Origin of the sequence: Pseudomonas sp. NFR09 (assembly GCF_900111535.1) — a bacterium.
GTDB classification, from domain to species: domain Bacteria; phylum Pseudomonadota; class Gammaproteobacteria; order Pseudomonadales; family Pseudomonadaceae; genus Aquipseudomonas; species Aquipseudomonas extremorientalis.
Window position 1 is genome coordinate 1 of sequence record NZ_FOIH01000014.1, and the last position, 113432, is coordinate 113432.

General features: G+C 61.2%; 98 protein-coding genes, 2 pseudogenes and 2 riboswitches (1 of these 102 running past the window's edge). Of the genes and pseudogenes, 49 read left to right on the plus strand and 51 right to left on the minus strand.

All coding sequences use genetic code 11. The features are described 5' to 3' along the window. Positions 1-1229, minus strand: a pseudogene (locus BMX59_RS25940) (type IV secretion protein Rhs); the annotation flags it as partial. A gap of 253 nt (positions 1230-1482) precedes the next feature. On the opposite strand from BMX59_RS25940, the gene BMX59_RS25945 reads away from it, so the two are divergent. The 5 genes from BMX59_RS25945 to BMX59_RS25970 all read left to right on the plus strand — a co-directional run bounded on the left by BMX59_RS25945 (position 1483) and on the right by BMX59_RS25970 (position 6584). After that, positions 1483-3984, plus strand: coding sequence for a TonB-dependent siderophore receptor (locus BMX59_RS25945; RefSeq protein WP_093127405.1), 2502 nt, complete (start codon positions 1483-1485; stop codon positions 3982-3984). Between the two features lie 80 nt (positions 3985-4064). After that, complete coding sequence (locus tag BMX59_RS25950; protein ID WP_043206222.1) at positions 4065-4394, plus strand: hypothetical protein; 330 nt, start codon at positions 4065-4067, stop codon at positions 4392-4394. A gap of 101 nt (positions 4395-4495) precedes the next feature. Continuing rightward, entirely contained in the window at positions 4496-5191 is a 696-nt protein-coding gene (locus BMX59_RS25955; protein ID WP_093127409.1) for a fumarylacetoacetate hydrolase family protein, read from the plus strand. A 36-nt stretch (positions 5192-5227) separates the two neighbouring features. Next, complete coding sequence (locus tag BMX59_RS25960; RefSeq protein WP_092248806.1) at positions 5228-6136, plus strand: helix-turn-helix transcriptional regulator; 909 nt, start codon at positions 5228-5230, stop codon at positions 6134-6136. Between the two features lie 190 nt (positions 6137-6326). Continuing rightward, complete coding sequence (locus tag BMX59_RS25970; RefSeq protein WP_093127413.1) at positions 6327-6584, plus strand: hypothetical protein; 258 nt, start codon at positions 6327-6329, stop codon at positions 6582-6584. Positions 6585-6850: 266 nt separating this feature from the next. On the opposite strand, the gene BMX59_RS25975 is transcribed toward BMX59_RS25970, so the two are convergent. Next, positions 6851-7795, minus strand: coding sequence for a GGDEF domain-containing protein (locus tag BMX59_RS25975; RefSeq protein ID WP_092248812.1), 945 nt, complete (start codon positions 7793-7795; stop codon positions 6851-6853). Positions 7796-7940: 145 nt separating this feature from the next. Then, positions 7941-8081 (minus strand): hypothetical protein, encoded by a 141-nt coding sequence (locus BMX59_RS30580; RefSeq protein ID WP_170856113.1) that lies wholly within the window; start codon positions 8079-8081, stop codon positions 7941-7943. A gap of 199 nt (positions 8082-8280) precedes the next feature. On the opposite strand from BMX59_RS30580, the gene BMX59_RS25980 reads away from it, so the two are divergent. Genes BMX59_RS25980 through BMX59_RS25995 form a run of 4 tightly spaced genes read left to right on the plus strand, consistent with a single transcriptional unit; the run spans position 8281 to position 10078 of the window. Then, positions 8281-8592 carry a YXWGXW repeat-containing protein gene (locus BMX59_RS25980; protein WP_093127418.1) on the plus strand — a complete coding sequence of 104 codons (312 nt, stop codon included), beginning with the start codon at positions 8281-8283 and terminating at the stop codon, positions 8590-8592. 15 nt (positions 8593-8607) lie between these two features. Next, positions 8608-9186 carry an RNA polymerase sigma factor gene (locus BMX59_RS25985; RefSeq protein ID WP_071490701.1) on the plus strand — a complete coding sequence of 193 codons (579 nt, stop codon included), beginning with the start codon at positions 8608-8610 and terminating at the stop codon, positions 9184-9186. After that, positions 9183-9614 (plus strand): hypothetical protein, encoded by a 432-nt coding sequence (locus BMX59_RS25990; RefSeq protein ID WP_093127422.1) that lies wholly within the window; start codon positions 9183-9185, stop codon positions 9612-9614. The genes BMX59_RS25985 and BMX59_RS25990 overlap by 4 nt, the downstream gene beginning before the upstream one ends. Next, a complete protein-coding gene (locus BMX59_RS25995) occupies positions 9611-10078 on the plus strand; it encodes a periplasmic heavy metal sensor (protein WP_093127428.1) in 468 nt (155 codons plus the stop codon). Before BMX59_RS25990 ends, BMX59_RS25995 begins: the two co-directional genes overlap by 4 nt. A gap of 36 nt (positions 10079-10114) precedes the next feature. Here BMX59_RS25995 and BMX59_RS26000 read toward each other — a convergent pair whose 3' ends face one another. After that, a complete protein-coding gene (locus BMX59_RS26000; RefSeq protein ID WP_092248826.1) occupies positions 10115-10477 on the minus strand; it encodes an NUDIX hydrolase in 363 nt (120 codons plus the stop codon). A 126-nt stretch (positions 10478-10603) separates the two neighbouring features. Between BMX59_RS26000 and BMX59_RS26005 the strand changes: the two genes are divergently transcribed. Further along, a complete protein-coding gene (locus BMX59_RS26005) occupies positions 10604-11584 on the plus strand; it encodes a Gfo/Idh/MocA family protein (protein WP_092248829.1) in 981 nt (326 codons plus the stop codon). A gap of 37 nt (positions 11585-11621) precedes the next feature. Further along, positions 11622-12251 carry a ribonuclease T2 family protein gene (locus BMX59_RS26010; protein WP_092248831.1) on the plus strand — a complete coding sequence of 210 codons (630 nt, stop codon included), beginning with the start codon at positions 11622-11624 and terminating at the stop codon, positions 12249-12251. Between the two features lie 26 nt (positions 12252-12277). Here the strand turns inward: BMX59_RS26010 and BMX59_RS26015 are convergent, their stop codons facing one another. Further along, positions 12278-12976 (minus strand): SDR family oxidoreductase, encoded by a 699-nt coding sequence (locus tag BMX59_RS26015; protein ID WP_092248834.1) that lies wholly within the window; start codon positions 12974-12976, stop codon positions 12278-12280. Between the two features lie 106 nt (positions 12977-13082). Between BMX59_RS26015 and BMX59_RS26020 the strand changes: the two genes are divergently transcribed. Further along, positions 13083-13517, plus strand: a complete 435-nt coding sequence (locus tag BMX59_RS26020) for a winged helix-turn-helix transcriptional regulator (protein ID WP_092248837.1) — start codon at positions 13083-13085, stop codon at positions 13515-13517. Between the two features lie 8 nt (positions 13518-13525). On the opposite strand, the gene BMX59_RS26025 is transcribed toward BMX59_RS26020, so the two are convergent. Then, positions 13526-14368, minus strand: coding sequence for an alpha/beta fold hydrolase (locus tag BMX59_RS26025; protein WP_071490693.1), 843 nt, complete (start codon positions 14366-14368; stop codon positions 13526-13528). Positions 14369-14594: 226 nt separating this feature from the next. On the opposite strand from BMX59_RS26025, the gene BMX59_RS26030 reads away from it, so the two are divergent. Beyond that, complete coding sequence (locus BMX59_RS26030; protein WP_092248843.1) at positions 14595-15182, plus strand: LysE family translocator; 588 nt, start codon at positions 14595-14597, stop codon at positions 15180-15182. Here BMX59_RS26030 and BMX59_RS26035 read toward each other — a convergent pair. The 9 genes from BMX59_RS26035 to gloB form a co-directional block, all read right to left on the minus strand. After that, positions 15124-15999 carry an AraC family transcriptional regulator gene (locus BMX59_RS26035; RefSeq protein WP_071490691.1) on the minus strand — a complete coding sequence of 292 codons (876 nt, stop codon included), beginning with the start codon at positions 15997-15999 and terminating at the stop codon, positions 15124-15126. The two genes, BMX59_RS26030 and BMX59_RS26035, sit on opposite strands and share 59 nt — an antisense overlap. 49 nt (positions 16000-16048) lie before the next feature. Continuing rightward, the gene (locus tag BMX59_RS26040; RefSeq protein WP_093127436.1) at positions 16049-19540 is read right to left on the minus strand and encodes a hypothetical protein; all 3492 of its coding nucleotides are present in this window, start codon (positions 19538-19540) and stop codon (positions 16049-16051) included. Positions 19541-19699: 159 nt separating this feature from the next. Continuing rightward, positions 19700-21301: an ABC transporter ATP-binding protein gene (locus tag BMX59_RS26045; RefSeq protein ID WP_093127439.1), complete on the minus strand. Its 1602-nt coding sequence runs from the start codon at positions 21299-21301 to the stop codon at positions 19700-19702. Between the two features lies 1 nt (position 21302). Next, on the minus strand, positions 21303-22322 hold the full coding sequence (locus BMX59_RS26050) for an ABC transporter permease (protein ID WP_012723835.1): 1020 nt from the start codon (positions 22320-22322) through the stop codon (positions 21303-21305). Position 22323: 1 nt separating this feature from the next. Next, on the minus strand, positions 22324-23400 hold the full coding sequence (locus BMX59_RS26055; RefSeq protein ID WP_025857226.1) for a microcin C ABC transporter permease YejB: 1077 nt from the start codon (positions 23398-23400) through the stop codon (positions 22324-22326). Next, positions 23401-25239, minus strand: coding sequence for an extracellular solute-binding protein (locus BMX59_RS26060; RefSeq protein WP_092248855.1), 1839 nt, complete (start codon positions 25237-25239; stop codon positions 23401-23403). After that, on the minus strand, positions 25236-27065 hold the full coding sequence (locus tag BMX59_RS26065; protein ID WP_093127444.1) for an extracellular solute-binding protein: 1830 nt from the start codon (positions 27063-27065) through the stop codon (positions 25236-25238). Before BMX59_RS26065 ends, BMX59_RS26060 begins: the two co-directional genes overlap by 4 nt. Before the next feature lie 210 nt (positions 27066-27275). Then, positions 27276-28691, minus strand: coding sequence for a lytic transglycosylase domain-containing protein (locus BMX59_RS26070; RefSeq protein ID WP_093127448.1), 1416 nt, complete (start codon positions 28689-28691; stop codon positions 27276-27278). Between the two features lie 98 nt (positions 28692-28789). Next, positions 28790-29557 carry a hydroxyacylglutathione hydrolase gene (gloB, locus tag BMX59_RS26075; protein WP_092248864.1) on the minus strand — a complete coding sequence of 256 codons (768 nt, stop codon included), beginning with the start codon at positions 29555-29557 and terminating at the stop codon, positions 28790-28792. A gap of 65 nt (positions 29558-29622) precedes the next feature. On the opposite strand from gloB, the gene BMX59_RS26080 reads away from it, so the two are divergent. The 5 genes from BMX59_RS26080 (at position 29623) to BMX59_RS26100 (ending at position 34726) form a co-directional block, all read left to right on the plus strand. Next, positions 29623-30381, plus strand: coding sequence for a class I SAM-dependent methyltransferase (locus tag BMX59_RS26080; RefSeq protein ID WP_071490683.1), 759 nt, complete (start codon positions 29623-29625; stop codon positions 30379-30381). Between the two features lie 30 nt (positions 30382-30411). Further along, positions 30412-30864 (plus strand): ribonuclease HI, encoded by a 453-nt coding sequence (rnhA, locus tag BMX59_RS26085; RefSeq protein ID WP_003173571.1) that lies wholly within the window; start codon positions 30412-30414, stop codon positions 30862-30864. 70 nt (positions 30865-30934) lie between these two features. Then, the gene (dnaQ, locus tag BMX59_RS26090) at positions 30935-31675 is read left to right on the plus strand and encodes a DNA polymerase III subunit epsilon (protein WP_165447934.1); all 741 of its coding nucleotides are present in this window, start codon (positions 30935-30937) and stop codon (positions 31673-31675) included. Between the two features lie 205 nt (positions 31676-31880). Further along, complete coding sequence (locus tag BMX59_RS26095) at positions 31881-34136, plus strand: Orn/Lys/Arg family decarboxylase (RefSeq protein ID WP_071490681.1); 2256 nt, start codon at positions 31881-31883, stop codon at positions 34134-34136. An 8-nt stretch (positions 34137-34144) separates the two neighbouring features. Beyond that, positions 34145-34726 (plus strand): GNAT family N-acetyltransferase, encoded by a 582-nt coding sequence (locus tag BMX59_RS26100; protein ID WP_083351445.1) that lies wholly within the window; start codon positions 34145-34147, stop codon positions 34724-34726. Here BMX59_RS26100 and BMX59_RS26105 read toward each other — a convergent pair. Next, positions 34723-35616: a LysR substrate-binding domain-containing protein gene (locus tag BMX59_RS26105; protein ID WP_093127453.1), complete on the minus strand. Its 894-nt coding sequence runs from the start codon at positions 35614-35616 to the stop codon at positions 34723-34725. The genes BMX59_RS26100 and BMX59_RS26105 overlap by 4 nt on opposite strands. A gap of 109 nt (positions 35617-35725) precedes the next feature. Here BMX59_RS26105 and BMX59_RS26110 point away from each other — a divergent pair, with 109 nt between their 5' ends. Further along, positions 35726-36070 (plus strand): hypothetical protein, encoded by a 345-nt coding sequence (locus BMX59_RS26110; protein ID WP_092248874.1) that lies wholly within the window; start codon positions 35726-35728, stop codon positions 36068-36070. Between the two features lie 61 nt (positions 36071-36131). Here the strand turns inward: BMX59_RS26110 and BMX59_RS26115 are convergent, their stop codons facing one another. Next, positions 36132-36368, minus strand: a complete 237-nt coding sequence (locus BMX59_RS26115; protein WP_058426290.1) for a hypothetical protein — start codon at positions 36366-36368, stop codon at positions 36132-36134. Between the two features lie 228 nt (positions 36369-36596). Between BMX59_RS26115 and BMX59_RS26120 the strand changes: the two genes are divergently transcribed. Then, positions 36597-37154, plus strand: a complete 558-nt coding sequence (locus BMX59_RS26120; RefSeq protein ID WP_071490677.1) for an NADPH-dependent FMN reductase — start codon at positions 36597-36599, stop codon at positions 37152-37154. A gap of 45 nt (positions 37155-37199) precedes the next feature. Here the strand turns inward: BMX59_RS26120 and poxB are convergent, their stop codons facing one another. Both poxB and BMX59_RS26130 read right to left on the minus strand, forming a co-directional pair. Further along, positions 37200-38924, minus strand: coding sequence for a ubiquinone-dependent pyruvate dehydrogenase (poxB, locus tag BMX59_RS26125; protein WP_093127460.1), 1725 nt, complete (start codon positions 38922-38924; stop codon positions 37200-37202). Positions 38925-39001: 77 nt separating this feature from the next. Further along, complete coding sequence (locus BMX59_RS26130) at positions 39002-40234, minus strand: NADH:flavin oxidoreductase/NADH oxidase family protein (RefSeq protein WP_093127464.1); 1233 nt, start codon at positions 40232-40234, stop codon at positions 39002-39004. Positions 40235-40305: 71 nt separating this feature from the next. Between BMX59_RS26130 and BMX59_RS26135 the strand changes: the two genes are divergently transcribed. Next, positions 40306-40719: a MerR family transcriptional regulator gene (locus BMX59_RS26135; protein WP_093127468.1), complete on the plus strand. Its 414-nt coding sequence runs from the start codon at positions 40306-40308 to the stop codon at positions 40717-40719. A gap of 105 nt (positions 40720-40824) precedes the next feature. Here BMX59_RS26135 and BMX59_RS26140 read toward each other — a convergent pair whose 3' ends face one another. After that, a complete protein-coding gene (locus tag BMX59_RS26140) occupies positions 40825-41319 on the minus strand; it encodes a DUF934 domain-containing protein (protein ID WP_048727764.1) in 495 nt (164 codons plus the stop codon). Further along, positions 41303-42961 (minus strand): nitrite/sulfite reductase, encoded by a 1659-nt coding sequence (locus tag BMX59_RS26145; RefSeq protein WP_093127471.1) that lies wholly within the window; start codon positions 42959-42961, stop codon positions 41303-41305. The genes BMX59_RS26140 and BMX59_RS26145 overlap by 17 nt, the downstream gene beginning before the upstream one ends. Positions 42962-43426: 465 nt before the next feature. Between BMX59_RS26145 and BMX59_RS26150 the strand changes: the two are divergent. After that, positions 43427-43873 (plus strand): annotated as a pseudogene (locus tag BMX59_RS26150) (hypothetical protein). Here the strand turns inward: BMX59_RS26150 and BMX59_RS26155 are convergent. Together BMX59_RS26155 and metH are read right to left on the minus strand one after the other, a co-directional pair. Next, complete coding sequence (locus BMX59_RS26155; RefSeq protein WP_093127474.1) at positions 43870-44088, minus strand: DUF2970 domain-containing protein; 219 nt, start codon at positions 44086-44088, stop codon at positions 43870-43872. The pseudogene BMX59_RS26150 and the gene BMX59_RS26155 overlap by 4 nt on opposite strands. A 52-nt stretch (positions 44089-44140) precedes the next feature. Beyond that, positions 44141-47851: a methionine synthase gene (metH, locus tag BMX59_RS26160; RefSeq protein ID WP_093127478.1), complete on the minus strand. Its 3711-nt coding sequence runs from the start codon at positions 47849-47851 to the stop codon at positions 44141-44143. Between the two features lie 166 nt (positions 47852-48017). Between metH and BMX59_RS26165 the strand changes: the two genes are divergently transcribed. From BMX59_RS26165 to nfuA, 3 genes are all read left to right on the plus strand, one after another. Then, the gene (locus BMX59_RS26165) at positions 48018-50309 is read left to right on the plus strand and encodes a fatty acid cis/trans isomerase (protein ID WP_093127482.1); all 2292 of its coding nucleotides are present in this window, start codon (positions 48018-48020) and stop codon (positions 50307-50309) included. Positions 50310-50396: 87 nt separating this feature from the next. Next, positions 50397-51419, plus strand: coding sequence for an acyltransferase family protein (locus BMX59_RS26170; RefSeq protein ID WP_092248895.1), 1023 nt, complete (start codon positions 50397-50399; stop codon positions 51417-51419). A gap of 59 nt (positions 51420-51478) precedes the next feature. Further along, positions 51479-52063, plus strand: a complete 585-nt coding sequence (gene nfuA, locus BMX59_RS26175; protein WP_003173594.1) for a Fe-S biogenesis protein NfuA — start codon at positions 51479-51481, stop codon at positions 52061-52063. Between the two features lie 186 nt (positions 52064-52249). Here the strand turns inward: nfuA and cobM are convergent, their stop codons facing one another. The 4 genes from cobM to BMX59_RS26195 form a co-directional block, all read right to left on the minus strand. Beyond that, on the minus strand, positions 52250-52996 hold the full coding sequence (gene cobM, locus BMX59_RS26180) for a precorrin-4 C(11)-methyltransferase (RefSeq protein WP_093127489.1): 747 nt from the start codon (positions 52994-52996) through the stop codon (positions 52250-52252). A gap of 68 nt (positions 52997-53064) precedes the next feature. Next, positions 53065-53457, minus strand: a complete 393-nt coding sequence (locus tag BMX59_RS26185; protein ID WP_093127492.1) for a cobalamin biosynthesis protein — start codon at positions 53455-53457, stop codon at positions 53065-53067. Beyond that, entirely contained in the window at positions 53454-54155 is a 702-nt protein-coding gene (locus BMX59_RS26190; RefSeq protein ID WP_071490667.1) for a CbtA family protein, read from the minus strand. The genes BMX59_RS26185 and BMX59_RS26190 overlap by 4 nt, the downstream gene beginning before the upstream one ends. Positions 54156-54166: 11 nt before the next feature. Beyond that, positions 54167-54355, minus strand: a complete 189-nt coding sequence (locus BMX59_RS26195; protein WP_093127496.1) for a CbtB domain-containing protein — start codon at positions 54353-54355, stop codon at positions 54167-54169. A gap of 96 nt (positions 54356-54451) precedes the next feature. Next, a riboswitch (cobalamin riboswitch) is annotated at positions 54452-54658 on the minus strand. A gap of 124 nt (positions 54659-54782) precedes the next feature. Further along, a riboswitch (cobalamin riboswitch) is annotated at positions 54783-54983 on the plus strand. A 92-nt stretch (positions 54984-55075) separates the two neighbouring features. Here BMX59_RS26195 and cobW point away from each other — a divergent pair. From cobW to BMX59_RS26215, 4 genes are read left to right on the plus strand one after another with little or no spacing between them, the layout of a single operon-like run. Beyond that, positions 55076-56137 (plus strand): cobalamin biosynthesis protein CobW, encoded by a 1062-nt coding sequence (gene cobW, locus BMX59_RS26200; protein ID WP_071490665.1) that lies wholly within the window; start codon positions 55076-55078, stop codon positions 56135-56137. Between the two features lie 3 nt (positions 56138-56140). Continuing rightward, complete coding sequence (cobN, locus tag BMX59_RS26205) at positions 56141-59902, plus strand: cobaltochelatase subunit CobN (RefSeq protein WP_093127499.1); 3762 nt, start codon at positions 56141-56143, stop codon at positions 59900-59902. Beyond that, positions 59902-60903 (plus strand): magnesium chelatase ATPase subunit I, encoded by a 1002-nt coding sequence (locus BMX59_RS26210; protein ID WP_093127502.1) that lies wholly within the window; start codon positions 59902-59904, stop codon positions 60901-60903. Before cobN ends, BMX59_RS26210 begins: the two co-directional genes overlap by 1 nt. Next, on the plus strand, positions 60828-61559 hold the full coding sequence (locus BMX59_RS26215; protein ID WP_093127505.1) for a vWA domain-containing protein: 732 nt from the start codon (positions 60828-60830) through the stop codon (positions 61557-61559). The genes BMX59_RS26210 and BMX59_RS26215 overlap by 76 nt, the downstream gene beginning before the upstream one ends. A gap of 133 nt (positions 61560-61692) precedes the next feature. On the opposite strand, the gene BMX59_RS26220 is transcribed toward BMX59_RS26215, so the two are convergent. Next, complete coding sequence (locus BMX59_RS26220; RefSeq protein WP_093127508.1) at positions 61693-62640, minus strand: DUF1853 family protein; 948 nt, start codon at positions 62638-62640, stop codon at positions 61693-61695. Between the two features lie 145 nt (positions 62641-62785). Here BMX59_RS26220 and BMX59_RS26225 point away from each other — a divergent pair, with 145 nt between their 5' ends. Genes BMX59_RS26225 through pepN form a run of 6 tightly spaced genes read left to right on the plus strand, consistent with a single transcriptional unit; the run spans position 62786 to position 69286 of the window. Then, the gene (locus BMX59_RS26225) at positions 62786-63676 is read left to right on the plus strand and encodes an NAD(+) kinase (RefSeq protein ID WP_003217892.1); all 891 of its coding nucleotides are present in this window, start codon (positions 62786-62788) and stop codon (positions 63674-63676) included. Then, on the plus strand, positions 63673-64647 hold the full coding sequence (locus tag BMX59_RS26230) for a metallophosphoesterase (RefSeq protein ID WP_162276401.1): 975 nt from the start codon (positions 63673-63675) through the stop codon (positions 64645-64647). The genes BMX59_RS26225 and BMX59_RS26230 overlap by 4 nt, the downstream gene beginning before the upstream one ends. After that, complete coding sequence (locus BMX59_RS26235) at positions 64644-65513, plus strand: rhomboid family intramembrane serine protease (RefSeq protein WP_071490660.1); 870 nt, start codon at positions 64644-64646, stop codon at positions 65511-65513. Before BMX59_RS26230 ends, BMX59_RS26235 begins: the two co-directional genes overlap by 4 nt. A 14-nt stretch (positions 65514-65527) precedes the next feature. Further along, positions 65528-65788 (plus strand): YeaC family protein, encoded by a 261-nt coding sequence (locus BMX59_RS26240; RefSeq protein ID WP_017528545.1) that lies wholly within the window; start codon positions 65528-65530, stop codon positions 65786-65788. Continuing rightward, positions 65785-66615, plus strand: a complete 831-nt coding sequence (locus BMX59_RS26245; protein ID WP_093127512.1) for a DUF2797 domain-containing protein — start codon at positions 65785-65787, stop codon at positions 66613-66615. Before BMX59_RS26240 ends, BMX59_RS26245 begins: the two co-directional genes overlap by 4 nt. A gap of 13 nt (positions 66616-66628) precedes the next feature. Further along, a complete protein-coding gene (gene pepN / locus BMX59_RS26250) occupies positions 66629-69286 on the plus strand; it encodes an aminopeptidase N (RefSeq protein ID WP_093127515.1) in 2658 nt (885 codons plus the stop codon). Positions 69287-69338: 52 nt separating this feature from the next. Here pepN and BMX59_RS26255 read toward each other — a convergent pair whose 3' ends face one another. Continuing rightward, positions 69339-70385 (minus strand): aldo/keto reductase, encoded by a 1047-nt coding sequence (locus tag BMX59_RS26255; RefSeq protein ID WP_093127518.1) that lies wholly within the window; start codon positions 70383-70385, stop codon positions 69339-69341. 161 nt (positions 70386-70546) lie between these two features. On the opposite strand from BMX59_RS26255, the gene BMX59_RS26260 reads away from it, so the two are divergent. The 4 genes from BMX59_RS26260 (at position 70547) to BMX59_RS26275 (ending at position 73435) form a co-directional block, all read left to right on the plus strand. Then, complete coding sequence (locus tag BMX59_RS26260; protein ID WP_093127521.1) at positions 70547-71263, plus strand: helix-turn-helix transcriptional regulator; 717 nt, start codon at positions 70547-70549, stop codon at positions 71261-71263. Positions 71264-71315: 52 nt separating this feature from the next. After that, positions 71316-71651: a nuclear transport factor 2 family protein gene (locus tag BMX59_RS26265; protein WP_093127524.1), complete on the plus strand. Its 336-nt coding sequence runs from the start codon at positions 71316-71318 to the stop codon at positions 71649-71651. 15 nt (positions 71652-71666) lie between these two features. Continuing rightward, positions 71667-72770, plus strand: a complete 1104-nt coding sequence (gene zapE, locus BMX59_RS26270) for a cell division protein ZapE (RefSeq protein ID WP_093127528.1) — start codon at positions 71667-71669, stop codon at positions 72768-72770. Between the two features lie 173 nt (positions 72771-72943). Continuing rightward, positions 72944-73435 carry a GNAT family N-acetyltransferase gene (locus BMX59_RS26275; RefSeq protein ID WP_093127531.1) on the plus strand — a complete coding sequence of 164 codons (492 nt, stop codon included), beginning with the start codon at positions 72944-72946 and terminating at the stop codon, positions 73433-73435. Between the two features lie 89 nt (positions 73436-73524). Here BMX59_RS26275 and BMX59_RS26280 read toward each other — a convergent pair whose 3' ends face one another. The 4 genes from BMX59_RS26280 to BMX59_RS30585 form a co-directional block, all read right to left on the minus strand. Further along, a complete protein-coding gene (locus BMX59_RS26280) occupies positions 73525-73746 on the minus strand; it encodes a hypothetical protein (RefSeq protein WP_093127534.1) in 222 nt (73 codons plus the stop codon). Between the two features lie 144 nt (positions 73747-73890). Then, positions 73891-76119: a TonB-dependent siderophore receptor gene (locus BMX59_RS26285; protein ID WP_093127538.1), complete on the minus strand. Its 2229-nt coding sequence runs from the start codon at positions 76117-76119 to the stop codon at positions 73891-73893. A 113-nt stretch (positions 76120-76232) separates the two neighbouring features. Further along, positions 76233-77990, minus strand: coding sequence for a phosphoethanolamine transferase CptA (locus BMX59_RS26290; protein ID WP_093127750.1), 1758 nt, complete (start codon positions 77988-77990; stop codon positions 76233-76235). 161 nt (positions 77991-78151) lie between these two features. Beyond that, a complete protein-coding gene (locus BMX59_RS30585) occupies positions 78152-78331 on the minus strand; it encodes a DUF6026 family protein (protein ID WP_256573001.1) in 180 nt (59 codons plus the stop codon). A 270-nt stretch (positions 78332-78601) separates the two neighbouring features. On the opposite strand from BMX59_RS30585, the gene gnd reads away from it, so the two are divergent. The 4 genes from gnd to BMX59_RS26310 all read left to right on the plus strand — a co-directional run bounded on the left by gnd (position 78602) and on the right by BMX59_RS26310 (position 86773). Beyond that, on the plus strand, positions 78602-79585 hold the full coding sequence (gene gnd, locus BMX59_RS26295) for a phosphogluconate dehydrogenase (NAD(+)-dependent, decarboxylating) (RefSeq protein ID WP_071490650.1): 984 nt from the start codon (positions 78602-78604) through the stop codon (positions 79583-79585). Continuing rightward, a complete protein-coding gene (gene zwf / locus BMX59_RS26300) occupies positions 79582-81105 on the plus strand; it encodes a glucose-6-phosphate dehydrogenase (protein ID WP_071490649.1) in 1524 nt (507 codons plus the stop codon). Before gnd ends, zwf begins: the two co-directional genes overlap by 4 nt. Next, on the plus strand, positions 81102-81947 hold the full coding sequence (locus tag BMX59_RS26305; protein ID WP_093127541.1) for an HAD family hydrolase: 846 nt from the start codon (positions 81102-81104) through the stop codon (positions 81945-81947). Before zwf ends, BMX59_RS26305 begins: the two co-directional genes overlap by 4 nt. 95 nt (positions 81948-82042) lie before the next feature. Continuing rightward, a complete protein-coding gene (locus tag BMX59_RS26310) occupies positions 82043-86773 on the plus strand; it encodes a dermonecrotic toxin domain-containing protein (RefSeq protein ID WP_093127545.1) in 4731 nt (1576 codons plus the stop codon). A 1-nt stretch (position 86774) separates the two neighbouring features. On the opposite strand, the gene BMX59_RS26315 is transcribed toward BMX59_RS26310, so the two are convergent. Further along, positions 86775-87035: a hypothetical protein gene (locus BMX59_RS26315; RefSeq protein ID WP_093127548.1), complete on the minus strand. Its 261-nt coding sequence runs from the start codon at positions 87033-87035 to the stop codon at positions 86775-86777. A gap of 345 nt (positions 87036-87380) precedes the next feature. Here BMX59_RS26315 and BMX59_RS26320 point away from each other — a divergent pair, with 345 nt between their 5' ends. Further along, positions 87381-88706, plus strand: coding sequence for a sigma-54 dependent transcriptional regulator (locus BMX59_RS26320; RefSeq protein ID WP_093127551.1), 1326 nt, complete (start codon positions 87381-87383; stop codon positions 88704-88706). Between the two features lie 158 nt (positions 88707-88864). On the opposite strand, the gene BMX59_RS26325 is transcribed toward BMX59_RS26320, so the two are convergent. The 7 genes from BMX59_RS26325 to BMX59_RS26355 form a co-directional block, all read right to left on the minus strand. Further along, a complete protein-coding gene (locus BMX59_RS26325; protein WP_093127554.1) occupies positions 88865-90169 on the minus strand; it encodes a hypothetical protein in 1305 nt (434 codons plus the stop codon). A 49-nt stretch (positions 90170-90218) separates the two neighbouring features. Then, positions 90219-90962, minus strand: a complete 744-nt coding sequence (locus tag BMX59_RS26330; RefSeq protein WP_093127558.1) for a hypothetical protein — start codon at positions 90960-90962, stop codon at positions 90219-90221. Positions 90963-91000: 38 nt separating this feature from the next. Beyond that, on the minus strand, positions 91001-91681 hold the full coding sequence (locus BMX59_RS26335) for a C39 family peptidase (RefSeq protein WP_093127561.1): 681 nt from the start codon (positions 91679-91681) through the stop codon (positions 91001-91003). A gap of 62 nt (positions 91682-91743) precedes the next feature. Further along, positions 91744-92490 (minus strand): hypothetical protein, encoded by a 747-nt coding sequence (locus BMX59_RS26340; RefSeq protein ID WP_093127564.1) that lies wholly within the window; start codon positions 92488-92490, stop codon positions 91744-91746. Positions 92491-92557: 67 nt separating this feature from the next. Beyond that, positions 92558-93109, minus strand: coding sequence for an adhesin (locus BMX59_RS26345; RefSeq protein WP_093127567.1), 552 nt, complete (start codon positions 93107-93109; stop codon positions 92558-92560). Further along, complete coding sequence (locus BMX59_RS26350) at positions 93106-93540, minus strand: hypothetical protein (protein ID WP_092248973.1); 435 nt, start codon at positions 93538-93540, stop codon at positions 93106-93108. Before BMX59_RS26350 ends, BMX59_RS26345 begins: the two co-directional genes overlap by 4 nt. Before the next feature lie 355 nt (positions 93541-93895). Beyond that, the gene (locus tag BMX59_RS26355; protein ID WP_093127573.1) at positions 93896-94891 is read right to left on the minus strand and encodes a FecR family protein; all 996 of its coding nucleotides are present in this window, start codon (positions 94889-94891) and stop codon (positions 93896-93898) included. Positions 94892-95036: 145 nt separating this feature from the next. Here BMX59_RS26355 and BMX59_RS26360 point away from each other — a divergent pair, with 145 nt between their 5' ends. Beyond that, positions 95037-95306, plus strand: a complete 270-nt coding sequence (locus tag BMX59_RS26360; RefSeq protein ID WP_092248979.1) for a PepSY domain-containing protein — start codon at positions 95037-95039, stop codon at positions 95304-95306. 20 nt (positions 95307-95326) lie between these two features. On the opposite strand, the gene BMX59_RS26365 is transcribed toward BMX59_RS26360, so the two are convergent. Next, on the minus strand, positions 95327-100423 hold the full coding sequence (locus BMX59_RS26365; RefSeq protein WP_371914393.1) for a dermonecrotic toxin domain-containing protein: 5097 nt from the start codon (positions 100421-100423) through the stop codon (positions 95327-95329). A 288-nt stretch (positions 100424-100711) separates the two neighbouring features. On the opposite strand from BMX59_RS26365, the gene BMX59_RS26370 reads away from it, so the two are divergent. Next, positions 100712-101749 (plus strand): Ldh family oxidoreductase, encoded by a 1038-nt coding sequence (locus tag BMX59_RS26370; protein WP_071490636.1) that lies wholly within the window; start codon positions 100712-100714, stop codon positions 101747-101749. A 36-nt stretch (positions 101750-101785) separates the two neighbouring features. On the opposite strand, the gene BMX59_RS26375 is transcribed toward BMX59_RS26370, so the two are convergent. Beyond that, positions 101786-102106 carry an ElaB/YgaM/YqjD family protein gene (locus BMX59_RS26375; RefSeq protein WP_016979401.1) on the minus strand — a complete coding sequence of 107 codons (321 nt, stop codon included), beginning with the start codon at positions 102104-102106 and terminating at the stop codon, positions 101786-101788. A gap of 163 nt (positions 102107-102269) precedes the next feature. On the opposite strand from BMX59_RS26375, the gene BMX59_RS26380 reads away from it, so the two are divergent. Then, on the plus strand, positions 102270-102524 hold the full coding sequence (locus BMX59_RS26380) for a hypothetical protein (RefSeq protein WP_058424873.1): 255 nt from the start codon (positions 102270-102272) through the stop codon (positions 102522-102524). Here the strand turns inward: BMX59_RS26380 and BMX59_RS26385 are convergent. Next, complete coding sequence (locus BMX59_RS26385; protein WP_092248988.1) at positions 102496-103410, minus strand: LysR family transcriptional regulator; 915 nt, start codon at positions 103408-103410, stop codon at positions 102496-102498. The genes BMX59_RS26380 and BMX59_RS26385 overlap by 29 nt on opposite strands. 82 nt (positions 103411-103492) lie before the next feature. On the opposite strand from BMX59_RS26385, the gene BMX59_RS26390 reads away from it, so the two are divergent. Further along, positions 103493-104419 carry a carbon-nitrogen hydrolase family protein gene (locus tag BMX59_RS26390; protein WP_093127583.1) on the plus strand — a complete coding sequence of 309 codons (927 nt, stop codon included), beginning with the start codon at positions 103493-103495 and terminating at the stop codon, positions 104417-104419. 157 nt (positions 104420-104576) lie between these two features. Here BMX59_RS26390 and BMX59_RS26395 read toward each other — a convergent pair whose 3' ends face one another. Beyond that, complete coding sequence (locus BMX59_RS26395) at positions 104577-105038, minus strand: LEA/WHy family protein (protein WP_092248995.1); 462 nt, start codon at positions 105036-105038, stop codon at positions 104577-104579. 12 nt (positions 105039-105050) lie between these two features. Next, positions 105051-106478: a nucleobase:cation symporter-2 family protein gene (locus BMX59_RS26400; protein ID WP_092248998.1), complete on the minus strand. Its 1428-nt coding sequence runs from the start codon at positions 106476-106478 to the stop codon at positions 105051-105053. Between the two features lie 233 nt (positions 106479-106711). Between BMX59_RS26400 and BMX59_RS26405 the strand changes: the two genes are divergently transcribed. Then, entirely contained in the window at positions 106712-108337 is a 1626-nt protein-coding gene (locus BMX59_RS26405; protein WP_093127591.1) for a methyl-accepting chemotaxis protein, read from the plus strand. A 133-nt stretch (positions 108338-108470) separates the two neighbouring features. On the opposite strand, the gene BMX59_RS26410 is transcribed toward BMX59_RS26405, so the two are convergent. The 5 genes in view from BMX59_RS26410 to BMX59_RS26430 are tightly spaced (at most 45 nt apart) and all read right to left on the minus strand, a layout consistent with a single transcriptional unit that may run on beyond the window. Beyond that, the gene (locus BMX59_RS26410; RefSeq protein ID WP_093127595.1) at positions 108471-109448 is read right to left on the minus strand and encodes an NAD(P)-dependent oxidoreductase; all 978 of its coding nucleotides are present in this window, start codon (positions 109446-109448) and stop codon (positions 108471-108473) included. Further along, a complete protein-coding gene (locus tag BMX59_RS26415; protein ID WP_071490628.1) occupies positions 109445-110737 on the minus strand; it encodes an MFS transporter in 1293 nt (430 codons plus the stop codon). Before BMX59_RS26415 ends, BMX59_RS26410 begins: the two co-directional genes overlap by 4 nt. A 45-nt stretch (positions 110738-110782) precedes the next feature. Next, positions 110783-111724 carry a sugar kinase gene (locus BMX59_RS26420; RefSeq protein WP_093127600.1) on the minus strand — a complete coding sequence of 314 codons (942 nt, stop codon included), beginning with the start codon at positions 111722-111724 and terminating at the stop codon, positions 110783-110785. Further along, positions 111717-112499 (minus strand): sugar phosphate isomerase/epimerase family protein, encoded by a 783-nt coding sequence (locus BMX59_RS26425; RefSeq protein WP_093127604.1) that lies wholly within the window; start codon positions 112497-112499, stop codon positions 111717-111719. Before BMX59_RS26425 ends, BMX59_RS26420 begins: the two co-directional genes overlap by 8 nt. Before the next feature lie 44 nt (positions 112500-112543). Further along, on the minus strand, positions 112544-113432 hold the 3' portion of the coding sequence (locus tag BMX59_RS26430) for a LacI family DNA-binding transcriptional regulator (RefSeq protein WP_093127753.1). Its footprint extends 125 nt past the window's final position; 889 of the gene's 1014 nt are visible here — the last part of the coding sequence; the start codon falls outside the window, past its right edge; it ends in the stop codon at positions 112544-112546.

Genomic DNA, 113432 nt, shown 5'->3' on the forward strand with positions numbered 1-113432 from the left:
AGGAGTTCCTCGCCGGTGACCATCGACACCGGGCAGCCGTTGGTGGCGGTCTTGTCCGAAGAGGCGGCAGCATCCCCATTCGGGTTGCGAGCAGAAACCGGCACGTCATCCACATGCTCTTTCTGCTTCAGCACCGCGTTCTGCCGCGCCTTCCAGCGTATCTGCATCGTGCCTTGCTTGAGCCCGCCGACTACCCCGCGAACCGCCACCGCCTTGTAGCGATCCACCGCCTGCATGAATTTGGTCAGAATCGCCAACAGGCCCTTAACAAAACCCACCGCCGCCTCAAGAATCGCCGCTCCATACTTGACCAACCGCAAGCTCAGATACGCCACACCCGCCGCCGGCAAGGCGATGGTCAACACGGCGCCAATCACCAGGTCAATCAGCAGCGACACCACTAACCCTGCCGCTACCTCGGCCATTTCACTGGGCGGTAATGCGTCCAGCCAGAGCATCGCCGTGCGTACCATCAGGTACAGCGCCGCCTCGTCACTGGCCAGCAACATGGCCTGCTCCATGACCTTTGGCGTATCGGTGGCGATTTGTGCCAACTTGGCGGCTTGATCACCTAACTGGTCGGCGAACTGCAGCGGGTCTTCAAGAATCGCCTGTACCAGCTTGATGCTGTCCCACACGTCGTGAATTGCCGCCCAACTGCCCGCCAACAGACCGCTGCCAATCGCACTGGCGGTCGAGCGCTCCCAGTGCGGTTTAAAGCCAGACCACTGCTCCCGAAGCCACTGCTGCAGATCCCCCATCAACCCGTCGTAGGAGGCAAACAACGCGTCGACTTGCTCGCTGGAAACACCGCCCTGCACCCGCACCTGATAGCGCCCACCCGCCGCGCAGTGGTGTGAGCCCTTACCCTGTTCATCCAGCATGATTACGCTGGAACTGCCGTCATCCAGGCCGATGACCTCAACCGGGATATTGCCGATCGGCACGTCATATACCGACTCGAACTTGCTCTCGATCTTCAGTTCACCGCCCATCGGGCAGCGGGTCACGGTCGAAAGGTTAGTGTCGGAAAGACTCACCGAACGCTGCGAATTGCCAACCCGCAATACCCGGTCCATCCCCAGCAACGACGGCATGTCAGCCGCATGGCTCACTGAATCCAGCGCGCGCGAATACCAGGCGTTCATCTGCTGGCGATAAATCACCAGGCTCTGATGAAAGCCATCCAGCTCAAATTCGATCAGGGCAATGTGGGCAGCGTGGGTCATCCGTGACGTCTCGGCAAAGGGCAAGGCGTCGGAGCATGCCGCAGCAAAATGCGGCTGGATGAACGGTTGGAAAATTCAGAAAGAGCCCACTACGCAGGGGGAAAAACCGCGAAAAGTCAGCTCGAAGTGCTACACCGAAAAGCGATAAACCTGATTGCAAAATTGCCCGCCAAATAAAAATCGCTCGCATCCTTGCCCGATTTCCCGACATGGCCGTCATGGTTAATAGAACCTCCCTTACGCAGGATTTCCCATGTCGCGCCTTGCTCGTCCCTTGCACCCACTGGCTCTGTCAGTGGCGATGGCTTTTGCCGCCGTGCCGTTGCTGACCGTTCAGTCTTCCTATGCCGAAGAGAGCAGCAGCGCGCTGCGCCGTTTCTCGATTCCTGCGGGTGACTTGAGCCAGGCACTCAATAGCCTGGCCGAGCAGGCGGGTCTGGTGCTGGCCTTCGATGCGGGCCTGACCCGGGGCAAGCGCAGCAAGGGTTTGAGCGGGCAATACGACACCGACGTGGCACTGAGCCAATTGCTCGCCGGCAGCGGCCTGCAAGCCTTGAAGATTTCCGCCGACCGCTACCGCCTCGAAGCCATCCCGGATAACGGTGGCGCCATGGAACTCCAGGCCACCACCATCAGCGGCGCGTACCAGGCCGAAAGCCCGACCGGGCCGGTGGCCGGCTATGTGGCCACGCGCAGCTTGTCGGGTACCAAGACCGACACCGCGCTGATCGAAACCCCGCAGTCGATTTCCATCGTCACCAAAGAACAGATGCGTGCGCAGAACGCCGAGAGCCTCAACCAGATCCTGCGCTACAGCGCCGCCGTCATCCCGGAAACCCGTGGCGCCACCGCATCGCGTCTCGATCAACTGACCATCCGCGGTTTCTCCCCGGCCACCTACCTCGATGGCCTGCGCATGCCGTCGAGCCGTGACGCCTTGCCGCAGAAAGATGCCTTCGACCTGGAACGCGTGGAAGTGCTGCGCGGCCCTGCGTCGGTGCTGTACGGGCAGGGCACGCCGAGCGGGGTAATCAACATGGTCAGCAAGCGCCCGCTGGACACGCCGTTTCATGAAGTGGGCGTGGAATACGGCACCTTCAACAAGAAGCGCACCACCTTCGACTTGAGTGGCCCCCTGGATGATCAGGGCGTGTATTCCTACCGTGTGGCCGGGCTTTTCGACGATGCCGATGGGCAGGTGGAGCACACCGAGACGCGCCGTCAGTCATTGTCCAGCTCCTTTACCTGGCGTCCGGACGACGCCACTTCTCTGACCCTGCTCGGGCATTTCCAGAAGGACCCCAAGGGGGCTTCCTACGGCTCGGTGCCGGCCTGGGGTTCGGTGCTGCACAGCCCGACTGGACGCAGCATCGATGTGGATTTCTACGATGGCGAGAAGAACTTCGAGAAAAGCGACCGCGAGTACTACTCGATCGGCTGGGCGTTCGAGCATCACTTCGATGACGTGTGGACTGTGCGCCAGAATGCGCGTTACCTGCGCAGCGAAGGCCAGTACCGCAGCCTGTACAGCAACTACCTGATGGCGGATTACCGCACCATTCGCCGTTCGACCATCGCCAGCGATGTCGACCTGGATGCCTACACCCTCGACAACCAGCTACAGGCCAAATTCGACACCGGCCCGTTGCAGCACACCTTGTTGATGGGGCTCGACTACCAGAACACCAGCACCGACACCAAGTCCGGCTCCGGCGTGTACACCGCAGGTCCGACCCTGGATATTTTCAACCCGGTCTACGGCGCAGCCGTCCCGGTGCCGGCCTACACCACTGATGGCACCTCGCGCAGCGAACAGACCGGCGTGTATCTGCAAGAGCAGATGAAGTGGGACAAATGGGTGCTCTTGCTGGGCGGTCGCTATGACTGGGCCAGCACCGACAGCAGCACCAAGACCCTGCGCACCGGCGCCAAATCCGAGTCGTCCCTGGACAGCAAGGCGTTTACCGGTCGTATCGGCCTGGTCTATCTCTTCGATAATGGCCTGGCGCCGTATGCCAGTTATGCGGAGTCGTTCAACCCGCAATCGGGTACCGGTTACGGCGGTTCGGTGTTCAAGCCGACGGAAGGCAAGCAGTATGAAATCGGCATCAAATACCAGCCGCCGGGCAGCAACAGCTTCATCACTGCGGCCATCTTCGACCTGCGCCAGACCAACGTGCTGACCACCGACCCGGACCCCACCCACCTGTGCGGCACCGGGCGCTGCCAGAGCCAGGACGGCGAAGTGCAATCCCGTGGCTTCGAGCTGGAAGGCAAGGCCAGCCTCAACGACAACCTCGACATCACGGCGGCCTACGCGTACCTGGACAACCGCATCAGCAAATCCAACAACACCGTGCGGTACGCGCCCATCAGCGATATCGGCGTAGGTCCGGCCATCCCCGCCGAAGGCACCACCACCTACGGCGTGCCGCGCCACACCGCCTCGGCGTGGGCCGACTACACCTTCCATGACGGTCAACTCAAAGGCTTCGGCGCCGGCGCAGGAGCGCGTTATGTCGGGTCTTCGTGGGGCGATACCGCCAACACCCTCAAGGTGCCGGGCTACACCTTGTTCGATGCCGCCGTGCACTACGACATCCCCAACATCACCAGCCTCAAGGACAACCTGCGCCTGGCGCTCAATGCCACTAACCTGGCGAATAAAGAGTATGTCGCGTCCTGCTACTCCTATTCGTGGTGCTGGTATGGCTCGCAGCGTACCGTGCAGGCGAGCGCAACCTATCAGTGGTGATAAGGCAATTTAATGGCCCCTTTGTAACTAAATCCTCGCCAGAATCGCTTTTATTTTCAGGTGGTTAGGTGGGGATGCAAATGCGCACTGTTGGAATCATGCTGATCGCCTGCTCCCTGGCCGGCGGCGCGGCAGCCGTGCAGGCTCGGGAGCTGCGCGAGGGTGACAAGTACATGTGCAGTTGGGGCGCCGGCACCGCGGCCAGGGCCCAGGAGTTGAAACTGTCGGGGGTGTCGCTGTACGCGGCGCGGCAGAAGATCCAGAGCATGAAGTTCAACAAATCCTGGATGCGCATGATGGCCATGGGCATCACCGAACAGACCTACGACAGCCGATCGCGGCTCAAGCCCGAGGCGATTCGCCAGGGTTTCTATCAGGATTGCGTGCGCTACAAGGTCGCACGCAAATGATCGAGCAAGCACCGCCCCGTGCAAAATCTGCGTAAGCCTGTCCAACTTTCCCTCGGCGCCCCTGGCCATACTGGCGCCAGGCAAATCCAGAGGCACAGGCCATGACTGACTACGTATTCATCCCCGCACCCACCCCATCCCTCGCAGTACAGGGCAGCGATGCGCGCTTCCCGCTGCGCCGTGTGTTCTGCGTGGGCCGCAACTACAGTGAGCATGCGCGTGAGATGGGTCACGACCCGGACCGCGAGCCGCCCTTTTTCTTTATGAAACCGGCGGATGCCGTGGTGCCCGCCGAAGGTGTGATCGCCTACCCACCGCTGACCGCCGACCTGCACCATGAAGTGGAACTGGTGGTGGCCATCGGCAAGGACGGCGTGGATATCAGTCCGGAACAGGCGGTTTCCCACATCTGGGGGTATGGCGTCGGCGTCGATCTGACCCGCCGCGACCTGCAAGCCCATGCGAAAAAACTCTCGCGGCCGTGGGAGTGGGCCAAGGCGTTTGATGCGTCTGCGCCGAGTACCGCATTGCGCCCGGTGAGCGCGGTAGGGCATCCGTCCAGCGGAAAAATCTGGCTTGATGTCAATGGCGAACAGCGCCAGGTGGGCGACCTGGCCGACCAGATCTGGTCGGTCAGCGAAGTGATCAGCCATGCCTCAAGGTCTGTCGCGCTGAAGGCGGGCGACCTGATCTTCACCGGCACCCCCGCAGGTGTCGGTGCCTTGCAGCCGGGCGATGTGGTCACGGCGGGCATCGAGGGCATCGGCGAGTTGCAGTTCACCCTCGGCCAGGCTTGAGGCTAAAGTGGTGACCCGGCCACCCGAGAGACCGTTATGCCAGGCACCCGCGTTACCACCTACGGCATGCAGCAGCGCAGCGACCGCCCCGACTTCTACATCCGCGACAAGCGCGGGCGGGCGGCGCTGACCAGCCCGCATCGGCATGAATACTTCCAGATCCAGGTCAACCTCGGCGGCGACACTGTGCAGCACATTGGCGGCGCTGTGCGGCCGTTCCCGCGCAAGGCCCTTGCCTTTATCCTGCCCCATCGCCTGCATGTGATCCCCCACCCCGAAGACGGCGAGTTCATGCTGATCAACTTCAGCCAGGGGTTTCTCCTGCCGCAACTGACCTGCGACCCCCTCGACCTGGAAGACATTCCCATCGGCCAGGCGCCGGAGCTTTCGCCGTTTCGCTTCCAGGAACACCTGGACTTCATCCTCGATGATGCGGCGTTTGAGCAGGTGCAAAGCTGGCTCGCTCACATGCGCGAACTGGATGCCCGCCGTTCCTTTGGCGCCCGCGAGCGTCTCAAGGGCTACCTGTTTCAACTGATCGGCCTGGTCTGCGGACAGTATGCCGAGCCGTTGCAGGCGTACGCCGCCAACAACGCCACCCGGCGCGGGCGCAAGGATGCGTTGGCGCGGGTGCAACGCTACATCCGCGAGCATCTGCACGAGCCGACCCTCAACCTTACTGACGCGGCGGCGGCGGCGTTCCTGTCACCCAACTACCTCACGCACCTGTTGCGCAAGGAGACTGGCAAGCCGTTTTCGCAACTGGTGCTCGACCGCCGCCTGCAGTTGGCGCGCACCTTGTTGCTCAACAGTGCGCAGATGATCGGTCCCATTGCGCACCGCTGCGGGTTTACCGATGAAGCGTACTTCTCCCGCTGCTTCCGCAAGGCCCATGGCCTGGCCCCAGGGCAATTCCGTCGCCAGCAACATGGCCAGGCCTTGTAGGGCGGCGGTTTTACAAATCCACGACAATCGCTGTGTTTCAATTTACATACAATTGGGTCCTTCATTGGGAGGCCAGTATGCAAACGCTTATCCGCGCGGCGACGCAGGACGATGTCGACACGCTCTTCACCCTTCGCACCTCGGTGGTGCAAAACCATCTGAGTATGAGAAGAGCAGGGCGCAGTGAGCCATGAGTCCATCCGAGCCGCCGTCCAACAACTTTCGCTACTTCGTGGTCGGAGTGCTTTGCGTGGCGGTGTTGCTGGGGGTCTATTTTGTGCAGCTCAATGCCCAGGTCGACCGCGAGCGGGATGCGACCAATGAGCGCTTGGCGCTGTGCCGACAGGTGGAAAGTGTGGCGCGCTCGGTGTTGCCCAATAGCCTCGATACACAAGATGCCTGCGAACAGTTGAGCGAGCGTATATCGAAAAGTGTGAAGTCGCCTTAACTCAATAACCCTTTTTTATAAATGGAAATGGCGCCAGTAGTTGCACCAAAAAGTGGCATTTACATGTTTGGCTACCTTAAAAAATGTGTGGTTATTGAATGACTTACAGCGCTTTTAATCCGACGAAAGGATCAAAATAATCTTGTTACAGCTTTTTACAATCGTTACTATAGCCGGGCGTTCACCTCCCACGGTTTATGCATTTTTAAATCCCAAGTTTCCATCAGCTACTTGGGATTTTTTTTGCCCGGGATTTGACCTTCGCGTCAAACTTCACTGTCGCCGAACTCCGCGCGCATTCGTCCATTGCGTTTGGCCTGGTACAGCAACTTGTCGACCTCTTCGACGAACCCCAGCATTGGCGTATCAGGTTTGACGATACGTGTACCCACGCCCAGGCTCAGGCTCAGCAGGTTCGATACCGCCGAATGACCATGCTCGATCTGCTGCTGGCGGATCAGGTGCAGACAGCGTTGCGCTACCTGCCTGGCCGATTGCGCATCGGTTTCCGGCAGCAGCCACACGAACTCTTCGCCGCCGATGCGCGCAATGAAATCCCGTGGCCGATTGGCCGCCTGGGACAAGGTGTGCGCCACCTGGCGCAGGCACTCATCGCCCTTGATATGGCCGTAGTGGTCGTTGTACTGCTTGAAAAAATCGATATCCAGAATGATCAACGACAGTGGCAACTGGCTGCGCTGGGCGCTGGCCCACTCCCGTTCCAGCACGGTGTCGAACATGCGGCGGTTGGCGATACCGGTCAGGCCATCCTGGTAGGAGTACTCCTCGAGTTGTTTCTGCAAGCGCACCAGGTGCTCTTCGGTCTTCTTGCGCTCGCTGATATCGAACATGAAACCGATCAGCGCCTCGACCTCGCCGTCCTTGCGCACCACGTGCACCACATCGCGGATCCACACGTAGTCGCCATTCACCGTCAGCGCGCGGTAATCCGCTTCGTGGTCGACCCCGGCGCGGGACTGCGATACGCAGAAATCCACCACATATTCACGGTCGTCCGGGTGCATGCGCTCGACCCAGTCGTCCACGCTGACCCAGCTTTGCGGGGTCCAGCCGAGCAACTCCTCGATCTGCGGGCCGATATAGCTGAAGGTCATGCTCTGCCAATCAATACGCCAGGGAATGGCCTTGGTCGACTCCAGCAAGGTCTTGTAAACATCGCTGTCGGGCTGGCTCGGAGGGTCGATGCTCATGGGGCGGCTGCTCTGGATGATGGCGAAAAGCCAAGAGCGTCTTTCGATCGGGGCGCCGAGTCAAGCCTTCGGCGGCGCAGCAGACGAGAGGTCGCCGGACGGGGCGACCCTCTGTTGACCGGGGTATCCGGTGTACTGCGCTGGGTCAGGCATCGACGGTGTGGCTCGGGGCATCGAGCGCGCCGTAGTAGCGCCAGCAGCAATGGCGATGTTCCGGCAGGATCACGCAGCCACTGAGGCTGACGATCAGCAGTGCGGCAACCAGCATGTAAAGTCGGCGATACATGGTGTTTCCTCTTGGGTTGATCAGCGTCAATCCTTCAACGCGGCCACCGGCATAAATCCGTCGCAAAGCTTTCAAACATTTCATCAAGCCCTGCCACCCCCTGAGCAATACTGCGCAAAAAATCTGCGACGGATTTTCCGGCCCCCGCCGTTCAACCCATCAGCACCCGCACTTTCGCGTGTTGCATGAAGGAGTTGCCATGAGACCCCTGGCCAAATTGCGCTATGCCTTGCTTGCTCCGCTGGTCCTTGCCGCGCTTGTCAGCACCCCTGTGTTTGCCCAGACCGAAATCATCATCCGCCAGGCACCGCCACCGGAACGCGTGGAAGTGATCTCCGTGGAGCGCCCGGGTTACGCCTGGGACCGCGGCCACTGGCGCTGGGAAGGGCACGGCTATGGGTGGGTGCCTGGGCACTGGCAGCCGGTGATGCGCAATGCGCGTTGGGAACCGGGCCATTGGGAGGCTCACGGCCCCAATTGGTACTGGCGTGAAGGGCATTGGATCCGCTGACCGAGAATTGCCCGATTGAAAGACACTGATCCGGACGTTGAACTGCTGGCGCGCATCGGTAACAACGAACCGGCGGCCGTCAACGAAATGGTGACGCGCAAACTGCCGCGTCTGCTGGCGCTCGCCGGCCGGATCCTGGGGGATGCCGACGAAGCCAGGGACGTGGCCCAGGAAAGCTTCCTGCGCATCTGGCGCCACGCCGCCAGTTGGCGCAGTGGCGAGGCGCGCTTCGACACCTGGCTGCACCGGGTGGCGCTCAACCTGTGCCACGACCGTCTGCGCCGGCGCAAGGAGCGCCCGTTGGAGGACGAGGAAGCGTTGGCGCTGACAGACAGCGCACTGACGCCGGATGAACAGCTGGAAGCCGCCGATCGCAGCGCCCGGATGGCTGCCGCCCTGGCGGCGCTGCCCGAGCGTCAGCGCGAAGCGATTGTGTTGCAGTACTACCAGGAGCTGTCGAACATCGACGCCGCGGCCCTGATGAACATCAGCGTCGAGGCACTGGAGAGCCTGCTGTCGCGGGCCCGACGCCAGTTGCGCAGCCAACTTGCCGACACACCCGGGCTTGCCCGCCCAGGAAGGGGAAAACCATGACACCCGAACGTTTTGCTTACCTGGCCGACGCCTATGGCGCCGACCTGCACCGCTGGCCCCGCGCCGAACAGCCCGCAGCCCAGGCTTTGCTGGACAGCGGCAATGTGCTTGCGCATGAGGCCCAGCAACAGGCGCGCTGGCTCGACGGTCAACTGGACAGCCATCAACTGGCCTACGTCGATCCTTCGCTGGCGCGGCAGATTCAGCTGTCGGCCCCGCGCGGCCATTCGTTCTGGTCGCGCTATGCCCGCTGGTTGTCGCCGGCCGGCCTGGTAGGCGTGGGTGTCGCGGGCATCGTCGCCGGGATGCTGGTGGCATCCCTGAGCGTGCCGCTGCCGATGCTGTCGTCCGAGGTGTTGCCCAGCGTCTTCGATCAAGGCGATGCGCAAGTCATCTTTACCGTCAATGCCGAGGACACCGAGCAATGAGCCTGAAGTCCCTCAAACCCTGGCTGCTGGCCTCGGCCTTGCTCAACGTGTTCCTGATCGGCGGCGTCGGCGGTGGCCTCTACCACTGGATGGCCAGTGCAAAGCCCGCGGAGGCGGTGGTCAACCAGCACGGCTTGCGCCAGGCGATGATCAAGCTGCCGCCGGAGCGCCGCCGGGAATTGCGCCAACTGCTGCGGCACAACCGGGCCGACAGCCAGCCGCTGATCATGGCCGGGCGTGAAGCGCGCATGGGCGTGATCAAGCAATTGGAAGCGCAGACCCTGGATCGGGATGTGCTGGTGGCGGAACTGGCCAAGGCCCGTGAAGCCGATATGGCGCTGCGTGCGTTGGTGGACACGACGTTGGCGCAGTTCGCCAGCACCCTGCCTCGGGAGGAGCGGCAGAAGTTAGTGGAGGCGTTGTATCTGCGGGGGCAGGCGGCAGGCCGCAAGCCTCAGTCCTGAACGTGGCGCTTGTAGGTCTGCGCCCGGAGCGCTGAACTACAGGCGACGCAGGAAGGATTTGACGATGTGGCGGGTGGCATCGGTGGTGTCCAACTCGTCCATGGCGCCATAGGGGTGCCACTGGCAATCGACTATTTCATTGCAAGGTTTCGCATCGGCGACGTTCACCACCGACGCTTCGAACACGTGGTGCACGGTGTCGCGGGCCTTGAGTTCCTGCAAATACAGCAAGCCGTCCACGTTCAATCCGGTTTCTTCTTCCAGCTCGCGTTCGGCCGCGCCGACCGGGCGCTCGTTGCGTTCGACCTTGCCTCCCGGCAATGCCCATTTGGATCTGGCCTTGCGCACGAAGAGGATATGCCCCTCGTGTTCGCAAATGACCGTTGCACGTATTTTCATCGTCTGTGCCCCGCAGCGGGATGAGTGTCATAAAAGTGTAATGCAATTGTCATGCTAAGTGCTTATGGCGCTGACGTGTGGGGATGTGGATACTGCCCGATTGATCAAAACGCACGAGGAGGGCAGATGAGCACCGTACGCTGGGGCATGATCGGCTGTGGCAGTGTCACTGAATTGAAGAGTGGACCGGCTTTCTACAAAGCGCCAGGTTCTGCGCTGGTGGCCGTGATGGGGCGCCGCGAAGCGGCGGTGCGTGATTATGCGGCACGCCATGGCATTGCGCGTTTCTACACCGACGCCCAGGCGCTGATCAACGACCCCGAGGTGGACGCGGTGTACATCGCCACGCCGCCGGACAGCCATCTCGAATATAGCCTGATGGTCGCGGCGGCCGGCAAGCATTGCTGCGTCGAGAAGCCCATGTCGCTCAACGCCGAGCAGAGCGCGTTGATGCAGCGCACCTTCGAGCGTGCCGGGCTGCATCTGTTTGTGTCCTATTACCGCCGTTCACTGCCGCGTTTCCAGCAAGTGCGCGACTGGTTGCGAGATGGGCGCATCGGCGAACTGCGCCACCTGACCTGGACCTTGTGCAAGCCACCGGGTGCCGACGACGCCAGCCCCGCCAACTGGCGCACCGACCCGACCATCGCTGGCGGTGGTTACTTCGCCGACCTGGCCAGCCATGGTTTCGACCTGTTCCAGTACCTGGCCGGGGATATCGTTGAGGTCACAGGGTTTACCGCGCGACAAGCCGGGAGGTATGCGGCCGAGGATGCAGTGACGGCGTGCTGGACGTTCAGTTCGGGCGCACTGGGCATGGGCTGCTGGAATTTTGTCGCGGACCGTCGCGAGGACCGGGTGGAACTGATCGGCAGCCATGGGCGCATCCGATTCTCGGTCTTCGAAGACCAGCCGCTGCACCTTGAGGGTGAATCGTGCGAAGTGCTGGAAGTGCCGTGCCATGCGCATATCCAGTGGCACCACGTGTTGGCGATGAACGCACATATCCGTGGCGAAGCCGAGCACCCATCGCTGGGCATCGAAGCGTTGAAGACCGATCGGATCCTGGACAAGGTGCTACAACGTAACCCCCATCGTCCTGAGTAGGCGCGTTAGGGTGGTCTTTTTTCCAAGGAATAGACAAATGAAATACTGGATGGCGATGTGGCTGGTGCTGGCCACCAGTGCGATGGCGGCTCCGCGCAGCCAAGGCACACCGGGGGAGTTTGATTTTTATGTGCTGTCGTTGTCGTGGTCGCCGACTTTTTGCCTGACCCACCCGGACAATGAACAGTGCTCCGGTAAAGGCTACGGTTTTGTATTGCATGGCCTGTGGCCGCAATATGCGCGTGGCGGCTGGCCGGCATCCTGTGCGCCGCAGTCGCCGTTGAGTCGTGAAGAAATCGAGAAGGGCGCAACACTGTTTCCGACCCGTGCATTGCTCAAGCATGAATGGTCCAAGCATGGCACCTGCAGTGGCCTGGAACCGTCGGCCTACCTGGAAAAAACCGACCAGGCGCTGGGGGTGGTGAGCATTCCGCAGCAACTGCAGCCGTTCAATACGCCGCCGGCGTTGCAGGCCAGTGAGATCGAGGCGTTGTTCCGTGAAAGCAACCCGCGCATGGGCAATCATGGGCTGGCAGTCATCTGCAAAGGCAAAGTGCTGTCCGAGGTGCGGGTATGCCTGACCAAGGACCTGGCCTTTGCTGGTTGCCCGCGCAGTGTGAAAACCCAGTGCCGCGATGGCGACGTGCGGATTCCCGCGCAGCGGTGATAAGCCGCTGGCGGGCATCGGGTTGATCAGTTGTTGAGGTAGACCGGGCTGTCAGTGGACAACGAGGCCTTCACGGCCAGGGTCATGTCGGTGATCAGCACTTCCTCGCGGTCTTCGCTCAGGGCCTTGAGGGTGATGGCGACCACGTCCTGGGGCGTGCTCTTCGGCGCCTGCACGTCGGCCACCATATCGGTGTCGATGTAGGCGGGGTGCACGCCGATCACCAGGGTCTTCTGTTCGCGCAGTTCGCCGCGCAGTCCATTGGTCAGGCCCCACTGGGCGGACTTGGAGGCGCTGTAGCCGCCAGTGCCGGGCGGGCTGAGCCAGCTCAATACCGACAGTACATTGATCAGCGCGCCGCCGCCTTGCCTGGCCAGGATCGGCGCAAAGGCGCGGCTGACGCGCAGGGTGCCGAAGGTGTTCACGTCAAAGTGCTGTTGCAGGTTTTCGACGCTGTCTTCAGCCAGCAGCGCGCCGTATTTCAGGAACCCCGCGTTGTTGATCACCACGTCTACATCGGTGCACTGCTCCGCGGCGCGCTGCACGCTGGCCTGGTCGGTGATGTCCAGGGCAATCGGCGTGCTGCCGGGGATGTTCACGCTGCCTGGATCGCGTGCGCCGGCGTAGACCTTGGCCGCGCCGGCTTCCAGCAAGGCAATGACGAATGCTTTACCCAGGCCGCGATTGGCGCCGGTGACCAGTACCACTTTTCCACGAATATCCATGATGCGCTCCAGACAGTTAGTTAGGTTTAATAATGAAACTGTTTTTATCCTGAGCCTGTTGGTCCTATAATGCAACCTCATTTTGCAAGTGCCCGGAGGCCCGACGATGAAACGCAAATGCCTGGAAGGCGATGGCTGCCCGGTGGCCCGCGCCCTGGACGTGGTGGGCGACTGGTGGACGTTGTTGATCATCCGCGACGCCTTTGCCGGAGTAACGCGTTTCGGTGATTTTCAAAAACACCTGGGCGTGGCGAAAAACATCCTCGCCACACGGCTCAAGGACATGGTCGAGCAAGGCCTGTTGCAGACCAGCGAAGTCGGCGCACGCAGCGAATACCAACTCACCGACAAGGGCCGTGCGCTGATGCCGGTGCTGGTGACGCTGGCGCAGTGGGGCCAGGCCTATACCGAGCCGGAGGAGGTCGGCGCGCAAGTCTTGGATGCGCGCTCGCTCAAGCCACTGCGCAAGGTCGAGATCCTCGCCGAGGATGGCCGGGTGTTGGGCATCGGCGACATCGTCACCCAGATGCCCGGGGCTTGAGGCGGTGCCTATTTGCCGTCGAGGAAGCCCAGCAGGGCTGCGTTGAACAACGCCGGGTCTTGCAGGAACGCAAAGTGGCTGGTGTTCGGCAGGATCAGCAGGCCGGCGCCGGGGATGGTTGCGGCCATGTACTCGGTGTGTTCGCGCTTGATCGCTTCGTCATGGTCGCCGTCGGCAATCAGGATCGGCGTCTTGATGCTTTGCAACTGTGCGTCAGTCCAGTTCGGCTGGCTGGCCCACATATGGCTGATCTGCTCGACAAACGCGTCGTACTCTTTCGGCGTCGGCGACAGCTTGGCGTACTCCTTGCCGGCGCGCTCGATGAAGGCGGCGAAGGTCGGGTTCTTCTCGACGCCTTCCTTCACCCCGGCGGTCTGGGTGTTGGCGGCGAAGGCGAAGACTTTGCCGAGGCGGTCCGGGTGACGCAGGGCCAGGTCGATGCCGATGATGGCGCCGTCGCTCCAGCCGACGATGTCGGCGCGGGGGATTTTCAGGTGGTCGAGCACGGCCACCACGTCATCGGCCATCAAGTCATAACCATAGGGTTTTTCATCCCGCGAACTGCGCCCGTGGCCGCGGCTGTCGATACTGATCACCGTGTGCCTGGCTGCCAGGGCCTTGACCTGATTACCCCAGTAATCGGAGTTGGACAGGCCGCCATGCAGCAGCACCACCGGCGAGCCATGGCCGGTACGGGTGTAGTAGACCTTGATGCCGTTGACGGCGGCATAGCCGGTCTTGGCACCGGCCACGGGGGCGGGTGTTGGCGGCAGCGTTTCCCAGCGCTCAGCGGCTTGGGCGGCGGAAAAACACAACATCAGGCAGGCGGCTGCCAGCAGGCGACGTGACATGGCGGTTCCTTTTTTTGATCAGTAGGAATTGAACTCTAGCATCGGCCCCCGCACGGCAAATACGCATTTTTGCCTATCAAAATCGCCAGTGCGAAAGAAAAAAATACAGTTATATCAATGGAATAAAAGCATCTAAGTGAGCGAGGGGCATTTTCTTCAATACCTCGACCGAGCGGCCCCTTTACCGTGGTCCCATCGTCACTCGCTCGAATAAAAAGGAACTGCAATGAGTCTGATCATTTCCATGGCTGCCTTCGCACTCGCCACGTCTATCACCCCCGGCCCGGTGAATGTGGTTGCACTGAGTACGGGGGCGCGTTTCGGTTTTGTCGCCAGCCAGAAACATGTCCTGGGGGCCGCCGTGGGCTTCACCTTGCTGTTGGTGTTGATTGGCCTGGGGTTGCATGAGGTGCTGATACGTTGGCCGATACTGACCCAGTTGATCCAGTGGGGCGGGGTAGCTTTTCTGCTGTACATGGCCTGGAAGCTGGCGGTGGACGATGGTCGGTTGGACGCCGATGGCAGTGCCACGGCGCCGTCGATGCTGTACGGCGCGATCATGCAGTGGCTCAACCCCAAGGCCTGGCTGGCGTGTGTGGCCGGGATGGGGTTGTTCGTCGCTGATGGCGATGCACGGCAGGTGTGGTTGTTTGCCGGACTCTACCTGGTGATCTGCTATCTGTCGGTGGCGTGCTGGGCCTATGCCGGCACGTTTCTGCGGCGCTACCTGGGCAACCCCCAGGGCGTGCGCGTATTCAACCGTTCAATGGCCGCGTTGCTGGTGGCCAGTGTGGGTTATTTGCTGATGGCTTGAGCACGTCGCGGTATTGCCCTGGCGTTGCGGCGAAATGCTGTTTGAACGCGCGCTGGAAATGCGCCTGGTCGGCAAACCCCGCCGCCAGCGCCACGTCGGCGATGGGCGCGCCCTGACGCAATCGGGCGCGAGCGAACTGGATGCGCTGGTTGACCAGGAAGGCATGGGGTGTCAGCCCGTAATATTGCTTGAAGGCGCGGATCAGGTAAGACGGCGACAGTTCGGCCGCCAGGCAGATGTCTTCCAGCTTCACCCCTTCGGTGCAGTGCGTGCGGATGTACTCGGCGGCCCGCTCCAGCTTGTGGTTGACCTCGCGCAGCGGGGTGCCGGCTGGGTTGAGGCGCTGTTGTACGTCGCTGAAGTAACTCACCAGCGCGTCCTGTTTCTGCAAGTGCTCGGCCTGTTCATCGACCAGGATGCGGTACAACTCCAGCAAGCCACGGTACAGCACGGCGTCCTGGGTATGGGGCGTATTGAACGGTCGGTAACCCTGGTCGGTGCTGAAGCCCAACTGATGCTGCAACTCCGTCAGCCAGGGCGTGTCGATGTACAGCATCTGGTAGGACCACGGTTCATTGTCGATGGGGTTGCAGGCGTGCACATCGCCCGGATTCATCAACACCACCGTGCCGGCGCTGATCTGGAATGTCTCGCTGCCATAGTGGTAATAGCTGCGCCCGGTGGTGATCGCACCGATGGAAAAATGCTCGTGGGCATGCCGGCTGTAGGTGACCTTGCGCCCATCGGCGATGGTCCGCGCCTCGATAAAGGCCAGCGCGGGGTCACGCCAGAAATACGGAGCAGTGGCAGCAGTCATGGGCGGGCGCTTCCTCGCAGCAGTTCAACGGGCAGGCGAGCAGCGTCAGCTAAAACTCGCCATTGTTCAAGCCCTGACGTACCGGCGGTGCACAGCGGCGCAGGTAGTCGGCCCATGGATCGTAACCGGCCACGGCCTCAGCCAGGGTGACCGGTTGCCGGGCCTTTTCCCGCAGGGCCTCGCCGTCATGCAGCATATGCCGCTCGACGATGACACTCATCAAGGCGCGGCTGCGTGGTGAGTCGAAGGTGCGCGGCACCCTGCGTCCGAAGAGGTCCGGGGCGGGGATTTCGGCGGGTGCGAAGTTGTCGAGCTGATGGATGACCAGGTCTGTCGCCGCCGCGGTCAGCGCCACCTCGGCAGGTCGGGTGCCTTGCGCGTAGGCCGGCCAGTCGAAACGCATCCAGGCACCGCTGGCGCCGTCCTTGGCCGCCTGCATGACCCGCTTGTAGTCAAGGTCTGGACGTGGACGAACCAACAGGTGCCGGGGAAAAACTTCATAGAACTTTCTGTCGCTGTAATGCGAGACATACATCAGTACACCGAACCGGCCGACGTCGCCGTGCCTCTGGGTGAGACCGAAAAAAAGCACCAGGCCGTATTCCAGGGCTTCACGACTGGGCAGGGTCAGGTGCGACAAGCCGTAACGGAGCGCGGTCCCGTAGGCTTCTTTCAACTGCCCGAGCTTGCGATCAAAGGTGTCGAAAAAAAGCCGATTGATCGGAGTGAGCAAGTGGAATTGCCGAGCCAATTCCCGATATTTGACCCCAGCGTTTGCCGAGTGCCAGCGTTTCGAGGTGACATCCAGGGCACCGGCACTGTGCAGGTCGACGAACGAGTACAGAGGGCCCGTATACACGCCCTCGAAGCGGCCGTCTTCGGAAAACGGCGAATGCTCCGGCAGCCACATCAGCACTGGCTCTTCAAGCAAGGTGTTGTCGGCATACACTCGGCGCAGATCGTCCAGCGCGGTCTGGCGCAAGGTCACCACAGGCTGTGCAAACGTCTCGACGGCGTCGGCCAGGCTGGCACGCTGTCGATTGAGGCCTTCCAGTGCCGTATTGATCGCCAGCACATCGTAATGCGGTCGAGGGTCCAGCATGCCGTTGACCACGGCCCATTCCAGCACCGGCGGCGTTGCTTCGCTGCTTTCGAGGAAGCGCTTCCAGCTGCCGTGTGGCGCCAGCCCGGCCAGGAACATGATCTGGTTGTAAGTCAATTGACGGGAAGACCCCGGCATGACTTTTTCCATGTACATGACGTATTGATGATACAGCACCCAGGTCTGGGCGCTCAGGCAAGGCGTGGCGTCGGGTATGTCGCGTACGAGCAAATGTGGACCCTTTTCGCTCAGCAACAGGTGCGCGGCCAGTGCTGCGGTAGCTGGGTGGAGCCCGGCCAGGCTGCTGTCGATGCACTGGCGTATGAACGGCACGTGCTCACCCCAGAAGTAATCGTCGTGCCAGTCGACCAGATTGATCCGGTTCGGGTACGCATCGGGCTCGGGGTCCAGGCTCAGGATCAGTGCTGCCAGTATCAGTGCACTGCGGCTGCCACTTTCCGTGCGCTCGCCGGCGTGGCCGCCATGCCAGTGCAGGGCGTTCGACAAAGCGTCTGCCAGTTGCTGGGCCAAGGGTGTTGCGAGCAGGCGGACCATGAGGAAATCCGCTTCCGCCCGCACATCGGCTATCGACTTGCCGGCGACGATGGGCTGGCCGAGGTACTCGAACAGCGGCACGTCCTGGTCGGCCGTGAAGCGCTCGATGATGCGCATGATTTGCGTGCGATCGAGCACCGACAGTTTCCAGGCTGAGGGTTGTGAACCAGACAGCGGCTTGAGCGCTCGCCAGTAGTGGCCCTGACGCGTCGGCAGGGGTTGGCTGACGGTCAGTTGCTGCAACGTCAGGCGTGCCTCGTGCAGTGTGTGGGGGCGTACAAGGTGGTAGAGGTTCAGTGCCTGGCTGAGCGTCACCTTGAAATGACTGCGCAAGTACCCGCCTGTCTTGGCCGCTACCAGCTTCAGGCGCGACACCAGAGGGGCAAGTTCAACATTGCTCATCACTGGGTCGGTCAGGGTTTTCCAGGTGCCGTCCAGGCCATTGGCGCCAACGCTACCCTCGGCAGTGAGCAATACGTGGCTGGCAGGGTCGACGCGTTCCCGGGTGCGGATGGCCAGGAAGTCAGGGTGGTCGGTCAGCACGTGGATCTGGGCGTAGGCTTTTTTAACGGTTGCCTGGAGTGTGTCCGGGTCAACGCTGGCGCCTACCTCAAACCGATCGGCATCATTCAGGTTCCCGCCAGCGATCACCGTCGACAAAGCGTTGCGCAGTACGTGGCGATCATTGAGCAGACCGATGTACTGCCGATAGCGGTACAGTTCGCCGAACGACCGGGCGCTGTTCAATATCACCGGCACCGCAGGCGCCGGCCAGTCGCGCAGGCGCTGGCTCAGGAGGCTGACCTCCGTCCTGCTCAGCGGGCGCTCGATGGCATACGCCTGCAAAGCCCCGACCATACTGATGCGCTGGTCGGTATAGACATGGCTGCCCAGTTGTTCGCCGAGTGTGGCCAACCGGTTCCAACGCTCATCGGGTGCCTTTGGCACCAAGGTGTTTATTTCGCGCCCGCTGTCCGGGTTCAGCACACACAACACTTGCCGCTGGTAATCGAAGTAAGCGGGCGCCGGCGCGTCGTCCGTGCTGCCCAGGTCGTTGCTATTGATGATTGCCTGCAACAGGCCCGCCGCCTCCTTGAGGTTTCTGGACAACCGCGAATCGGATGTCAGATACAGCACAGTGCGGTAGATATCCAACGCGTCAAAGCTGTTCTCGTCCTTGACCAACCGTTGCAGGGCCTCTGCCAGCTGTCGATAGTCGAGCATCTGCTGGCTCGACTCGGCGTAGCTCATCGACTTGCTGCGCCCGTTATCGTCAAAGCCGGGAAAACCCTTCAAGGCGTCGAGCTCTTCGACAATGGTCTGCGCCTGCAGGCGGTTGGCAGGCATCGGCAAACCATGGAACGCCAGCGTCAGGTTCAAGGGAAAGGTGCGCGCACCGGCGGGAGGCACAGGTGCGATATACGGCATGCCCAGTTCGGTCGGGTCCAGGAGTTGGCTGATGTAGATGATCGGGTTGGCCAATGTCCACCAGGCGGACGAGTCGGCCAGGGTGTAGACCCTGGGCTGCCCGTGAGCCGTCACGCTCAGTCGGCTGTTGTGCACGCGTAGCGTGGCCAGATCAAACCCCTCGGCGTTAGCCCAGTCAATGAAGTCTTTCTGATTGATGGCCTTGCAAAAGGCTTCGCACCATTGGCCCAACTGAGAATGCGCGACCATTGGCACGGGATGCGTGGGAGGCGGTAACGATTGGTTCGAGGCGACGGCCAGCAGGCGGCTCAAGTGGCCGATCAGGGTCGTGTCGCCTTCGCTGCGCAGGGATTGGCGTTCGTTCAGGTAGGCGATAGAAGGGCTGAGACTGAGTGGCAGCGGCGTGTCGCCGGGGAGGCTGTCCCAAGTCAGGGCAAGGGCGTGAATGTCATCCATGAGGTCGGTTCCGGCTGATGAAACCCCGGATCATCCGCCACGAGGAGGGGGCCTCTGTAGCAGGTGTTTCCTGCAAGGCCGTGGCTTGCGTCAGCCACGGCGGCAAGGTTAAGGCCTGCGGGGGGGCAAGCCTCCTTTCAGACTTTTTTCAAAGTTGTGTCAGGCGGGAACCAGGAAAGCGGCTTCCAGCAACTGGCGGGTATAGGCATGCTGCGGATCCGCAAAGATCGCCTGCGCATCCCCTTGCTCCACCACCTGCCCATGCTTGACCACCATCAATTGGTGACTCAGCGCCTTCACCACCGCCAAGTCATGGCTGATGAACAGGTAGGTCAGGTTGTACTTGGCCTGCAGGCTGCGCAGCAGTTCCACCACCTGGCGTTGCACCGTGCGGTCGAGGGCCGAGGTGGGCTCGTCGAGCAGGATCAGACGTGGCTTGAGCACCAGCGCGCGGGCGATGGCAATGCGTTGGCGCTGCCCACCGGAGAACTCGTGAGGGTAGCGATGCCGGGATTCCGGGTCCAGGCCCACTTCCTTGAGCGCCGCGATAATCGCCGCTTCCTGTTCGGCCGGCGTGCCCATCTTGTGGATGCGCAAGCCTTCGCCGACGATCTCGCTGACGCACATGCGCGGGCTCAGGCTGCCGAACGGGTCCTGGAACACCACCTGCATTTCCCGGCGCAACGGGCGTACCTGTTGTTGGCTGAGCTTGTCCAGTTGCTGGCCTTCGAAACGAATACCGCCCTTGCTGGCGATCAACCGCAGGATCGCCAGGCCCAGGGTGGACTTGCCCGAGCCGCTTTCACCGACGATGCCCAGGGTCTGCCCCTGGGGCAGGCTGAAGTTGATACCGTCCACCGCCTTGACGTAGTCAACGGTGTTGCGCAAAAAGCCCTTCTTGATCGGGAACCACACTTTCAGGTCATCGACCTCCAACAACGGTGGGCCAACATCGTTGGTCGCCGGGCCGCCGCTGGGTTCTGCCGCCAACAACTCCTGGGTGTACGGGTGCCGGGGTGACTGGAACAGCGTCTCGCACTCCGCCTGCTCGACGATGCAACCCTTTTGCATCACGCACACGCGGTGGGCAATCCGGCGCACCAGGTTGAGGTCATGGCTGATCAGCAACAGCGCCATGCCCAGGCGCGCCTGCAGTTCCTTGAGCAATTCCAGGATCTTCAATTGCACCGTCACGTCGAGTGCGGTGGTCGGCTCATCGGCGATCAGCAATTCGGGCTCATTGGCCAGGGCCATGGCGATCATCACCCGCTGGCGCTGACCACCGGACAGTTCATGGGGCAGGGCCTTGAGGCGCTTGTGCGGCTCAGGAATACCCACCAGCTCCAGCAGCTCCAGGGTGCGCTGGGTGGCGACCTTGCCTTGCAACCCTTTGTGCAGGCCCAGCACTTCGTTGATCTGCTTCTCTATGGGGTGCAACGGGTTCAAGGAGGTCATCGGCTCCTGGAAGATCATCGCAATGCGGTTACCGCGAATGTGGCGGATGGTTTTTTCCTTGAGGGTCAGCAGGTCCTGGCCGGCATACTCGATGGTGCCGGAGGGATGGCGCGCCAGCGGGTAGGGCAGCAGGCGCAGGATCGAGTGGGCGGTTACCGATTTGCCCGAGCCGCTTTCACCCACCAGTGCGATGGTTTCACCGCGCTTGATATCGAAGCTGACATGGTTCACCACGCGGTGGTGGTGTTCGCCCGTGACGAACTCGACGCAGAGGTCGCGGACTTCGATCAGATTGTCCTGATTCATCTCATTTCCTCGGGTCGAAGGCATCGCGAGCGGACTCGCCGATAAACACCAGCAAACTCAACATGATCGCCAGCACGGCAAAGGCACTCATGCCCAGCCACGGCGCTTGCAGGTTGGATTTGCCCTGGGCCACCAGTTCACCCAGCGACGGCGAACCGGCGGGCAAACCGAAGCCGAGGAAGTCCAGAGCGGTAAGCGTACCGATGGCGCCGGTGAGAATGAACGGCATGAAGGTCATGGTCGACACCATCGCGTTGGGCAAGATATGGCGGAACATGATCGCGCCGTTCTGCATGCCCAGCGCCCGCGCCGCCCGCACATATTCCAGGTTACGCCCACGCAGGAACTCGGCGCGCACCACGTCCACCAGGCTCATCCACGAGAACAGCAGCATGATCCCCAGCAGCCACCAGAAGTTGGGCTGCACGAAACTGGCGAGGATGATCAGCAGGTACAGCACCGGTAACCCGGACCAGATCTCCAGGAAACGCTGCCCGGCCAGGTCGACCCAGCCGCCATAGAAGCCCTGCAGGGCCCCGGCGATCACGCCGATGATCGAGCTGAGCACGGTGAGGGTCAGGGCAAACAGCACCGACACGCGGAAGCCGTAGATGACCCGCGCCAGCACGTCGCGGCCCTGGTCATCGGTGCCCAGCAGGTTGACGCTGGAAGGCGGCGCGGGGGCCGGCACCTTGAGGTCGTAGTTGATGCTCTGGTAGCTGAACGGGATCGGCGCCCACAACGTCCAGGCGTCCTTGGCCTTGAGCAGTTCCTGGATGTACGGGCTCTTGTAGTTGGCCTCCAGAGGGAATTCGCCGCCGAATGTGGTCTCCGGGTAGCGCTTGAGCGCCGGGAAGTACCAGCCGCCGTCGTAGTGCACGGCCAGGGGTTTGTCGTTGGCGATCAGCTCGGCGCCCAGGCTCAGCACGAACAGGATCAGGAACAGCCACAGCGACCACCAGCCACGCTTGTTGGCCTTGAACCGTTCGAACCGGCGGCGATTGAGGGGGGACAGGTTCATCTCAATGCTCCCGGCTGGCAAAGTCGATCCGCGGATCGACCAGGGTGTAGGTAAGGTCGCCGATCAGCTTCACGATCAACCCCAGCAGGGTGAAGATGAACAGCGTGCCGAACACCACCGGGTAGTCGCGGTTGATCGCCGCTTCAAAGCTCATCAGGCCCAGGCCGTCGAGGGAGAAGATCACTTCCACCAGCAATGAGCCGGTGAAGAAGATCCCGATGAAGGCCGAGGGGAAACCGGCGATCACCAGCAGCATCGCGTTGCGGAACACGTGGCCGTAGAGCACGCGGTGGTTGGTCAGGCCCTTGGCTTTGGCGGTGATCACATACTGCTTGTTGATCTCGTCAAGGAAGCTGTTCTTGGTCAGCAGGGTCATGGTGGCGAAGTTGCCGATCACCAGGGCCGTGATGGGCAGCGCGAGGTGCCAGAAGTAATCGAGGATCTTGCCGCCCCAGCTCAGTTCATCGAAGTTGTTGGAGGTGAGCCCGCGCAGGGGGAACCAGTCCAGGTAACTGCCGCCGGCAAACACCACGATCAGCAGGATCGCAAACAGGAAGGCCGGGATCGCGTAGCCGACGATGATCGCCGAGCTGGTCCACACGTCGAAATGGCTGCCGTGCCGCGTGGCCTTGGCGATCCCCAGGGGGATCGACACCAGGTACATGATCAGCGTGCTCCATAACCCGAGGGAAATGGACACCGGCATCTTTTCCTTGATCAGGTCGATGACCTTGGCGTCGCGGAAGAAGCTGTCGCCAAAATCCAGCTGGGCGTAGTTCTTGACCATGATCCACAGACGTTCCGGCGCCGACTTGTCGAAGCCGTACATTTTCTCGATTTCCTTGATCAGCGCCGGGTCCAGGCCCTGAGCGCCGCGGTAGCTGCTGGAGCCGGCCACCGATACCTCGGCGCCGCCGCCGGCAATGCGGCTGGTGGCGCCTTCAAAGCCTTCGAGCTTGGCGATCATCTGCTCCACCGGGCCACCGGGGGCGGCCTGGATGATGACGAAGTTGATCAGCAGGATCCCGAACAGCGTCGGGATAATCAGCAACAGGCGGCGAAAGATATAGGCCAGCATTTAATCGCCTCCGCTCGCCGGATCGGCGCTCGTGTTAGTGTCCGGGATGACGGCCGGTTTGACGTCGGGCTTGGCCCACCAGGTGGCCGTCCCGACGTCGTAGCGCGGTGGGACTTTCGGGTGGCCCAGGTGATCCCAGTACGCCACGCGGAAAGTCTTGATGTGCCAGTTGGGGATCACGTAGTAGCCAAATTGCAACACGCGGTCCAGGGCCTTGGCATGGGCCACCAGGCTTTTGCGTGAATCGGCGTCGATCAACTCTTCCACCAACTGGTCGATGGCCGGGTCCTTGAGACCCATGTAGTTGCGGCTGCCGGGTTTGTCGGCGCTGGACGATTTCCAGAACTCGCGCTGTTCGTTGCCCGGTGAAGTGGACTGCGGGAAGCTGCCCACCAGCATGTCGAAGTCCCGCGAGCGGATACGGTTGATGAACTGCGACACGTCGACCCGGCGGATCACCAGGTCGATGCCCAGGTCGGCCAGGTTGCGCTTGAACGGCAGCAGGATGCGTTCGAATTCGGTCTGGGCCAGCAGGAATTCGATGGTTACCGGTTTGCCAGTGGTGTCGACCATCTTGTCATCGACGATGCGCCAGCCGGCTTCCTGCAGCAGTTGGTAGGCCTCGCGTTGCTGGGCGCGGATCATGCCGCTGCCGTCGGTCCTGGAGGGTTCGAAGGCCTGGGTGAAGACTTCGGGCGGGATCTTGTCGCGCAGGGGCTCGAGAATCGCCAGTTCATCCGGGCCGGGCAGGCCGGTGGCGGCCATTTCCGAGTTTTCGAAGTAACTGCGCGTACGGGTATAGGCGCCGTTGAACAGCTGCTTGTTGCTCCACTCGAAGTCCAGCAACAGGCTGATGGCCTTGCGCACGCGCACATCCTGGAACATCGGCTTGCGCATGTTGAACACAAACCCCTGCATCCCGGTGGGGTTACCGTTGGGGATTTCTTCCTTGATCAGCCGGCCCTGGGCAACAGCGGGGATGTTGTAGGCGTTGGCCCAGTTCTTCGCGCTGAATTCCAGCCAGTAGTCGAACTGCCCGGCCTTCAAGGCTTCCAGGGACACGGTGCTGTCGCGGTAGTAGTCGGTGATGCGGTTGTCGAAATTGTAGAAACCCTTGGTGATCGGCAGGTCCTTGGCCCAGTAATCCTTGACCCGCTCGTAGCGGATCATGCGTCCGGCCTTGACCTCGGCGACCTTGTACGGCCCGCTGCCCAGCGGTATTTCCAGATTGCCCCTGGCGAAGTCGCGGGTGGCCCACCAATGCTTGGGCAATACCGGCAGTTGTCCGAGGATCAGCGGCAATTCGCGGTTGTTGGTGCGCTTGAACTTGAACAGAACCTTGAGCGGGTCTTCGGCGATGACTTCGTCGACGTCGGCGTAATAAGTGCGGTAGATCGGTGAACCTTCCTTGATCAGTTCCTGGAAGGTAAATACCACGTCCTCGGCGCGGATCGGGTGGCCATCATGGAAGCGCGCTTCCGGGCGCAGGTAGAAGCGCACCCAGCTGTTGTCCGGGGCTTTTTCGATCTTGCCGGCCACCAGGCCGTATTCGGTGATGGGCTCGTCCAGGCTTTGCATGGCCAGGGTGTCGTAGATCAGGCCCAGATTGTCGGCCGGTACACCTTTGCTGATATAGGGGTTGAGGCTGTCGAAGCCGCCCATGGCCGACTCGCGGAACGTGCCACCCTTGGGCGCATCCGGGTTGACGTAGTCGAAGTGCTTGAAGTCGGCGGGGTATTTCGGCGGTTCGTTGTACAGCGTCAACGCATGTTGCGGGGCGGCCTGGGCCGCAGTGCACAGCAGCAGGCTGCCGAGCAGGGCAGTACGCAAAGATATCATTGGGCTTTCTCCGAAGCTTTCAGCCACCACGCGCTCAGGCCCAGGCTGTAGGGCGGCGTGGTGACAAAGGCGAACCGGTTGCGGTACGCCAGGCGATGATAGTTGAGGTACCAGTTGGGAATACTGTAGTGCTGCCACAGCAGCACCCGGTCGAGGGCACGGCCGGCGGCCAGTTGCTCTTCGCGGGTCTTGGCGGCCAGCAGTTGTTCCAGCAGGTGATCGACAATCGGATTGTTGATGCCTGCGTAGTTCTTGCTGCCCTTGATCGCGGACTGGCTGGAGTGGAAGTACTGCCACTGCTCAAGGCCTGGACTCAAGGTCTGGTTGAGGGTGATCAGGATCATGTCGAAGTCGAATTGGTCCAGGCGCTGCTTGTACTGGGCACGGTCGACGGTACGCAGGCGCGCGTCGACGCCGATGCTGATCAGGTTCTCGACATAGGGCTGCAGGATGCGCTCCAGGTTCGGGTTGACCAGCAGGATCTCGAAACGCAGCGGCTGGCCATCCTTGTTGACCAGGCGTTGTCCGGACAGCTTCCAGCCAGCCTCGCCGAGCAGGGCCAGCGCGCGGCGCATAGTCTCGCGGGGGATGCCGCGCCCGTCGGTCTGGGGCAGGCTGAAGGCTTGCGTGAACAGGTTGGCCGGCAACTGCTCGCGGTAGGGCGAGAGCATCATCCATTCACGGCCGGTGGGTACGCCGGTGGCGGCGAATTCGCTGTTGGGGTAGTAGCTCAAGGTGCGCTTGTACGCGCTGCTGAACAGGGTGCGGTTGGTCCACTCGAAGTCGAACATCAGCCCCAGGGCTTCGCGCACCTTGGCCTGGCTGAACGTGGGCCGCCGCGTGTTCATGAACAGACCCTGGCTCTGTGTCGGGATTTGGTGGGCGATCTGCGCCTTGATCACGTCACCCCGGTTCACCGCCGGGAAGTTGTAGCCATTGGCCCAGTTCTTGGCCTGGTGCTCGATGTAGATATCGAATTCACCGGCCTTGAAGGCTTCGAAGGCCACATCGCTGTCGCGGTAAAACTCCACCTCGACCTTGTCATAGTTATAGAAGCCCTGGTTGACCGGCAGGTCCTTGCCCCAGTAGTCCTTGACCCGTTCGAACACCAGTTGCCGTCCGGGCGTGACCTTGCTGATGCGGTAGGGGCCGCTGCCCAGGGGTGGTTCGAAGGTGGTGGCCTTGAAGTCGCGGTTTTTCCAGTAGTGCTGGGGCAATACCGGCAACTCGCCCAGGCGCAGGATCAGCAAGGGGTTGCCGGCACGCTTGAACACAAAGCGGATGCGGTGGCGGTTGAGGATATCCACCCGCGCCACTTCCTGCAGGTTGGTGCGGTATTGCGGGTGCCCTTCGGTCAGCAAGGTGCGATAGGAAAACGCCACGTCATACGCCGTGATCGGCTTGCCATCGTGAAAGCGCGCTTCGGGACGCAGGTTGAACACCACCCAACTGCGGTCCTCGCTGTACTCCACCGATTGGGCGATCAGCCCATAGCTGGAGGTGGGTTCATCGCCGGAGGGCGCATACAGGCCGGTGCCGACCATCAAGGGCTCATTCAGCTCATTGACGCCATATTGCAGGAAGTTCGGCGTGGAAACCGGGCTGGAGCCCTTGAAGGTATAGGGGTTGAGGGTGTCGAAAGTGCCAAAGGCCATGACCCGCAATGTCCCGCCTTTCGGCGCTGCAGGGTTTACCCAATCGAAGTGGGTGAATTTGGCCGGGTACTTGAGGCTGCCGAACTGCGCATAACCGTGGCTCTCGGTAATCGTCGCGTTCGCTGCAAAGCTCAAGGCCAGACTTATTAGTAGAAGGAGGGGACGCTTCAAGTCAGAGATCCGATCCAGGCGGCTTGGGCTTTATGATCGGTACAGTAACAGCTTGTTCCGGTTGGAAAAAGGCCGTTGGATTGACGCAGAAACAATGTGGGAGGGGGCTTGCCCCCGATAGCAACACACCAGCCAACAGATTCATTGGCTGACCTACCGCTATCGGGGGCAAGCCCCCTCCCACATGGGGTCCCCAGTGTTCCAGATGTTTCAGCGTGGACCTGATACCACCAGCATCTGCCCAGGCTTCAGGGCCTGGCCGGTACGCGGGTTCCAGCGCTTGAGGTGTTGCATCTCGACATTGAAGCGCTTGGCGACGATGTACAGCGAGTCGCCTTTCTTGACCTTGTATTGCACCGGTTTCTTGCTGTCGGCCTTGGCCACTAGCTTGCGCGTGTCCTGCATTACCAGGGTCTGGCCGACCTTGAGGGCCTGGCCGTTGAGCTTGTTCCAGCGTTGCAGGTCATGTACGTCGACCTTGTTGGCCTTGGCAATCAGCGTCAGGTTGTCGCCGGTGCGTACCTTGTAGCTGCGAGTACGCCCGGCCACCCGTGCGGTCTCGACCTCGTCGAACACCTGCTTTTTCGGACGCATCGCCAGCAATTCTTCAGGCTTCATCGTCGAAAGGGTGCTGGTCAGCAGTTGCGCCTTGGAACTGGGCACCAGCAAATGCTGCGGGCCGTCCAGGGTAGTGCGTTGTTTCAGCGCCGGGTTGAGCTGGAACAGTTCGTCTTCGTCGATCTCGGCCAGCGCGGCAACCCGTGACAGGTCCATGCTCTGCTTGACTTCCACCACTTCGAAGTAAGGTTGGTTGGCAATCGGGTTCAGGTTGACGCCGTAGGCCTCGGGTGCCAGCACCACCTGGGACAGCGCCAGGAACTTGGGCACGTAGTCCTTGGTTTCCTGGGGCAGCGGCAGGTTCCAGTAGTCGGTCGGCAGGCCGAGCTTCTCGTTGCGCTCGATGGCCCGGCTCACCGTGCCTTCGCCGGCGTTATAGGCGGCCAGGGCCAGCAGCCAGTCGCCGTTGAACATGTCATGCAGGCGGGTCAGGTAGTCGAGTGCGGCGGTGGTGGAGGCGGTGATGTCGCGACGGCCATCGTAGGCACGGGTCTGGCGCAGGTTGAAGTAGCGCCCGGTGGAGGGGATGAACTGCCAGAGGCCGACCGCATCGCTGCGCGAATAGGCCATCGGATTGTAGGCACTTTCAATCACTGGCAGCAGCGCCAGCTCCAAGGGCATGTTGCGTTCTTCAAGACGTTCGACGATGTAGTGAATGTAGAGGCTGCCGCGTTCTCCGGCATTCTCCAGGAAGGACGGGTTGCTGGCGAACCACAGGCGCTGTTGCTCGATACGCGGGTTGACACCTAGACCGTCCTGCAGTTGAAAGCCCCGGCGCATGCGTTCCCAAACATCCTGGGGTACGTCGGGAGCCGGTTTTTCTGAAAGCCAGATGACGGGTTTCTGTTTGATTTTGGCGGTGAGGTTTGGCTTGGGTTGCACGGTGGATTGTGCGGTGAAATTGCTTGATTGGCAGCCCGCCAGTGTGGCGGACACAGCCACCGCCACAGCTTGAGCCAGGCGGGTCAATGCGTCTGAATGGTTGGATTTACGAATAGATGACGACATTGGCTGGAAGTAAGTTCCGGGCAAAAATGTCGGGCGATTCTAGAAACCCGTTGGGTTCCGGTCAACCATTCAGAAATTGCGTATCAGATTGCTTCCCTTTAGAACTTATCTTTCCAAGCCCTCAAGCTAGCAAACACCTCGGCCCCAGAGCGGTTGTCACGGCCATTCCGTTCGTCCGCTTTTTGTTTAACGGATGTTTCAGAGGTACGCAGAAAGGGGTTGGTCAGCTTTTCCAGGGCCAGGTTGGAAGGCAGCGTGATCTCGCCTCTGGCCCGCAGTTGGCGTACGTTCTCCACTCGTTCGGCTATATCTGTGTTGTCCGGTTCCACAGCTTGGGCGAACTTGAGGTTACTCTGCGTGTATTCGTGGGTGCAGTACACCAGGGTATCGGCGGGCAGGGCGGCCAGGCGCTCGAGGGAGCTGTGCATCTGTTCCGGCGTGCCTTCGAACAGGCGCCCGCAACCGGCGGCGAACAGGGTGTCGCCACACAACAGCACGCCCGGGTGATAAAAGGCGATATGGCCCAGGGTATGGCCGGGAACGCTATAGATGTCGAAGTCCCAGCCGAGTACCGTGATGCGGTCGTTATCGTGCAACGCCACGTCCCGCGCCGGGATCTTCTCGTTGGCCGGGCCGTAGACCTTGGCGTCGGTCTCACGCTTGAGCTGTTCGACACCGCCGACGTGATCGTGGTGATGGTGGGTGATCAGGATGTCGCTGAGGCTCCAGCCAGGGTTCTGCTCGAGCCAGGCCAGCACGGGCGCGGCATCGCCGGGGTCGACCACGGCGCAGCGTTGGGTGCGAGGGTCCTGTAACAACCAGATGTAGTTATCGGTGAAGGCGGGCAGGGCACTGATCTGTATCATTCTTCGATTCGCCAAGCTGAACACATTGGTGCATCTTAGAACGTCTAGGCGAGTTGGAGAATGCAATGACTGATAAAGCGTTCGCCCAGGCCGATCCTGAGTGGCTGGCCCTGATCGGCGCGGCCCGCGAGTGGCTGTCCGGTCCCATCGGGCAATTTCTGCTGGACGAAGAACGGCGCATGCTCGAAGACGAGCTGGGCCGGTTCTTTGGTGGCTATCTGGTGCACTACGGCCCCTCGGCCGAAACGCCGCCCTGCGCGCCGCAGGTGCAACGCAATGTTCGCCTGGGGGCACCGTTGCCAGGCGTGGAGATCGTGTGCGAGGAACAGGCCTGGCCGTTGAGCGAGCATGCTGCCGATGTAGTGGTGTTGCAGCACGGGCTGGATTTCTGCCTGTCGCCCCACGGCTTGTTGCGCGAGGCGGCGAGCAGCGTACGGCCCGGTGGCCATTTGCTGATCGTGGGGATCAACCCCTGGAGCAGTTGGGGCCTGCGCCATGTGTTCGCCCATGACGGCCTGCGCCAGGCGCGCTGCATCTCGCCGCAGCGGGTGGGCGACTGGCTGAACCTGCTGGGCTTCGCGCTGGAGAAACGCCGCTTCGGGTGCTATCGTCCGCCGCTCGCGTCGACCAAGTGGCAGGGCCGCCTGGCCGGCTGGGAACGCCGGGCCGGCGCCTGGCAATTGTCCGGTGGCGGGTTTTACCTGCTGGTGGCGCGCAAGATCGCGGTCGGGCTGCGCCCGTTGCAGCAGGTGCGCCGCGAGCCGATGGGCAAGCTGGTGCCATTGCCGATGGCCAAGGTCAACCGCAAGCAAAGCGATGCGTAATCCTCTTTTTGAATTGATACCGAGCAACCGATGACCGATAGCGTAGAACTCTTCACCGATGGCGCCTGCAAGGGCAACCCGGGCCCCGGCGGCTGGGGCGCGTTGCTGGTGTGCAAGGGCGTGGAGAAGGAGTTGTGGGGCGGTGAGGCCAACACCACCAACAACCGCATGGAGCTGATGGGCGCCATTCGTGGCCTGGAAGAACTCAAGCGCCGCTGCAATGTGCTGCTGGTGACCGACTCGCAATACGTGATGAAGGGCATCAACGAGTGGATGGTCAACTGGAAGAAGCGCGGGTGGAAAACCGCCGCCAAGGAACCGGTGAAAAATGCCGACCTGTGGCAATTGCTCGATGAGCAATGCAATCGCCATGACATCACCTGGAAATGGGTACGCGGCCACATCGGCCATCCCGGCAACGAACGTGCTGACCAGTTGGCCAACCGTGGCGTGGATGAAGTGCGGGGCTACAAGCAGAGTTGAAGGCGACTCACGTGGTAACATCGCGCCCTTTGAAATACACCAAACCGTTGAGAGCTGAACCCTGATGGCCATCCGATCTGTTGTACTCGATACCGAAACCACCGGCATGCCGGTGACCGACGGTCACCGGATCATTGAAATCGGCTGTGTCGAATTGATGGGGCGTCGCCTGACCGGCCGTCACTTCCACGTCTACCTGCAACCGGACCGCGACAGTGACGAAGGCGCAATCGCCGTCCACGGCATCACTGACGAATTTCTCAAGGGCAAGCCGCGCTTCGCCGAAGTCGCCGATGAGTTCTTCGAATTCATCAACGGTGCCCAGTTGATCATCCATAACGCGGCGTTTGACGTCGGCTTCATCAATAACGAGTTTGCCCTGATGGGGCAGACTGATCGCGCGGACATTTCCCGGCACTGCTCGATCCTCGATACCTTGATGATGGCCCGTGAGCGCCACCCGGGTCAGCGCAACAGCCTCGACGCCCTGTGCAAACGTTATGGCGTCGACAACTCCGGCCGTGAGCTCCACGGCGCCTTGCTCGACTCCGAGATTCTCGCTGACGTCTACCTGACCATGACCGGCGGGCAGACCAGCCTGTCCCTGGCGGGCAACGCCTCCGATGGCAGCGGTTCGGCGGAAGGCTCGGGCAACCGTCCTTCGGAAATCCGCCGACTGCCGGCTGATCGCAAGCCGACCACTATCATCCGCGCCAGCGAACAGGACCTCGCGGAACACGCGGCTCGGCTCGAAGCGATCGCCAAATCGGCGGGCGCGCCGGCATTATGGACCCAACTGACCCAGCAATAACCCCTGGCTGAACTCGATTGGAACTGTGGGGGGGAGGCTTGCTCCCGATAGGGGCAGGCCAGTCGAAACCTGTGTTGACTGATGTACCGTTATCGAGGGCAGGCCCCCTCCCACAATTGATTTCAATTGCCTGTCAATCTTCATTCGCGTCATGGCCGCCAAGCTTCTACCCTTGAGTGCATAGCCCTCAGGACGACAAGCAAACATGTATAAAGACCTGAAGTTTCCCGTCCTGATCGTGCACCGCGACATCAAGGCCGACACCGTTGCCGGTGACCGGGTCCGAGGCATCGCCCGGGAGTTGGAGCAAGAGGGCTTTTCTATATTTTCCGCGGTGGACTACGCCGAAGGCAGGCTGGTGGCGTCTACCCATCATGGCCTGGCGTGCATGTTGATCGCCGCCGAAGGCGCTGGCGAAAACACCCACCTTCTACAGAACATGGTCGAGCTGATCCGCCTGGCGCGGCTGCGGGCGCCCAACCTGCCGATCTTTGCCCTGGGCGAGCAAGTCACCCTGGAAAACGCGCCTGCCGACGCCATGAGCGAACTCAACCAGTTACGCGGCATCCTGTATCTGTTCGAAGACACCGTGCCGTTTCTCGCCCGGCAAGTCGCCCGTGCGGCGCGGACTTATCTGGATGGTCTGTTGCCGCCGTTCTTCAAGGCGTTGGTGCAGCACACGGCTGATTCGAACTATTCCTGGCACACACCGGGCCATGGCGGCGGTGTGGCCTATCGCAAAAGCCCGGTGGGGCAAGCGTTCCACCAGTTCTTCGGGGAAAACACACTGCGCTCGGATCTATCGGTCTCGGTGCCCGAGCTGGGTTCGCTGCTGGATCACACCGGGCCGCTGGCCGAAGCCGAAGCCCGTGCTGCGCGTAACTTTGGCGCCGACCATACGTTCTTCGTCATCAACGGCACCTCCACCGCCAACAAAATCGTCTGGCATTCCATGGTCGGGCGCGATGACCTGGTGCTGGTGGACCGCAACTGTCACAAGTCGGTGCTGCATTCGATCATCATGACCGGCGCCATCCCGCTGTACCTGTGCCCGGAGCGCAACGAACTGGGGATCATCGGTCCGATTCCCCTGAGCGAGTTCAGCCCCGAGTCGATCCGCGCCAAGATCGACGCCAGTCCCTTGACCCGTGGCCGCCCGCCGAAAGTGAAAATGGCGGTGGTCACCAATTCCACCTACGACGGCCTGTGCTACAACGCCGAGCTGATCAAGCAGCAATTGGGTAACAGCGTCGAGGTGCTGCATTTTGACGAGGCCTGGTACGCCTACGCGGCGTTTCATGAGTTCTTCGCCGGGCGCTACGGCATGGGCACCTCGCGCACGGCGGACAGCCCGCTGGTGTTTACCACTCACTCCACCCACAAACTGCTGGCCGCTTTCAGCCAGGCTTCGATGATCCATGTGCAGGACGGCGGTGCCCGCCAACTGGACCGTGACCGTTTCAACGAGGCGTTCATGATGCATATCTCCACATCGCCGCAATACAGCATCATTGCCTCCCTGGACGTGGCTTCGGCAATGATGGAAGGCCCGGCCGGGCGTTCGCTGTTGCAAGAGATGTTTGATGAGGCGCTGAGCTTCCGCCGCGCCCTGGCCAATCTGCGCCAGCATATCGCCGCCGAGGACTGGTGGTTTTCCATCTGGCAGCCACCGTCGGTGGCGGGGATCGACAAGGTCGCCACCGCCGATTGGTTATTGCATCCCCAGGATGACTGGCACGGCTTCGGTGATGTAGCCGAGGACTACGTGCTGCTCGACCCGATCAAAGTGACCCTGGTAATGCCCGGTCTCAATGCCGGCGGTGCCTTGAGCGATTGCGGGATCCCGGCGGCGGTGGTCAGCAAGTTCCTCTGGGAGCGTGGCCTGGTAGTGGAAAAGACCGGGCTGTATTCCTTCCTCGTGCTGTTCTCCATGGGCATTACCAAAGGTAAATGGAGTACCTTGCTCACCGAATTGCTGGAATTCAAGCGCAGTTACGACGCCAATATCAGCCTGGCCAGTTGTTTGCCGTCGGTGTTTGCCCAAGGGCCGACGCGCTACCAAAGCCTGGGCTTGCGCGACCTGTGTGACCAGTTGCACAGCTGTTATCGCAGCAACGCCACGGCCAGGCATTTGAAGCGCATGTACACCGTATTGCCGGAAATCGCGATGAAGCCCGCCGACGCCTACGACCAATTGGTGAGGGGCGAAGTGGAGGCGGTTTCCATCGACGCCTTGCCAGGACGCATCGCAGCCGTGATGCTGGTGCCTTATCCGCCCGGCATTCCGTTGATCATGCCGGGCGAGCGCTTTACCGAGTCGACGCGCTCGATCATCGACTACCTGGCGTTTGCCCGGACGTTCGATAGCAGTTTCCCCGGTTTTGTCGCCGATGTTCATGGGTTGCAACACGAGGATGATGGCAGCGGTCGTTGTTACACCGTCGATTGCATCAAGGGTTAAGGATGTTTATGCAGGCTGTAATGAACCCGAAGTATCCCGGACTCAGTGTGCGGGTCGCAGATGAAGGCTTTGATGCCTATGTGTGGGGCAATGACTTCAGCTTTGAGGTCAGCGCCTACGGTGAGCCGCAGATGGGCAAGCGGGTCGATCAATGGCCCGTGGAGCGTATCTTGCCGTACCGCAAGTGCTACGGCATTGACCCTGAGGAGTTCGCCAGTTTCCGTGACGCGCCCGACAGTGCGATCTTCATGGCCTACCTGGACGACCGGGCGGTGGGGCACATCGTGGTCAGCACCAACTGGAACGGCTTTGCCCATGTCGACGAGTTGGCGGTGGCCTTGCCTGCGCGACGCCACGGAGTAGCCAAGGCGTTGCTGGATGTGGCGCAGTTCTGGAGCCGCAAGAAAAACCTCCCCGGCATGATGCTCGAAACCCAGAACAACAACCTCGGTGCCTGCCGCTTGTACGAGCGTTGCGGCTATGTGATGGGCGGCATCGACCATCTGCGCTATCGCGGTATCGACCCGCAGACCCGCGAAGTGGCGATATTCTGGTATCGGTTGTTCAAGAGCGAAGCCGGCAACGCTTAACCCGCCAACAAACCCTCGGCCTTCTGCGTCACGATCTCCAGCAGCGCATTCAGCGCCGGGGAGGTCGGGCCATCCTTGAGGGTCAGCGCATACAGGCTGATCATGATCGGCGGCGACACCGGGCACGCATCCAGCCCGGCCTCGCGGGCGCCGAACGCGGTGAACGGGTCGACCACCGCCAGGCCTTCGCCTGCTTCCACCATGCTGCGCATCATCTGGTAGGTCTGCACCCGCGTCTGCACCACCGGCAGCGGGCGCAAGGCTTGCAGCTTGGCGTCCAGCAGGCGGCTGAGCGGGTCCTGGCTCTCCAGGCCGATCATCGATTGTCCGGCGAGGTCCTGCAGCGCAATGTACTTCTGCTTGGGTTTGAGCCAACCATGGGGCGCCAGCAGTTGCAGCTTGCTCTGGGCGAGTACGGTGCAGTGGATCTGCGGGTGCTCCGGGTCATGCAGGCTCAAACCCACGTCGGCTTCGTGCAGCAGCAGGCTCCTGATGATCTCCCGGGTGGGTTGGCTCGACAGGTTGCAGGGCGTGTCCTGGAAGCGTCGGCGCAGCACCGCAATACTGTGCGGCAACAGCTGATTGGCCAGCGGCGGTGTGCAGAGCACGCGCAGGGCAGGGGCATGATGGTTTTTCAGGCGGCTGGCCAGGCGTTGCACCGGCTCCAGGGCCTCATACACATGGGCAATTTCCGCCTGCAGTTCCAGGGTTTCCCGGGTAGCCTGCAAACGCCCGCGCACACTGGCGAACAACATGAAGCCGAGCTGTTGCTCGGCGTCCTTGAGCGCCGCGTCCACATCGCCCACGGGAAGTTGCAACCACTCGGCGGCCGTGCCGAGGTGTCCGGTCTGCAAGATGGCCTGAATCACTTCGATATGACGTAAACGCATCGCCGGAGTCTATGTGCAGCGCGCCGGGTATTCAATAGAATGGCTGCGCTGATCATTAACGACCAAAGCCGGCCGCCGGCATTAACAACAAAAACAGGTCTGGTCTCACATGCCTCTACCCTCGATATTCCTCGGGGTAACGGTCAAGCAACTGCTGGTCCTGGTGACCGTAGGGTGCGTGGCTGCTTATCTCTTCAACAGTCAAAACGAAACCGCGCCGGAAAACCTGGCACTTGAAGCGTTTATCCGTTCCCAGGAACAGGTCATCGAACAGGTGGGGGCGGTGTTGGGTATTGAACTGGTCAGGCAGGTGGTGGCGCACCCAGGCTACAACACGGCGGGCTACCAGCGTTCCATGTTCGCGGTGGAGGGTGAGCGGGGGCGATTGGTGGTGACCGTGAAGAAGGTCGAGGGCGAGCAGGGCATTGAAGTCACCGAGATCCGTCGCCCGTGATCACCCCAGCCCAGTCAACGCCGTCAATGGCCAGGACTGAGCAGGTGGATAAGGCGGGATCTTATGACGCGAGGGTGGTTTGCGATTCGCGCACGAGAATGGTGCCCGACTGGATCAGCTTGAATTCGTCGCCTTCCAGTTTCTCTACACGGTCGCCAATGGCCAGCTTGTAGGTAATGGTAGGCGCCGAGCCAGCCAGGTCGCCTTGCGCCGGGTTGGATTCCTGGAACTCATGCACCGAATACACGCGTCCCTCTGCGTCTCTGGCATGAAACTGTCCGACTAGTACTGCTGCCATCTGTTTAGAACCTCTGGAGATAAACACTCGATTTGCGGTTCTGTAGACCGTCATGGAGCTGGGTAGTTTACTTACGGAATAAAAATACTATTCGCCGATGTTTTCAGATGCTTCTTACATGATGCTGCGCAATGCAGGTGCCCGCAGGATTATCAAAAACCTTCTGGTGAACCCGTCGCGAAGACTTTATAACTACAAGCTCCTTTAGTCAGACGTCGGGAAGCCCCAATGAGCAAGGTCTACACCATCGCCGTCGTGGTCGGCAGCTTGAGAAAAGACTCGATCAACCGCAAGGTTGCCCTGGCATTGGCTGAACTGGCCCCTGCCAACCTGAAGTTGAACATTGTGGAAATTGGCGATTTGCCGCTCTACAACGAAGACATTGACGGAGCATCACCGCCGGCAGCCTACAGTACTTTCCGCAAACAGGTGAGCTCATCCGACGCGGTGTTATTCGTGACCCCGGAATACAACCGCTCCGTCCCGGCCCCGTTGAAGAATGCCATCGACGTGGGTTCCCGGCCGTACGGGCAGAGTGCCTGGAGTGGCAAGCCGGGGGCGATCATCAGCGTATCGCCGGGTGCGATTGGCGGGTTTGGCGCCAACCATCACCTGCGCCAGTCCCTGGTATTCCTCGATGTGCCGTGCATGCAGCAGCCGGAGGCCTACCTGGGCGGCGCGGGCAGTGTGTTCGATGAGGCGGGCAAGGTGTCCGAGAAGACCAGACCGTTCCTGCAGGCCTTCATCGATGCCTACGGTAAATGGGTCGAAAAACAGCTCGCTTGATCGAGCAATCAGGTCCAGCAGTGGGAGCAAGCTCCCACGCTGGGTTCAGCGCAGCCAGTTGGTGCGTGCCAGTTCGATCACCTCATCACCACGCCCACTCATCACCGCCTTGAGCATGTACAGGCTGAACCCCTTGGCCTGTTCCAGCTTGATCGTCGGCGGCATCACCAATTCCTGAGTGGCGGTGACCACATCCACCAGCACCGGGCCGTCATGGGCCAGGGCGCGGCGCAGGGCCGGTTCCAGGTCTTCGGATTGCTCCACGCGAATGCCTAGGATGCCCATGGCGTTGGACATGGCGGCGAAATCCGGGTTTTTCAGCTCGGTGCCGGCGTCCAGGTAGCCCGCCGCCTTCATTTCCATGGCGACAAAGCCCAGGGACGAGTTATCGAATACGATGACTTTGACTGGCAGCTTCAGTTGCGCCAGCGAGATAAAGTCGCCCATCAGCATGGCGAAACCGCCGTCACCCGACATCGAGATCACCTGGCGATTCGGGAATGCCGCCTGCGCACCAATGGCCTGGGGCATGGCATTGGCCATCGAACCATGGTTGAACGAACCGATCAGGCGGCGCTTGCCGTTCATCTTCAAATAGCGCGCTGCCCACACGGTGGGAGAGCCGACATCGGCGGTGAAGATCGCATCGTCATCCGCCAACTCACTGAGCAGGCGTGCCACGTACTGTGGGTGAATCGGCCGATTGGCTTTCGACGGCTGGGCCAGGTCGTCCAGCCCTTGACGGGCTTTTTCATAATGCTTCAAGGACGTTTCGAGAAAGCTGCGATCAGTCTTGCGCGTTAACCTTGGCAGCAGCGCAGCGAGGGTTTCGCTGACGTCGGCGGCAATACCCAGGTCCAGCGTGGCACGTCGACCGAGTGCCTGTGGGTTGCGGTCGACCTGGATGATCTTGGCGTCGGAGGGGTAGAACTGGCGGTAAGGGAAATCGGTGCCGAGCATGATCAGCGTGTCGCAGTCGAGCATGGCGTGGTAGCCGGAGCTGAAACCGATCAGGCCGGTCATGCCTACGTCGAACGGGTTATCCCACTCCACATGCTCCTTGCCACGTAGCGCGTGTACCACGGGGGCGCCCAGTGCGTCGGCGAGGGCGACCACTTGATCATGGGCTCCGGCACACCCGCTGCCGCACAGCAGGGTGACCTTGCGGCTGTTTTCGAGGATATCGGTGAGGCGTTGCAGGTCCTGTTCCGCTGGCAGCGTACGTGGTGCATGCAGGGCGGGCCACGGCTTGAGTTTGTCCTCGACCTCCAGCAGCGATACATCGCCCGGTATGACCACCACGGCCACGCCGCGATTGAGGATCGCCGAACGCATGGCGCGATGCAGTACCTGGGGCATCTGCTCGGGGTTGGTGACCAGCTCGATAAAGTGGCTGCATTCCTTGAACAGTTCCTGGGGATGGGTTTCCTGGAAGTAGTTCAGGCCAATCTCTGAAGATGGAATTTGCGCGGCAATCGCCAGCACCGGCACATGGTTGCGATGGCAATCGAACAGTCCGTTGATCAAATGCAGGTTGCCCGGCCCGCAACTGCCAGCGCACACCGTCAGCTCGCCAGTAGCAGCCGCTTCGGCACCGGCGGCGAACGCCGCCACTTCTTCGTGGCGCACGTGCATCCACTCGATGCTGTCCATGGTGCGCAGCGCGTCGGTGAGGCCGTTGAGGCTGTCGCCGGTCAGGCCCCAGATGCGCTTGATGCCCGCCTGTTCAAGGGTGGTCGCCAATTGCTGGGCCAGGTTGATTTTCGCCATGAAGAACTCCAATCGTCAGTGAGGTTAAAAACTGCTGATCAATAGGGGACAGTTCGATCACGGCGAATGCTCCGCCTTTAATGTGAAGATTGCGTCATGGCCGCGCGGTATTGCCGGGTGCGCCGGGCCAGAAACCATTGGTCACGCACCAGCGCCATGCAAGGTGCGACGTGGGCCTTGGGCAGATGGCCGCGGCTGAGGCGGCGCATCTGGTAGCGCACCACGGCGAGAATGGCCAGGGATGCCAGGGGCTTGCGCTTCCAGTCGATGGGTTTGAGTTGCGGGTTGGGGTCGCGGCCTTCGCGCCAGTGCTGGATCAGTTGCGGTTCCAGCGTCAGGGCGGTGGCGATGCCGGCCATGGCGATACCGCTGTCGAGCACTTGTTGCACGATGGGCAGGCGACGGATGCCGCCGGTGACCATGACGGGCATCTGGGCAATGGCGGCGACTTCGCTGGCGAATTCGAGGAAATACGCCTCCCGGGCCAGGGTCCGGCCGTCCCGTGCTTCGCCTTGCATGGCCGGTGCTTCATAGCTGCCACCGGACAATTCCAGCAGGTCGATGGACAGCGGATTGAGCATCTCGACCACGGCGCGTGCATCCGCTTCTTCGAACCCACCGCGCTGGAAATCAGCGGAGTTGAGTTTGACCGACACACAAAACGACGGGCTGACACTGGCGCGTACCGCACGGATCACGTCCAGGAGCAGGCGTGCACGGTTCTCCAGTGAACCGCCCCAGCGATCCGTACGTTGGTTGCTCAACGGCGACAGGAATTGGCTGAGCAAGTAGCCGTGTGCGCCGTGGATCTGTACGCCGGTAAAACCGGCTTTCTCGGCCAGGCGGGCGCTGGTGGCGAAGCGCTGGATCACGTCCTGGATGTCGGCCTCGGTCATGGCCTTGGGCGTGGCAAACATCTTCGAGAAACCGCCGAGGTCGAGCGCCACGGCGGACGGTGCAATGGCCTGCTGGCGCAGGTTGGCGGGTGTCTGGCGCCCAGGATGGCTGAGTTGCACCCAGAAGTGCACGTTCTTGCGCCGCGCCACGTCGGCCCATTCGCGAAAGCGCTGCAGTTGCTGCTCGTCGTCAAGGGCAACGCCGCCGGGGCCGGTCATGGCGCGGCGGTCGACCATCACGTTGCCGCTGATCAACAGGCCCGGCTCGCCATCGGCCCAGGCCGTGTAGAGCTGCTTCAGCTCGGGGGAGGGCGCTTGCCGGGCGTCCGCCATGTTCTCTTCCATCGCCGCCTTGGCGATACGGTTGGAAAGGACTTGGCCATTGGGCAGTTGCAGAGTTTCAAAGGGCGACATGAGTTGACTCCTGAGCAGGGGAAGCCTCAGGCTAAGCTTAAAGGTAACTTTAAGGTCAAGCAGGTAATTCGATGAATATTGGAGAACTGGCAAAACAGAGTGGGCTGGCGGCGTCGCGTATCCGGTTCTATGAGGCGCAGGGCCTGATCAGCCAAGTGGGGCGGCAGGCCAACGGCTATCGACGCTATGCACCCGAAGCGCTGCAGACCCTGCAACTGATCCAGAGCGCGCAGCAGGCCGGGTTCACCTTGCAGGAACTCAAGGCGTTGATGCCCGCGCCAGGGGAGCACAAGCGTGAGGCGTTGCTTGAAGCGCTGGAGCGCAAGGTGGAGCAGATTGAAGCCATGCAGGCGCAGTTGGCCCACAGCAAGGCGCAACTGCTGGGTGTGATCGAGGCAGTGCAGGCGCAGCCGGAAGGGGGGCCGTGTTCGATGGGGCAGAAGCAGGTGCTGGCGTCGATCAAGACCGGTCTACAGAGCAAGTAGATGCCAATGTGGGAGGGGGCTTGCCCCCGATAGCAGAGGGCCAGTCAACAGATTCATTGACTGATCCACCGCCATCGGGGGCAAGCCCCCTCCCACCTTTGATACTCAGCGCCGGCGGAACAACGGCAACGGCTCATCCGTTGCCGCCTGGTACGTCACCGAGAAGTCCTTGAGGCTCTCCAGTGCTTCGTACGGGTCTTTATCGGCGCGCAGGGCGAAGGCATCGAACCCGCAGCGGCGCAGGTAGAACAGCTGGTCGCGCAGCACGTCGCCAATCGCACGCAACTCCCCCTTGTAACCGTAGCGGTCACGCAGCAGGCGCGCATTGGAGTAGTTGCGACCGTCGGTGAAGGCCGGGAAGTTCAGGGCGATGACCTGGAAGTGTTCCACGTCGTCGCCGATCTCCTCGGCTTCTTCATCGGCGTCCAGCCACACACCCAGGCCGCCGTCGCGGGCCTTGAGGGCGTGGCCGTGTTCGCGCCACAGGGCCAACGGCACGATCAGGTCGTCGCAGTTGGAAATGCCGTCGAAGCTCGCGTCCTTGGGCAGCAGGTGCCAGGTTTCGTCGAGGACTTCGTTGTTCTTAATGATTCGCTGCATAGACGCGCTCCTTGAACAGGTCAATGCCGATGCGCTGGTAGGTGTCGATGAAGCGCTCATCTTCGGTGCGCTGTTCGATGTACACGTCGATCAGCTTGCCGATCACCTCGGGCATGGCTTCCTGGGCGAAGGATGGGCCGAGGATCTTACCCAGGCTCGCATCGCGGCTGGCGCTGCCACCCAGGGACACTTGGTAGAATTCTTCGCCTTTCTTGTCCACGCCCAGGATGCCGATGTGGCCGACGTGGTGGTGACCACAGGCGTTCATGCAACCGGAGATGTTCAGGTCCAGCTCGCCGATGTCGAACAGGTAGTCCAGGTCGTCGAAACGGCGCTGGATCGATTCGGCGATCGGGATCGACTTGGCGTTGGCCAGGGAGCAGAAATCGCCGCCCGGGCAGCAGATGATGTCGGTCAGCAGGCCAATGTTCGGCGTGGCGAAACCGCCTTCGCGCAGCTCGCCCCACAGAGTGAACAACTGGCTCTGCTCAACGTCCGCGAGAATGATGTTCTGCTCGTGGGAGGTGCGCAGTTGACCGAAGCTGTAGCGCTCGGCCAGGTCGGCGACGGCGTCCAGCTGCTTGTCGGTAATATCGCCCGGCGCTACGCCGGTAGGTTTCAACGACAGGGTCACCGCCACATAACCCGGCTTCTTGTGCGCCAGGGTATTGCGGGCACGCCAGCGGGCGAAGCCTGGATGTTCTTTATCCAGCGCGGCGAACTCGGCGTCCTGATTGCTCAGGACCTTGTACTCAGGGTCGACGAAGTGCTTGGCTACACGATGCACTTCAGCTTCGGTCAGGGTGGTCTGGCCGCCGCGCAGGTGTTCCATTTCGGCATCGACTTTCTGGGCGAAGACCTCTGGGGTCAGCGCCTTGACCAGGATCTTGATCCGGGCCTTGTACTTGTTGTCTCGACGGCCGTAGCGGTTGTAGACCCGCAGGATCGCGTCGAGGTAGCTCAACAGGTCCTGCCATGGCAGGAATTCATTGATAAATGCACCGACCACCGGGGTACGGCCGAGGCCGCCGCCCACCAGTACGCGAAAGCCCAGCTCGCCGGTCGCGTTGTACACTGGCTCCAGGCCGATATCGTGCACTTCGATGGCCGCGCGGTCTGAGGTCGAGCCATTGATGGCGATCTTGAACTTGCGCGGCAGGTAGGCGAATTCGGGGTGAAAGGTGGTCCACTGACGCACGATTTCACACCACGGGCGTGGGTCGATCAGCTCGTCGGCGGCGACACCGGCGAATTGGTCGGTGGTCACGTTGCGCAGGCAGTTACCGCTGGTCTGAATGGCGTGCATCTGCACGGTGGCCAGCTCGGCCAGGATATCCGGCACGTCTTCCAGGGCCGGCCAGTTGAACTGTACGTTCTGGCGGGTACTGATGTGGGCGTAGCCTTTGTCGTAGTCGCGGGCAATCTTGGCCATCATGCGTACCTGGCGCGACGTCAGTTGGCCGTAGGGCACGGCCACCCGCAGCATCGGCGCAAAGCGCTGAACATAAAGGCCATTTTGCAGGCGCAGAGGGCGGAACTCTTCTTCGCTCAGTTCACCTGCCAGATAGCGTCGGGTCTGATCACGGAACTGCTTGACGCGGTCCTCGATGATGCGCTGATCGTATTCGTCGTATACGTACATATAGGTCCTGTTCTCGGCAAATCTGCGCGCACGGCCGCGCACTCCCAACGGAGCCGGCGCACGATACCAGTTTGCGTTTATGCGCAAAAGTGATGTTTGAGTATATGCAAATAACCAAATTGACTAATGAGAACCGTTATCGCCATACCCACATTTGTCATACGGGCAATCGTCGACTTTACTGTGAGCGTGTTTAAGCGTTATCTCCTATAAAACCGACAAGAGGCGATGCGATGAGCAATCCGACAAAAGCCCGTAAACCTGATAGTACCGTTGATGCCTGGGCCATTCTGTTTCTGATCATCCTGGTGGTGGGAACCGCCGTATTCTGGGTGAGCCACCAGTAAAGGGCCTCGATTGACTGTCGCCTTGCCACTATCCATGGCGGTCAATGTTCAAGGCTTGATAACCCTATCGAAGGTGCTGATTGCGTGTGTGTGGTTGCTGGGATCGGCGTATGGGGCCATGGTCCATGCCACGTCGGTGGTGTTTCTCAACCCGGGCATGTCGACGGAAACCTTCCGGGTCAGCTATGCGCAATTCATGCAGGCCGGTGCCAAGGACCTCGGCCTGCATCTGCGCGTGCGCTATGGATCGCCAGCATGGTCAGCGATGATGAACAGGCCGGCTACCTGATGCTCACGGGTCTGCTACGTCTGCACGGTCCCGTTGCCGCTGGCCAATCCATCGAACTGCTGGCGTTCTCCGGCACCAAGACCACTCCGGCTGCGCAGTTGCATCGACGCCCATGGCGGGCGTGACTGCCAGGAGGCGTTGTTCCAACTGATCGATGCGACCCAGGCGCAACGCCTGCTCGGTCCGTTGGCGCCGGTGGATTTCCGCGCACTGTCAGCCGTCGGCAAGCCGGCGTCCTACCGTTACCCCTTCAGCCTGCAACTGCTGCTGCGCTAGACGCCGGCCAGGTGCAGCACCAGCTTGACGATGCCGAACAGCGTCAAGGCAAACACCGCCGTGAACAGAATGCCCAGCACCACAAAGTGGCTGGGCTTGCCGTGGGTGAAGTCGCGGGCGCGGTTCTTGCCGCTCTGCACGCCAAACGCGGCCGCCACGACGCTGTGTAGCATCTGCCAGAAGGTAGGGGGGTTGTTGTTGACTGGATCGTCCATACATCCCTCGACACAAGGTGTGTGAGGGAGAGCATAGACAATCCAGCCGGGCTTAGTTGTCGTACCCCAGGTTCGGCGCCAGCCAACGCTCGGTCACGCTCAGGTCCTGGCCTTTACGCGCGGTGTAGCTGGTCACCTGGTCCTTGTCGACCTTGCCTACGGCAAAGTACTGCGCCTGCGGGTGGGCGAAGTACCAGCCGCTGACGGCAGCCGCCGGGAACATTGCGTAGTGTTCAGTCAGGAACACACCGCTGCGGCCGGCCTGCATCTCGCGGGCCTCGGGGTCGAGCAACTGGAACAACTGGGCTTTCTCGGTGTGATCCGGGCACGCCGGGTAGCCCGGGGCAGGGCGGATGCCGCTGTATTGCTCCTTGATGAGCGCCTCGTTGTCCAGTTGCTCGTCCTTGGCATACCCCCAGTGCTCTTTACGCACCTGCTGGTGCAGCCATTCGGCGCAGGCCTCGGCCAGGCGGTCGGCCAGGGCCTTGACCATGATCGAGTTGTAGTCGTCGCCCGCGTCCTGGTAGGCCTTGGCGACTTCTTCGGCACCGATGCCGGCGGTGGTGATGAAGCCACCGATGTAGTCGGTCACGCCGCTGTCCTTGGGCGCCACGAAGTCGGCCAGGGAGAAGTTCGGCTTGCCGTCGGTCTTGATGATCTGCTGGCGCAGGTGGTGCAACCGGGCAATCGGCTGGCCGTCATCGCCGTAGACTTCCAGGTCATCGTCCTGCACCTGGTTGGTCGGCCAGAAGCCGAACACCGCACGGGCGCTGATGAGTTTTTCGTCGATCAGTTTCTTGAGCATTTCCTGGGCATCGGCGTACAGCGCAGTGGCCGCTTCACCGACCACTTCATCGTCGAGGATGCGCGGGAACTTGCCGGCCAGGTCCCAGGAGATAAAGAACGGTGTCCAGTCGATGTACTCGGCCAGCACCTTGAGGTCGATATTGTCCAGCACCTTGGCGCCGGTAAAGGTCGGCACCACCGGCGTGTAGCTGCTCCAGTCGAACTGCGGCTTCTTGGCGATGGCGGCCGGGTAGCTCAGGCGTTCGGTGCGGGCGCTGCGGTTCGACGTGCGTTCGCGCACTTCCACGTACTCTTCGCGGGTGCGCTCGACAAAGCCGGCCTTGAGTTCCTTGGACAGCAACTGCGTGGCCACGCCGACCGCACGCGAAGCGTCGGTCACGTACACCACCGCATCATTGCTGTACTTGGGCTCGATCTTCACCGCCGTGTGCGCCTTGGAGGTGGTCGCACCGCCGATCATCAGCGGCAGGTGGAAGTCCTGGCGCTGCATTTCGCGGGCCACGTGCACCATCTCGTCCAGGGACGGGGTGATCAGGCCGGACAGCCCGATGATGTCGCATTTCTGCTCCTTGGCCACCTGCAGGATCTTCTCCGCCGGCACCATCACGCCGAGGTCGACGATGTCATAGCCGTTGCAACCCAGCACCACGCCGACAATGTTCTTGCCGATGTCATGCACGTCGCCCTTCACGGTGGCCATCAGGATCTTGCCCTTGGCTTCCGGCTTGTCGCCTTTTTCCAGCTCGATGAACGGGATCAAGTGGGCCACGGCCTGTTTCATGACGCGGGCGGACTTCACCACCTGGGGCAGGAACATTTTGCCCGCGCCGAACAGGTCGCCAACGATGTTCATGCCGGACATCAGCGGGCCTTCGATCACTTCAATCGGACGCGCGAACGACAGCCGGGATTCTTCGGTGTCTTCAACGATATGCGTGGTGATGCCCTTGACCAAGGCGTGTTCCAGGCGCTTGTTCACGTCCCAGCCGCGCCATTCCTCGGTCTCGGCTTCCTTGACGCTGCCGTCGCCCTTGTACTTGTCGGCGATGGCGAGGAGGGCGTCGGTGCCGTCCGGGGTGCGGTTGAGCACCACGTCTTCCACGGCGTCGCGCAGCTCGACCGGGATCTGGTCGTAGATCTCCAGTTGGCCGGCGTTGACAATACCCATGGTCAGGCCGCTGCGGATCGCATACAGCAGGAACACCGAGTGGATCGCCTCGCGCACCGGGTTGTTGCCACGGAACGAGAACGATACGTTGGACACGCCGCCGGAGGTCAGCGCGTAGGGCAGTTCGTCACGGATATAAGCGCAGGCGTTGATGAAGTCGACGGCGTAGTTGTTGTGCTCTTCGATACCGGTGGCGACCGCGAAGATGTTCGGGTCGAAGATGATGTCTTCCGGCGGGAAGCCGACTTCATTCACCAGGATGTCGTAGGAGCGTTTGCAGATCTCTTTCTTGCGCGCTTCGGTGTCGGCCTGGCCGGCTTCGTCGAAGGCCATCACCACCACGGCCGCGCCGTAGCGCTTGCACAACCTGGCGTGGTGGATGAACTGCTCGACGCCTTCCTTCATGCTGATGGAGTTGACGATGCCCTTGCCCTGGATGCACTTCAGGCCCGCCTCGATCACGTCCCACTTGGAGGAGTCGATCATGATCGGCACGCGGGAGATGTCCGGCTCACCGGCAATCAGGTTGAGGAAGGTCACCATGGCCTTCTTCGAATCGAGCATGCCCTCGTCCATGTTGATGTCGATCACCTGGGCGCCGGCTTCCACCTGCTGCAGGGCGACTTCGAGGGCCTCGGTGTAGTTGTCTTCACGGATCAGCCGGGCAAACTTGGCGGAGCCGGTGATGTTGGTGCGCTCGCCGACGTTGACGAACAGCGAACTGCGATCAATCGTGAACGGCTCCAGGCCCGACAGGCGGCACGCCTTGGGGATGTCCGGGATCACGCGTGGCGCATAACCGGCCACGGCCTTGGCGATGGCCTCGATATGGCCTGGCGTGGTGCCGCAGCAGCCGCCGACAATATTGAGGAAGCCGCTCTGGGCGAACTCTTCGATGACCTTGGCGGTTTGCGAAGGCAGTTCGTCGTACTCGCCGAATTCGTTGGGCAGGCCGGCGTTGGGGTGCGCGGACACGTGGGTGTTGGCCTTGTTCGACAACTCTTCCAGGTACGGACGCAGTTCGCTGGCGCCCAGGGCGCAGTTCAGGCCTACCGAAATCGGCTTGGCGTGGGCCACCGAGTTCCAGAACGCTTCGGTGGTCTGGCCCGACAGGGTACGACCGGAGGCGTCGGTGATAGTGCCGGAGATCATGATCGGCAGTTCGGTACTGAGCTCCTCGAACACACCTTGCACGGCGAAGATCGCGGCCTTGGCGTTGAGGGTGTCGAAAATGGTTTCGATCAGGATCAGGTCGGCGCCGCCTTCGATCAGGCCTTTGGTGGCCTCGGTGTAGTTTTCCACCAGTTCATCGAAGGTCACGTTGCGGTAGCCGGGATTGTTCACGTCTGGTGACAACGAGCAGGTCCGGCTGGTCGGGCCGAGCACGCCGGCGACGAAGCGTGGCTTGGCCGGGTTCTCCAGGGTCTTGGCGTCGGCGATCTTGCGCGCCAGGCGTGCGCCTTCTACGTTCAGCTCGTAGGCCAGCTCTTCCATACCGTAGTCGGCCATGGAGATGCGGGTGGCGTTGAAGGTGTTGGTTTCGAGGATGTCGGCACCGGCATCCAGGTAGGCTTTTTCAATGCCGCCGATCACGTCCGGGCGAGTGATCACCAGCAGGTCGTTGTTACCCTTGACGTCGCTCGGCCAGTCGGCGAAACGTTTGCCACGGTAGTCTTCTTCTTCGAGCTTGTAGCTCTGGATCATCGTGCCCATACCACCGTCGAGGATCAGGATACGTTCCTTGAGGGCTTGATGAAGGGCTTGCAGACGAACGCTACGATCGGACATGGGACTACTCTGGTCAGGCATCACGGAGGGCGTGGATCATAACAAACCTGTGCGGTTTTGCAGTATGCCCGGTTTTTAGATGAATATCGCTCATGTTGCAGGGCCGTATGGCCCGGTAGAATCACCGGCAATTTTCCAGCGCACGCATTGAATCGGGACCGGATACATGTCACTTCGCCTCATCACCAGCGCCGTCCTGGCACTGGTCGCCTGCATCGCACAGGCCGACGGAGCCGCCCCGGCGATTTCGTACACCCGCGACATTCAACCGATCTTCACCGAGAAATGCGTGGCCTGCCATGCCTGCTACGACTCCGCCTGCCAGCTCAACCTGGGCAGTGCCGAGGGCGCGGCGCGCGGCGCGAGCAAAGTGCCGGTCTACGATGGCGAACGCAGCCAGGCCACGCCGACCACCCGCTTGTTCTATGACGCCTTCGGCAAACAGGCCTGGCAGCAGAAGGGCTTCTATTCGGTGCTGGACGCCCAGGGCAGCCAGGCCGCGCTGATGGCGCGCATGCTGGAGCTGGGGCATAACGCGCCGTTGCAACCCAACGCCAAGCTGCCCGAAGACATCGTGCTGGGCCTGAACCGCGAGAACATGTGTGCCATGCCCGGCGAGTTCAATGCCTATGCCGGTGCCCACCCCAGGGAAGGCATGCCGCTGGCGGTCACTGGCCTGACGGACCAGCAGTACCAGACCCTGCAACGCTGGCTTGCCTCCGGCGCGCCGATTGATGAACAAGGCCTGGCGCCCAGCGCGAAAGAAGCCCTGCAAGTGCAGCAGTGGGAAAACCTGTTCAACCAGCCCGGCGCCCGCGAAAGCCTGGTGGCGCGCTGGTTGTTCGAGCATTTATTCCTCGCGCACATCTACTTCGAGAATGGCGAGCCGGGGCATTTCTTCCAGTGGGTGCGTTCGCGCACGCCGAGTGGCCAACCGATTGACCTGATCGCTACGCGCCGTCCCAATGATGACCCCGGCACCCGCGTGTATTACCGCCTGTGGCCGGTGCAGGGCGTGATCGTGCATAAAACCCACATTACGTACCCGTTCAGCGCCGAGAAGATGACCCGCATCAAAGAGCTATTCTACGCCGGCAATTGGCAGGTCAACGCCTTGCCGGGCTACGGTCCGGGCCGCCGTGCCAACCCTTTTGAAACCTTCGAAGCCATCCCGGCCAAGGCGCGCTACCAGTTCATGCTGGATAACGCCGAATACTTCGTGCGTACCTTTATCCGTGGGCCGGTGTGCCGTGGGCAGATCGCCACGGATGTGATCCGCGACAATTTCTGGACCCTGTTCCAGGACCCGGACCACGACCTGTACGTCACCGATGCGCGCTATCGCGGCCAGGCCACGCCGCTGCTGGCCATGCCGGGACAAAACGATGACGTGGGCAGCGTGCTCAGCCTGTGGTTGGCCTACCGCGATAAGCGCAACGAATACGAGGCGCTGCGCCGCGACAGCTACGCCGACCTGCCGCCGCCGAGTTGGTCGAGCCTGTGGGCAGGCAATGACAATGCCTTGCTGAGCATCTTCCGCCACTTCGACAGTGCCGCGGTCAACAAAGGCCTGATCGGCGAGGTGCCGCAAACGATGTGGCTGTTCGACTATCCACTGCTGGAGCGCACCTATTACCAATTGGCGGTGAATTTCGACGTGTTCGGCAATGTGTCGCACCAGGCCCAGACCCGGCTGTATTTCGACCTGATCCGCAATGGTGCCGAGCAGAACTTTTTGCGCCTGATGCCGGCCGATTCGCGTGATGGTTTCCTCGACGATTGGTACCAGAACAGCGGCAAGCTCAAGCTGTGGCTGGATTACGAGGCGATCGATGACGACAAACCCACTGGTCTGCACCTGAACAAAAACGATCCGAAGCGCGACTTTGCCAACCAGTTGCTCACCCGTTACGGCGATTTGAACGCCAGCCCGGACCCGATCAACCGCTGCAGCGGCGCCTATTGCTCTCGCGATGGGATCGACCCGGCCTTGCAGGATGCGGAGCAGGCCCTGAGCCGCCTGACCTCACGCCCAGCTGCCGGGCTCAAGGTGATTGATCAATTGCCTGAAGCGACGATGCTGCGGGTTGAAACCGCCGGTGGCAAGCGTGTGGTCTATAGCATGCTGCGCAATCGTGCCCACAGTAATGTGGCGTTTTTGCTGGGGGAGGCTTATCGCTACCAGCCGGGCCTGGATACGGTGACGATTTATCCGGGTGTGCTGAGCAGCTACCCGAACTTCATGTTCAATATTCCAGCCCAGGACGTGCCTGAGTTCGTGGCTGAAATGGAGCAGGCCAAGGATGCCAAGGGTTTCGAGAAGATTGTGGATCGGTGGGGTGTGCGGCGCAGTCATCCGTTGTTCTGGCAGTATTTCCATGATCTGTCGCGGTACATTCGTGAGACTACGCCGGTGGAAGAGGGTGTATTGGACATGAACCGCTATGAGAACCTATAACTAATGACAGTGATCCAGTCATCTCTCTGAGCGGGTGCTGAAGCGGTCGGATATCTATCTTGCGGGAATGGAACAGGTATTCCGATCATGTTGATTTCAGTGCAAGCGCTACGTGCCTTGGCGGCGTGGATGGTGGTGGGTGTTCACTTCGTACAGTTGTTTTTCGACTTTGAGGCGCATAACTGGCTGGAGGACCTGTTGGTCGAAACAGGCGGGGTCAGGGTCGATATATTTTTTGTTATCAGCGGGTTTGTGATTTTTCTTTCGACTGCGGACAAAACCCTGACACCTTGGCGTTTCATGCTCATGCGTGTGGCAAGAATCGTTCCGGCGTATTGGTTTTATACCCTGCTCATGATGCTGCTGGTTGCGACTGTGCCTGCGATGTTTCCGTACGAGAATATCGAGCCGGGTTATGTGTTGATGTCGCTGCTGTTCATTGCCGCCCCGAGCCCGCCGGGTGTGGAGGTTTACCCTCTGCTGGGCGTCGGGTGGACCCTGAACTTCTTGATGCTGTTTTATCCGCTGTTTTCCTTCTCTTTGTTCGTTCGGCAATCCTATCGGCTGTGGGTTGTCGCGGCACTGCTTTATCTTGTGTGTTACATCGGCCCCGCCCTGGGTCTAGCCAGCGGTTTTTACAGGAATGACATTATTCTCGACTTTCTGATGGGTATTGCCATCGGCATGCTGTACCGATGTGGCCTGTGCCGGTCCGGCTCATGGTTGCCGTTATTGGGTATCCTGGTCTCGTCAGTGGCGATTTATCACGGGGCAAATCTACCGCGTTCGTTGGAGTGGGGGGTGCCAAGCGCTGTGTTGGTGATCAGTTGTGTGGCGTTGGAACCCTACTTTCAGGGCTCCCGCCTTTTGAAGATGCTGGGAGACTGCTCTTACTCGGTTTACTTGATCCACGTGCCGGTACTCGCTGCTGGGCTATTGATTGCCAAGAGTATGGGAATAGATCCCTACGCGATGCTGCTGGTGTGCATCGCAGCAATAGCGTTGGGCTCATATTGGAGCTACCAATGGCTTGAAAAGGGAACCTATCGCGCCCTCAAGCGCTGGCTTGACATAGAGGGGCCGGAATCTATTGCCCGACAAAAATACTAGGACTTTGTACCTGCGTAATATTTTGGCGTAAACTGCCGGCAAGCCTGTGAGGAGTTTCCATGACTGCCATAACCATTACCGACGCCGCCCACGATTACCTGGCCGACCTGCTGTCCAAGCAGAACACCCCGGGTATCGGCATCCGCGTCTTTATCACCCAGCCCGGCACCCAATACGCCGAGACATGCATTGCCTACTGCAAGCCTGGCGAAGAGAAGCCTGAAGACACCGCCCTGGGGCTGAAAAGCTTCACCGCGTACATCGATGCCTTCAGCGAAGCTTTCCTTGACGATGCCGTGGTCGATTACGCCACCGACCGCATGGGCGGCCAATTGACCATCAAGGCACCGAACGCCAAGGTGCCGAACGTCAACGCTGACAGCCCGGTCAACGAGCGTATCAACTACTACCTGCAGACCGAGATCAACCCGGGTCTGGCCAGTCACGGCGGCCAGGTCAGCCTGATCGACGTGGTTGAAGACGGTATTGCCGTGCTCAAGTTCGGCGGCGGCTGCCAGGGTTGTGGCCAGGCGGACGTGACCCTGCGCGAAGGCATCGAGCGCACCTTGCTCGAGCGTATTCCGGAGCTCAAGGGCGTACGTGACGTGACCGACCACACGCAGAAAGAAAACGCCTACTACTGAGTAAGGCGTTCGCTGCGGACATAAAAACGGCGCTCCGTGAGCGCCGTTTTTTTTTGCTTTAAATTCAATAGATTACGCTATCTATCTAATGTTGAGTGTTCATTGCGAAAGCTGGGCTGTCAGATTTTTGTTAATAAATTTACTCAATAAAATCAATATGTTGTAAATGTTTTGTGATGTTGAATATCAAGATCGATAAAGATGCGCATGCCCCGCCCGATACAACGATGACTCACTGAAACTGTCACTCGCCAACACCCGACCCACCACAATCAACGCCGTACGCCGAAACCCTTTGGTCGCCACTTTTGCAGCGATGTCACTGAGGGTGCCGACCGCCCAATCCTGATCGGGCCACGTCGCCCGGTGCACCACGGCAACCGGACAATCCGCGCCATAATGGGGCAGCAGTTCGGCGACGATCCTGTCCAGGTGGTTGACCCCCAGATGAATCGCCATGGTGGTGCCATGTCGCGCCAGGCTGTCGAAGTCCTCACCGGCCGGCATGCTGGTTTTATCCGCGTAGCGGGTCAGGATCACACTCTGGGCAATGTCGGGCAGGGTCAGCTCGGTTTCCAGCAGGGCCGCGCAAGCGGCCACCGCCGTAACGCCAGGGATGATCTGGAACGGGATGCCCAGGTCGCGCAAATGGCGGATCTGCTCGCCGATCGCGCCATACAGGCTGGGGTCGCCGGAGTGCACGCGTGCCACATCCTGGCCCTTGGCATGGGCGGCCTTGATCAGGTCGATGATCTGTTCCAGGTGCAGTTCGGCGCTGTTGGTCACCGTTTCTGCCTGATGACCTTCCAGTACCGCCGCCGGCACCAGCGAGCCGGCATAGATGATCACCGGGCAACTGCGGATCAGCCGTTGGCCTTTGACGGTGATCAATTCCGGGTCGCCGGGGCCTGCGCCGATGAAGTAGACGGTCATGGGAAATCCTGATGAAAACGGGCGAGCATGAAATCTGCTCATGATCGAAAGGGGCGATTATCGGGTTTTCAGTCGGCGCACGCCAATGCAAAGGTGGCCAGGGCGGTTTTCTGGCGGGTGATCAGCAGGTGCGCAGGGGCGTTGGCGAGCTGTTCGGCCAGGGCCAGGGCGGCGCTTTCGGCGATGCCGTAACAGCCGGTGTGGGCAAAAGCCACGTCCGATTTATGGCTCAGCCGGTCGGCATAAATCGCCAGTCGTTCAGCGTTGAAACACTGCAACGGCAGGTTCAGCAGCGCGGCCAAGGCCAGTAGCCCGGGTTCTTCCTGTTTGCGATCAAGACTGGCCAGCGCAGTGATACGGTAGCGCTCGATACCGCCCTCGACGAGGGCGGCGTCAAACAAGGCCAGCAGAGTGTGGACATCACAGCCCTCCCGGCAGCCCAGGCCGACGACCAGTTTCACGCCGAGTATCGATCGTCACGGTTGCGGCGGAACAGCCAGGCGCTGATCAGGCCGAGGGCCAGCCAGAACGCCACGTTGGTCAGCTGCGAAGCAATCTTGAACTGCGCTTCCAGTGCTTCCGGGGCCAGCATCGAATGCACTTGCGGTTGTGGCGCGCCGATCACGTGCGGCACCACCAGGATTGCCGCGCCCAGCGCCTTGAGCAGCCAGTTGCGACCGAACACGATCAGCGCGATACCGGCTGCAGTAGACGCGGCAGTACCGATCCACCAGATCTGCCGTTCGGCCAGGTCAGCGGCGGCGGTGCCCGGCAGCTCGGGCGGCAGGCCCAGGGTAGGGGCCAATACAAAGGTCGCATAACCCGCCAGGCCCCAGAGCAGGCCTTGGGCGGTACGGGTCGGTGCACGCAGGGTGTACAGGCCGGCCAGCATCAGGGCGAAGCCAACGGCGACCACCAGGTTACCACCCGTGGTGGACAGCACGCGTTGCCAACCGTCTTCAGGCTCCCAGGCTTCGGCGTCATGGGTATGTGCAGCTGCGCCGTCGGCGTGTGCGTGCAGCTCAGCCGCTGCCGGGGCCTTTTCAAAGGTCTCCGCCTGCAGAATCAGCGGGGCGACCCAGAAACTTTGCAGCAAAGTCAGCAACAGGGCAGCCAGAAGGCCGGTGAAACCTGCGGTTTGCGCAATACGCTTGATCATGTCGGCAAGCCTCAGTGGCACGGGAACGCGGCGCTGTGGCGGGTATCGTGGGCAGCGTTGTGCACCGCCTCGATATGCGAGAAGCCGGCGAAATACACCAGGCACGCGCCGAGGATCGACGCGCCGATGGCGGCGGTCAGGCGTTGGCCCAAGGTAGAGGTGCTGCTGGTGGCGTGCGAAGTGCTGCTGATGATCGACATGGCGCGTCCCTTTCAGGTGTCAGGGTGAAACGAGCGCATGAAAGCCCCGCGAGCCAGGCACGCAGGGCTTTGAACAGCGCCCGCCCACCGCGGGTTTGTTATCTGATTTTTTCGGGCCGGTCTCCGGGCTTGCGAGGGGCTCAATGCCTGAAAACGTCGCCTTCCCATGCCGACTGGCACAGTGGATATGACGTTTCGCTCGCTTACCGTTGCGGGGGCAGCACCGGACTGTCATGCGTGTGTGCATGAGTCACCGGTTTCCCGTTTCACCCTTTGCAGGGCACCCGAAACAAGATGTGTAGGAGAGCATGGGGGTGGGAGGGGAGTCAATTGGGGATGTGCGTTCTGGGGGCATGTCCGTTACCGCAGCAATGGATATGTACTCAAGCCAACCCAACCCCATCATTGACCATCCCCCAAGCACTGCGTAGCCTTGCACCCTCGAGGTTCTTCGGCCCAGGCCGAAGCTAAGAAGGGAACGCGGTCCAAGCCGCGGCTGCCCCCGCAACTGTAAAGGGTTCAGCTGACTGCCACGCCACTGCCGACAAGGCGGGAAGGCGCAGCCAGCGCCGGTCGCAAGACCCGCAAGCCCCAAGCCAGGAGACCTGCCTCGCAACCGATTTTCTACTTCAACCGGGCGGGGTGATCCGGTGACGAAATCCGCTGCTGCGCGCCGTCGCAGCGCCAATCGTCCCATATGCCCGCCCCCAAGGGCATCCGATGAAAACACTGGCCAAACTCCCCGTTACCATCGTCACCGGCTTCCTCGGCTCGGGTAAGACCACCTTGCTGCGCCACATGCTGGACAACGCCCAGGGCCGTCGCATCGCGGTGATCGTCAACGAATTCGGCGAGCTGGGCATCGACGGTGAAATCCTCAAGCAGTGCTCCATCGGTTGCACCGAAGAAGAGGCCAACGGCCGCGTCTACGAATTGGCCAATGGCTGCCTGTGCTGCACCGTGCAGGAAGAATTCTTCCCGGTGATGCGCGAATTGGTCGCCCGCCGCGGCGATCTCGACCATATCCTCATTGAAACTTCCGGCCTGGCATTGCCCAAGCCATTGGTGCAAGCCTTCCAGTGGCCGGAAATTCGCAGTGCCTGCACCGTGGATGCGGTGATCACCGTGGTCGACAGCCCGGCCGTCGCCGCCGGCACTTTCGCTGCCTTCCCGGACCAGGTGGACGCACAGCGCAAACTCGACCCGAACCTGGACCACGAATCGCCGTTGCACGAGTTGTTCGCCGATCAACTGGCGAGCGCCGACCTGGTGATCCTCAACAAGGCCGACCTGATCAATGCCGAAGACCTGGCTCGCGTGCGCCTGGAAGTCGCCGAGGAGCTGCCGCCGGCGGTGAAGATCGTCGAAGCCAGCAGTGGTCGCTTGCCCCTGGACGTATTGATCGGCCTGGGCGCCGGTTCCGAAGAGCACATCGACGGCCGCCACAGCCACCACGATCATCACCACGAAGGTGAAGACGACCACGACCACGATGCGTTTGACTCGATTTCCATCGACTTGCCGCAAGCCGATGAAGCACTGCTGCTCGATGCCCTGACGCAACTGGTGGTGCAACACGGCATCCTGCGCGTCAAAGGTTTCGCCGCCATCCCGAACAAACCGATGCGCCTGCTGATCCAGGGTGTGGGCACGCGGTTCGACAAACACTTCGACCGTGCCTGGGGCGCTGAAGAAGCACGCACCACGCGCCTCGTGCTGATCGGCCAGGAACTGGACGCGGCGGGCCTCGAAGCGCAACTGCGCGCCGCCCTCAGCGTCTGACCCATGCACCTGCTCAGGACCCAGCCCGGTGGTTTCGTCTCGGACGACAATATTGCCGACCTTGGCCAAACCCCCGCTGACCTGGTGATCCTGTGCAGCGGCGATTCCAGCCTGGCGCTGCTGGCCGAAGCGGCCCGACAGTTGCCCGACGACTACCCGAGCCTGCGCCTGGCCAACCCGATGCAGGTGCAGAACCATGCCTCGGTCGACTTGTACGTCGATGAGGTGCTGCGCCACGCCAAAGTCATCCTGATTTCGCTGCATGGCGGTATCGGTTACTGGCGCTACGGCATCGAGCGTCTGGTGGAGTTGGCCGAGCGCGGTGTGCAGCTGATCCTGGTGCCGGGGGATGATCGCCCGGACCCGGAACTCAGCGGGCTGAGCACCGTCGGTGCCGAAGCGCGTGATCGGCTGTGGCACTTCCTGCGTCAGGGCGGCCTGGGCAATGCCCTGGATTTCTATCGCTGCCTGGCCAGCGCCTACCTGGGCCGCGACTATGCCTGGGCCGAGCCCCAAACCCTGCCACGCACGGCGATCTATCACCCGCACCACGCCAGCGCCCGCCTGAACCATTGGCAGGCAGACTGGAACGCCGACTGGCCGGTGGCGGCTGTGTTGTTCTACCGCTCCCATTTGCAGGCGGCCAATACCGGTTTTATCGATGTGTTCTGCCAGCGCCTGCACGCAGCGGGGCTTAACCCGTTGCCGATGGCGGTCGCCAGCTTGAAAGAGCCCGGCTGCCTGGCGGTGGTCGAAGACCTGCTGGATGAGGTCGGCGCGGCGGTGATCCTCAATACCACCGGCTTCGCCCAATCCAGCCCCGAAGCGCCGCATTTGCGCCCGTTTCGCCGCAATATCCCGGTGATCCAGGCCATTTGTGCCCAGGACAACCAGCCCGGCTGGGAGGCCAGCGAGCAGGGCCTCGGCCCCCGCGACCTGGCGATGCACATCGCATTGCCGGAGCTGGATGGGCGCATCATCAGCCGGCCCATCAGCTTCAAGGACCTGGCCTGGCGCAGCGAACGCAGCCAGTCGGACGTGGTGTGCTACCGCGCTGCGCCGGAACGCATGGATTTTGTCGCCGAGCTGGCGCGGCGTTGGGTCGAGTTGGCGAGGGTGCCGAATGCGGAGAAACGCATTGCGCTGATCCTCGCCAACTACCCGACCCGCGACGGTCGCATCGGCAACGGCGTGGGCCTGGATACACCGGCGGCGGCGCTGAACATCCTGCGTGCCTTGCAAGCCGAAGGCTATGCGCTGCCGGACGTATTGCCGGAGTGTGGCACGGCGTTGATCCACGAGTTGCTCGGCGGCGTCACCAACGACCTGCACAGCCTCGACCTGCGCCCTTGCCATCAAAGCCTGGGCCTGGACGAGTACGAGGCGATGTTCCAGTGCCTGCCCGAAGCCAATCGCCAGGCGGTGCTGGAGCGCTGGGGCGCGCCGCAGAACGATCCGATGTGCCGCGACGGTCGCCTGATGATCGCCGGCCTGCGCCTGGGCCTGACGTTTATCGGCATCCAGCCGGCGCGGGGTTACCAGGTGGACGCCAGCGCCGTGTACCACGACCCGGACCTGGTGCCGCCCCACGCGTACCTGGCGTTCTACTTCTGGCTGCGCCACACCTACGGCGCCCACGGCGTGATCCATGTGGGCAAGCACGGCAACCTGGAGTGGCTGCCGGGCAAGGGCGTGGGCCTGTCGGAAAACTGCTGGCCCGATGCATTGCTAGGGCCGCTGCCGAATATATATCCGTTTATTGTCAATGACCCGGGCGAGGGCGCCCAGGCCAAGCGGCGCACCCAGGCAGTCATCATCGACCACCTGATGCCGCCGCTGACCCGTGCCGAAACCTACGGCCCGCTGCGTAACCTGGAGCTGCTGGCGGACGAATATTACGAAGCGCAGTTGCTCGATCCGCGCCGCGCCCTGGAGCTGCAGAAGGACATTCTCAAGCTGGTGCGCGAAACCCGCATCGACCAGGAGCTTGAGCTGGAGAGCGACGCCGATGCTGCCGTGTGGTTGCCGCGCCTGGACACCTACCTGTGCGACTTGAAGGAATCGCAGATCCGCGACGGCCTGCATATTTTTGGCGAGTCACCCGAGGGTCGTCTGCGTATCGATACCTTGCTGGCGCTGCTGCGCATCCCGCGTGGCGATGGCCGTGGCCCGCAGTCGAGCTTGCTGCGCGTGCTGGCCAAGGCCTTCGAGCTGGGCTTCGACCCGCTGGACTGCGCCCTGGCTGAACCCTGGACTGGACGCCGGCCGCTGGTGCTACAGAAGATCGACGGGCAGTTGTGGCGTACCGCCGGCGATACCCGTGAACGCTTGGAGCTTTACGCGGCGCGATTGATCGAGCAAGCCCTGGAAGGGCCACTTGAGCAATTGGAAGAGCCCGGTTGGGAAGACGTGAAGGCCGTGATCGAAAGCCTGCGTATTGTCGTGGCGCCTCGGCTGGATGCTTGTGGCCCGGCAGAAATGCGCGGTTTGCTGGATGCCTTGAGCGGCCGTTTCGTACCCGCTGGCCCCAGTGGTGCGCCGAGTCGTGGGCGTTTGGATGTGTTGCCGACCGGGCGCAACTTCTTCACCGTCGATGTGCGCAACCTGCCTACCACCACCGCCTGGCGCATCGGTTTCCAATCCGCCAACCTGATTCTGGAGCGGCACCTGCAAGACCATGGCGACCACCTGCGCCAACTCGGCTTGTCGGTTTGGGGGACCGCGACCATGCGCACCGGCGGCGATGACATCGCCCAGGCCATGGCGCTGATGGGCGTGCGCCCTGTATGGGCGACGGGCAGTCAGCGCGTGGATGACTTTGAAATCCTGCCCGTCAGCCTGCTCGATCGTCCGCGCGTTGATGTGACGTTGCGCGTGTCCGGTTTCTTCCGGGATGCCTTTGCCAACCTGATCCGCCTGTTCGATGCGGCGGTGCAGGCGGTGGCTGCGCTGGACGAACCGGACGAGCTGAACCCGCTGGCCGCCAAGGTGCGCAGTGAGCGTGAAGCGTTGCTGGCTTCGGGCCTGGACGCAGAGGCCGCGGCAAAACAGGCCGGCTGGCGCATCTTTGGTGCCAAGCCCGGCGCCTACGGTGCGGGCGTGCAGGGCGCGATCGACGGGCGTCTCTGGCAAAGCCGTGAAGACTTGGCCGAGGTTTACCTGAATTGGGGCGGCTACGCCTATGGCGGTTCCGACGAAGGTACTGCCGCCCGCGGGCAATTCGCCCAGCGCCTGAGCCAGGTGCAGGCCGTTTTGCAGAACCAGGACAACCGCGAGCACGACCTGCTCGATTCCAACGATTACTACCAATTCCAGGGTGGCATGCTCGCTGCCGTGGAAACCCTGAGCGGCGACAAGGCCGCCAGCTACCACGGTGACCATAGCCAGCCTGACCTGCCGAAGATCCGCACGTTGAAGGAAGAGCTGAACCGGGTGATCCGTTCCCGCGCCGCCAACCCCAAGTGGATCGAAGGCGTGAAGCGCCACGGCTATAAAGGTGCGTTTGAAATGGCCGCGACAGTGGACAATCTGTTCGCCTTCGACGCCACCACCGCACTGATTGACGATCACCAATACGCACTGTTGGCCGACGCCTACTTGCTCGACCCCGATACCCGGGCCTTTGTGCAACAGCACAACCCCGATGCACTGCGCGACATGACCGAGCGCATGCTGGAAGCCCAGCAGCGGGGCATGTGGCAGGAACCGGGGGCATACCGCGAGGCGTTGGAAAGCCTGTTGCTGGATATAGAAGAAGACAGCTGATGACTGATATTCCCCATTTCCCGCTGTCCGCCGTGGTCGGCGCCGATGACCTGAAACTGGCGCTGTGCCTGACCGCTATCGACCCGAAGATTGGCGGTGTGCTGATCGAAGGCCCGCGCGGCATGGCCAAGTCCACCCTGGCGCGGGGTCTGGCCGACCTGCTGGCCAGTGGTCAGTTCGTGACCTTGCCCTTGGGCGCCACTGAAGAGCGCCTGGTCGGCACGCTGGACCTGGACGCCGCATTGGGCGAAGGCCGGGCGCAATTCTCCCCCGGTGTATTGGCCAAGGCCGACGGCGGCGTGCTGTACGTCGATGAAGTCAATTTGCTGCCCGACCATCTGGTGGACCTGCTGCTGGATGTGGCTGCCAGCGGCACCAACCTGATCGAGCGCGATGGCATTTCCCATCGCCATTCGGCGCGCTTCGTGCTGATCGGCACCATGAACCCGGAGGAGGGCGAGTTGCGCCCGCAACTGCTCGATCGCTTCGGTTTCAACGTGGCCTTGAGCGGGCAGACCTTGCCGGCCGAGCGTGGGCAGATCATCCGGCGTCGCCTGGATTTCGACAGCGACCCTGTTGCCTTTTGCACGCAGTGGGACGTGCCACAAGCGGCATTGCGCGAGCGTTGCACCCAGGCACGGGCGCGGCTCGACAGCATTGCACTGGATGACCTGGCGCTGGCGCAGATCACCGAGCGATGCTTTGCGGCGGGGGTCGATGGCCTGCGTGCGGACCTTGTCTGGTTGCGCGGTGCCAGGGCTCATGCCGCTTGGCGGGGAGCCAGTGCCATTGCCGAGGAAGATATCCAAGCGGTTGCTGAATTCGCTCTTCGCCATCGCCGGCAGGAACAGTCTCCTCCACCGGCCAGCCCGCCGAGTGAAGGGCAGTCGCCGAAACCCTCCGGCTCCTCTCCCGGTCAAGGCCAATGGGGCGATATGCCCGCACCGGCCCTGCCCACGGGCGCACGCCGGGAAGTGCCCGCCTGGCCAAAAAAGCCCTAGGCATTCGCCCTCGACCTGACGCGGGGGCGGATGCGCGACCCAAGGCAGGGCGACTAGGCAACGGCAGGCAAGGCAAGGCACGCAGCGCGAAGCAGGGCGCGATCAACTGGCCGGGCACTTTGCTCGGCGGTCGGCCGCAAACGCGAGAGGACTTGCTGTTTCACCTGCGCAGTCGTGCGGCCCATGAGCTGTGGTTGGTGATTGTCGATGCGTCGGCATCCACCCGACGGCATCGAGCGCTCTCCGACGCCAAGGGCTTGTTGGCGCAGTTGTTTGACGACGCCTACCGCCAGCGGTCGCGCCTGGCACTGTTGACGGCCAGCGGGCAGGCGCCGAAGTGGCAGGTGCAGGGGTTGAAAGCGGCCAAGGGTCTGGCGGGTTGGCTGGCGCAGTTGGGCGCGGGCGGCGGTACGCCATTGCTGGCGGCGCTTGTCGAGGCCGGAAATTGGCTGGCATTGCGGCGCAAGCGCTATCCGGCGGAGCAGCAGCGGCTGTTAGTGATTGCCGATGGGCGGCTTAAGGAGATTGGCGGGTTGCCGGTGTTGGATTGCACTGGGTTGCTGGTGGATATCGAGCGGGGGCCGATCAGGTTGGGCAGGGCTCAGGAGTTGGCTTTTGGGTTGCAGCTGGAGTATCGGCATATCGACCAGTTGTAGTGCCTGCACCGGCCCTATCGGGGGCAAGCCCCCTCCCACATTGGATTGGGTTCACACATTTGTATTTGTGAATAGAGTCAAGTGTGGGAGGGGGCTTGCCCCCGATGAGGCCCTAAAAGACAGCGCAAAACTGTCAGCCCGCCCCCGGCACATTTGGCCAAAGATCCGCCACCAGAAACAACCGCTCGGCTTCCTCCCAATCCTCACCCACCTGTACCAGCCGCACCAGCAGCTGCGCCGGAGCCATCGGGTCCAGGTCGGCCAGCCAGCCGTGCATCTGTTGTTCGCTCCACACTTCTTCCGTGGGGTAGTGCGCCGGCGCCAGCCAGGCATGCCGGGGCAGGGGCTGCCAACGGCCCGGTTGGCTGAGGCTGACAAACGCCTGCCAGTCACGCTGATGCAACCAGCGCCCACGCAAATGCTGCGGATGCGCGCCACTGGGAGCCATGGCCTGGCCGGGCCAGGGGTAGAGCAGGTAGCCCCCCAACCATAAATGCGCATCAAACTGTTGGACATCCAACGCGGCCAGCACTTCACGGCTTTCCGCCCGTGACGATATCGGCAACTGATGCTGGGCCAGATGCGCTAGCTTGCGGTCCAGTCGATCATGACAGCCCGGGCCGAGCCATTGCGCAGTGTCCTGGCCGTTACCGTCCTGCGGGCCCAGATACAGCTTGATCGCCAGTTCCAGGTGATGCACGCCATCGCGGTCGCGCAGCAACATGTCCAGCTCGCCGAGGGTGTGCCCGGCACGGCGGATCGGCAGGTTGGCGGCCAGCAATTCCACGCCCGGCGCATGCTGCACCGCAAACTGCCACAGGCGTTCGTAATACAGGCCCAGGCGGCGCGTACGTGACAGGCTCAGCCACTGCTGCAAGGCGCTGCTGTCCTGGTCCAGTTGGCGTAGCCAGCGTTCCAGCAGATGCGGCGCCTGCACCCAGTCGCTGCCGGCTAGCGGGTGACGTTGTGGCCATGGCGTTTGCGCGAGCATCGGCGGGGCGAGCATCACCCACGCCAGGTCGCGCACCTCGGGGTGGCGCAGCTGGCGGGGCAGGTTGTGCAGATCGGGGAACACAGTCATGGTCCGAGCATAGCCTTTTAACGGCGCTGAAGGTGGCTGAGAACCGTTGTCATCAAGGCTTCACGGCGACAAAGGATTTTGCCTGAGACGGCCTTTCGCCCATAATCGTTCTTTTTTGCCACACTCCACATCCCGCAGGAGCCCCATGGAGCAATTTCGCAATATCGGCATTATCGGTCGCCTGGGCAGTACCCAGGTGTTGGACACCGTCCGCCGGCTGAAAAAATTCCTGCTGGAGCGTCACCTGCATGTGATCCTCGAAGACACCATCGCTGAAATCCTGCCGGGCCACGGCCTGCAGACCTCGTCGCGCAAGATGCTCGGTGAAGTCTGCGACATGGTCATCGTGGTCGGCGGCGACGGCAGCCTGCTCGGCGCGGCCCGTGCCCTGGCGCGGCATAACGTGCCGGTGCTGGGGATCAACCGGGGCAGCCTGGGGTTCCTCACCGATATCCGCCCGGATGAGCTGGAAGTCGAAGTGGCCAAGGTGCTCGACGGTCATTACCTGGTGGAGAACCGCTTCCTGCTGCAGGCAGAAGTGCGCCGCCACGGCGAAGCCATCGGCCAGGGCGATGCGCTCAATGACGTGGTGCTGCACCCCGGCAAGTCCACGCGGATGATCGAGTTCGAACTGTATATCGACGGTCAGTTCGTGTGCAGCCAGAAGGCCGACGGCCTGATCGTTGCCACGCCTACCGGCTCCACCGCCTACGCGCTGTCGGCGGGTGGCCCGATCATGCATCCCAAGCTGGATGCCATTGTGATCGTGCCGATGTATCCCCATATGTTGTCGAGCAGGCCGATTGTGGTCGACGGCAACAGTGAACTGAAAATCGTGGTGTCCAAAGATATGCAGATCTACCCGCAGGTCTCGTGTGACGGGCAGAACCATTTCACCTGCGCCCCCGGTGACACCATCACCGTGAGCAAGAAGGCACAGAAGTTGCGGTTGATCCACCCGCTGGACCACAACTACTACGAAGTGTGCCGCACCAAGCTGGGCTGGGGCAGCCGCTTGGGGGGTGGAGGCGACTGATGCTCGATCCCGCGCGTAGCTACGACCTGATTGGTGACGTGCACGGTTGCGCCCATACCCTTGAGCACTTGCTCGACCTGTTGGGCTACCACAAGCAGGGCGGCACCTGGCGCCATCCAACGCGTATGGCGGTGTTCCTCGGCGATATCATCGACCGTGGCCCGCGCATCCGCGAGGCGCTGCATATCGTCCACGACATGACCGAGGCCGGCCAGGCGCTGTGCATCATGGGCAACCACGAGTTCAACGCCCTGGGCTGGACCACACCGGCACCGCCGGGCAGTGGCAGGCAGTTCGTGCGTGAGCACAACCCACGGCATGCGCGGTTGATCCACGAGACCCTGACCCAGTTCGAACATCACCCGGCCGACTGGCACGACTTCCTCGGCTGGTTCTATGACATGCCGCTGTTTGTCGACGCCGGGCGCTTTCGCGTGGTGCATGCGTGCTGGGATGATGGCTTTATCCAGCCGCTGCGTGGCACCTTCCCGGACGGCTGCATCGACCAGCACTTCCTGCAGGCCGCCGCCGTGCCGGGCAGTTTTGCCTGCAATGCGTTCGACCGCCTGTTGCGCGGCACCGACATGCGTTTGCCGGACGGCCTCACGTTGACCGGTGGCGATGGCCTGACGCGCTCGTTCTTCCGCACCAAGTTCTGGGAAGACGACCCCAAGACCTACGGCGATATCGTGTTCCAGCCCGATGCACTGCCCGAGCCGGTGGCGCGTACACCGTTGTCGTCCACCGAAAAGAATTCCCTGCTGCGCTACGGCGTCGATGAACCGCTGTTGTTCGTCGGGCATTACTGGCGCAGTGGCAAACCGGCGCCGATCCGCCCGAACCTGGCCTGCCTGGACTACAGCGCGGTGCTGTACGGCAAGCTGGTGGCGTACCGCCTGGATCAGGAAACGCGGCTGGACCCGAATAAATTCGTCTGGGTCGACGTTGAGCGGCCCGAGGTCATCCAATGAGTACCGTGGCCGTATTGCGCCTGCCACTGAGTGTGGACCTGGGCGGCTTTATCCAATTGCTGCACCGCATGCAGGTGCCCCATCGCGTCAGTGAAGAGGCCGGGGAGCAAGTGTTATGGGTACCCGAGACCATCAGCGACGACGTGCGCGTGCTGTACCAGCGCTTTCCCGCCGGTGACCCGGACCGGCAACTGGATATTCCCGAACAGGCAGCGACCAGGCGCCCTGGATTTGTCCAGCAACTGCGGCACAGCCCATTGACCGCTCTGGTGTTGCTGGCAAGCATCATCGTCGGCGCGGTGACCTTGCTCGGTGAAAACCTGCAAGCCATGAGCTGGCTGACATTCCTGCAGTTTCGCATTATCGGCGAGTACATCCAGTTCACGCCGCTGGCCGACAGTCTGGCGGCGGGGCAGTGGTGGCGCTTGGTCACGCCGATGCTGATCCACTTCGGCATCCTGCACCTGGCCATGAATGGCATGTGGTACTGGGAGTTGGGCCGGCGCATAGAGGCGCGCCAGGGCAGTATCAACTTGCTGGGCCTGACCCTGTTGTTCAGCCTGGTCTCCAACTACGCTCAATACGCTTATGGTGGCCCCGGTCTGTTCGGTGGGTTGTCCGGCGTGTTGTATGGCCTGCTCGGGCATTGCTGGATTTTTCAACTGCTGTCGCCCAACCCGGCCTATCGCCTGCCCCGTGGGGTACTGGTGATGATGCTGGTCTGGCTGCTGCTCTGCCTGTCGGGGCTGGTCTCGATGATCGGTTTCGGCGAAATCGCCAACGCGGCCCATGTCGGCGGCTTGGTCATCGGTTGCCTGACAGGTTTGCTGGGCGGGCTGTACAGCCGTCGCAAATCGTCTATTTGATAAGGAAGAGCCTCATGTCCTCTTTTGCTGAAATGATCGAAAATATCACCCCGGATATCTACGAGAGCCTCAAGCTCGCCGTGGAAATCGGCAAGTGGTCCGATGGCCGCAAGCTCACTGCCGAACAGCGCGAGCTGTCGTTGCAGGCGGTGATTGCCTGGGAAATCCAGAACCTGCCGGAAGACCAGCGCACCGGCTACATGGGCCCGCAGGAATGCCAGTCGAAGTCGACCACCGTGCCGAACATCCTGTTCAAGTCGGATGCGATCCATTGATTGAAATCGGTCGCGGTGCAGTCAGCAAGATGTCGGCGCAACTCGGTGAGCCGACCGTTCAATACGCGTTTCGACTGGGCGACGCCGAGGTGCCGGTCAACCCGTTGATCGGCACCCATGTGCGCCTGGAATACCTCGGTGCCATCCATTGCAGCCATTGCGGCCGCAAGACCAAGACCAGCTTCAGCCAGGGGTATTGCTACCCGTGCATGACCAAGCTGGCCCAGTGTGACCTGTGCATCATGAGCCCCGAGCGTTGCCATTACGACGCCGGCACCTGCCGCGATCCAGGCTGGGGCGAGAAATTCTGCATGACCGACCATGTGGTGTACCTGGCGAACTCGTCAGGGATCAAGGTCGGCATCACCCGTGCCACCCAGTTGCCGACGCGCTGGCTCGACCAGGGCGCGAGCCAGGCGCTGCCGATCATGCGCGTGGCGACCCGCCAGCAGTCCGGTTTTGTCGAAGACCTGTTCCGCAGCCAAGTGGCCGACAAGACCAACTGGCGTGCGCTGCTCAAGGGCGACGCCCAGTCCGTCGACCTCAAGCAGGTGCGTGACCATCTGTTCGCCGCCTGTGCTGACGGCCTGCTGGGTTTGCAGGAACGCTTTGGCCTGCAGGCCATCCAACCGGTCACCGACATCGAGCCGCTCGAAATCCGCTACCCGGTGGAGCAGTATCCGGCGAAGATCGTCAGCTTCAACCTGGACAAGAACCCGATTGCCGAAGGCACGCTGCTGGGGATCAAGGGCCAGTACCTGATCTTCGATACCGGCGTGATCAATATTCGTAAGTACACGGCCTACCAGCTCGCCGTGCATCAGTAGAAGGATGCCACCCATGCGCACCGAACAACCGAAGATGATTTACCTCAAGGACTATCAGGCGCCGGACTACCTGATCGACGAGACCCACCTGACCTTCGAGTTGTTCGAGGACCACAGCCTGGTCCACGCGCAACTGGTGATGCGCCGCAATCCCGAGCGTGGCGCCGGTTTGCCGCCGTTGGTGCTGGACGGCCAGCAGCTGGAGCTGTTGAGCGTGAACCTGGCCGATCAGGCACTGAGCGCTGGTGACTACGAGCTGACCGACAGCCACCTGACGGTGCATCCGCAAAGCGCGACGTTTACCCTGGATACCACGGTAAAAATCCATCCGGAAACCAACACTGCCCTGGAGGGCCTGTACAAGTCCGGCAGCATGTTCTGCACCCAGTGCGAGGCCGAGGGCTTTCGCAAGATCACCTATTACCTCGATCGCCCGGATGTGATGAGCACCTTCACCACCACGGTGATCGCCGAGCAACACCGCTACCCGATTCTGCTGTCCAACGGCAACCCGATCGCCAGCGGTCCGGGTGAGGACGGCCGCCATTGGGCAACCTGGGAAGATCCGTTCAAGAAACCGGCTTACCTGTTCGCCCTGGTGGCCGGTGATCTGTGGTGTGTCGAAGATACCTTCACCACCATGACCGACCGCACCGTGGCGCTGCGCATCTACGTCGAGCCGGAAAACATCGACAAGTGCCAGCACGCCATGACCAGCCTGAAAAAGTCCATGCGCTGGGACGAAGAAACCTATGGCCGTGAGTACGACCTCGACATCTTCATGATCGTCGCGGTGAACGACTTCAACATGGGCGCCATGGAAAACAAGGGCCTCAACATCTTCAACTCCAGCGCCGTGCTGGCCCGCGCCGAAACCGCCACCGACGCCGCGCACCAGCGGGTCGAGGCGATCGTTGCCCATGAATACTTCCATAACTGGTCGGGCAACCGCGTGACCTGCCGCGACTGGTTCCAGCTGTCGCTCAAGGAAGGCTTCACCGTTTACCGTGACTCGCAATTCTCCGCCGACATGAACTCGGCCACGGTCAAGCGCATCCAGGACGTGGCGTACCTGCGTACCCATCAGTTCGCCGAAGACGCCGGTCCGATGGCCCACGCGGTGCGCCCGGACAGCTTCATCGAGATCTCCAACTTCTACACCCTGACCGTGTACGAAAAGGGCTCGGAAGTGGTCGGCATGATCCACACCTTGCTCGGCGCCGAAGGCTTCCGCAAGGGCAGCGACCTGTACTTTGAACGCCATGACGGCCAGGCCGTGACCTGCGACGACTTCATCAAGGCCATGGAGGACGCCAACGGCGCCGACCTGACCCAGTTCAAGCGCTGGTACAGCCAGGCCGGTACGCCGCGCCTGGCGGTGAGCGAGTCCTACGATGCGGCGGCGAAAACCTACAGCCTGACCTTCCGCCAGAGCTGCCCGCAAACCCCGGACAAGGTGGAAAAACTGCCGTTCGTAATTCCGGTGGAGCTGGGCTTGCTGGACGGGAAGGGCGCTGGCATTGCCTTGCGCCTGGCCGGTGAGAAGGCTGCGGGAGGCACGTCGCGGGTGATTTCGGTGACCGAGGCCGAGCAGACGTTTACCTTCGTTGATATCGCCGAACAGCCGTTGCCTTCGCTGCTGCGCGGGTTCTCGGCGCCGGTGAAGCTGAGCTTCCCGTACAGCCGCGACCAACTGATGTTCCTGATGCAGCATGACAGTGACGGTTTCAACCGTTGGGACGCCGGCCAGCAGTTGTCGGTGCAGGTGCTGCAGGAGTTGATTGAGCAGCATCAACAGGGCCAGGCCTTGAAGATGGATCAGCGCTTGATCACTGCGCTGCGCAGCGTGCTGAGTGATGAAAGCCTGGATCAGGCGATGGTCGCGGAAATGCTGTCGTTGCCGGGTGAAGCCTACCTGACCGAAATCAGCGACGTGGCGGATGTGGATGCCATCCACGCCGCCCGTGAGTTTGCGCGCAAGCAACTGGCGGACAACCTGCACGAGGCGCTGTGGTTGCGTTACCAGGCCAATCGCGAGCTGTCCAGACAAACGCCGTACGTGGCGGCCGCCGAGCACTTCGCCCGTCGTGCGTTGCAGAACATCGCGCTGTCGTACCTGATGCTCAGCGGTAAGCCAGAGGTGTTGGCGGCGACCATCGAGCAATTCGACACGGCCGACAACATGACCGAGCGCCTGACCGCGCTGGCGGTGCTGGTGAATTCGCCGTTCGAGGCAGAGAAAGCCCAGGCGCTGGCGGTGTTTGCCGAGAACTTCAAGGACAACCCGCTGGTCATGGACCAGTGGTTCAGCGTGCAGGCTGGCAGCACGTTGCCGGGCGGGCTGGCGCGGGTCAAGGCGTTGATGGAGCACCCGGCGTTCACCCTCAAGAACCCGAACAAGGTACGCGCCTTGATCGGTGCGTTTGCCGGGCAGAACCTGATCAACTTCCACGCGGCGGACGGTTCGGGCTATCGCTTCCTGGCGGACCTGGTGATCCAGTTGAATGGCTTGAACCCGCAGATCGCTTCGCGCCAGTTGGCGCCGCTGACCCGCTGGCGTAAATACGACAGCGCGCGCCAGGCGTTGATGAAAGCCGAGCTGGAGCGCATTCTGGCGTCCGGTGAGTTGTCGAGTGATGTGTTCGAGGTGGTCAGTAAGAGCCTTGCCTGAGTTGCATCGTTGAATAAAAAACGGCCTGTTCGACAGGCCGTTTTTTTTCGCCTCAGATAACCGGTGGTCGCGGGGTGTCCAGGCCGTTATCGACGGGGAAGCGCTCTGCGATGATCCCGTGCGGCACGCCCAGCGGGATGGCACTGGCGGTGTCAAGGCGGGTGACTTGCTCGGCCGACAGATGCACATTCAACGCGCCGAGGGTGCTGTCCAGCTGGGCGCGGGTGCGCGAGCCGAGGATCGGGACCAGCGCGGTGGTCGAGCGCCGGGCCTTGTCCCGCAGCCAGGCGATGGCGACGTGGGTCGGTGTGGCGTCGATTTCACCGGCAACCGCCAGCAGCGTATCGAGCACTGCGGTTTCACGCGCAGTGTGTTCGGCGTGCACCAGGATCCCGAGTTTGTTGGCGCGGTTGTCGTCCTGGGTGTTGCGGTACTTGCCGGTCAGGAAGCCACCGCCCAGGGGCGACCACAGCGTGGCGGCCAGCCCCAATGCTTCGGCCATTGGCAGCAGCTCGCGGTCGGCGCTGCGCTCGACCAGGCTGTATTCCACCTGGATGCCGATGATCGGCGCGAAACTGCGTACCTCGGCCAACAGGTCGGCGCGGGCAATGCGCCAGGCGGGGAAGTTGGACAGGCCGGCGTAGTGGATCTTGCCGGCGCGCACCAGATCATCGAGACCGCGCAGGATCTCTTCCATGGGCGTGACGTTGTCGCTCATGTGTGCCCAGAGCAGGTCGATGCGGTCGGTGTTCAGGCGCTTGAGGCTTTCTTCCACCGAGCGCACCAGGTTCTTGCGGTTGTTACCGAGCCGGATCGTGCCCTCATCGGACGGTTCGGTGCGCAGGGTGTACTTGGTGGCCACCACCAGGTTGTCGCGTTCCGAGGCGATAAATTCCCCCAGCAGCTTTTCGGCCTGACCGAACTGGTAGCCATTGGCGGTATCGAGGAAATTGCCCCCGGCTTCGAGGTACCCGTCAAAAATCGCCTTGGCTTCGTCGCGTTCGGCGCCATGGCCCCAGCCCGTACCGAAATTACCGGTGCCCAAGGCCAGTTCGGATACCTGCAGGCCGCTGCGGCGGCCAAAGACTTTATTGCGCATACAAGGACTCCTGAGGCAGTGATTTTCTTACATGTTTAGTAACATGTATTTAATATGATCTTGGTAATGTATTCGGTCAAGGGGGCTTTTTTACTGCTGACGTTTTCTGACAGGGGGCTCTGTTAAGCTGCGTCACTTTTCTATTCTCGGCAGGCGTTCCTGTGTCGCGAACCACTCGTCTACTGACTTTGCTCCAGGCCCTGCGGGGCAAGAAACGTCCCGTGACCGCTGCCGTGCTGGCGGCGCAGTTGGAGGTGTCCGAGCGCACGCTGTATCGCGATATCGCCGAATTGACTGCCTTGGGCGCGCCGATTTTTGGTGAGGCGGGGGTAGGGTATGTGTTGCGCAGTGGCTTGTTTCTGCCACCCTTGATGTTGAACGCCGAGGAAACCGAAGCCATCGTGCTCGGCCTGCGTTATGTCGACCAGCGTGGCGACGAGGTGCTCAGTCGCGCTGCGGCCAATGCTCTGGCGAAGATCGCCGATGTACTCGACCCCGCCGCCCAGGAAGCCTTGCGCAACCCGACACTGCTGCCTGGCCCGCCGGGGTTTGGTTACCCGGAAAACCGCGTGCCGCTCAATGTGTTCCGCGAGGCCATTCGCAACCAGGCCAAGCTGCAGATCGATTACGCCGACGCCAGCCAGACCCAGAGCCAACGGCTGATCTGGCCCCTGGCCCTGGGCTTTCTGAATGAAGTGCGGGTGATCGTGGCCTGGTGTGAGTTGCGCGGTGCCTATCGCACCTTTCGCACCGACCGCGTGGCGAGTGCCGAGGTGCCCGGTGAACGTTACCCGGGCCGGCGCAGCGATTGGCTGCGGGCCTGGCGCAAGCTGATGGAACAGAATGAATCCGGTCCCTTCACTCCTGACAAAAACTGACACGATCCTGGCTTAGCATGGCACTACAAATCACCAAGAAAGGAGCTGTGCCATGTCTATCCCTGAGTTGGCGCCGGCCATCGTGGCCTATATCGCAGCGGCCAATACCCGTGACACCTCGGCTATCGCCCAGTGTTTTGCCGAGGATGCCAATGTGTTCGATGAAGGCCAGCACCAGGTGGGCGCCGCCGCCATAGCACGCTGGATGGAAGACACCGGGCGTCGTTATAAGCCGCGGGTCGAAGTGCTCAAGGTGCAACACCGTACCGGCAAGGTGTTGGTCAGCAATATCGTGTCCGGCAATTTTCCGGGCAGCCCATTGGAGCTGCGCTACACCTTTCGCTTGAACGAGCAGGGCAAGATTTCGCGGCTGGATATTTCGCTGTAGTTCATACTGGCGGGCATGACTTTCGACACGCCCCTCGCTGCCTACCAACACGCCGTTGCCCAACAGGGTTTCGTCGCCGACGCTGCCCAGCGCCGCGCGGTGGACGCTCTGCAAGCCTGCCACCAAGCCCTGCACCACGGCCATGCGCCGATCACTGGCGTGTACCTGTGGGGCCCGGTGGGGCGGGGCAAGACCTGGCTGATGGACCAGTTCCATCAAAGCCTGCGAGTGCCCGCGCGGCGCCAGCATTTCCATCACTTCATGCAGTGGGTGCATCAGCGTCTGTTCCAACTGACCGGCACCCACGACCCCTTGCAGGCCCTGGCCCGGGAACTGAGCCAGGCAGTGCGTGTGCTGTGCTTCGACGAATTGTTCGTCAATGACATCGGTGACGCGATTATCCTCGGGCGGCTGTTCCAGGTGATGTTCGAAGAAGGCGTCGTGATGGTCTGCACCTCCAACCAACCACCTGACCAGCTGTATGCCGATGGCTTCAACCGCGAGCGCTTTTTGCCGGGCATTGCAGCGATCAAGCAGCACATGCATGTGGTTGCGGTGGATGGGGGAGAGGATCACCGGTTGCATCCGGGTGTAGGACTCCAGCGCTACTGGGTCAATCAACCCGAGGCGCTGGCGTGCGTGTTCCAGCGCTTGGCCCAGGGCGAGCCAACCCGCAGCGGGCCGATTGTCGTGGGGCATCGCGCCATCGTCGCCGTGCAGTCCAGCGACACCGTGCTCTGGTGCCGTTACGCCGACCTGTGCGAACAACCGCTGGCGGCCATGGATTTCATGCTGCTGTGCGATCGCTTCAAGGCCATCCTGATTGGCGAAGTCCCCAACCTCAGCGCGCAACAGCGTCCTGGCCGGATTGCCCGTGGCACCGAGGATGGCGTTCAGCGTGTAGTGGCCGGCGACCGTGAGTTGCCGGCGCTGTCGGTGCACGATGACAGCGTGCGTCGGTTTATCGCCCTGGTGGATGAGTGCTACGACCGTAAAGTACCGCTGTTCATCGAGGCCCAGGTGCCGCTGGAGCGACTTTATACCGAGGGCTACCTGGCGTTTCCCTTTCGCAGGACACTCAGCCGGCTGCAAGAAATGCAGTTGCAGCGTTTTGGCTGACGCCCGTACGAAAAAATCCAGGAATCGTCTGATTGCGCTTTTTCAACCACGCAACGTTCGCGTATTCATGCGCATATTTGTAGTTAATCTCCTTCATCTGGCGCTCGCTCCACGCTTACAATCGTGCCCCTCACAGGGAGCCGAATCCCTTGTAATCGTGATCGAGGAAGGACATGGACACCCCAGACATCCTGGTGCTGCAAGCCAGCTACACCAACCCCGTGCATGCCGACGCCATCGGCCGCGTGCTCAACCATTATGCCGAAGACCCGATGGGCGGTGGTCACAGCCTGCCCGCCGACCTCCTGGAGCAACTGCCGGGCGAGCTGGCCAAACGGCCCCATGCGTTCAGCGTGCTGGCGTTTGTGGGGGGAGAACCGGCGGGTCTGGTCAATTGTTTTGAAGGGTTTTCCACGTTTGTCTGCCGTCCTTTGGTCAATGTCCACGACGTGGTGGTGATGGATGCATTCCGTGGTTTGGGGCTGAGCCAGAAAATGCTGCAAAAGGTCGAGGAAATCGCCCGTCAGCGTGGCTGCTGCAAGATCACCCTGGAGGTACTGGAGGGTAATGCGGTGGCTCAAGCGGCGTATCGCAAGTTTGGTTTTGATGACTCGAAGTTTGATCCGGCCCACGGGCGCATGTTGTTCTGGAGCAAACCGCTTTAATAAATAACAGGCAAAAAAAGGCGCCATTGAATGGCGCCAAAGTTGACCTTGGCCAAAGGAGCGGGATGGCAAAGGGTATTACGGTTACATCAAGTGTTTGGTTGTTGCTCGGCAGCGGACTTGTCAGCGGTTTCTTTCTTCACGCTCTTTCCATCGGCCAGCGCGGTTTGTTCAGCGGTGCCGTGGGTTTGTTGCTGCACGAAGGTAAAGTCCTTGTAGAACGCCTTGGAACGCTCCGAGCCACCTTCGGCGAAGGCGGCGGCGGAGGTCAAGGTCATCAGGCTGGCAACTATCAGGGTAGAAAGTTTCATGGCAGTGTTTCCGGTAAGTGTGATCGGTATCCGCTCTGTCCTTGATCAGATTCATGGGGCGAGTGTGGAGAGAGTTTATTAAGTAGGAATTAACGCCAGAAAAACCAAAAGCTAACAATTTCGTTAACTTTTGGTTAAAAAATCCTACAGCTTCCAGTCCAAAGCCAAGGTGACCGAGCGTGGGTCACCCCAATACACGCCGTTATAAAAGCCAACGCGCTCGTAATACTTTTTATCAAATAGATTGTTGACGTTAAGCGATGCCGTAACATGTTCGTCGAACTGGTAGCGGAACATCAGGTTGACCACGCTGTAGGCCTGCTGGGTGATCTTTGCCCGTGTGGTGATTCGATTTCCCTCGCTGTCACGAGCCCCCGTTGGCCGGTTGCCGAATTCATGGATATCGCTCTGCCAGTTCACGGCACCGCCTACCGTCAGGTTGCGCCATGCACCGGGTAAGCGGTAGGCACTGGAAACCTTCAGCAGGTTTAGCGGTTGGCCGGTGTTGTTGCGTTTGTCCGTGCCATTCACCGAGTGGGTATAGGTGTAGCCGGCCGTGAGATTCCAGTCCGGCATCACCTCGCCGGCCACCTCAAGCTCGAAGCCGCTTACTTTGTTACCCTTGCCGCCTGACTTGTAGTACTCCTCGCCCGTGATCGGGTTCGGCGGTACGGAGTCATCCCGTTCCGCGACGTTGTCCTGCTTGCTCCAGAAATAGGCGGCCGCTACGTTCAAGCGCTCCTGCAACAAGCTCCCCTTGAGCCCCACTTCATAGTTGCTGCCCACCACGGGCTCCAGGTATTTGTTGCTGACGTCCTTGAGGCTCTGCGGCTTGAAGATGTCGGTGTAGCTGGCGTAGGCGGTGTACTCCGGGGTGATGTCGTAGAGCAGCCCGGCGTAGGGCGTCCACATATCATTGTGGGTCTGGCGGGTCTTGTTGGCCCTGAGTAATTGGTCATTGGCCGTGTATTCAGGCGCCGCGCTTTCCAGCTCCCAGCTGCCATAACGGCTGCCGAGTACCGCATGCAGGCGCTCGGTCAGGCTCAGGCGCGTGGCCAGGTAGCCGGCTTTCTGTTGCTTGCTGCTGTGTTCACCCTTGAGGCCGGTCACGGTGTCGGGAAACTTGCCGATCCCGCCCATGTATTTCCAGTCTTCGATGCTGTAGTAGCCGTCCGGGATGTTGTCGCGCATCACTGGCGAGACGTCCCGCTGTGTGGCTTCGCCATAACCCACCATCAGTTCATGCTCGCGGCCCAGCAGCGCATAGCTGCCGGCCAGGTTGAGATCTACCGCCTCCATTCTCGAGGTGCCGCGCATATGGCTGGCCCAGGCCGTCATGCCACTGCGGTCGTCGTTGGGGAACCCCGCGCCGCCGTAGTAGACCTTGCCGTCCGTGTCGCTCTGGCGATGGGTGTAGGCCGCCTTCAAGTGCCAGTCGCCGCCCAGGCGGTGGTCGAGGCTGGCAAAGGTGGTCTTGTCGGTCAGCGGCCAGGAACTCCAGTGCGCTGCCATATTGGTGGAACGTGACAGTCCGGCCTTGCCACCCTGGCTGTTCCAGTAGGGCACGGTGCCCCAGGAAGTGCCCTGTACCTTTTTGTCCTGGTAATCAAAACCGACCGCCAGCACGGTGTCGTCCGACAGGTCGCCTTCGAGGATGCCGTAGCCGACTGCCCGCTGCAGCGCGTAGTTGTCACGGAAGGATTGGCTGTCGCGATAGGCCAGCACTGTACGCCCGCGCAGCTTGCCGTCGTACGCCAACGGGCCGCCGACATCCACGAAGCTGTAGTAGTTGTCATGGCTGCCACCGCTCACCCCGGTTTTCGCCTGCCACTGGGCGGTGGGGCGCTTGCGCACCATATTGACCGTGGCCGAGGGGTCGCCGGCGCCGGTGGTCAAGCCGGTAGCACCGCGAACCACCTCGATGCGGTCGTAGATGATGGTGTCGGAATCGGACTTCATGTAGCCGAACGTGTTGAGCATCCCATCAATCTGGAAGTTGTTGATGCCGTAGCCACGAGAGGAATAGGACACGCGGTCGGAGTCGTTGTGCTGGACGTTGACCCCGGTGGTCTGGCGCAGCACTTCGGTCAAGGTATTGAGATTGAAATCATCCATCTGCTGGCGAGTGATCACCGAGATCGATTGCGGGGTTTCCTTGACCGACAGGTTCAGCCGCGTGGCGATGCTCATCGAGCCGGTGGTGTAGGCCCCGGTGTGTTCGGTGGTGGCACCCAGGCCTTCGGCGGTGATGCTGGTGGACCGCAGCTCGAGGGCTTTGTTTTCGGGGTCGGTTTCAGCCAGTAGGTCGGGGCTTGCCACCACGCTGAAGAGGCCGATGGTGAGCGTCATGGAACGGGTGAAAGGCGCGAACATCGCGGAAGACTCCTTGTCGTCTTTGCGGCCTTTCCGGTCGGAATGGCCTTGGTTCAAAGACGAAAGGAGAGGGGGATCTTTAGGCTTAAACGAGAATGATTGTTATCTTTCTGTTACAAGGCCGGTTTTTCCTGGAGCACCACGTCGGTCGGGCTGGCCTTTTTCGGCTTGATCAGACTGAAGTCGATCAGGGGCTTTTGTTGGCGCTCGTAAGGGTTGCCAATCATCCGTGGGCGCGGCGTGAAGCTGTCACTCACCAGGCTTTTTGTACGGTCGAGTTCATTGAAGCTAAGACCGGCCATATCAGCCCAGGTGTGAATCAACTGCGAGCTGGAGTAGGGCCGTTGCAAGTCACCGGCGAAGCTCCAGTCGTGGGTTTCGCGCCATTTCGGTGAGGCATAGGCCATGAACGGAATGGTGTACATCGGCGCTGTCGGCTTGCCTTCGTTACGTCCCAGGGTGGTGTGGCCAATCGAGTCGAAGACATCCTCGCCATGGTCCGACAGGTACAGCAGGAAGCCGTTGGGATCGGTCTTGGCGTAGTCCTTGATCAGGCTCGACACCACGAAGTCGTTGTACAGCACCGCATTGTCATAGCTGTTGTAGGTCGGCAACTGATCGTCGCTGATGCCCGCCGGCACGCCCTGGCGGTCGGTGAATTTGTCGAAGGTCGGCGGGTAGCGATACTGGTAGCTCATGTGGGTGCCCAGCAAGTGCACCACAATGAACTTGCGCTCGGCCGGATCGGCCAGGGCCTTGGAAAACGGCGCCAGCACGTCGCCGTCGTATTGGCGGGCGTTCTGGTTGCGGTTGTTGTTCAGGTACACCTGTTCGTCGGCCTGTTCGGAAAAGGTCGTGAGCATGGTGTTGCGCTTGGTCATGGTCTGCTGGTTGGTGATCCAGTAGGTCTTGTAGCCGGCCTGTTTCATCACGCTGACGATGGACGGCGTCTTGAGGTACAGGTCCGGGTTTTCTTCGTCGGCGAAGGTCAGCACCTGTTGCAGCGCCTCGATGGTGTAGGGCCGCGGGGTAATGACGTTGTCGAACACCGCCAGTTGGTCGCGCAGTTTGTCCAGCTCCGGCGTGGTGTTGCGCGGGTAGCCGTAGAGGCTCATGCGCTGGCGGTTGGTGGACTCGCCGATCACCAGCACCAGGGTCGACGGTTGGCCGGCCATGGTGTCCTTGAGGTTGGTCAGGGGCGGGATCTGGCTGGCGCTGTCGAGCATGCCTTGCATGTTGTCCAACTGCTCGGTGTAGCGGCGGTAGGCGACGATCATCTGCCACGGCACCGCTGGTTCAATACGGGTTTCAAAACGATCGATGGCTTGTTCCATGTTGTCGCTGGTGGCGATCTGCTTGACCAGCGGATAACCCACCACCGCCAGCACAATCGCTGCCGCCGCCAGTATCGACTGGCCGCGAGGCAGGTAGACCGGGCGCAGCCGCGTCCACAGGAATACCGCGAAGGCGGTATGGGCGATGAACGCCAGCACGATCCACCAGGCAAAATACTGGGTGGCGTATTCGCCGGCTTCCGAGATGTTCGACTCGAACATGATGAAGATGACGCTTTGGGAGAATTCCTGCTGGTAGATGAAGAAATAACCCAGGCTGGCCATGGAGCACGCCCACAGTACTGCGCCGATCAAGGCGGCGAGCAGTCGTGTACGGCTGGGGAACAACAGCATGGGCGCAAGCCACAGCGCACTCATGAAAAAGGCTTGGCGAAAACCACTGAAACCGGAAGTTCCGGTCAACTGGATCAGCAGTTGGGTAATGCCCGAGAAGTACCAGAAAAACAAGAACAGCCAGCCAAGGCCGGCCCAATCAAAGCCTTTCGCAGACGTGGTGCTGCGTTTGAACATCGCCATCCAGTGCTCCAACCCGATGATTTTCCAGTTGACGCGCAGGGCTGCACGCAACGGAGGCCACCCTTGCATGGGGTGGCCCTTGGGGGCTGGAGTATCGGGAGAGGCATGTGAAAACTTTGTGAGATTTTTGTAGCGGTTATCTTACAAAGCGATGACGGGGCTCAGCAGAGCGCGGGTTGCGCACCGGCGGGCTGGTCCAATTGGGCCTGGATGATATGGGCACGCAGGCGCAGGACTTCCTGCTGCAGCTGTTCGCGCTCGTCTTTCAACTGGTGCAACTCGTCGCGACGGATAGTGACGTAGAGGGTCTGTGGCGGACGTGTCATCTGTGCAGTGCTCATTGCTTACCTCGCAAATAGCCGGTGTGTCGCGGTGTGCCAGAACGCTTGAGTCGAGGTTCTCGGCAGCAGTCGGAGACAATTCTGAATTCTTTTTGCGGGCAATGGAACTTTTTTATTTTTGATGGTCGTGTGACTTTTTGTGCCGCGATGCTGAAATGATGGCAACTTTTTTCCATGAAACTAGCGGTATCCGCGCTGGACTAACCCTCATTAGCCGCATTGCGCTATAAACTATGTCACACATTTTTTAGTAGTTAGGAGCATCAGCACATGCAACTGGGGATTATCGGACTAGGCCGCATGGGCGGGAATATTGCACGGCGCCTGATGCTCAATGGGCATACCACCGTTGTTTACGACCGTAACGAAACATTTGTAAAAGGCCTGAGCGAAGAGGGCGCCACCGGCGTTTCCGACCTCAAGGCGCTGGTTGACGGGCTGCAAAAGCCGCGCACCGTGTGGGTCATGTTGCCGGCGGGCGCGCCCACCGAAGACACCATCAACGCATTGAGCACGCTGCTCGAAGACGGTGATGCAATCATCGACGGCGGCAACACCAACTACAAGGACGACGTGCGCCGGGCCAAGGCCCTGGCGGAAAAGGGCCTGCACTATGTCGACGTCGGCACCTCCGGCGGCGTGTGGGGTCTGGAGCGTGGCTATTGCATGATGATCGGTGGCGACGCCGAGACCGTGCAGCGCCTTGATCCTATCTTCAAGAGCCTGGCCCCGGGCCTGGGCAATATCCCGCGTACCAAGGATCGTTCCTCCAGCGCCGACCCGCGTGCCGAGCAGGGTTACATTCATGCAGGCCCCGCCGGTTCCGGGCACTTCGTCAAGATGATCCATAACGGCATCGAGTACGGGATGATGCAGGCGTTTGCCGAAGGCTTCGACATTCTCAAGACCAAGAACTCGGAAAACCTGCCCGAAGACCAGCGTTTCGACCTGAACGTCGCCGACATCGCCGAAGTCTGGCGCCGTGGCAGTGTGGTCTCGTCCTGGCTGCTGGACCTGACCGCCGATGCCCTGGCCACCGACCCGAAACTCGACGGCTACTCCGGCTCCGTGGCCGACAGTGGCGAAGGCCGCTGGACCATCGAAGCCGCCATGGAACAAGCCGTGCCGGTGCCAGTATTGTCCACTTCGCTGTTCGCCCGCTTCCGTTCGCGCCAGCAGAGCACTTACGGTGACAAAATGCTCTCTGCCATGCGCTTCGGCTTTGGTGGTCACGTGGAGACTTCCAAAAAATGACCGCCAACGGCAAGAAACCTAAGGCCGAACCCGCTCCGCCCACCACCCTGTTTCTGTTTGGTGCCCATGGTGACCTGGTAAAGCGCCTGCTGATGCCGGCGCTGTACAACCTCAGCCGTGATGGCCTGCTGGGCGATGGCTTGCGCATTGTCGGCGTGGATCACAACGCCATCAGCGATGCCGACTTCGCCAAGAAACTCGAAGACTTCATCCGCACCGAAGCGGCGAGCAAGGTCAAGGGCAATGCCGACAACGCATTGGACCCCGCCTTGTGGGCGCAGTTGGCCAAGGGCATCAGCTACGTCGAGGGCGACTTCCTCGACGACAGCACCTACGCCGACATTGGCCGCAAGATTGCCGACAGCGGTACCGGCAACGCGGTGTTCTACCTGGCCACCGCGCCGCGCTTCTTCAGTGAAGTGGTGCAACGCCTGGGCAGTGCCGGCCTGTTGACGGAAACCGACGACAGCTTCCGTCGCGTGGTCATCGAAAAACCCTTCGGCTCCGACCTGGCCACCGCCGAGGCGCTGAACGCCAGCCTGCTCAAGGTGATGAGCGAGAAGCAGATCTATCGCATCGACCATTACCTGGGCAAGGAAACGGTGCAGAACATCCTGATCAGCCGTTTCTCCAACGTGCTGTTCGAAGCGTTCTGGAACAACCATTACATCGACCACGTGCAAATCACCGCCGCCGAAACCGTCGGCGTTGAAACCCGGGGCAACTTCTTCGAAAAGACCGGTACCCTGCGCGACATGGTGCCCAACCACCTGTTCCAGTTGCTGGCGATGGTGGCCATGGAGCCGCCCGCAGCCTTTGGTGCCGATGCGGTACGCGGTGAAAAGGCCAAGGTGATCGGTGCAGTGCGCCCCTGGTCCCTGGAGGATGCGCGGGCCAACTCGGTACGCGGGCAGTACACCGCCGGCGAAATCGGCGGCAAGCCACTGCCGGGCTACCGTGAAGAAGCCAACGTTGCGCCTGACAGCAGCACCGAGACCTTCGTCGCCCTCAAAGTGATGATCGACAACTGGCGCTGGGTCGGCGTGCCGTTCTACCTGCGTACAGGCAAGCGCATGAGCGTGCGCGACACTGAAATCGTGATCTGCTTCAAGCCGGCCCCGTATGCGCAGTTCCGAGACACCGAGGTGGACGAACTCAAGCCCACCTACCTGAAAATCCAGATCCAGCCGAACGAAGGCATGTGGTTCGACCTGTTGGCGAAGAAGCCCGGGCCAACCCTGGATATGGCCAATATCCAGTTGGGTTTCGCCTACAAGGACTTCTTCGAAATGCAACCGTCGACCGGGTACGAAACCCTGATCTATGACTGCATGACCGGCGACCAGACTTTGTTCCAGCGTGCCGATAACATCGAAAATGGCTGGCGCGCCGTGCAGCCGTTTCTTGATGCTTGGAAGGAAGACGACGGCATCCAGGCCTACAAGGCCGGTGAAGACGGCCCGGCCGCCGCCGACGCGCTCCTGGCCCGCGATGGCCGCACCTGGCACCGCCTCGGATGAGTGATGCAGCGATTCATCCCATCCGTTTTATCCTCAGTGACGTGGACGGCACCTTGCTCCACCCCGACCACAGCCTCAGCCAGCGCACCGTCGACACGGTGCATGCGCTGCGTGACGCCGGGGTGTTTTTCAGCCTGGCCAGTGGGCGTCCGCCCAAGGCCATGCTGCATCTGATCGAAACGTTCGGTATCGATGTGCCTGTGGCAGGCTTCAACGGTGGCACGCTGATCAACCCCGATGGCAGCATCCTGGTTGCCCACCATTTGCCGGCGGAAGCGGCGCTGGTCACCCTGGCGCTGTTTTCCGGCGAGCCGGACGTGGAAGTGTGGGTGTTTGCCGACGGTGACTGGCTGCGCCGCGACCCGCCCGGGCCGATGGTACAGCGCGAAGCCGATGGCCTGGGCTACGGGCCGGTGGTGGTGGAGAGTTTCGAGCCCTACCTGGATCGGATCGACAAGATCGTCGCCGCGAGCAACAACACCTCGTTGCTGGTCGAGCTGGAAGCGCAGTTGCAGCCCAAGGTACAGGGGCTGGCCCAGGTGTCGCGTTCACAACCGGTTTACCTGGATGTGACGGCGATGCTGGCCAACAAGGGCGAAGCCTTGAAGGCCCTGGCCGCACACCTGGGTATACCGCTGGAACAGACCGCGGCGATCGGCGATGGTGGCAATGACCCAGCGATGTTCCAGGTGGCCGGGTTGTCGATTGCCATGGGGCAGGCGGAAGAAACCGTCAAGCGCCAGGCCAGTGTGGTCACCGGTAGTAACCTCGATGAGGGCGCCGCCGAGGCGATCGAGCGGTTTATCCTGGCAGGCTGGGAAGGCACCGACGTCGTGCGATAGACAGATACAGCAATGAGGCGGGGCACTGCGCCGACAATGGAAGCTGACTTAATGCGCCCGCTATGGCAGGGCGCTTCATCAGCAAGGAATGTCCCATGGCCGCCCTGTCTACTCCTCCCTGTCGCGAGCGTTGCGCGGCGCTTGCGCAGAACATCCTCCAACATTTTGCCGAGCCCCCTTCGTTGCGGGATGTTGCGTTGCGCGTGCTGCAACACCACCTGGGCACGCAGTACCCCTGGCTGCCCATCAATCACACCGAGCCGATATTGTTGCGACCGGTGTATCGCTACGACAACGGCAGTTACACCATTGAACGCCATGACGCACAAAACCTGCCGGATGCGCTGATCGAGCGTTGCGCGACGGGTCGGTTCGTCGATTTTGCCCAGGACCATTCCATCGTGCGCGACGTCGAGGGTTTGCCGCTGCCGTTGAACGTCGATATCGGTTATGTCGAGCGAATGCTCAATCAGCAGGGCCCGGTGTTGCTCGAGCGCTATCAGGAAGCGCTGGTGGATTACTGGATGAGCCGGGGAGAGGGCCAGGTCGTTCGCTACATAGGCCTGGCCGACATTCTCAGGAATGCGTTGATGGACGCGGCGACCCATGCAGCCTTGGCCGGGACTGAGTTGGATCTGGTGATGAGTCTGATCAGCCGCTCACAGCAGACTTCGCACCTGGAGCCGGCCAACGGGCAGGCCTACATCGTTGACCAATGGGGCGAAACCGGGGCAATCAACCTTGAGATGCTGCGCGGGCTGGTGCTGGTCAAGCAGCAGGGCGAACGTACGACGGTGTTGCTCTTCACCCTGTCGAAGGGCATTCAACGCTTTGATTCCCTGGCGCAATTGGGCGAATGGCTGGTCAACCTGTTGAGCGCAATAGCGTCCGGCCATTCGATGCAATGGCGTTTGTACCAGCCTGCTGGCAATATCTTCTACAGTTTCAGCCTGACCTTCCTGGCCAAACAACTGGCAGATATCAACGCCGTCCTGTCTTTGGTCCGAACATTTCCCGAACCACAATATGTACTGGAACGTGCAATGGAGGTCATCACCGCTGACTTTGACAGCACTGCCCTCGAATCCCCGCTCTTGGAGCGTCTGCGTAACGCACTGCCGGGATGGTTGATACAGGCACCCAATGACCTGCAATTGCAAATGAGCCGCCATGTCCTGGACCTGGCCAGACAGGTCCGGCAGCCGGACTGGCGAGCCTTTGACGAAGGCGTGCCGTCGTTGCTTGATTACGCGCGCCAGGGGCTGTCGGCGCAATTGGCCAAGGACCACCCCGGCGAACCGGTGCTCGACCCCGACCGCATCAAGGTGATGATCGAACTTGATGAGCGTGACCTGCAAACGCAGCCCGCGCTGTTGTGGCAGTTGCCGCCGTTATACAACCATGGCAGCTGGACCCTGAGCGAGTTTGCATGGTTGCCGTTGACGGCCGTCGATCCTGCACGACTTACGCTCACGGCGGCCCCTGGCGACCCTGATGTATCGCTCACACCCGCTCAAGCGCTGGCCGTGGTCGCGCGGGCTGATGTTCGCGGCGGCTACAATCGGTTGATCCGGGAAAAGTTCAAGGACAACGAGAGTGAGCGGCGCTGGCGCCAGGCCCAGTTCATCCGGCAAGTGCGCCTGCAAATACCCATGCTGGCGCTGGAATACCACCTCAAGTACCCCCAGGCGTTTTCCCGGAAAGCCTACACCAGCGTGGTCGCCGTATTTCAGCCGCGCGCCGCCGCCAAGACCGAGGCGATCGTGCTACGCCCTTTGGCATTCAACGCCCAGGTAGGCGAACAACCCGATACTGTTCGCAACACGTTCATCATCGGCCCGCGCAACCTCAACGCAGGCCCGCAAATACTGTATCGGCCAATGTGTGCAGTGAAATTCATCGAGTTTGCCACGGCCGACGCACTGATGGCGGCCATCGCCAGTCCCGGGCAATTGCAGTACCAAGTGTTGGCCTGGTTGCCGGAGACGGCAAGGTCGCGTTATTTGGTACCGGGCGTGACGGCTCCCAGCCCCGCGGCGTTCGAGGCGGTCGACTTCAATCAGTCGCTGTGGTCGGGCGACGGCATTGTCCTGGCTGACAGGGAGGTCGACGGCGACTATATGGAGGCGCTGTTCAGCAGCAGCGTCGACACGATGTTAAGTCTGACAGAACCGGTAGAGCCGACCGCGCTGGAGGTGTTCTGGGACTGGATCAAGCGCTTTCTCGGCGTAGGCCTGTTTCTGCTCCTGACCTTCTATGGGGGGGCGGTTGGCCGGGCATTGGGGTGGCTGTACCTGGCGTGGTCGGTGGTGCAGGACGTTCGCGTGATTGGCCAGGAGCACGCCGAAGACAAGGCTTCCAGCGTGGCCGACCTGTTGTTGAATATCGGTTTGCTCCTGCTCAGCCGTGGTCGTATTTCCACCAAGGCGGGAGTGCGATCGAAAACTGATGATTTGCTGGACCTGGCCCAGGGCGCGGATCTGGAGCAAAGCATTGAAATGAGCTGGAGCGAGGCAGCGGAACATCTGTCCGAAGGTGGCCAGACCAGTCGCATCCAGACGCCGACGGTTCAATTGCCGACGGTGCAGGGGCCTGAAGAGCTGGTGCGGGGGGCGGGGGACCTGGAGCGGTTATGGAGCGGTCTGTTCCAGCGGCTGTCGGTTATTCGCCTGGCCGAACTGGCGCTGTACAAGGTCAGGCCGCTGCCGTATGCCGAGCGCATCAGCAGCGGTCAGCAACGTGGCTTGTTCCGTGCCGGCGGAGCCGTATACGCAAGTATCGATGGGGACATGTACAAGGTCGAGCAGCACCAGGGGGCCACGCGCGTGGTCAGCGACGACCTGGTGAACCGTTTCGGCCCCCAAGTGGTGGCCGGTGAACACGGGCAATGGTTGTTTTCCCCTGGGCCGGTCGTGCCCCACGACTTCCAGGAAGCCCTCGCGCTGGAGAAACAGCGTCTGGCGCAATTGAAAAGTGCCGAGCAACGACGCAAGGCCCTCGATGATGAATACAACCAATTGGTGCTGAAGTTTGCGGGCCTGGTCTATCCCGCCGACGATACGCTGCAGGTGCTGACCCAGCGCAGTGACGAGCCCGGCACGCTGGCACTGATCGAGGAGGAGTTGGCCAATGCGAGCACCGCGTTTTGGTGTTCCAGCGCGCTGATGGAGGCGCTCACCCGGCGTCGGGAAATGATGTTGATCAGGGAGTTCAGTGCGTTGTACAACCGGTTCGCCGCCGGAGCAGTCAAGGCGCGGCGCAATCAGACATTGTTGCTTGCCAGCAAACGCAAGGTCATGCTCCATGACGATCTTTTCAACGCTGCGTGGTTCGATGCACAGAGTCTGAGCAAACGGGTCCTGGATACTCGAACCTGGGGTGGGATCGCCGCAAGGCTGCCCGATTACGCAGCGCTGGAACTGGAGGCTATCGAGGCTTGCCTGGACGCCGAACGGCGTTTTGAAGACATGAAGCGCTCGGGCAGGATTGGCGACACGGCTGTTGCCGCGCTGGATAACGCGGCCTGGGCCGGTGGTCGCATGTCCTTGAAATGGCAAGAATTACACCTGCGCACCCTGGCGTTGCAGTGTTTCAACGGGCGAGTGAGCACCTTCAGGGATGCGACGATGGACCTGATCGAAGAGCTCACCGCGTTATGCAGCCTGAAGCTGTTGACTTATCGGGAGCTATATACCACCGGCCGTTTTAACCTGGATCATCAACTGCGAGTCGCCAATGACGCACTGGATGGGGTGGTGCTGGCCAACCTGCGCGTGGCTTACCATCTGGCCCCTTTGCCTCCCTATATTGTCCCTCAAGCACTGGGCAACTTTCGAAGCCATGTCAGGCGGCTGCAGCTCAGGCTGGAAGAAGAACTGATCGAGCGCTATCGGCACTACCAGGATGCCAGCCTGGAAGCCATTTCCACAAAAGTTACCAGCATGCCCAAGCGACTGATTGATGACGGCATATTGGGAGCGGTGATCGGCAATCCACGCAGTGTGCTCGAGCAAAGTGTCACCCATGAATATGTGGATGTGCTGGAGCCTTTCGACCATCGCCCTGTCTTTACATTCGAGCGTCCGGGGGTTGAACAGGAGTCCTTGTGGAGAGCAGTGCCGAGGCTTGTAACGCCGCCCGACAACGATGATGCGCTCCAGTCGCTCGCTGACATCGGCAATGAGGCACTGCGCCTGTGGCGCAATGCACAGCGAGAGTACGACCTGCTTTGTGGCCTGGAGACCATCCAGAGGTTGTCGCCCCGCTTGGCGCGCGGCGAATGGTGGAAGTATGCCCAGCGTATGAGGACGCAACGGGAGTTACTCATCAAGGCACTCAACGCGCGACCGGACTCGCCCAGGCATCGGGACCTGCAAGACTTCTTCCGACATACCCCCAGTGCGCTGTATGGCGAGATCTTGCGCTACATGGAGGAGGGCTCGGCAATGCGTGACCGTATGATCATGAAGTACTCGCCGACATCGGAAGGGCTGTTGCAACTGTACAAGGCCTGGAAGGTCGACGTAGTGGAAAGGCCATCTTCAGTCGAACTGATCCGCGAGTTCGAAGTGCGCGAAAAGTCCAGCGGCCGCCCGCTGTGGCTGGCCCGTTTCCACTATAGGACACGGGCGGCACGGGATATCGGCTACCACTTCATTCGCGGGTATCTCAAACGCTTTGTAGAGCGCAACATCAGCTATAAGAAGTTGACAGACTATGCGGCGAATAATCGACTGCAACTGATCAATGTCCTGCGCTCGAACATTGATCACGAAGTTGCCGAAACCGTGTTCTTCACCGAAGACGTCAGCTCAACGGTGCGTTGAATTACTTCGGCATGGCCCAGGTTTGCAATTGATAGCCGCTCTTGTCCAACTCGGCACGAGCCTGCAACAGCAAGTTTTCCAACCGAGTTGGATCGGAATAGACGCCGGCATCCAGTTGCTGGCTGCCGATGCGGGTATTGGTGCGGTCGATGACGCTCAGGCTGAGGGCGCCATTGCCGTCATGCCAGGCCACGCACTGAAAGGGTTGGAAAGCACGGTCTGCGATCAAAAGAGCTTCGTTGATGCGGAGCGGGGCGTTCATGTGGGTCGTCTCTCTAAATGCCCATTCAAGTGATTGCCGGCGGTTGGGCTGACCGTGCGGCGGGTTACTTGTACTGATGCACGATGGCGGGGTACGGGTCACATGTTAGAACAACTATTTTCGGATTTTAGTGATTGACGTCATGTAAGCGGCTGTTTTGAAAGCTGAATGAAAGTTTCCCAGGTTCGCAACTTTATTCGTTGAAAACACCGGCCAGTGGCTTTTTGCCCACACTTATAGCGAAATGGTACAAGCCGCGCGTCAAGATCTTGCTAGTGTTAGTCGCAGGCGTCACAAACCGTTGTTTCTAAATAACTTTACCAAGCTTGACGCCAAGGAACAGTCATGGGTATGCCTCCCGTTCAACGTCGGTTGCTAGTGGTTGATCCCTGTGACGATTGCCACGACCTGTTGCCTGGATTGCGCGCAGCCGGCTGGGCGGTCGACAGTTGCCCACTGGAAGGGGTCGGCGAGCGCTCCTGTGATGTCGGCCTGCTGCGCCTGCAACCCTCTCACCTGGAACGCCCCGAAGCGGTCAAGGAGTTGATTGGCCGCAGCGGCACCGAGTGGATTGCCGTGCTCAGCCCGGACGTACTGCGCCTGCAGAACGTCGGTGATTTTGTCTGCGAGTGGTTCTTCGACTTCCATACCTTGCCCTTCGACGTCGCCCGGGTGCAGGTCACCCTGGGCCGTGCCTTTGGCATGGCGCGCTTGCGCGGCAAGGGCCACACCCTGGTGGATGAGCCTGAGCATGAGCTGCTGGGCGACAGCCGGGCGATCCGTGAACTGCGTAAATTGCTGTCCAAGCTGGCGCCCACCGAGTCGCCGGTGTTGATCCGTGGCGACAGCGGCACGGGTAAGGAACTGGTGGCCAGGACGTTGCACCGCCAGTCCCAGCGCCATGCCAGGCCCTTTGTCGCGATCAACTGCGGGGCAATTCCGGAACACTTGATCCAGTCCGAATTGTTCGGCCATGAAAAGGGCGCGTTTACCGGCGCCCATCAGCGCAAGGTCGGACGCATTGAAGCGGCCCACGGCGGCACGCTGTTCCTGGATGAAATCGGTGATTTGCCGATGGAACTGCAAGCCAACCTGCTGCGCTTTCTGCAGGAAAAACAGATTGAGCGCGTCGGCGGCAGCCAGCCCATTCCCGTGGATGTACGGGTGTTGGCCGCGACCCACGTCGACCTGGAGGCCGCAGTTGAAAGGGGCGCTTTTCGGGAAGACTTGTATTACCGGCTCAACGTCCTGCAAGTGGTGACGGCGCCGTTGCGCGAACGCCATGGCGACGTGGCGATGCTGGCCAACCATTTTTCGCGCTTTTACAGCCAGGAGACGGGCCGACGCCCGCGCAGTTTCAGCGAGAGTGCTCTGGTGGCCATGGCTAAGCACGCCTGGCCGGGCAATGTGCGCGAGCTGGCCAACCGCGTGCGCCGTGGCCTGGTGCTGGCTGAAGGGCGCCAGATCGAAGCCGTTGATCTGGGATTGCAAAGTGAACAGGCAATTTCACCGCCGATGGCTACACTGGAAGACTACAAGCACCGCGCCGAACGCCAGGCGCTGTGCGATGTGCTCGACCGGCACAGCGACAACCTGAGTGTCGCCGCCCGTGTGCTGGGGGTTTCCAGGCCCACCTTCTACCGGTTGCTGCACAAACACCAGATCCGCTAGGGCGGGTAAACCGAAAAGCCCCGCAACGACCCTTATCGTTGCGGGGCTTTTCCTTATGTACTGTGGCGAGCGGGCTTGCCGTGGTTAGGGGGGCTTGCTGTGGCGAGCGGGCTTGCCCCGCGTTGGGCTGCGAAGCAGCCCCCCACCCCCGGCTCTCCCTAAAAGTAATACGGAAACTTCAAGCTGAACGTAAAGTCCGGCGCATCATCCGTCATCCCGATCGCCAGGTTCGGCACGATCGTCAGGTTATCCGACGCGGCAATCGTCATGCCCACGTTGAAGTAACCGGCGTTGGCATCGCTGGACACCACCGACTGCCAGTCCCCTCCGTCAGGCTTGAGCTTGCTCTTGCGCTGCACCAGATCGGAGACCGAGAACGACATACTCATCTTCTCGTTCAAGGCAAATGCGACGCCTACACCAAGTTGGAAACTGTCACCCAGGCTGACCTTGCCGCCGACTTTCTGGTTGACGTCGCTGCTGATGTCGTCAAACGACTCCTCGAAGTTATGGGTATAGGAGAACGAGCCAAACAGCACCGCAGGGTCGAAGGTCTTGACCAGCGAGATACCCGGCGTAATCGACCAGACACCATTACCGGTGGGCAGGTTTTCCGGTACATACAGGTTGTCGTTGGCGGTTGACCTGACCAGCTTGATGCCGAACGGTTCTTTGCCCGTTGGCGCCTTGACGCGCAGCGACACTACCGCATCCGGCAGGGTGGGGGTTTCGTCGAGGAACTTGTAGGCCACACCGAAGTTGACGTCGCCAATGGTCGGGTCACGGCTCACCGATTCTTCCGAGGTGGCGTTGGCATTGTTGCCGGTGCCGCCCGACTGGTAGGTCGACTCGCGGTACACCACCGGTACGTTCACATCGAACTGCCAGCGGTTGTCGACGTTGTAGCGCCCCGTCAGGTCCAGGGTCCAGTTATCCGACTTGATCCGGTCCAGATTGATATTGCCCAGGAAGATCGAATCCAGCGCCAGGAAGCCGTTTAGCGTCAGTTGACGTGCATCGTAGCGCGCATAAGTGATGCCGGTTTCAAAGCTGAATTTGCCATTGCCGAAGAAGCCGCTGGCCTCGTTATAGAGGTTGCTCACGCTTTGCGCAGGCGCCGAATCGTCCTTGAGCGACTGCCCATAGGAGCTGCCGCCACCGCCCGCACCGCCGGAGGCCGCCGCCGCTCCCGTGCCTGCCACGGTGGCACCGCTGGCCTTTTGAAAGTCCGCCGGGGATTTGGCCAGGCGCTTGGGCGCGGGGGTCGCCGGCGTGTCCTCGACCTGGCGCACCCGTTGCTCCAACACCGCCAGTGCCTTCTGTTGCACTTCGTACCGCTGCTTGAGCTCCAGAAGTTCCTGCTTGAGGGTTTCGATATCGGCGTCTGGCGCGGCATACAACACGGATGCGGGCAAGAGCGTACTTAAACAGACCACCGCACGTAGCGATAACGATCGATGCATGAAATAAGCCGTCCTTTTCTAATGCGTAAGTGTCGAGGGTCAGCGTAGTTCAATAACCGAGAGTGCGTAGGCCTTTGAGTTGATCCAGATTGCAGTTCAACGCCGGGTTGTTCAATGCGTTATTCATGACCACGTTGAGTTGGGTCATGTTGTTGACGAAGTTGCTGTTTCCAGTCAATACCGTGCCTTGCAGCACCTGGCCGCCACCAATCTGCTGGAGGCTGTTGCCTTGGTTATGATTGGCCTCGATCGCCATCTGCAAGCCGCCATTGTTGGCCGAGACGCTCACGCGACCTGCCGCGCTGTCGCCGGTGACAGTACCGCCGGCCACCAGCACCTGCCCCGATTGCGCGGCATTGGAAGGCGCAAAGCCGTTTTCAGTGACGTTGATCCCGACATTGTTGTAGGCGGTGTTTTTGTCGCCGGCAGCGCGCACGCTCTGGGTCACGCCTGTGCCGGTGCCCAGGCCGGCACCACCGGTGACGTTACCGGTGCCGGCGTTCGGGTTGGTGCCGTTCCCGGTCGAGCCGGTGGTCTGCACGTAGAACTGCGGTGTAATGGTCGATGAATCGATTTGCATGCTGGCCTTGCCGGTGAGGGTGTCGCCCACGGCATTGGTCCAGGTGCTGCTCATGACAATACCGAAGCTGATGATCCGCCCCGGCATTACATAACGACCGCGCAACTCGGCCATTTCCGAATCCTTGAGTTCGATCGGCTTGAACGCCGATGAAGCATAAGCGGGCATTGAGGCTGCCAGACACAAGACCGTCAGCCAACGGGGAGTGTTCATCTGCTGCTCCTGGAGCGTCCTGCCCCTTATTGCGCTTCTTAGAAGAAGTCGCTCTGGATGAAACCGAAATCCATCAGCTCGGCATCGCCTACGGGCCTGAACTCATTCAGTTGGTTCTTGGCGGTCAGCGGTGTGGGCGGGTCCAGCAAGGCATTGGCCTTGTCGTAGCCTTCACCCAGCACGGCGAACACGATGCCGTTCCAGCCCTTGACGAAGTCGTCGCGCGAATAGCGCTTGTGGCCCAGCACCGGGTCGCCGATATAGACCCAGTCCTTGTCGGCGCGCTGCAACACCACAAAGTGCTTGTAGCCACGAATCTCCAGCAGCACCACTACGGGGATTTTCACGGTCACCAGGGTGTCCGGCGAAATCTTGTAGCCCCGGGCCCGCATGCCGATGCTTTCGAGGTAGCGCTTCATGTCCAGCATGGAGAAACCCTGGGTGCGAACCAGGCCCTGGTCGGCATTGACCAGCATGCCTTTGATCACGTGGTCTTCATCGACGTCGAGCCAATAGCCCTGGCGCAGGATGGTGGCGAGTGCCGCGGCACCGCAGCTGAAATCGGTTTTCTGTTCCACCAGGTTGGCGAATTTGCGTTCACGGATGCTCTCGACCTTCTTGTAGATGACTGCACCGCCAGGCATGGCGGAAATCGCCATGGTGCCTGCCCAGGTCGGGCCGGTGAGCAGCATCAGGAGGGAAAGGGTCGCGAGGCGCATGATCGTGTGACCTGCTGGACACTGGAAAAAGAAAGGGGCCTTGTTGCCAAGGCCCCGTTGGATCAGAAGCGCACGCCGCTGCCGCAAACGCTGCAGCCTTGGCCTACAGAGAGGCTGTTGCTGCCTTGGTTGCCGGCGCCGGATTGCAGGTTCACACCTACGTTGCCGGAGTTACGGTTAACCGAGTTGTCGAGGCTCGAGTTGTTGGAGACATACTGAGGTTTGCCGCCATAGCCATAGCCGTGGCTGGTAGCCGCCGTGTTGAGGTAGTTGTTGGCGAGCGAGTTTTGCTCGGTATTGGCGGCCGCTGCGATGTTTTTGCCATCAGCTGTGGTGATCGCCAGGTTGTTTTTGCCTTGGTTGCCTTGACCGGCTTGACCGTTGTAACCCACGTTGCCGGAGTTGCCGTTGATGCCGTTATCCACGGAGGCGTTGTTTTGAGTGCCCTTGTTGATGAAGTTGTTCAGCGCACTGTTTTGGTTGACATCGACTACCGCGAAAACGGTAGCAAAGTCGCCCTTGGCGCTGGAGATCGCGCCAGAGTTGTCAGCTTGGTTGCCGCTGCCGGATTGAACGTTAACGCCGACGTTACCGCTGTTGCCGTTCACTGAGTTGTCGTTAGACGCGTTATTTTCGGTCTTGGTGTCATCGAACTTGTTGCCGATGCTGTTTTGTACGTCCGTAACCACGGAGGCAACCACACCGGTAGGTTGAGGCGCTGGATGCCAGCCACCACCTGCTTGAGCTGCAGCAGCCATGAGTGCAGCGAGCGCGAAAACCATTGGTTTCAGAGCCATTTGAGGTTTCATGGTGTTTCTCCTTGCTTCTGATTAGTTGGTTAAGTGTTGGTACGGTCTAGCTAGTGCTACCAAGCCGTTACTTGATAGTGATGCCCAGGGTGTTAGCCACTCGGTTCCCCACCCCGGCACTCTGGTTCACCTGTATCACTCCTCGGCTGCCGGTGAAGGCCTGGTCGCTTGTCACGACCTGGCGGCTGCCAGTGGTGGGGGTGAGCCCTGAGTCGGTTGCCAGCGTCGTCGTGTTCTGTTGCAACAGGACGCTGTCGTCGATGGCTTGCGGGCCAGAATTGACGCTGATCCGCACGGCATTGACTGATTGGTTATTGGCCCCGGCGGACTGGTTGACGCCCAACATGCCGTTGCCATTGGTAAAAGAAGTGCCCTCGATCGCCGCCTTGGCGTTCAGGGAAGGGTCGACCTTGCCGTCTATCCTCTGGGTATTGCCGGTGGTGGCCTGGCCGCCCAGCGTGACGGCGCGGTTGTTTGCCGTTTGCTGCTGGTTGCCCGCCGCCTGGTTGATCATCAGGTTGCCGGTGTAGTCCTTGCCGCTGTTGTTGATCACGGCGGTGTTGTTGGCCATGGCCACGGCGCTGCCCAGCAGGGCCAGAATGAACAGGGCGCGTTTCATGGTTTGCCACCCAGCATGCCGCCCAGGTTGTTCAAGGGCGCCATGCCGCGCTGAATCGAATCGCTGATCTGCCCGCCCATGCTGCCGCTGCCGCCCGAGCGGCTGGCTGCTGCGCCGGCACCCAGCGTGGACATACCGTTTTGCGTGGCACTCAAGCCGGTGAGGTTGCTGTTGGGCTGGAGGGCGCGGGTAATGCCCAGGCCGCTGCTGACGCTACCGAAGTCACGGTCGCTCAGCTCGCCCGACAGGGCGCTGTTGATTTCTCGGCTGGGATTGGCGTTGGCGGTCTGGGGATAAGGGTCAGGACCAAAGGAGGAACGGCCATACATGTGGCCCTGTACGTTGCGGCCCGTCACGATCACGCCGTCACCTGCCAGGGCTGGAAGACTGATACTGGCGCTGAGTACACAGCTGGCCAGCAGTACGTTCATCGAACCTTGAGTGAATGTGATCACGGCGGCATTCCTTATTCTTAACGCTGACCCTAAACAGCGTTGTCAGGGAAAGAGCAGAAGCCGTGCCGCTTTTGATTTATTACCGTTTTTCAAAGGCTTGCAATAATTGCAAGGCAAAATGATAGCCGTGCTGTATCAGCCGTGAGACAACCGCCCTGAAAGCCCCGGCTATCCAGCCACTGCACAACCGCTTCACCCCGTTGTATCAGCGCTGTAACACCGAACATGACGAAACGCTGAATCCGCTGCGCACGGGCGATCCAGGGAAGAGGTGTGTAAAAAAAATGGACAGTTCAGGCGTAACGATGCCTGAGGCAGGACGCAACAGGGCTCAGCTTTTGGGGGCTTTACGCGGAATGGCATTGAGGACGGGATTGCCGTCCTGGTTCTGGGTCAGGTAGACCGGCAAAACCTTGGGCAGGGAGGGGATGAGGTTGCTGACCTCGTTGATGTTGTAGATGCCACCGATGCGAATCGCCCCGGTGCTGGCGTCGGCCAGCATCACCGGTTTGCTCAGATAACGGTTGATCAGCGGCAATGCATCGGCCAGGGCCAGGTTGTCGAGGATCAGCTTGCCCTGGCGCCACGCCAGGGCTGAGTCATTGGGGCTGATTGCACGCACGCTCGGTGTGGCGTCGCCCTGTTGATAGCTGGCCTGCATGCCGTGGGTGAGGGGGACGCTGCCGTGCACCTGGTCGCTGCTGACCTGCACCGAGCCTTCCAGCAGCATCACCCGCACCTGGTCTTCATATTTCCAGACGTTGAACTGGGTGCCCGTGACGCGTACCTGGCCTGCGCCGGCGTGCACGATGAAAGGATGGGTACTGTCATGGCTGACCTTGAAAAACGCTTCGCCCTTGTTCAGCGTGACGCGGCGCTGGTCCTTGTAGTTGCTGTAGACCAGTTCGGTGCCCAGGTTGAGTTCCACCTGGCTGCCGTCGCCCAGGGTGACCTGGCGCAAGCCGTTGGCAGCCTCGAAGCGTTCATAGGAACTCGGCAGCCAGCCCGCTTCCCAGCCAGTGAAGGCGGCGAGGGGCAGGGCGGCCAGGCAGATGGCCGCTGCCACGGCATAGGTGCGCACCCGGCTGCGGGGTTTGGAGGGCACCGTTACCGGCGGGATGTCGCTGCGCGGCAGGTGGTCGGCGACGTCCCAGATCTCCAGCATCGCGGCGTATTCAAAGGCGTGCAGGGGGTGCGAATCATGCCATTGGGCAAAGGCCTGACGTTCGCCGGGCGTGCAATCGCTTGCATGCAGGCGCATGCACCAATGCGCGGCGGCGTCGGTGATGGCGTCATATTCGGCTTCTGAAAGGGACTTTTCGCTCATTTACTCATCCTGATTTCCCACATTCTAACCTCCCAAGGTGGACGGCGAGAACAGCCGTCATGGCGATTGCACATCAATTGGAACTTATTCTCGTTTGTTGCTACCTAAAAAAATATTCAGGACATTCCCACAATGGAGTACGACGATGCTGAAGAGAACCTTAGTCACCCTGTGTGCAACCACCGCCTTGCTCAGTGCAGGCGCTGCCCTGGCGGACAAGCCGGGCGCAGGCTGGATTACCATTGAAAAAGCCATCGAAGTGGCCAAGACCAAGGCCGGCTACGTCGAGGTCTATTCGGCAGAAGCCGACAACGACGGCTATTGGGAAGTCAAAGGCCGCAAGTCCGATGGCACCGTGTATGAAGCCCGTATCGACGGCGCATCAGGCAACGTTCTGCGTGACCAGAAAGACTGATACATCCTCCAGGGGCCTGTTCAGGCCCCTGGCTCCAAGCGCCTTCCCAGATGTGTAATCAGAAAGGTCACCGAGTCGGCATTGGCCAGGATGATGTCCATCCGAAGGTCCGCATTGCTCATGAATGTCTGCCGCGCCTCATCCAATGTCCTGGCGCCCGTGAGGTGCAGTACCCTGTCGCGCAGTTTGGTGGAGCCGGTCTTGCCGAAGTCTTCCCAGCGTTGTTCTAGTGCATCCCAGCTCTTGAACAGCATCGTTGCCGGCGTGAGCGCGGAGAGGGCAGTGCTTTGCAAAGTGGACAGGCTCGTGTGCTTGCGCAAGCCCTCGGCCGTACCGCGATGGATCAGGTCCACGAACGGGCGGATGGTGTCCATGTAGGCAATGTCTTCGGTGTTCGACGCCAAGTGACTGATCTCATGGATAAGGGTAGCAGCCCGTGCATGATCCTCGAGATCGAACGGTGCAGTGAGGTGCTCGCGATATTGATCCATGCCGGTATTGAAAAAGCGATCCAGCAGATAGATTTTCCGCTCTGCATCCTCAGGAATCACAAAAGCGATTTCGTCGTCGATGGGCCAGCGTGAAGTGCCGGTGACAAATCGATTGGAGTCCAGGGTGAGTAGATCCTGCCGGGTCATCTCCTCCATGACTTCCATGACCCGGTTGCGGATTTTCTCCACTTGCCCGGGGTTGAAATTCAGCAGGCCGAACATCTCGCTCAAGAAGCGACCGACAGTGGATTCGGTAAGGCGCTGCAGTGCAAACTCCGCAAGGTTGCGCTGGCAGGTATTGGTGTAATACAGCGCAACGTTGAGTGCGCGGTCGATAGACAGCCCTTTGTCACGATCAAGCCCGCGAATGGCCGGCATGCCGACAGCCTCGATATTGATGGCGTCGCGTTCTGATAGATGGGTGCTGACCCGGTCCCTGATACGGGACACGGTTGGCCCGAAGCGCGGCTCGCGCATGGACAGATCGAACACCCACTGACCCTGTGCGTTGCGTTCGACAAAGGGCCCCAGTTCCCGAGCAAGGCTGACTCGCCATTGTGTGCCGCTGCGGGCGACCGGGTAGACTCGGCCGGCCACGGGCACATAGGTGCGGCTGTTGATCGGCTGGGTGTACACGTGGTTCTGGCGGTCGAGTGACAAATCGGTCAATGCCACCGTGACGTCTTCGAACCGCCGTAACCGAGTGCGCAATGGGTCTGTGATGTCCAGGGTTTCTACGGTGGTGGCAGGCACCGGGCCTTCCCAGGTCGTGGGTGGCTGCGTGTCAGTCTCAGCCGCGGTCACACCGTCGAGCTCTTTGCGCAGCGACGCCATTGAAGCCACGCCTTGGACAAACAGGCGCAGACCGGCGCCAAAGTGCTGCTCTTGCAAATTCTCGGCGGAGGCCTCAAACAGCCTGAAGCTACGCCAGACCACCAGCGGAAACTTGAGTTTGCCCGCAATGAATTGCAGTGCCATGGGAATGCCTTTACGTACAAGGCTGGTTACGCCCTCCCACAGATGCTTGCCCTCTTTGGTGAATTGGTTGGAAAGCATGTTGATCAACTGGAGGGCATTGTCATGAAACAGCAGTCGCAGCAGGTTGCCTCTGATCGGATTCGAAGCCAGGCTGATGTTTTCTTTTTCTTTTTCTTTTTCTTTTTCTTTTTCTTTTTCCTGCGAGGTCGACGCTTCGAACAGATTGCGCCATGTTGCCTGTTCGGGATCCCCCAACTGGCTGATGATCCAGGCCTGAAGTGGGCCTGGGCGGCTGATGTCATCCAGCAATTTTTCTTCGTCGCCGTATTCCTTCAAAACGCTCAACGGGGCATAGGGTGCATAGAGCACCAATGGCCCGCTTGTTCCGGCCCTCGCGCCTATCACATAAACGCCAGGCACCCTGGCCGGAGTCGCCCCGCGGGTGGCAATCAGTTCCAGCGGACGGATCATTGCGGTGGCGCCGCTGACAGCTTCCCGGGCAACGGCATCTGGCATATCGAAAATCTGTTGGATAAAACCCCACGCCGTCGTGCTCAGGCGTTCCGCCAGCTTTTCCTCGTGGGCATGCAGCAGTACTTGCCACGGAAGCTGCTGACAGAATAGCTCGCGGCGTTTGCGCGCATCCTCGGTGTCAGCTGTCAGGTGGGTGGTCAACAGGTCGCGGTAGATTTTCCCGATGTCCAATTGGCGTACCAATTGGACGATCGCTTCGCCATTCAATGCGGCGGGCAAGGGTGTTGTGCCGCGTGCGTGCGGTGTGAGGTTATCGGGCTGCAGGTCGGGCAAATGGCGCAGGGCAAACTCAGTCAGGCTTTGGGTGTGCCCATTGAGTGCCAAGCGTGCCGGGATCAGAATGTCGTCCGGGGACAATGCCTGGTGTGGGAAGCGCGCGTTGAGCAGGGCGGTCAATGTTTCAGCGACCTGTTCCTCCAGAAGCGGCAGGCTATGAAGGTAATCTTGGTTATCCGGGGCGCTGAGACGATATTGCTCGAGCAGTTCGGCATGCAGCAACTGATCCTTTGGCGACGCCATGCCCAGCCAGGCAGGCAGGCCTTGCTGTTGGATCATGGCATTGGCAATGGCTTTCGCCCTGCCGATATTTGACGGTGCCACACGGCCCATCTCGGCATCCAGGCAGTCCTGCAACTGGATCGGTTCCAGAGGCATGGCGAGCCAGTAGTCGAGGGTATCCAGATGATGCACCAGGTGGCTGTTTTGGCGGTTGAGTAAAAAATGCTCGTCGATACGCTGCAATGGGCCCAGTCGGTATCGCTGGTGCGGGGAGCGCAGGCTGATGGGCAAGTTCTGCAGCAGGGCGGTGCGTCGGCCAGGGTGTTCCAGGCGCTGTTGAAGCCGGTTGCGCAGGCTGGTCAGCGAGTCGAAGGCTTCATGGCCGCGCTGCGGCGTCCACAGCACGACTGCACCGGAGAGGCGCGGGTCCAGTCCGCCCCGTTCCGTCAGCACAAAACAGTTGGCCAGGGGGTGAACCGGCTTGTCACCGTTGATGCTGACCGTGACCTCGAAAACATCCGGCAAGAAACCGTGCAATCCATGGCGTTTATCGCGGGTCATGCTGTCTCGACGCAAGACCGTATCCAGCATCGCGTAAGGGGTTTGGCCCAAGGTGTTGTTGAGCCGCCGTAGCTCTGCCTCACTGCGCAGGCCGTGGAGGAGGCTTGCGATCATTTGATCACCATGGTTTTTCATGAATCGCCCGGGCAACGAACGTACGTCGCGTTTGACGAAGTAGGCGGTGGTCTGCGTGATCACTGCATTGAAAATATGGCTGTTGAGGTTGTTCAAGCTCAAGGCTGCGCCGTCGCGCCGCGCGCCGTAAAAACCGATGCGCGGTGAGCTGCCTATATCCGCGGCGGCGTTGGCCAGGCGCTTGATGAAGTGCTCGACCATGTTGACCGATGACTGCGGCAGTCGCTCTTCCCTGTCCTGCGCCTCGCTGGGGTAGGTATTGACGTAGACGTCGCTGGCATCCAGGCCCAGATGGCGCTTATTCATTTCCTCATTGAGGGCTTTGGTGGCCAGGCTACGCACCGTCGGGTGAGTGGCCCGTGCGGCCAGCAAGGCGTTTTCATCGGTCTGCAGTGCTTGGAGTTGCAGTTTGGCGCGTTCTGCCTGCACGGTGGATGGCCGGCCGTTTCCGCTGCTGACGGGGTGCATGCTCCAGCGTCCGCTGGCGTCGAGGTCCAGCAGGCGGCTGTCGAGCATCTGGCGGATGTCCAGGGAGCAATCGAGCAAAGCAGCCAGGTCCACGGTGCCCTCGCTGCGGCGGAATTGCGTCAGTGCATGCTCCAGGTTGCTCAGTTGCTTGTCTTGAATGTCTGTGAGCATCCCACCGAACACACTGCCCTGTGTCGCCCGCCCGCTAATCTGTACGCCACGCATGGCGAGGTAAATGCTGCGCTCCTCCAGGGAGAGGAAGTTCAACAATTCGTCTTGATGCCCGGCGGCCTTGAGCATGCTCAACAGCGTGTCGTTCAGGTCGTCGACATCCTTGAGCACCTGCAGCCCGCGTGATTGGGTGTACAGGTAGGCGTGCTCGTCACTGATCAACAATGTGGCGGCAAGCTCCACGTGATGTTGATAGGGCGCATGGATGCTGATTTTTTCGATGCGCAAGCCTTTTTGCCACGCGTTGCGCTCAGCCTCGTCGGGGAGGAAGACGGCGAGCAGTCGGTAGGCGTTGTCTGAGGACAAAATGTCGCTTTGTGACTGGCGCTTGAGCAGCATGTCCAGGCGGAACTTGTCGCTCATGATTTGAGTAAACAAATCCAGGCGTGACATGTTCTGGCTGATGGGGGCATTCCACCAGGTTTGCAGCAGGGCGCTCAGCAGCTTGGAGAAGATTGCGCTGGCTTGCTGAACCAGGCTTTCCCAGCGTTGCAGGTCTTGTTGATGCTGGGCCGCGCTGAACCGGCTGGTGTCATGCCTGGGGTTGACGAAAGTGCGTGTGCGCTGCGCCGGCCAATCGTGCCTGGCGTAGTACTGCAGCAAGGTTTCAGCCAGGGTGGCCGAAGCCACCCAGTGGGAAGTGCTCCCGGGAATGTCCGGGGTTGATGAGACGAAACTGTTGACCCGCGTGTCTTTGAGCTTGAGCCCTTGAAAGTGTGGGCTCGCTGCCCCGACAAGGTCGAGGACCGCTTCCAGCAGGTCGGGCAGCGTCGGCAGGGTTTGCAGTTCTTTCAACGCCCACTGCAGATCCTGGGTCTGGTTGGCGCGCAGGGTGTTTTGCTGGTCTTCGAATACCGCGTGTTCAACCGTGGCGGTGCTGAGCGTGAAGGGGCTGCCGGGGTTGAACTGGTTGCGCCATTCAATAGGTACAAACCTGATTAAATCAAGGTATGAGGTTGGGTCTTTGAGTCGCCGGGTTATCTCATCCAGGCAGTCCTTGCGCTGATTGAATACCTCGATACCGGCATAGGGGGTGTAGAGCGCAGTCTTTTTCTCTTCGGGGCTCGAACTCATCATGAACGCACCGGCGAGCGCGACTGCACGCTTGCCGCGCCTTTTCAACATCAGGGTTTCCACGGTCATCGGCGCGTCACGATTATAGCGCCCGACATGGGTGGCGCCGTACACCGTACTCAGCCAATTGACATCCTTGAGTGTCAAACCCAGCGCCCGCTCTCGGTCGGTTGGGTGTTTTCTCGAAACCGGACGCAGGTACTCATCAAAAAAATACGGGGGATCTACATGGGCCATGAGCTGCTCTCTGTAAGGGCCTGGGGATGGCAACGATGATGAGCAGCACGTTAGGGGCAAAGGGTGCGATGACTGCGGTACATAACTGATCGGAGACGGCCATGCCGATAAAGTCGATTGACAGCAGGCCGTCGGCGCGTTGTTTAATCATGGTCTTTCGTCTTGTTGCGCCTTCCAATCATAAAATCGGAGCTTCAGATGTCTACGCCGTCCAACGTCGTTGAGGGTTCCCGCGTCACGGTCGCTTTCGCTGAACTGGTCGCGCTGTTGCAAGAGGTGTTCGTACGGCACGGTACGTCCCTTGAAGTCGCGGCGATCCTCGCCCACAACTGTGCCAGTGCTGAACGCGATGGCGCCCACAGCCACGGCATTTTCCGTATTCCCGGCTACATCAGCACCCTGGCCAGTGGCTGGGTAAATGGCAAGGCCGTGCCCCAGGTGACCGATGTCGCCTCAGGGTTTGTGCGCGTGGACGCCGCCAACGGCTTTGCCCAGCCGGCGCTCGAAGCCGCACGTGCGCTGCTGGTGGAGAAAGCCCGCAGTGCCGGCATTGCCCTGCTGGCGATCCATAACTCCCACCACTTCGCCGCCCTGTGGCCGGATGTCGAGCCGTTCGCCGAAGAAGGCCTGGTGGCCCTTAGCGTGGTCAACAGCATGACCTGCGTGGTGCCCCATGGCGCCGACCGCCCGTTGTTCGGCACCAACCCCATCGCCTTTGCCGCGCCTCGCGCCGATGGCTTGCCGATTGTGTTCGACCTGGCCACCAGCGCCATCGCCCACGGTGATGTTCAGATCGCTGCGCGCAAAGGCGAGCGCCTGCCGCCGGGCATGGGCGTCGACAGCCTGGGCCAGCCGACCCAGGACCCCAAGGCGATCCTCGAGGGCGGCGCACTCCTGCCGTTTGGCGGGCACAAAGGGTCGGCGTTATCGATGATGGTCGAACTGCTGGCAGCAGCGTTGACCGGCGGCAATTTCTCGTTCGAGTTCAATTGGGCCGATCATCCGGGGGCGCGCACACCCTGGACCGGCCAACTGTTGATCGTGATCGACCCGAGCAAGACCGCCGGGCAAGCGTTTGCCGAGCGCAGCCAGGAGCTGGTGCGGCAGATGCATGCGGTAGGGTTGCGGCGTTTACCGGGGGATCGGCGCCATCGCACACGGGCGAAGTCGCAGGAGCAGGGGATCGAAGTCGATCGCAAAGAGTTGGAGCACTTGCGGGAAATCGCGCAAGGTTGAACAGGGCTGCGCCGCTGGCGCAGCCCCTGTAGCCGCTTAGTTGCGACGACCGAGCAGCAGGCCGACCACCAGGCCAAACCCTGCGGAAATCGCCACGGTCTGCCATGGGTGACCACCGATGTAGGTTTCGGTGGCATCCACCACCGGCTTGCTGCGCTCGCGCACATTGGACACCGAGTCCAGGGCTTGCTTGAGCTTGATGGCGACCTGCTCGCGCAGGGTTTCGCCTTCTTCGCCTACCAGGGAAGCGCTGCTCTTGAGCAGTTTGTCCGATTCTTCGATCAGCGCGGTGAGTTCGCTGAAGGCTTGGTCCTTGATTTGGTCTTCGACGGCTTGGGCAGCGGTTTTGCGGGCCATTGTGTGACTCCTTGCGAGTGAATGTGGCAGTGAACAATGGAGTATTGGCCAGCGGCAAAAGTTGCAGTTTTTTTGCCGCTGCCTGTTCTTGAGCAAAATCCGAATCAGGAAATTTCGACCTACAGTGTAAGATGTCGCCTATTTGTGCAGCAGGTAATTCAACATGAGCTTCAATCTCGCCAACAAGACCCTCGCCGAACGCGCCGAGCTGGAAGATGAAAAGTCCCGCCTCTATGACCTGTGGCAGACCAACCTGGGCAAGGCCAAGGGCGAAGCTGCACGCTTGTTCGGTGAGCGCGCCAAGCGCAAGGGCAAGTGGGCCGAATGGGTTCGCGCAGAGCTTGACGGCATGTCGCCGCCGGAGTTTTCCAACATGGTGCGCAGCGAAGTCAACAAGCTGATGGCGGCCAACAAGTAAAGCCCGCCACGATGGCTTCACGCACTTTCAACAACAGCGGATCCAGCTGCGCCTGGGTGCGCCAGCCCAGCTCCACCGGGTAGCGCGGCAGTGCCAGCGGGCAGGGCAATACGCGCAGGCCGGTCATCTCGGCAATGGCCTGGGCCGCATGCCCTGGAATGGTCGCCACGGCTTGGCTGCCCTTGAGCAAAAAGGGCAGTGCGGCAAAGTGGCTGGTCGACGCGCACACCTGGCGGCTCAGGCCCTGCGCCGCCAGGCCTTCATCGGTGATGCCGATAAACCCGCCTGACGACACCAAAATATGCTCACGCGTGACAAACTCGTCCAGGCTGATGTGTGCCTGGTCCGAATCCACCAGGCAACGATAATCACCTTCCCCCAGCACCTGGCGGCTCAGCCTGCCCTGGGCAAAACCGCCGGCGGTGATTGCCAGGTCAAGGGTGCGGTCGAGCAGGGCGCCGGCGACGATCTGGCTGTGGGTCTGACGGAAAATCACCCGCAGTTTGGGCGCACGTTGTGCAATCGCTTCGATCAATCGGCGGCCGTAGGCCACCTCGAAATCATCGGATAACCCAAGCACCACTGAGCGGCCCTGATACTGCTGGTTATCCGGGTTGACCATTGCCAGGCTCTGCCGACAGCGGTCCAACGCCTCACTGATCACCGGTTTCAACTGGTTGGCCCGCAACGTCGGCGCCAGGCCGCGCCCGGTACGCACGAACAATTGATCCCCGTACACCTCGCGCAAGCGCCGCAACCCCGCGCTGATCGCCGATTGCGTGACGCCCAGGCGCAAGGCTGCGCGACTGGCACTGGACTCGTCGTGCAACGCTTCGAAGGTTTTCAGCAGGTTGAGATCGACCTGGTCGATATTTGTTTGGCTCATATCATTCAGCACTGAAGTGGGCTTTATTCATGATCGAGGCTGGCGGGAGAATGGGCAACCCCCTTTACCTGGAGTGATCGTGATGCCTGTTTCTACTGTGGCGGCCCTGCAAATCGGTTCCTTGCCCGGCGGCAAGGGTGAAACCCTGGCGCAAATCCTGAGTTATGAGGACCAGATCCTGCGCAGCGGCGCGCAATTGGTGGTGATGCCTGAAGCGCTGCTGGGTGGTTACCCCAAGGGCGAGGCGTTCGGCACACAGTTGGGTTACCGCCTGCCGGAAGGCCGCGAAGCCTTTGCCCGTTACGTTGCCAATGCCATCGATGTCCCAGGTGTGGAAACCGAGGCGCTGGCCGGCTTGTCCGCACGTACCGGCGCCAGTCTGGTGCTTGGCGTGATCGAGCGCAGTGGCAGCACCCTGTATTGCACCGTGCTGTACTTCGAGCCGGCGGGCGGCCTGGTGGCCAAACACCGCAAGCTGATGCCCACCGGCACCGAACGGCTGATCTGGGGCAAGGGCGACGGTTCGACACTGCCGGTGATCGACACCGCAGTGGGCCGTGTCGGTGGCGCAGTGTGCTGGGAAAACATGATGCCGCTGCTGCGTACGGCGATGTATGCCAAGGGCGTGCAAGTGTGGTGCGCGCCGACGGTGGATGAGCGCGAGATGTGGCAGGTGAGCATGCGTCATGTGGCTCACGAAGGGCGTTGCTTTGTGGTGAGTGCCTGCCAGGTGCAGGCCTCGCCCGAGGCGTTGGGGGTCGAGATCGCCAACTGGCCGGCAGACCGCCCGTTGATCGCGGGCGGCAGCGTGATTGTCGGGCCGATGGGCGACATTCTCGCCGGGCCGCTGCTGGGAGAAGCCGGGCTGCTGACGGCGCAAATCAATACGGATGACTTGGTACGCGCGCGGTATGACTATGACGTGGTGGGGCATTATGCCCGGCCGGATATCTTCGAGTTGGTGGTGGACGAGCGCGCCAGGCCCGGCGTGCGCTACCTGACGGATTGAGCAAAATCCTGTGGCGAGCGGGCTTGCCCCGCGTTGGGTGGCGAAGCCGCCCTGAAGCCAGCGACCGTTTTTGTCTGACACTATGCGGAGCCTGGGCTGGGGCTGCTACGCAGCCCAACGCGGGGCCCGCCCGCTCGCCACAAGTGAGCCGCGTCAATTACCAGGTGGCGGTATTGGGCAGGTCAAGCGTGCCACGGTCCACAAAGCGCATCGTGCCGAACAGCCCGCCCGCCAGTTTGCCCCGCAGCACGTACGGCAGGTTGTTCAGGCTCTGGGTCTGGCTCAGGCCCAGGGTCTGACGCAACACGGAAAACGCCGAAACACTCACCGGCACCCTCAGGACCGTCTCGGAAAATCGCGGGATGGAGCCGCTCTGGTCACTCACCCCCGACGCCAACGGTCGGCCATTGACCTCCAGGTCCAGGGCCACGCCGTTGTAGTCGATCGCCGTTTCATTGGGGTTCTGCACCCGCAGTTTCACGGCGAAGCGCACTTCCAGGTCCTGGCTTTGCAGGGGCTCGATGCCCACTACGTTGATGTTCACCGGATCACGGTCGGGGAACAGCGCACAGGCGCTCAAGGTCAGCAGCAACAGCGATAGAACCATGAGCCTGCGCATACAAAGGTGCTCCTATTTCGTGACGTCCGGGTCCTGCATCACTTTGAGGGTAGAGGACTCCGGATCAAATTCATCTTCTTCCAGCTCTATGAACTCTTCCGGCAGGAAAATGTTCAGCACGATTGCACAGAAAGCGCCCACGGTGATCGGCGACTCGAAGATGTTGTGCAGCGCCTTGGGCAGCTCGCGCAATACTTCCGGCACGGCAGCGACGCCCAGGCCCATGCCGAGGGAGATCGCCACGATCAGCACATTGCGCCGATGCAACCCGGCTTCGGCAAGGATCTTGATCCCAGCGACGGCCACGGTGCCGAACATGATCAGGGTGGCGCCGCCCAGTACCGGCTTGGGCATCAGTTGCAGCACCGCACCGATCATCGGGAACAGCCCCAGCAGCACCAGCAGGCCGGCAATGAAGTACGCCACGTAGCGGCTGGCTACGCCGGTCAACTGGATCACGCCGTTGTTCTGGGCGAAGGTCACCATCGGCAGGCTGTTGAAGGTGGCGGCCATCGCCGAATTGAGACCATCGGCCAGCAGGCCGGACTTGATGCGCTTGATATACAGCGGGCCCTTGACCGGCTGTTGGGAAATCATCGAGTTGGCCGTCAGGTCACCGGCTGCTTCCAGCGGCGAGATCAGGAAGATCACCGCCACCGGGATAAACGCCACCCAGTCGAACGAGAACCCGTACTTGAACGGCACCGGCACACTGATCAACGGCACCTCAGGCAGCGCCGCCATGTCCACGCGGCCCAGCAGCCAGGCCACGACGAAGCCCAGGGTCAGGCCGATCACGATCGAACCCAGGCGCAGGAAGGGGTTATTGAAGCGGTTGAGCACCACGATGGTCAGCAGCACCAGCGCCGCCAGGCCCATGTTGCTCGCCGCGCCGAGGTCGCTGGCGCCAAACCCGCCGGCCATGTCAGTAACCGCCACCTTGATCAGCGACAAGCCCATCAGCGTGATGATGGTGCCGGTGACCACCGGGGTGATCAGCTTGCGCAGCTTGCCGATGAACTGGCTGAGCACCACCTCGATAAACGCGGCGAAAAAGCAGATGCCAAAGATCGTCGAGAGGATTTCGTCAGTGCCGCCGCCCCGGGCCTTGACCATGAAGCCCGCGCTGAGAATCACGCTGATAAACGAAAAACTGGTGCCCTGCAGGCACAACAGCCCCGAGCCGATCGGGCCGAAGGTGCGTGCCTGCACAAAGGTGCCGAGCCCCGACACGAACAGCGCCATGCTCACCAGGTATGGCACTTCGCTTTCCAGGCCCAGCACGCCGCCGACGATCAGGGTGGGGGTGATGATCCCGACGAAACTCGCCAGCACATGCTGCAGCGCGGCAAATAGGGCGGCGGTGAAGTGCGGGCGGTCTTCCAGGCCGTAGATCAGGTCGGATTTATAGCGGGGGCGCGGGGCTTGAGCGTCAGACAAAATGCGGGCTCGGGTCAGAAAATGGAGGCGCAGGATGCCAGAAACTGCCTGTCGTCAGAAGTGTAAAAAAATATTTATAAAGCCCCTGCGGGAAACCGCAGCGCCTGCCGATAGCGTGGTTAGGCCCACATACTAATGACAACGGTGGTGACCAAGGTCTGGGCAGTGCGTTGACGCTGACAGATCGTTTCGCGGCAGGGACGCGCGCAGACACTACTTTTGAGAGCTCCCCCATGTCCATCCGTAATCTGAATATCGCTCCTCGCGCTTCTCTCGGTTTCGCGTTTATTGCTGTGTTAGTGGTTGTATTGGGGGTATTTGCGGTCAACCGTATGACGCTGATCCGCCAGGCCTCGGTGGACATGAGTACCAATCAACTGCCAAGCGTGACGTCACTGTCGGTGATCACCGAAAACGTGCTGCGTATGCGCATCCTTTCGTTCCGCGTGCTGGTCAACCGTGAGCCTGCCGGCCTTCAGGAAGCTGAAGTGCGTATCGGCGTGCTGGCCGACAAGGTGAAGACTGCCCAGGCCAGTTACGCAGCCTTGCCTGCCGGGCCCGAGGAGGCCGCCCTGTACAAGGTATTCACGACCACCCTGGACAACTATCTCAAGGCTCAGGCCGAGATGCTGGCGCTGTCCAGGCAGAACAAGGTCGATGAGATGCGCACCCTGATCAACACGCGGATCAAGGACGGCACCGACCAGATGGGCGAACAGCTGAACAAGCTGATCGCCATCAACGCGGCGGATGCCAAGCAAGCCAACGAGGAAGCCGGGCAAAACTACAGCAGTGCCATCACTGGCGCTATTGTCGTTTCGGTTGCCGCCGCATTGCTCACGGTATTGCTGGCCTGGCTGCTGACCCGCAGCATCGTTGCGCCCTTGCGCAAAGCCGTGGAGGTGGCCGAAACCATTGCCGGTGGCAACCTGACCAAGACCATTGAAGACGACGGCAAGGACGAACCGGCGCGCTTGCTCAACGCCTTGTCTACCATGCAAGGCAACCTGCGCCAGACCATCCAGCACATTGCCGGGTCGGCCACCCAGCTGGCGTCTGCCGCTGAAGAGCTGAGTGCGGTCACCGAGGAAGCCTCCAAGGGCCTGCAACAACAGAATAATGAAATCGACCAGGCCGCTACGGCGGTCAACGAGATGACTGCGGCGGTGGAAGAAGTGGCGCGCAACGCGGTGTCCACCTCCGAGGCGTCGACCCAGTCCAACCAGGCGGCGCGGGAAGGGCGCGACCGCGTGGTGGAAACCGTCGGCGCGATCCAGACCATGACCCAGGACGTGCAGAACACTGCCGCGATGATCGAAGGCCTGGCCACCCAAGGCCGGGACATTGGCAAGGTGCTGGACGTGATCCGCGCGATTGCCGAACAGACCAACCTGCTGGCGCTTAACGCTGCCATCGAAGCGGCACGTGCCGGTGAGGCTGGGCGTGGCTTTGCGGTGGTGGCCGACGAAGTGCGGGCATTGGCCCACCGCACGGCGCAGTCGACCCAGGAGATCGAGAAAATGGTCGCCGGTATCCAGAACGGCACCGGTGAAGCCGTGCAGTCCATGCAGCAGAGCAACCAGCGCACCCAGGACACCCTGGAAATGGCCCGCGCCGCCGGGGTGGCCCTGGAGCAGATCACCCAGTCCATCAGCCTGATCAACGAACGCAACCTGGTGATCGCCAGCGCCTCGGAAGAACAGGCCCAGGTGTCCCGCGAAGTGGACCGCAACCTGGTCAATATCCGTGACCTGGCGACCCAGTCGGCGGCGGGTGCCAACCAGACCAGCGCGGCCAGCCATGAGCTGTCGCGGTTGGCGGTGGACCTGAATGGGATGGTGGCCAGGTTCGTTATTTAGCTGGCTGAAATGTGATTTAAATGTGGGAGGGGGCTTGCCCCCGATCTGGGTGGATCAGTTATAGATAAGTCGACTGATACACCGCCATCGGGGGCAAGCCCCCTCCCACATTTGTTTTGGGGTGGGTCAGGAACTACTGTTTCCACGCTGCTGCATTCACCAGGTTTTTCGGCCTTTGACCGGCCAGCGCCTGCAACAGATTCTCCACCGCACACGTCGCCATCGCCTCCCGCGTCTCATGGGTCGCCGAGCCGATATGCGGCGTGGCCACCACATTGTTCAGGCGCAGCAACGGCGAGGCATGATCCAGCGGCTCCTTCTCGAACACATCCAGCCCCGCCGCCCTGATCGTGCGCTGTTGCAATGCCTCCACCAGCGCGGCCTCATCCACCACTTTGCCCCGCGAGATATTGATAAAGATCGTCTCCGGGCCCATCAACGCAAACTGTTCGGCGCCGATGAGTTTCTCGGTTTCGGCGGTCAGTGGCAGCGTAAGGCAGACAAAGTCGGCCTGTTGCAGCAATTCGTTCAAGCTGCGGTACTGCGCGCCAAAACGGGCCTCCACCGCAGGCTTGGGCGAATGGCTGTGGTAGATCACCGGCATGCCGAAGCCAAAATGCCCGCGCTGGGCCAACGCTTCGCCGATGCGGCCCATGCCGATGATGCCGAGGGTCTTGCCATGCACGTCGCTGCCGAAATGCGCCGGGCCGATGTTTTTGCTCCACTGGCCTGCGCGCACCATGTCGGCCAGTTCGACCACACGGCGCGCGGTGGCCAGGATCAGCGCAAAACCGGTGTCGGCGGTGGTCTCGGTGAGCACGTCCGGGGTGTTGCTGAGCAGGATGCCGCGCTCGGTGAGGTAGTCGATATCATAGTTGTCGACGCCCACCGACACGCTCGCCACCGCCTCCAGTCGTGGCGCCAGGTCCAGCAGCCTGGCGTCCAGGCGCAGGCTTGCGCCCAACAGGCCGTGGGCGCCGGGCAGGGCGGCGCGCAACTTGGCCAGGCCGGTCTCGTCCAACGCTTCGATCAGCGTGACCTCGGCCTGTTCATGCAGGCGGGCCATCAACGGTGCCGAGAGTTTCTTGTACAACACGACAGACTTTTTCATGCGGTCTTTACCTTCAATTCCGGGTTGGGCGCCGGCGTACGGTCACTGGCGCCGGGCTTGAGAAAAATCGTCAGCACCACCGACAGCAGCAACGCGCCGCTCATCAGCAGGTAAGAGGCGCCGGGCGAACCGGTGCTGCTATTGAGATAGCCCACCAGGTACGAGCCGCCGAATGAACCCAGGGCGCCCATGCTGTTGATCAGTGCCATGGCGCCCCCGGCGACGTTGGCCGGGAGAATTTCCGGGACGATGGCGAAAAACGGTCCGTACGGCGCATACATGCACGCGCCGGCAATGACCAGCAAGGTGTAGGACCACCAGAAGTGTTCGGCACCGAGTACATAGGACGCGTAGAACGCGATGGAGGCGATCAACAACGGCGGCCATACGAAGCGCTTGCGTTTTTGCAGCTTGTCCGAGCCCCACGACACCACCAGCATGCCGATCACCGCCGCCAGGTAAGGCAGCGCCGACAGCCAGCCGGCTTCGACCATGTCCATCTGCAAGCCTTGCTTGAGGATCGACGGCAGCCACAGTACAAAGCCATACACGCCGATGCTCCAGCAAAAGAACTGCAGCGCCAGGATGATCACCTTGGGCGAACGGAACGCTTCGGCATAGTTCTTCACCGCCTTGATCCCGACTTGCTCGGCGGCCAGCGCGGTTTCCAGGTCCTGTTTCTCGGCGTCGCTCAGCCACTTGGCATCCTTTGGGCGCTCATCGGCCAGCTTCCACCAGATAAACGCCCACAGCACGGCCGGCAGGCCTTCGATGATAAACATCCAGCGCCAGCTGAAATGCTGCACCAGATAGCCCGACACCACTGACATCCACAGCATGGTCACCGGGTTGCCGAGGATCAGGAACGTATTGGCGCGCGAGCGCTCGGCACGGGTGAACCAGTGGCACAGGTACACCAGCATCGCCGGCATCACGGCGGCTTCGACCACGCCGAGCATGAAGCGAATCACGATCAGCATGTAGGCGTTGGACACCACGCCGGTCAGGGTGGCCAGGCCGCCCCACAGGATCAGGCTGACGAAGATCAGCTTCTTGACGCTACGCTTCTGCGCATAGATCGCCCCGGGCACCTGGAAGAAAAAGTAGCCGAGGAAGAACAGCGCCCCCAGCAACGACGACATACCGGGGGTGATCATCAGGTCTTCGGCCATCCCGGAGGCGGCGGCGAAGCCATAGTTGGCGCGGTCCAGGTACGCCAGGCTGTAGGTGATAAAAACGATGGGCATGATGTACCACCAACGGCGGGTGGCGAGTTTCACGGTGTCCATGGGGTTGCTCCTGAGCTTGTTGTAGTTGTGGCAACAGGGAATGGGTCAGGCAACGGATCGAATCGGTAACTCTGAACGGGTGGGCAAGCCTTCCATATCGCCACGGCTCTGCACGGCGCGGCTGCCGATCCAGTTGCCGCGCTGCACCGCCTCGGGAAAGCTGAGGTTTTCCAGCAGGGCGCTGATCATGCCCACGGCAAAACCGTCGCCGGCGCCAACGGTGTCGACCACCTTGTCCACTCGCACGGCGGCGATGAAGCCCTGGTCCATCTGGGTGCGGTAATAGGCGCCGTCCGGGCCAAGCTTGATCGCCACGGCTTCGGCGCCTTGGTCGAGGTAGAACGCGGCGATATCGGCCGGGTCATCGAAGCCGGTCAGCAGGCGACCTTCGCCCAGACCCGGCAGGACCCAATCGGCCAGGCCAGCGAGGGCGTTGATTTCACGGATCATCGTCTGTTGGTTGGCCCACAGCGATGGGCGCAGGTTGGGATCGAACGACACGCTGCGCCCGGCCTTGCGCATCTGGGTCATCAGCTCGGCGGACAACTCGCGGGTGGCGGCGGACAACGCTGGCGGAATGCCGGTGGCATGCAGATGGCGGGCTTGCAGCAGGGCAGGGCTGATGGCTGCGACGGACAAGTGGCTTGCTGCCGAGCCTTTGCGGAAATACTCGACCTGAGGGTCATCACCCGTTTCTTCACGGGACTTGAGCTGAAAGCCGGTGGGGTGCAACGGGTCGACCGCCACATGCCGGCAGTCCAGGCCTTCTTTGTTCAAGGTATCGACCACAAAGCGCCCAAGGGAGTCATTGCCGACCCGGCTCAGCCAGGCCACGTTGAAGCCCAGGCGTGACAGGCCAATGGCGACGTTGCTGTCCGCCCCGGCAATGCGCTTGTGAAACTGCGCCACTTGCGCCAGGTCGCCGGTCTGTTCGGCGACGAACATCGCCATGGTCTCACCAAACGACAGGATATCGATCTCAGACATGGGCATTCTCCACACGCGGTTGGCCAAGGATGGCGAGGGCGGCAATGTGCCGGGTGGTGACCTCGACCAGGTCATCGCCTTGCAGCGGGAATTCCACCGCCCGGGTAATCCCTTGAGTCATATGCTTGAGCAGTTGTTCCCACAGATGCAGGTCGGTGGCGCCCGGCGGCACAGCGACCAGCTTGCCGTCCGGGCGCCGGGCCACGGCCTTGCAGTGCAGGTAATCCACATGCCGGCCCAGCAGGCGTGCAGCGGTTAGAGCGGATTGGTCCTGCCATTGCCAGTTGCCGATATCGAAGGTCATCCTTACCGGCAGGCCCAGGCGTTCCACTTCGGTGAAAAAGCGCTGCATGGGTTCGATGCGGCCGCCGTGCAGGGTCTGGTCGTTCTCTACCAACAGGCGGACCGGGTGGCGGTTGAGCAGGGCGTGCAGGCTTTCCAGGTCGTTGGTGTCGGTGAAGTAGCCGAGGGAGACTTTCAGCCAGCGTGAGCCAAACGCCTGCGCCCGATCCAGGGTGGCCGCGAGTTCGGCATTCGCTTGGGCGCGACCGGCGACCCACAGTTCCAAAGGCGATGAGAACACCGACTTCAAATCCTGTTGCGCTGCTGCCTGGGCCAGTTCGGTGGGCTGTTCGTCCGTTAAAAGCTCTTCGCGCCACTCGATGCACTGGGCGCCGGCGGCGGCGAGGACTTCGACGAAACTAAGCTGGCCCTGCTGACGTACCAGCTCGGCGCCGTAGCTGGAAAGGCTGATGGAGACGGGGTATTTATGCATTGTTGTTTACCTCTGAAACCGGTTTCATTTTTGTTCAAAATTTTTTAGAGGTGCCGGGTCGAGCCACGGACGATCAGCTCGGGCAGGAAATCCAGGGTACGTGTTGGCTCGGTATCGCCGCGCAAGCGCTTGAGCAGGCAATCAAATGCCGTTGCACCGATGGATGCGGTCGGCTGGGCGAGGGCGGTAATACCCGTGCCTACCAGCGGGTACCAGTCCAGGTCATCCAGGGCGATCAGGCCGATGTCGTCGAACAGGTTGCAGCCAAGCTTTTTAAGCGCTCGGGTGCAGGCCAGTGCGGCGACGCCGTTGGCGCAGAACAGAGCTTTGGGGCCAGGCTTTGCGAGAAAGGCCTGCAGGTGTTGTTCCAGCGTGTCATCCAGTTCAAGCACCGCGCCGGTCAAGCCCGGACGGTTGCTTATTTCAGCCTTGAAACTGTCCAGGCGCTCCAGGCGCGAACTGGTGCCATCGGTGGCTTCACTCACCATCAGTACATCGCTATAACCCTGTCGCTCGAGGTGTTCCACGGCCATGCGCACCGCCGCCGGGTTGTCCAGGCCCACCAGGTCGCTGTGCAGCGGCTCGACCTTGCGGTCCACCAGCACCAGGGGCATTTCCCGTTGCAGTTCCAGCAACTGGTCCAAGTGATGGCCGAGGGTGTTCACGATCAGCCCTTCGATGTTGTAGGAGCGCAGCGCAGCCAGGTGCTGGCGCTCCTGTTCGTCATTGCGGTCAGTGTTGCACACCACCAGGCTGTAGCCGTGCTGGCGGCAGGCAGTCTCGGCGCCGTGCATCACGGCAATGGAATAGGGGTTGCGGATATCGGCCACCAGCATGCCGATCAGGCGCGTGCGCCCGCGTTTCAAGCCGCGGGCCATCTGGTTGGGGTGGTAGCCGAGTTCGTCAATGGCCTGTTCGATGCGCAGGGCGATG

What these genes read in the sequence shown, in the direction of transcription:
- BMX59_RS26320 (WP_093127551.1), top strand. Translation starts at nt 87,381, where the DNA reads ATGGGTATGCCTCCCGTTCAACGTCGGTTGCTAGTGGTTGATCCCTGT.
- BMX59_RS26290 (WP_093127750.1), bottom strand. Translation starts at nt 77,990, where the DNA reads ATGGCGATGTTCAAACGCAGCACCACGTCTGCGAAAGGCTTTGATTGG.
- BMX59_RS26325 (WP_093127554.1), bottom strand. Translation starts at nt 90,169, where the DNA reads ATGCATCGATCGTTATCGCTACGTGCGGTGGTCTGTTTAAGTACGCTC.
- BMX59_RS26415 (WP_071490628.1), bottom strand. Translation starts at nt 110,737, where the DNA reads ATGGACACCGTGAAACTCGCCACCCGCCGTTGGTGGTACATCATGCCC.
- BMX59_RS26050 (WP_012723835.1), bottom strand. Translation starts at nt 22,322, where the DNA reads ATGAACCTGTCCCCCCTCAATCGCCGCCGGTTCGAACGGTTCAAGGCC.
- BMX59_RS26030 (WP_092248843.1), top strand. Translation starts at nt 14,595, where the DNA reads ATGAGTCTGATCATTTCCATGGCTGCCTTCGCACTCGCCACGTCTATC.
- BMX59_RS26425 (WP_093127604.1), bottom strand. Translation starts at nt 112,499, where the DNA reads ATGCATAAATACCCCGTCTCCATCAGCCTTTCCAGCTACGGCGCCGAG.
- BMX59_RS26165 (WP_093127482.1), top strand. Translation starts at nt 48,018, where the DNA reads ATGTCACTTCGCCTCATCACCAGCGCCGTCCTGGCACTGGTCGCCTGC.
- BMX59_RS25970 (WP_093127413.1), top strand. Translation starts at nt 6,327, where the DNA reads ATGAGTCCATCCGAGCCGCCGTCCAACAACTTTCGCTACTTCGTGGTC.
- BMX59_RS26130 (WP_093127464.1), bottom strand. Translation starts at nt 40,234, where the DNA reads ATGTCGCCCTTTGAAACTCTGCAACTGCCCAATGGCCAAGTCCTTTCC.
- BMX59_RS26225 (WP_003217892.1), top strand. Translation starts at nt 62,786, where the DNA reads ATGGAGCAATTTCGCAATATCGGCATTATCGGTCGCCTGGGCAGTACC.
- BMX59_RS26350 (WP_092248973.1), bottom strand. Translation starts at nt 93,540, where the DNA reads ATGAACGTACTGCTGGCCAGCTGTGTACTCAGCGCCAGTATCAGTCTT.
- BMX59_RS26135 (WP_093127468.1), top strand. Translation starts at nt 40,306, where the DNA reads ATGAATATTGGAGAACTGGCAAAACAGAGTGGGCTGGCGGCGTCGCGT.
- BMX59_RS26305 (WP_093127541.1), top strand. Translation starts at nt 81,102, where the DNA reads ATGAGTGATGCAGCGATTCATCCCATCCGTTTTATCCTCAGTGACGTG.
- BMX59_RS25955 (WP_093127409.1), top strand. Translation starts at nt 4,496, where the DNA reads ATGACTGACTACGTATTCATCCCCGCACCCACCCCATCCCTCGCAGTA.
- zwf (WP_071490649.1), top strand. Translation starts at nt 79,582, where the DNA reads ATGACCGCCAACGGCAAGAAACCTAAGGCCGAACCCGCTCCGCCCACC.
- BMX59_RS25950 (WP_043206222.1), top strand. Translation starts at nt 4,065, where the DNA reads ATGCGCACTGTTGGAATCATGCTGATCGCCTGCTCCCTGGCCGGCGGC.
- BMX59_RS26120 (WP_071490677.1), top strand. Translation starts at nt 36,597, where the DNA reads ATGAGCAAGGTCTACACCATCGCCGTCGTGGTCGGCAGCTTGAGAAAA.
- BMX59_RS26240 (WP_017528545.1), top strand. Translation starts at nt 65,528, where the DNA reads ATGTCCTCTTTTGCTGAAATGATCGAAAATATCACCCCGGATATCTAC.
- BMX59_RS25995 (WP_093127428.1), top strand. Translation starts at nt 9,611, where the DNA reads ATGAGCCTGAAGTCCCTCAAACCCTGGCTGCTGGCCTCGGCCTTGCTC.
- BMX59_RS26355 (WP_093127573.1), bottom strand. Translation starts at nt 94,891, where the DNA reads ATGAGCGAAAAGTCCCTTTCAGAAGCCGAATATGACGCCATCACCGAC.
- BMX59_RS26105 (WP_093127453.1), bottom strand. Translation starts at nt 35,616, where the DNA reads ATGCGTTTACGTCATATCGAAGTGATTCAGGCCATCTTGCAGACCGGA.
- BMX59_RS26045 (WP_093127439.1), bottom strand. Translation starts at nt 21,301, where the DNA reads ATGAATCAGGACAATCTGATCGAAGTCCGCGACCTCTGCGTCGAGTTC.
- BMX59_RS26055 (WP_025857226.1), bottom strand. Translation starts at nt 23,400, where the DNA reads ATGCTGGCCTATATCTTTCGCCGCCTGTTGCTGATTATCCCGACGCTG.
- gnd (WP_071490650.1), top strand. Translation starts at nt 78,602, where the DNA reads ATGCAACTGGGGATTATCGGACTAGGCCGCATGGGCGGGAATATTGCA.
- BMX59_RS26210 (WP_093127502.1), top strand. Translation starts at nt 59,902, where the DNA reads ATGACTGATATTCCCCATTTCCCGCTGTCCGCCGTGGTCGGCGCCGAT.
- rnhA (WP_003173571.1), top strand. Translation starts at nt 30,412, where the DNA reads ATGACCGATAGCGTAGAACTCTTCACCGATGGCGCCTGCAAGGGCAAC.
- BMX59_RS25990 (WP_093127422.1), top strand. Translation starts at nt 9,183, where the DNA reads ATGACACCCGAACGTTTTGCTTACCTGGCCGACGCCTATGGCGCCGAC.
- BMX59_RS25975 (WP_092248812.1), bottom strand. Translation starts at nt 7,795, where the DNA reads ATGAGCATCGACCCTCCGAGCCAGCCCGACAGCGATGTTTACAAGACC.
- BMX59_RS26020 (WP_092248837.1), top strand. Translation starts at nt 13,083, where the DNA reads ATGAAACGCAAATGCCTGGAAGGCGATGGCTGCCCGGTGGCCCGCGCC.
- BMX59_RS26005 (WP_092248829.1), top strand. Translation starts at nt 10,604, where the DNA reads ATGAGCACCGTACGCTGGGGCATGATCGGCTGTGGCAGTGTCACTGAA.
- BMX59_RS25980 (WP_093127418.1), top strand. Translation starts at nt 8,281, where the DNA reads ATGAGACCCCTGGCCAAATTGCGCTATGCCTTGCTTGCTCCGCTGGTC.
- BMX59_RS26035 (WP_071490691.1), bottom strand. Translation starts at nt 15,999, where the DNA reads ATGACTGCTGCCACTGCTCCGTATTTCTGGCGTGACCCCGCGCTGGCC.
- BMX59_RS26405 (WP_093127591.1), top strand. Translation starts at nt 106,712, where the DNA reads ATGTCCATCCGTAATCTGAATATCGCTCCTCGCGCTTCTCTCGGTTTC.
- BMX59_RS26115 (WP_058426290.1), bottom strand. Translation starts at nt 36,368, where the DNA reads ATGGCAGCAGTACTAGTCGGACAGTTTCATGCCAGAGACGCAGAGGGA.
- BMX59_RS30580 (WP_170856113.1), bottom strand. Translation starts at nt 8,081, where the DNA reads ATGTATCGCCGACTTTACATGCTGGTTGCCGCACTGCTGATCGTCAGC.
- zapE (WP_093127528.1), top strand. Translation starts at nt 71,667, where the DNA reads ATGACTTTCGACACGCCCCTCGCTGCCTACCAACACGCCGTTGCCCAA.
- BMX59_RS26025 (WP_071490693.1), bottom strand. Translation starts at nt 14,368, where the DNA reads ATGTCACGTCGCCTGCTGGCAGCCGCCTGCCTGATGTTGTGTTTTTCC.
- gloB (WP_092248864.1), bottom strand. Translation starts at nt 29,557, where the DNA reads ATGATACAGATCAGTGCCCTGCCCGCCTTCACCGATAACTACATCTGG.
- BMX59_RS26220 (WP_093127508.1), bottom strand. Translation starts at nt 62,640, where the DNA reads ATGACTGTGTTCCCCGATCTGCACAACCTGCCCCGCCAGCTGCGCCAC.
- BMX59_RS26040 (WP_093127436.1), bottom strand. Translation starts at nt 19,540, where the DNA reads ATGGATGACATTCACGCCCTTGCCCTGACTTGGGACAGCCTCCCCGGC.
- BMX59_RS26390 (WP_093127583.1), top strand. Translation starts at nt 103,493, where the DNA reads ATGCCTGTTTCTACTGTGGCGGCCCTGCAAATCGGTTCCTTGCCCGGC.
- BMX59_RS26100 (WP_083351445.1), top strand. Translation starts at nt 34,145, where the DNA reads ATGCAGGCTGTAATGAACCCGAAGTATCCCGGACTCAGTGTGCGGGTC.
- BMX59_RS26285 (WP_093127538.1), bottom strand. Translation starts at nt 76,119, where the DNA reads ATGTTCGCGCCTTTCACCCGTTCCATGACGCTCACCATCGGCCTCTTC.
- BMX59_RS26385 (WP_092248988.1), bottom strand. Translation starts at nt 103,410, where the DNA reads ATGAGCCAAACAAATATCGACCAGGTCGATCTCAACCTGCTGAAAACC.
- BMX59_RS26110 (WP_092248874.1), top strand. Translation starts at nt 35,726, where the DNA reads ATGCCTCTACCCTCGATATTCCTCGGGGTAACGGTCAAGCAACTGCTG.
- BMX59_RS26060 (WP_092248855.1), bottom strand. Translation starts at nt 25,239, where the DNA reads ATGATATCTTTGCGTACTGCCCTGCTCGGCAGCCTGCTGCTGTGCACT.
- BMX59_RS26010 (WP_092248831.1), top strand. Translation starts at nt 11,622, where the DNA reads ATGAAATACTGGATGGCGATGTGGCTGGTGCTGGCCACCAGTGCGATG.
- BMX59_RS26235 (WP_071490660.1), top strand. Translation starts at nt 64,644, where the DNA reads ATGAGTACCGTGGCCGTATTGCGCCTGCCACTGAGTGTGGACCTGGGC.
- BMX59_RS26170 (WP_092248895.1), top strand. Translation starts at nt 50,397, where the DNA reads ATGTTGATTTCAGTGCAAGCGCTACGTGCCTTGGCGGCGTGGATGGTG.
- BMX59_RS26395 (WP_092248995.1), bottom strand. Translation starts at nt 105,038, where the DNA reads ATGCGCAGGCTCATGGTTCTATCGCTGTTGCTGCTGACCTTGAGCGCC.
- BMX59_RS26070 (WP_093127448.1), bottom strand. Translation starts at nt 28,691, where the DNA reads ATGTCGTCATCTATTCGTAAATCCAACCATTCAGACGCATTGACCCGC.
- BMX59_RS26330 (WP_093127558.1), bottom strand. Translation starts at nt 90,962, where the DNA reads ATGAACACTCCCCGTTGGCTGACGGTCTTGTGTCTGGCAGCCTCAATG.
- BMX59_RS26195 (WP_093127496.1), bottom strand. Translation starts at nt 54,355, where the DNA reads ATGTCGATCATCAGCAGCACTTCGCACGCCACCAGCAGCACCTCTACC.
- BMX59_RS26345 (WP_093127567.1), bottom strand. Translation starts at nt 93,109, where the DNA reads ATGAAACGCGCCCTGTTCATTCTGGCCCTGCTGGGCAGCGCCGTGGCC.
- BMX59_RS30585 (WP_256573001.1), bottom strand. Translation starts at nt 78,331, where the DNA reads ATGAGCACTGCACAGATGACACGTCCGCCACAGACCCTCTACGTCACT.
- BMX59_RS26255 (WP_093127518.1), bottom strand. Translation starts at nt 70,385, where the DNA reads ATGCGCAATAAAGTCTTTGGCCGCCGCAGCGGCCTGCAGGTATCCGAA.
- BMX59_RS26275 (WP_093127531.1), top strand. Translation starts at nt 72,944, where the DNA reads ATGGACACCCCAGACATCCTGGTGCTGCAAGCCAGCTACACCAACCCC.
- BMX59_RS26360 (WP_092248979.1), top strand. Translation starts at nt 95,037, where the DNA reads ATGCTGAAGAGAACCTTAGTCACCCTGTGTGCAACCACCGCCTTGCTC.
- BMX59_RS26310 (WP_093127545.1), top strand. Translation starts at nt 82,043, where the DNA reads ATGGCCGCCCTGTCTACTCCTCCCTGTCGCGAGCGTTGCGCGGCGCTT.
- BMX59_RS26420 (WP_093127600.1), bottom strand. Translation starts at nt 111,724, where the DNA reads ATGTCTGAGATCGATATCCTGTCGTTTGGTGAGACCATGGCGATGTTC.
- cobN (WP_093127499.1), top strand. Translation starts at nt 56,141, where the DNA reads ATGCACCTGCTCAGGACCCAGCCCGGTGGTTTCGTCTCGGACGACAAT.
- BMX59_RS26140 (WP_048727764.1), bottom strand. Translation starts at nt 41,319, where the DNA reads ATGCAGCGAATCATTAAGAACAACGAAGTCCTCGACGAAACCTGGCAC.
- BMX59_RS26215 (WP_093127505.1), top strand. Translation starts at nt 60,828, where the DNA reads ATGGGGCGATATGCCCGCACCGGCCCTGCCCACGGGCGCACGCCGGGA.
- BMX59_RS26080 (WP_071490683.1), top strand. Translation starts at nt 29,623, where the DNA reads ATGACTGATAAAGCGTTCGCCCAGGCCGATCCTGAGTGGCTGGCCCTG.
- BMX59_RS26190 (WP_071490667.1), bottom strand. Translation starts at nt 54,155, where the DNA reads ATGATCAAGCGTATTGCGCAAACCGCAGGTTTCACCGGCCTTCTGGCT.
- BMX59_RS26380 (WP_058424873.1), top strand. Translation starts at nt 102,270, where the DNA reads ATGAGCTTCAATCTCGCCAACAAGACCCTCGCCGAACGCGCCGAGCTG.
- BMX59_RS26375 (WP_016979401.1), bottom strand. Translation starts at nt 102,106, where the DNA reads ATGGCCCGCAAAACCGCTGCCCAAGCCGTCGAAGACCAAATCAAGGAC.
- BMX59_RS26370 (WP_071490636.1), top strand. Translation starts at nt 100,712, where the DNA reads ATGTCTACGCCGTCCAACGTCGTTGAGGGTTCCCGCGTCACGGTCGCT.
- BMX59_RS26145 (WP_093127471.1), bottom strand. Translation starts at nt 42,961, where the DNA reads ATGTACGTATACGACGAATACGATCAGCGCATCATCGAGGACCGCGTC.
- BMX59_RS26340 (WP_093127564.1), bottom strand. Translation starts at nt 92,490, where the DNA reads ATGAAACCTCAAATGGCTCTGAAACCAATGGTTTTCGCGCTCGCTGCA.
- cobW (WP_071490665.1), top strand. Translation starts at nt 55,076, where the DNA reads ATGAAAACACTGGCCAAACTCCCCGTTACCATCGTCACCGGCTTCCTC.
- BMX59_RS26000 (WP_092248826.1), bottom strand. Translation starts at nt 10,477, where the DNA reads ATGAAAATACGTGCAACGGTCATTTGCGAACACGAGGGGCATATCCTC.
- metH (WP_093127478.1), bottom strand. Translation starts at nt 47,851, where the DNA reads ATGTCCGATCGTAGCGTTCGTCTGCAAGCCCTTCATCAAGCCCTCAAG.
- BMX59_RS26265 (WP_093127524.1), top strand. Translation starts at nt 71,316, where the DNA reads ATGTCTATCCCTGAGTTGGCGCCGGCCATCGTGGCCTATATCGCAGCG.
- BMX59_RS26335 (WP_093127561.1), bottom strand. Translation starts at nt 91,681, where the DNA reads ATGCGCCTCGCGACCCTTTCCCTCCTGATGCTGCTCACCGGCCCGACC.
- BMX59_RS25960 (WP_092248806.1), top strand. Translation starts at nt 5,228, where the DNA reads ATGCCAGGCACCCGCGTTACCACCTACGGCATGCAGCAGCGCAGCGAC.
- BMX59_RS26315 (WP_093127548.1), bottom strand. Translation starts at nt 87,035, where the DNA reads ATGAACGCCCCGCTCCGCATCAACGAAGCTCTTTTGATCGCAGACCGT.
- cobM (WP_093127489.1), bottom strand. Translation starts at nt 52,996, where the DNA reads ATGACCGTCTACTTCATCGGCGCAGGCCCCGGCGACCCGGAATTGATC.
- BMX59_RS26015 (WP_092248834.1), bottom strand. Translation starts at nt 12,976, where the DNA reads ATGGATATTCGTGGAAAAGTGGTACTGGTCACCGGCGCCAATCGCGGC.
- pepN (WP_093127515.1), top strand. Translation starts at nt 66,629, where the DNA reads ATGCGCACCGAACAACCGAAGATGATTTACCTCAAGGACTATCAGGCG.
- BMX59_RS25945 (WP_093127405.1), top strand. Translation starts at nt 1,483, where the DNA reads ATGTCGCGCCTTGCTCGTCCCTTGCACCCACTGGCTCTGTCAGTGGCG.
- BMX59_RS26155 (WP_093127474.1), bottom strand. Translation starts at nt 44,088, where the DNA reads ATGGACGATCCAGTCAACAACAACCCCCCTACCTTCTGGCAGATGCTA.
- BMX59_RS26280 (WP_093127534.1), bottom strand. Translation starts at nt 73,746, where the DNA reads ATGAAACTTTCTACCCTGATAGTTGCCAGCCTGATGACCTTGACCTCC.
- BMX59_RS26410 (WP_093127595.1), bottom strand. Translation starts at nt 109,448, where the DNA reads ATGAAAAAGTCTGTCGTGTTGTACAAGAAACTCTCGGCACCGTTGATG.
- poxB (WP_093127460.1), bottom strand. Translation starts at nt 38,924, where the DNA reads ATGGCGAAAATCAACCTGGCCCAGCAATTGGCGACCACCCTTGAACAG.
- BMX59_RS26095 (WP_071490681.1), top strand. Translation starts at nt 31,881, where the DNA reads ATGTATAAAGACCTGAAGTTTCCCGTCCTGATCGTGCACCGCGACATC.
- nfuA (WP_003173594.1), top strand. Translation starts at nt 51,479, where the DNA reads ATGACTGCCATAACCATTACCGACGCCGCCCACGATTACCTGGCCGAC.